We start from the raw sequence: 115,343 nt of genomic DNA, 5'->3' as shown, positions 1-115,343 counted from the left end.
TCAGACAGAGTTAGATCAATCATATCCTTAGGTAAAACCAGTTTGACTCCATGCCATTGCAATACGTCCATAAGCGCTAAAATTCGACCTTTAAGATTGCATAGCGCTCCTGGCTTCATATGGTCTGGCTGAATATTTGCAACATCACAAGTTAGCTGGCCTTGTAAGAACGATTTGCTGTTATCTCCTTCTACTTGAACCAAACCGAGATAGGATAGATCAAATAAGTAATTTTTAGTGGCTTCAAATTGTAACTCATTTTCAAGGGTTGAATACAAAGAAAGAGGGCGCTGGTTGATGGTGTATGAGTTAGGCTTCATGATAGTTAGCAATTGCTGGTTGAGTTCTCATGGGTTATACTTCAGGCAGCATAATGGCTGCAAGATGATGCTAATGCCCAGTATAACATTGTAACTAAAACGTTGTTAATATTTATCTCTATGATCTCACCAGAGCGGAAAGCAAAAATCAAATGGAACTGCCGAAGAGGGATGCTGGAACTCGATTTAATCCTTAACCGATTCAGAGAGCAGACGCTAGAAACATTGTCTAAAGAACAATTATCTTCTTTTGAACGATTACTGGAATTAGAAGATCCAGAGTTGTATTTTTTGCTGATGACGGATGAGCCCATTTCTGACCAGGAGCTAAAAGAAATTGTTTCCTGCATCAAATCTTCTAATCACGCTTAATCCTTCTAAAGATTTCAAAAAACTATTGCATATGCTGAGTGGGCTGACATTTATTGTATTTTCCCAATCAATATTCTTTAGCAATGTGTGGGTGTTATTATTAAGCAGTTTTCCTACTCTTTTTGTACTAGCAATATACAAGGCTCAGGGACTTGAAGAAAATATAAAACAAATTGAATACAACAAAACTGGATGGATTATCCGCACAAGCAAAACTAAAGTGCAAAAATTTGAGCATTTAGAGCTATCGTTTGACTCAAGCTTTTTTTCTATATTCACCTTAACGAATGCTTATACCAAGAAAAAATTAATTCTGTTTCATGATCAACTGACCAAATCGGAATTACAACGAATTCGCATCATTCTAAAAGTTGATGGTTTAGCGAAGGTTAGTGGTTAAATGAGTTTGTTTCTTTTGTACGTTTATTTTTAGGAAATGAATAAAAACGATTAGGCCAAAGCAAAAAAGGGTATAGCTTAAGGCAAACAGCAATGAGGAGACTTTATCGGGCGCCCACCCAAACAATAGTTGGGTGATATAGCGTTTTAAATTAATTGCTGAACCATAAGGTTGGTTAATTTTAATTAAGGCTTGTATTTTTAGAAAAAACACGTGTAATACATACGCAGTTAAAGCATGTTGGCCTAAGAATCTCAATGGGTATAAACCATTTCTCAATTGTTTAATATCGATAAAGTAAAATAAAATCGTAAGCGATAACACCGCCCAACCATTACACCATAGAACATAAGAACTAGTCCAAAGGGCTTTATTCATTGGGAAAAATAGTCCCCAACAAAAACCAGACACTATAAGTACTAAGCCAATGAAAACCATTGAGCGTAGTTGTTGCTGGGGGTTGGCTCGGCCTTTAAAAAGCCAAGATCCAAATATGACGCCTGATAAAGTGGTTGCAATGGCAGGAAAGGTGCTTAGAAATCCTTCAGGGTCATATGCTTTTCCATATAAATGAGATGAAGAAAAAATTAATTGATCTATAAACGCTGCGACATTTCCTTCTGGCGAGAGGTTATTTGGGCCAAACCCAGCAGTAGGAACTAAGGTCATGATAAACCAATAGGCTATTAAAATACCAAGGGTTAAAATGACCTGAGCGCGTTGGTTTGTATAAAGAAATAATAATCCTGCGATTAAATAACATACTGCGATGCGTTGCAATACACCATAAAATCTTAAACTCTCTAGATTAAAATGATTAGGAAGAAGATTTAAGAGTAATCCAATAGCAAACAAAAAGGCGGCTCGTTTGATGATTTTTGTAACAATTTCTCCTTTACTTTCAAAGCTTATCTTGGCAGAAGACAGCGCTAAGACCAATGAAATGCCAACAATAAATAGGAAAAAAGGAAATACCAAGTCTGCAAGGGTACAACCATGCCATGGAGCATGAGAAAGCCAAGCATAAGTGATAGGCTGGCCAGGACTATTCACAACGATCATGAACGCAACTACTATACCCCGAAAAACATCCAGAGAAAGAATTCTATTTGATTTATTCATGCACCCAATCCTTTTATCGCGAGCTAATTTAATAAAATTACAAATTAGGATGTAATTCTAATGTCGTAACTCTAGCCGCGCTAGATACGTGCTCTACTGGAAGAACTTGAGAGTTATGTTTTGTACAACAGAATATTGCTTTTTTAAAGAACGAGCACCATGGGCGTCCTGTTTTTTGTTCTGAAGATGCAGTGTGATTATGGACTGATGCGGTTGAGTGACTAAGAGAGCCGATTTCGACCGATTCTGTAGGCTCGGGAACAATTTTTGTCAATTTATACCGTTGTGCTGAAAGACGTTGTTTTTGTGTTCTTTCGAATGCTTCTAGCTTATGTCGCTCAAAGACAGATGTCATTAAACTCGTTATGTGTTCAATTGCCTGCGTAAGAGAGATTCGATTTTCAGGTCGAGGCTCTGCCATCGCAAGTATGATGCGAAATAAGGTAACATATTCTACAAAAGATAGATTTTCGCCAGCTAGCGAGTTGGCGTGTATTGGTTTCAAGTACTCATCAAGATTTTCATTTGTAAGAACGGATATCGGTGGTTTATCAGATGCCCATAACTCCTTTAGTACAATTGCCATGGCATATACGTCGATGGTGTAATCTGCAGTGGGAAGTTCGGAAAGAATATTTCCTTCTGGCTTATAACACTCTGGAGCAATGAAATCAGGAGTGCCTACACCAAACAAGGGTTGTTCTCCTAAAGGACAAGCGAATGCGAAATCAATGATATTGACTTGAATCACATTTTTTTCTATTGCGACTAAAATATTTTCAGGTTTAATATCTCGATGGACTAATCCTTGATCATGCACTTGTTCTTTTAGGGCAGTAAGTAATTTAATCGATAATTTAAATCGAGTTTGTATATTAGGTCGCCATGCATTAACAGGTATTAAAAGATAGTAAAATTCTTTGCCAGGTTGTTTTTTTAGAAACAAATAGGAAAGAGTATCAATATATTGTGTACTAAGAAGATAGTTTGGATAAACAGCTAAATGATCCGCTCTTTGTGACATCTCGAACTCATGCACACTATCATCGGAGTGCCTTTGTGATTTACAAATCATCTCGCCAGGAAATGGTTTTTGTGGCATGAGTCGGTTGTTTTGCAAAGAAAAATTATTAATGACATGAAAGACTGCGCTACAACCTCCATGACTAAAAGGATATTTATCGATCACCGCACACTGGAAAACACCATCGCTTCTGTTTAGCACGATAAGCGTATGAGAGAGTATTACGTCGTTTTCATCAATGGGAAATTTAGTTTTTCTTCTGAAATCGATTAGTAGCGGATACTGGTTGAATAATTTGGTTAACAAAAGAAGATCTTTTGGATTGGGATTTAACGTGTTAATTGAGTACGACATAGACAACAATGATTGACATCATGAGATGCCAGCACAAGAAACTGAAAGTCATTAATTATAACAAAAAGAACCATAATTGGTCAATGTGTGCTTGGTGTTTAAATCGTTAAATTTAAAAAAGTAGTTCTCTTTGCTTTTACAGGAGCCAGGACCAAAATCCTATGATAAAATCAAGTTTCCCTAATTAATAATAAAAAGCCATGTTGGAAAGCGATCGCCTCGTCAGCGTAAAAACTTTGGATTCTGAAGAAGAAATTGATAGAGCCATTCGGCCTTTGCGACTTGATGAATATATTGGGCAAGATGAAGTCTGCTCTCAAATGCGTATTTTCATTGAAGCGGCGATTAAGCGACAAGATGCATTGGATCATGTTCTTATTTTTGGTCCTCCTGGACTTGGCAAAACGACCCTAGCCAACATCATTGCTCATGAAATGGGTGTAAATCTTCGTCAAACATCTGGACCTGTTCTTGAGAGAGCCGGTGATATTGCAGCAATTTTAACCAATCTACAGGAAAACGACGTTTTATTTATTGATGAAATTCACCGCTTAAGTCCAGTTATTGAAGAAGTGCTTTATCCAGCGATGGAAGATTATAAACTTGATATTATGATAGGTGAGGGGCCTGCCGCTCGTTCGATTAAGCTGGAATTACCTCCATTTACGCTCATTGGCGCAACAACGCGAGCAGGTTCATTAACCTCTCCTTTGCGTGATCGCTTTGGAATTGTTCAGCGACTTGAATTTTATTCGGTGGACGCATTAACCTATATTGTGAAGCGCTCTGCTAAGCTGCTTGGGGTTATCGCCGATGAAGCGGGGGCATGTGAAATTGCTCAACGTGCTCGCGGTACACCACGTATTGCTAATCGCTTACTTCGTCGTGTACGAGATTATGCTGAAGTCAAAGGGAATGGTTTGATTACTCAAGAAATAGCACAATTGGCACTGGATATGTTGCACGTTGATCATCATGGCTTTGATGTTATGGACCGAAAACTTTTATTAGCTATTATTGAGCGTTTCTCTGGCGGTCCAGTAGGTATTGATAGCATTGCTGCTGCTATTGGAGAAGAAAAAGGAACCATTGAGGATGTGTTAGAACCTTATCTAATTCAACAAGGGTTTTTAATGAGAACGCCTCGCGGTCGAATGGCTACAGACACTGCTTACCAACATTTTGGTTATAAAATTAAAGAACGTGTTTTATGAGTCAATCATATAGTTTCACTTGCAGAGTTTATGCAGAGGAAGTTGATCACATGGGGATTGTGTACCATGCCAATTACCTTTGTTTTTTTGAGCGAGCCCGCTCAGAATTATTACGTGAGTTAGGTTTTTCACTACCTAAGTTGGCAAAATCAGGTACACAGTTTGCCATCAAAGAGGCAAAGATTCGCTATATTGCTCCAGCGCATTTAGATGATCAACTAACGATTAAAACAACCGTGGAAACTCATCGCGCTACTAGCCTCCTATTTAAACAAATGATGAGTAATCAGTCGGATAAAGTGCTTTGTGAGGGAGATATTCTGGTGGTTTGCTTAAATGATGCCTTGAAGCCAAGGCGATTGCCAGATAATCTTAGAAAATAAAAGTTTTTTGTCATTTCCGCGTAGGCGGGAACTTATATTTAGTCTTTTAAACAGTTGCTCTAAGAGGAGATAAACGTGGCGAATCATATGACGGTGCTCGGATATTTTTTCCAAGCGGGGTTCGTTGTTAAAACGGTTATGCTTATTTTGCTTGCTGCCTCCATTGCCTCCTGGACTCTTATTCTACAAAGAGCGTGGTATTTCCGAAAAATGAAGCAGCAATATCAATCATTCAACGAACGTTTCTGGGACTCTGATGATTTAACTAAGCTCTACAGTAGTTTGGATAGCCGTTCAGATGAAAAACAGGGATTAGCTGCGATATTTTATACAGGCTTTAAAGAGTTCCTTCGCTTACGAAAGCACGGCGATATCGTAAATGAGCCTATACAACGCGTGATGCAAATAAGTCATGCTAAAGAAGCTGCACGACTGGAACAGCACTTGCCCTTATTTGCTTCCATTGGCTCTATTGCCCCTTATGTTGGCCTGTTTGGCACGGTATGGGGAATCATGACTTCTTTCCAAGCGCTAGGTCAGGCGCAACAAGCAACTATCGCAATGGTTGCTCCAGGAATTTCCGAAGCCTTAGTTGCTACCGCGTTAGGGTTATTCACTGCGATTCCAGCCGTTATTGCCTATAACCGTTACACAACGAAAGCCAACGAGTTGCTTGACCGTTATGATCTGTTTCAAGAAGAGCTAATAGCGCTCATCACCCAACAAACAGGTACCTCTGGAAAAGGATGAATCATGGTAAAGAAAAGCAACTTTCGTTCAAGTCCAATGGCTGAGATTAATGTTGTCCCTTATATCGACGTGATGTTGGTATTGCTCGTGATTTTTATGATCACAGCTCCCATGTTAACCCAAGGTGTTACCGTTGATTTACCTAAAGCCGCCAGCGAAAGTGTTCAAACAACAGAACGTGAACCCATTATTGTTTCAGTGAATCGTGATGGCGAATATTTTTTGAATATTAGTGCTAATCCAAATCTACCTATTGATCCGCAAAAATTAATGGTCAGAGTGGCAGCAGAGCTTGAATTAGCGCGCCAAGGAAAAGCACCGATCAATGTTTTGGTTAAAGGAGATCAAGGCGTATCCTATGGTAAAGTGGTTGTTGCAATGAGCTTACTTAAAAAAGCAGGTGCAGAACAAGTTGGTCTAATTACGGATTCTAATGAACAATCCGGGGAGAATATGGCATGATTGAGCAACGTAGTTATCGAGTTGCATTCGCCTGTGCCATAGCCATACATTTGGTTGTTGTCATTTTGTTGTTGTCTAATCCAAGTAGTGAACGTCCCACCTTGATGTTAAGCGCTAAAAACGAAAGTGCGCTCGCACCCAAAGAGCCTTCTCTTGAAGAAAAAGCTATCAAAGCTGCCAGTGTGGATAGCCAGGAAGTCCAGGAAACAATTAACAAACTCAAAGAAGAAAGACGGCAGCAAAAACTCTCTGAAGAGCGAAAGCAACTCGCATTAAAAAAAGAAGCGCAGGAAGCCAAAAGGCAACGGCTTGAAGAACAAAAACGGGTTGAGCGGTTGAAAGAAGAAGCGGTAAAACTGGCTAAAGAACAGCAAAGAAAATTAGCCGAAGAACAAAATCGCCTCAAACAATTAGCTAAACAAAAAGAAGCAGAAGAAAAAAGATTGGCTGAAATCAAAGAGAAAGAAGTGCAATTAAAAAAACAGCAGGAGGCTGAAGCAGCTAAATTGGCTGAGTTAAAGAAAAAGCAAGTTGCACAAGCAAAGGCAGAAGAAGAGCGGAAACGTCAACTAGCTGCGGAACAAGCAGCGAGAGAGGCTGAAAAAAACGCCCGAATAGCTGGTGAAGTAGATAAATATAAGGCGCTCATTATTAATGCAATTAGTCGACAGTGGATTTTGCCAGATAATGTCGATTCAAGTTTATCTAGTCAATTTAGAATCCGGTTGGCTCCAACCGGTGCGGTGTTAGAGGTGAGCCTTATTCGCAGCAGTGGAGATCCTATTTTAGACCGTTCCGCACAATCGGCTATTTATAAAGCTTCACCCTTACCGGTGCCTAGCGATCCCGATGCTTTCAATGTATTTAGAGATATCAGTTTAACCGTTCGCCCAGAGAACGCTAGGGGGTAATTCATGAAACGCTTCGTTGTACTTATTTGTATTTTATTAGCAAATGTTACCTTTGCTCTTGATTTGGAACTTACTCAAGGCGTTAATGCCGCGTTGCCTATTGGAATAAATGAATTTAAAGGAAGCCGTGAAGCCAAAGAAGTGTTTGAGGTGATTAAAAATGATTTGCGCCTTTCAGGCCAATTTCGAATAATTCCTCCGCGAAGTAATGCCACCCAGGTGGATTTACCCATCACCGTATGGCGAGGCGCTGGTGCAGATAGTGTTTTATCGGGTTCTGTATCAGAAGTTGGATCCAACCAATTTAATGTTCGATTTGAATTATTTGATGCGGCAGCCCATGGCCGCCTCTTACTGACTAAAAGCTACAATGTACGAAGCAATGATTTAAGAGCTCTGGCGCATCATATTAGCGATGAGGTATATGAAAAACTCACAGGTGAGCGAGGAGTTTTTTCTACCCGAATCGCTTACATTTTAGTGCAACACTCTGGTGAAAGAAGGAAATTTACGTTAGAAGTTGCCGATGTGGATGGACATAATCCCCAAACGCTACTCATGTCTACGGAACCTATTATGTCTCCGACTTGGTCACCAGATGGGAAACAAATTGCGTATGTGTCGTTTGAAAATAAACGTGCCCAAATCTATACCGTACAAGTTGAAACGGGAAAGCGTCGGTTAATTACAAGTTTTACAGGAATTAATGGCGCTCCCGCTTGGTCACCTGATGGGCAGGAAATGGCTGTTGTATTATCAAAAGACGGCTCACCCAATATTTTCAGTGTTAACCTTCATACAGGCAGAATGAAGCAATTAACTTTTGGCAAGGCGATTGATACAGAACCTCGTTATTCCCCTGATGGCAAATATTTATTGTTTACTTCTGGACGTGGTGGCTCACCTCAAATTTACCGACTGGAACTTGCATCAGGTAAGGTAAATCGCGTGACCTACGAAGGAAACTATAACGCTCGTGCATCGTATACTCCGAATGAAAAATACATCGTAATGCTTCATCGTGAAGATCAACGATTTAATATAGGGGTGCAACATTTGGATACAGGTAGGGTTGATACGCTAACCTCATCACTCATGGACGAGTCGCCATCGGTTTCACCTAATGGTCGATTAGTCCTTTACGCAACGAAACATCAAGACAAAGGCGTTTTGGCTGTGGTTTCGATTGACGGACGTATTCGTATGCGACTTCCTTCCCGAGAAGGTGATGTCCAAGAGCCAGCTTGGTCACCTTATTTGGGGTAAAGCCATGGGTACAATACGTTTCTTAGGTGGGATTATTTTGCTCTTGAGCACTATGACTTTCTCCTATGCTTGGAATTCGGTTGGGCACCGTATTATTGCCCAAATTGCTTATAACCATTTATCTAAGGGTGCAAAACGGGATTTTAACCATCTCATTCATTCTATGGATCGAGAATATCGACCCCAAACCTTCGTTAATGCGTCAGTTTGGTTGGATGGATTAAGAGCACAAGATGTCAATTGGTATAATACATTTCATTATATCGATTGGTTTTTTTCAGAAGACAGCAGTCCTCTTCCTTCGACTCAGCAGATCAATGCACTATGGGCGATGCAACAAGCCATAAAAACGCTTAAAAGCAATAAGGCGAGTGATTTTGACAAAGGATTAAGTCTTAGAATTTTAATTCATGTCGCAGGCGACATCCACCAGCCTCTTCATGCCGCCTCACGCGTTAGTCATCAACATCCAGCTGGAGATTTAGGTGGTAATTTAGTCGAGCTAGGAAAAAACGAGGTCGGTAATAATTTACATCAGTATTGGGATAAAGGTGCGGGCTTTCTTTCCGGGCAAAGACATTATAATCGTCAACAAATCATTGAACTAGCAAACCGTATTGAACAACAATTCCCCTGTAATCCGAAGCGCATGGACTTAAGTCCTGAACATTGGGCTAAAGAGTCTCACCAATTTGCTAAAAATTTTTCCTACAATTTGAAACCCTGCACCGTTCCAAAACAAGCCTATCAAGATCGAGCCATACAGATTTCAAAAGAAAGAATCGCCCTCGCGGGCTGTCGCTTAGCTGCCATGCTCAATGAGATTGATTTAAACCTTAAGAAACCTAGCTATTAGTTTACCATTTAAATTATCAACCCGATCGGTACTTTTTTGGCTTAATTTTTATATAAATTCATAAATCGACCCGATCGGGTTGATTTATGTTCATTAGGCGTTATACTTACTAAAAACATCCCGATAAGGACGATTTTTAATGAATATCGCCTCAACCAAAGACTTTGGTGCTTTAATTAAGGACACTCGCAAAAAAAATAAATTAACGCAAGCCCAATTAGCCGCAGCTTCAGGTATTGGAGAGCGATTCATACGTGAGCTCGAACAAGGTAAGCCCACTTGCCAATTAGAAAAAGCATTAATTATTGCGCAAATGTTAGGCATTAAGATTGAGGCAGCTAACCCGACAATGGATTATTAGTCTAATGAAAGAAAACAAACTCTCTATTCGGTTACATGGTCAACCCATTGGCATACTAGAGCAGAATGATTTGGGCCAAATTCTTTTTAGTTACCAAAACGATTCAACAAATCCAATTTCCATAGGCATGCCAATTCGAGAAGAGCCTTATAAAGGTCAGCAAGTAGAAGCTTTTTTTGGCGGATTACTTCCAGAAAGTGAAGAAGCGCGTAAGTTAATAGGAAAATATTATCATGTAAGTCCTTATAACTCTTATGCCTTATTAAAAGCTATTGGTTATGATTGTGCTGGGGCTATTTCATGTCATGGCATCGATGAACCCGTTTTGACGCAAAGTAGCTTTGTATTAAAAGGAAAATTTCTTTCAAATGAGTGTTTATATGAACACATTAAGCAACTTCCCAAAAAACCTTTATTCATTGACGTAGAAGGGGTGAGATTATCGCTTGCCGGGGTACAGGACAAAGCTGCAGTATGTCTCATCGATAATCAAATTACCTTACCAGAAGGTAGTTGTCCAACAACCCATATCTTAAAACCTACTCCAACCCAATTCGAAGAATTAGGTGTGAATGAATACTTTTGTATGCGATTAGCAAAACATGTTGGACTACCAGTAGCCGATGTTAGTTTGCATAAGCTTAAGGATATTCAATTTTTATTAGTTGAGCGATACGATCGACACATTTCCAATAATCAGGTAACACGCATTCATCAAGAAGATTTTTGTCAAGCATTGGGCGTATTGACATCAAGAAAATATCAAAACGAAGGCGGCCCTGGGTTTAAAGATCTGTTTGAGCTTTTAAATCAAACCGCGATACCTGCTATCGATCGAAACCATCTTGCCAGAGCCATTGTTTTTAACGCTCTAATCGGAAACATGGATGCTCATGGTAAGAATTTTTCCTTGCTGCATCATAGCAGCGGCGCCATAAAACTTGCTCCATTTTATGATCTAGTTTGTACACGAGTTTATGAGGGCTTAACAGCAAGAATGGCTATGAAAATTGGAAGTAAATATAATAGTGATGAAGTTCTCCCAAGGCATTGGGAGCAGCTCTGTGAGTCTATAAATTATCGTTATCTTGCTATGGAGAAGTTAATAAACGATATTGCAAAAAAGCTATTAAAAGCAGCTTATCAAGAAAAAGCTCATCTTCACGCTCAGGGGATCAATAGCAAAATGGTTGAAAAAATAATCTCATTTATCGAAAAAAATATTGATTTCATGTTACGACGCTTTGAACATGCAGCAAAGTAACTGCAATGCTAAAAAAGGGCTTAGTTTGGTAGAAAGAGAAAATTTATCACAATATAGTGAAAAACTTATATTAGCCCTGGTATGGTGCATCTAAAATTACAAAAGATTTAAAGATTAGTCTATCCACAGTGTATAAAATAATTAATGAAGATAGAGAGCAACAATGGCTTTAAAAAACTATTTTTGGGATGAAAACTCAACTAGATATCAACTGATTTCAAGCCAGCAAGGTGGAAACTATAACTGGCTTTTTCTTCCTGGTGGTCCCGGTGCAGACTCTCAATACCTTGAAGAACTTGCAAAGGGATTAGCCTTGCCAGGTAATACATGGCTTATTGATCTTCCAAATAATGGGAGTAATGATGTTAGTGATGATTATGATTTTAATGCTTGGTTTGAGCTATTGCTTCCCTTAATAAAAAGATTTGAAAATCCAGTCTTAGTTGGCCAATCCTTTGGTGGAATGTTCCCTCTCTTATTTCCTCAGCTTGAGAAGTTATTATCAGGCTTTGTAATTCTTAATTCATCCCCAACTCTATGGCATGAAACAGCCAATAGAATTGCAAAAGAAAAAGATAAACCTTCTATGGAAGCGCCGCTTCAAGAATTTGTACAGAATCCAAACCCAAATACATTTAAGGCAGCATTAATGGCATGCGCTCCGTATTATTTTACTGACGAGACTTTGGATGAAGGAAAAGAGGTTTTACAGAATCTTCCATTTAATTACCATGCTGCTAATTGGTGGCAAATGAAAGTTGCAGAGTTAAACTTTCGTGCAGAGTGGATCCCTCAAGAAGTAAAAACTTTAATTATCTGTGGAACAGAAGACTGCATGACCCCGCCCGAACTATTTGAAAATGATAGTCGATTTAAGAGGAATAATATAATAATTGAAACCATACAAAATGCAGGTCATATGCCATGGATTGATGATTGGGACAAAGTAGAACAGCTGTTTAAACAATTTATTAGTAGGTTAAAATTTGCGAACATTGCTTAAATTATTAAATGAGGAAGCTTAAGTGAGGTATAATGCCAATCCAAAGCAAACTTAAACAATCAACTTTATTTTTAACACATTTCTTCTTAAATCCCGCCTATTAACTTATTCGGAGTCGATTACATATCAAATCATAATTTCACAATTTAATCATTATGGTTTAAAATCGGCTTAATTAATTTTACAGCTAAACATTCATGCGCATTCCATTAACTGAGCCTACCTCATCGAAATACCTCTACATCAATTCCGATACCAATCAAATGCATCTTCTGGTTCCATTTATTGCGGGTGAGGACATCAGTACTGACAATACTTGTAAAGCAAGCCTGGAGTTAAGAGCTTTTTTTGCGGAAGGCGGCGCCATCAATGAACTGGAGTTTTATAAAAGCGCGCTTGAATTTGACATGTTATTACTGGGGAAAGGAAATCCTTTATACCAAGCGAAAGAAGAGCGCTTGGCTCAAATCAATAAATACCTGGAAGCGGTAAAAGTCATGAGGGGTAGCTATGGGAATTCTGTCGCCCATTTTCTCTCCAAACCCTCCAATTTATACAGCATTCAATTGCGACCGCGCATACAAGACCCATACTCCGAGGTGGTGAATCCAGTATTTAATGTAAACCGGCGTAATGATGCGGCAATGGAGCCTTTATCTCCTTTATACAATAGCATGCAGGTTATTTTCCGTAAGACCATCCTAAAAAAACTTGACCCTCAAACCCAACTAACAGACGCCGTATTGCGTGACTTAAACGATGAAGAGGACGATTCCTTCGAAACCATCCAGCGGCTTTTAACAAAACATTGCCAAAGGCTGTTTCATCAAGACATTGACTTTACGAAAGACCAAAGAGCCAAGTTTATAGACCGAGCTTACATTAATGAACAATACAAGGAACCGGAAGATGTCAAGCTAACAGCCGAAGCGTATATGGTGGGGCTATTGAATAGTTGTGCACCAAGCCTCTGGACGACCATTGACGCGCCCGTATTTTATTCGGTTCGCGAAGCCAATGCAGAAGATAAAGCCGAGCGTTTATCCATCATGACGCAATTTTACTTAGGCGTTATGAATGTGTATTGTCGAGCCAAAGGTATCAGTAATCAAAATTTTGGGGTGATTCTGGATTCCTCCCCCTCTTTAAGTCAAGCGTTGGTTGAGACTGTGTCAGAAGCCTTAAGTATGGGTGATGACGTGGAAAACATCATTTGTTCTTTCTGCAATGCTTATGCGGCTGAATTCGGATTGTCTCGTTCTTTAAGTGAAAAAGATAAGGACAGCATTCAACAAAAATTTGAAACCACCTATCGAACAGTCACGGCCACCAAAGAAAATCCATATATGGATGATTTCATGATATTAGACACCAAGGCGACAGGAAGGAGCGCTATATTTATAAGCCTTAATGGATTAATTTGCACGGATTTTGCGAACATCGTGGACCCCACAGCTCCTCATCAAACATACTTTGAAGAAATCCGCAAAACGCCCCGTCCTGAAATCAAACCTCGCACACAGGAACCCATGGCCACCGAGGTCGATATCAAACCAGAAGCCTTATTGGATAAACTTGACGATGTCCCATGGGAAAGACTACCCAAGCAGGTCAAAGAGGCCTGTTTTGCATTACCCGCCTTCCAAGTACGTCAATTTTTACATGATGTGGCGAAAGGCAAACAAGAGGAAGCAGAAAGCGTTTTGAATGCTCCACAGAACCTGCAGACTCTTCTCAGAACCGCGGGTAAGTTTACCGATTACTCGGAGCGAATATTTAACTGCACTGCTTATGAATACGCCTATTGGGCCAAAGATACCCATATGCGCCGTATGTTGGAGCATCATATGGATGAGGAGACCAAAGCCCACCTTTTAACTCGGATAGATAAGATAGAGGAAGAAGGACTAACGTACTTTCAGCATGGCAAAACCATAGAGCATTCAAAACATTTTGATTTAAACCCCCTCATTGACGCGCTAGATACCTACGTGAAAGGCTATGATGGTTGGGTTAAGGATGAGAATTGGCATGAGTTAGAGGCGGCCTGGATGGCCGTGGGCAAAGCCCAGCGGGAGGTTCCCGCGCATGTCGCACAAGAATATTGCAGAAAAGACCGCTCGTTTGACCCTACTCCATCCTTCAAGGAGGAAACATTGCCCAGGACATTAGCTTTTTATAATCATTTTAAAGGCCGCGAGGATTCGTGGTTCCCGCTCGCGGGGTATTCTACTTCTGGGCTTGGTTTCAATTTTGCGTTCATACGCGGGGAGCTCGGGCGGGGGGGTAGAGGGCCTTGGGCAGTGGGCGCGCGGTGGGCGGCTGCGGCGATGGACGAGGGCGACTTGCCGGCTGATTTGGCGGCCGTTAGCCGCCTTGATGAAGTGAGAACCATCGACCTCACGCTATCGCGCGAGCATTTAAACCCACCAGCAAGTAGTCTTGGTCTATCAATGTAGCCTCTTGGAGTATTTCGGCGGCGACGCTTGCGGCCGCTGCATCCCAGGAGGCTTGTAAAAACCGCATCAATAGTTCTTCATATTGCCAGTTTTGTGACGATCTCACCCACCAAGCGCTACCCGCGACGTAAGTAGCTCTTGGTGCATGATCTATTTGTTCCGTTAGTTGATTCATTGAGCACGGAACTAACCGATGTTCTCAAGCTAGAGTCACTAATAGGCCTCACTGATTCTATGCCGATTATTATGGCACAACGCGGTCGGCGATTTCATGCCAAAGTGGCTCCTGAAATTGCCACAAAAAATGGTTACTGTTCAACGAAAAAATTGCATTACTATGATGTTAAATTGCACGCAATTGCGAGTCAGCAATCCGGCGCACTACCCGTGCTTGCAAGTCTTTGCCTAACAGATGCAGGCATGCATGATAGAAAATCATTTGAACAAATTATTCCATTTTCTGCCATCTAATATGCTCACTTGTTATGCTGATAAAGCATATCAGGTTCAATCAGAAGCAATTCATCAAGAACAACAAGTCATGCTACTTACACCAGTAAAAAAAGAAAAAGGCCAAGAATTTTTAGATGCCGCTGATCAGTGGCTATCGACAGCATTTCACACGTGCGTCAACCTATTGAATCATTCTGCAGCTAGGTAAATGAAAAAACTGGGATTCAAATTGCCAGCAAGGTACGCTCGTATCAAGGTTTAATGGTGCATGTTTTTGGACTAATGGCTGCCGCATTATTTATTATGAGAAACAAAATGACTGATATTACTTGCTTATGAACAATATTTTGCTCTGAATTGGCATTATACTACAACTCTATCTTGTAAAAAAGCGACGCTTTTTGTACTGGATCCATTCAAAATAAGTCAGCTCGATATCAGCAAAATTTGGATTTTGGTAATATCGAGCTCAGATTAAATAATGGATAACTACCTTTAACTTTCTTCTAATGACTCTATGACGGCGCCTAAAAATCGTGTCGCTTCGCCGCCAGTTACTGCTCGATGATCAAAACTTAACGATAACGGTAGGGTCCGATGGGCGACGATAGTTCCGTTGCTTGAAACAACGGCCTCATAAAGCCTTCCTACGGCAAGAATGGCTACGGCTGGAGGAACAATAATAGGGCTTGCAAATCGACCTGCGAACTTCCCAAAATTCGAAAGGGTGATGGTTGCGCCTTTAAGTTTTTCAGGTGCAATCTCTCGTTCTCGCACAGATTGTTTGTACTCATCGATTATTTCACGAAGGGCTTTATTCGATAGCTCTTCAGCATGATGGATCACCGGGACGAAAAGTCCATCTTCCGTATCCATAGCCAATCCTAAATTTACTTCAGCAAAGCAGCGTCTAGAAGAGGTTTCTTTATCAAACCAAGCATTAAGGGCTGGTTCTTTTTTGGCTGCGGCTACGATGGCTTTAATCAAACGGGCTGTAATGTCTTCTCCTGTCTTCCATGCATGAATATCAGCCTCATCAAAAATGCTAACAGGCACCACTTCTTCATGCGATTGTACCATGCTTGTGAGCATTGCTCTTCGTACGCCACGCAAGGGCTCAAAGCCCTCTTTGGGCTTTGAGCGAAGCTCAGATTCGTTTAATACGTCTTCACGAGTAATTAACCCTAAATCGCCGGTTCCCTTCACTTGTGATAAATCGACGCCAAGCTTTTTAGCTAATAATCGTGCACTAGGGGTTGATTTGATACGACTTGATGAAGATGCGGAGCCAATAATAAAATGATCTTCAGTCACATCCGTGCTTTCTTCTAAATTACCTACCACGGTTCCTTTATCTTTAGGAGTTTCGACTTCATCCAATTCAAAACCAACTAAAGGCTCTCCTGTTTTGATCACATCACCAGGTTTACCATAAAATTTAACAATTTTCCCATCCATAGGTGAGGGAACATCAACCACCGCTTTAGCAGTTTCCATTGAAACCAGGGGTTGATCGGCTTTGACCACATCACCTTCTTTGACATACCACTCTTGAATTTCTGCATCAGGCAAACCTTCGCCTAAATCGGGCAATTTAAATAATTTCATAGCTACTCCATTATGCTAAGGGCTGTTTCTTTTATGCGATTAACACTCGGTATATAGTGTTTCTCTAGCTGAAAATATGGCATGACCACGTCATAACCGGTAACCCGTTGAACGGGTGCCAGAAGGTTATGAATACAACAATCCATAATTTGTGCTGATATTTCAGCACCCACACCGCATGTTCTAGCGCCTTCATGCACAATAACGCAGCGCCCGGTTTTTTCAATGGAACCAAAAATAGTATCAATATCCAAGGGCTTAATGGATGCTACGTCAATCACGTCTGAAGAAATGCCTTCCGCCTCCAATTGCTTAGCTGCTTGCAGTGTTTCGTGAATGCTTGCTCCCCAACTTATAAGTGTTAAGTCGCTGCCTTCTTTTAAAGTAAAACATTTTCCTAAGGGTAAGGCTTTGCCATCATCTGCAACCGGTTGCTTAACCAAACGATAGATTCGTTTTGGTTCTAGAAAAATAACCGGATCAGGATTTCGAATGGCCGCTAATAATAGCCCATACGCTCTTTTAGGAGAGGAAGGAATGACCACTTGCAAACCAGGAATATGAGCAAATAAAGCTTCGGTACTTTCTGAATGATGTTCAGGAGCACGAATACCGCCTCCAAAAGGTGCGCGAAACACAATCGGGCAATGCAGTCGGCCGCGAGTACGATTTCGCATACGAGCTGCGTGAGAAATAATCTGGTTCATAGCAGGATAAATAAATCCCATGAATTGAAATTCTGCCACGGGTTTGATGCCTTGTGTTGACATACCAACAGCCAACCCAGCAATCATCGATTCAGCAAGAGGAGAGTCAAAGACCCTTTCTTCTCCAAACTCACGTTGTAATCCTTCTGTTGCCCTGAAAACCCCACCATTTTTACCTACGTCTTCACCAAAAACAACCACATCAGGATCATGCTTTAATTCATAAGCTAATGCTTGGGTAACTGCTTCAACTAACGTGATATCAGACATTTTCAGCTGCCTCCATAGCCATAGCACGCTGCTCAACCAAGTAATCTGGTAACGTGTCGTAATGATAATCAAATAAAGAGCTGATGGATTGAGTTGGGCGATTTAGGTATTCATCGACTGCGTGTTGTACTTCCGTAGCACACTCATCCAGCAGTGCTTGCTCTTGTTCATCATTCCAGAAATCACGTTGTTCTAAAAATTTTCTAAACCGTAAAATTGGCTCATTCAGCTCTGCAGCCTCTACTTCATCCTTGGGTTGATAACGTGTTGCGTCATCAGCTGTAGTATGATCACAAAGTCGATAGGTTATGGCTTCAATCAACGTTGGACCTTCTCCGTTACGAGCCTTTGCAATAGCTTGTTCTATGGCTTGGCGCATGGCCAAAATATCATTGCCGTCAACTTGTTTACCTTCAAATCCTGCAGCAATGGCTTTTTGGGCAATTGTCTGACATCCCGTTTGCTTTGTAATTGGAACAGAAATAGCCCATCGGTTATTGTTCACCACAAATACAACCGGTAAATTCCATGCTCCAGCCACATTCATCGCTTCATAAAAATCACCTTCGGAGGTGCCACCTTCACCAATACACACCACGGCTACGCGTTCTTGTTTGCGGTATTTAAATGCAAATGCAACGCCTGCTGCGTGTAGGCATTGAGAAGCGATGGGGACACAAATAGGTAAATCTTGTGGGCAGTTTTCAAATTGGCTACCTCGTTCATCCCCGCCCCAGTAGGAAAGTATTTCAGACATTTTTACGCCCCGTTGGAATTGGGCCGCGTAGTCACGATAATAAGGGATAAATACATCGTCCTTGTCCATCGCACTTCCAATGGCTGTCGATATAGCTTCCTGACCATTTATGGGAGCGTAAGTCCCCATTTTCCCGGTGCGTTGAAGCGCGATGGCTTTTTTATCAAAAACACGAGCCTTTACCATGGTTCGGTAAAGATTAAGAAGGATGTCTTGATTCTTAGCAAAAGAAGGCAACTCACCAGAACATTCTCCATTCCTGCCTAGAATACGAGTAAAAGGAATCTCAAAGCGGGCAACTACAGATGTTGTCACAGCGGATCTCCGTTTAAGCTTTTAGTGGGAATAGCATACTCATAATTTTTATTAAACACCAGCTTGAAAATTCATGATAGGTAAGATCTGAGGCACTTCTAAGTTATTGATACAAGCTATGTTGCTTTATATAGCGATAAACTGCGTGGGGAAGATATTGTTTAATGGGCTTACCTTCTTTTATGTAGTCTCGAATGTCAGTGGATGAGATGTCATATAATCCCGCATTATAAAAATAAATTAATCCGGCAGGTTTCGAGCGTAAGTTGAACTTATTTGAAGTTAAATGGTTTGAGACAAAGTGATGCAATGTGTCTGATTGTCCTTCGGTTTTAATGGATCTTTGAATGACAAGGATATGTGCGTAATCGATCAGTTCACGCCACTTATGCCAATTAGGCAATTGTAAGAAGGCATCCGTTCCAAGAAGTAACGTTAAAGCGATTTTACTACCTAGTTCTTCACGCAAGCTTTTAAGTGTATCAACCATATAAGAAGGAGAATCTCGCTTGATTTCTCGTAAATCAATTCTAAACTCTTTATAACTCGATAAAGCCAATCGCAACATATCTATTCGCTGACTACAAGTCGCATGACTTTCTGGCTTCAACACGGGTGATTTACAAGGAATGAAATATACTTTATCGAATTTAAATTCACGTTGAACCGTTAGGGCGGTTAATAAGTGGCCATTGTGCGGAGGGTCGAACGTTCCTCCGTAGATTAAGATACTTTTCATGCGGAAGCTTTCCATTTTTAAACTAAGCTTAGTATATATCAAAGGTATTTTAGGGAGAAAGGAATGAACTTAGAAGATAAATCTGTTGGTATTTTGATTGAAAATGACTATCAGGAATTGGAGTTTTGGTATCCCTATTTAAGACTTCAAGAAGCAGGGGTTAGCCCTTTAATTATTGGTCAGGATAAGACGACCTATAAAAGCAAACTGGGCTATGAAGTAGAATCCGATGTGGCTGCAAAAGAAGTTGAAGAACAGCTATTTGACGCAATTATTATACCGGGTGGCTATGCTCCTGATAAAATGCGAACGCATAAAGCCATGGTGAATTTAGTGAGGTCAAACTACAAAAAAGGCAAGATCATCGCAGCAATCTGTCATGCTTCCTGGATGTTGGTTTCTGCTAGTATTTTATCCGATAAAAAAGTCACTTGTTATCATTCGATTAAGGATGATGTGATCAATGCCGGAGCACACTATCTAGATGAACCTGTCGTTGTTGACCAAAATTTAATTACTTCCAGGCAGCCTTTTGATTTACCTTATTTTTGTAAAGCAATACTGGAAGCTTTATCAAAGCAATAATTGGAATGTGGCGCATAAAAAATATGCGCCATAATTAAAAGCTAATCCCACTCCATATATGGATCAGAATCATTTATTTCTGTGGCTGTATACCTAGGTACGCGCGCTTCATGGATATTTAACGCATCTTCAAGGCGAACAAATTCATAATGATGTGCCTTAAATAAGTCGATGATGTCCGATAAAGTATAGGCATTCAATAAATTGGCGTGAACCAATAAGATTTGAGGCTTATCTGTATGAGCGGATTTTCGATTTGTTTCTTCAGCTTTAAGTGTTTGTTGCCAAATAAAATTAAGATAGGCGGGTTTTAAGCTCTGTAAGTAGGGACGTCGTCCTGACTCAGGAACGGATAAAAGTAATTGATTAAAGATAAAATCTTTACTGTCAATGGTGATGGGAGCAACGTGGTAGTTTTTTTCTGCAAGAAAATCTAAAACCTGTCTTTTTTTATTCCCCTTTCCCATAGCTAAATAAGGGTAGCGAAAAAATTTAGGCTCTGTTAATACGGGTGAAAGAATCTTGTCTGCAACATCTACTTCTTCAATGTAATCGTTGACATTCGCGGTGTTTAAATTGGTATGATTGAATGTATGATTACCTAAACTGAATCCTGCTTCACGAAATTGATTTAATACTGACCAGTTTTCGGAATGAACGTTTCCAGCGATGATAAACCCTGTTGCGGGTACTTTTTGAGACTTCAGTGTTTCGATAATCATCGAAAGATGCTGATTTTTGTAATCACCAACAAAAGGCAGATCATCAATGGTTAACGCAATTTTTTTATTCGCGGCATAAGTGGAGCTGATGCATAGAATCACTATAAAAAATATTTTTCTGAGTAACTTTAAATCTATTAAGTTTAAATTCATAACCGTTTTGTTATAAAATTCATCAAAACGTATTATCTTACACTAATCATCCCTCTGTCAAAGAAGAATTAGCAATAAGTAATAAAATAATACGATTATTGTGCGAAAACCGGCTTATTTTAGCTCCATGCCACGTCTGTCCCATCAAAATTAATTTGAAACTAATCAGTTGCACGATCTGCTTTCTTCTATTTTGAGGGAAAAGGTTTGGGGATGAGGGTGGTGGGAGTGGCGCGTTCTTGAGTAAATAAATTAACATGCTGATAAGGGCCTGGCCAAATTGAAATGCTAAGAGGGCGTATCGGTCAGCACTTTTAATGACACATGTTCATTACTAAATTTTCAAATTCGTGCCATACATTGCCTTCTTTACCAGCTTTAATGATTTGATCAATCTTGTGACTACTTTGCAATAATCGGTAAAGAGAGGAGGGCGGCAGTCGTTTTAAGGCAACTTCATATTGGCTTCTTTTTTGAGGCCAAATTTTAAGCTGGGTACAGGCTGCATGTATGGGATGGGAATGTTGGATTAAAGAAGATAATTGAATGAGGAGGCGGATTTCTTGCACTAAAATCCATAAGATTAACGTGGGTTCTTTTCGGCTTTCACAGGCTTGCCTTAGCAAATGAATCGCTCTGGCAGGTTGGGCAGCTAAACAGGCATCGGCGAGCTCATAGAGTTGATAATCGCATTGATCGAATAAATGCTCTTTTACTTCATCGATGTTTAAATGTTGATTAGGAAGTAGCGTTAAAGCTAATTTTTCTATCGTTTGCGCACAAGCTAACATATTGCCTTGTGTGTACTGTTGGATTAGGGAAGGAATATCCTGCTCGAAATTAAAGCCATGCTGTTTGAGCTCAGAGGCAATCCACTGCTGTAAAGCTTTGGGTGAAAAAGAATATATTTGGACAATAAGTGCTTCACGCTCGCTGCTAAGCCATTGCAGTTGTTTCGCGGGCACATTGGGCGCGTTTAGAATAATTTGGCAGCGGGGATTGGTAGCTTTCAGGTAGGATAAAATCGCTTCTTTACCGGCTTTCTCAATGGTTTTCTTATCGTAATATGCGTTAATAAGGACGTGATCGGCAAATAATGAGTAATTATTTGCTTCATCAAGAAGCAAAGTCCAATCTGAGGAGTTTATCAATTGCACCGTTTTGCAATCAACTTCTCCTTGTTGTCGGCAAGCTAATTTAATTTGATGTTGAGCATCGTTCAGCAGATATGGGTCTTGGCCGGTAATAATATATAAAGCCTTAATGCTTTTTTTTAAATTAGCCGCTAAGGCTTCATATTTAATCAGCATATCGATGTTTCACCGAGCACTGGCTCATTTTACTATGAAGAAATTGCCAGCGTGTACATAAAGACAAGGCTATTTTACAAGCGTCTGCTCCAGTAGCCGTCCAAGAACGACCATTGGTATCGGTTACAAGACATCGCGCTTCGGTTAAAGATAATGGCCCTTGCTCACAATAAGATTGTGCGGTTTTGCAACCGGATTGCTGGGATTTCTCGCGACAAGTCACATTGGCAGCACGCATAGCACTTTTAAGGGAATCGCCTAATCCTTCGTAACTTTTTTTCTGGGCATCAAAGGCAAAACATAACCATTGTCCAGGAGGGATTTGGGCAAATGCCGTGTTTGTTATTAGGCATCCTAAAATCATGATTGTTTTTAATTTCATTGCCATATCATCCTTTTCGCAAACTGGAATTTATCCGTATAGGTTAGGTATTAGTGTAGCCTAGGTTTAAACGTCTCTGAATATTTACTGATTCGATTTAATATTAGTGCAGCTGCTTCTTGTCGCATTTCGTTTTTTGTTAGGGTTTCTTCATAGTTGGAGCCAAGAATCCTATCATTATTGATCGTAACTTGCCGGCTTATTTCCACCTGTCGTTCAGGAATTACCTCTTTGCCATTCACCTCCTGAAGCTTAAAGCGTATACGATAAATAATTTGATATTGTCGAGGGGTCGTGGTAGAGCTTACACTCACAATATGTTCTTGAAACGTTTCAGATAGGATTATGAGCCAATATTTAGCGCCAGCTGGCTCCGAACACACGCGAATGCAGTTTGCTTCTAACTGATTTTTTAAAATAGGGGTCAAATAATGCTCATTGTCTGGCGTTATGATGGCCACCTTATCTAACCATTTGGGCACATCCGTTAGCCCTCGTAAATGAAAGCCACAGCCGCTCATCATACCAACATGAAATACTATTAGCAGCGTAGTGATGATTTTGCTGGCTGTGGTTTTCATTTAACTAACCACAAGGTTTATCAGCTGACGGTGAGGTACTACTATCGATTTTTTTAGTGATTTTCCTGATATAAATGAAGCGACATTTTCTTTGGCTAATTCAATCAGCGCTTCTTCGGAAACATCCACGCTAGTTTTGAATTCACCACGAAGCTTTCCATTCACCTGAACTACATAATCAACTTCGTCTGTTTTTAGGGCGCTTTTATCGACTTTTGGCCAGGGTGCATCAATAATGATTTTTTCAAATTCCAGCTCCTGCCATAAATGATGACAAATATGTGGCGTAATCGGTGCTAACAAGCGCAGTAAAATGCTTAATCCATAGTGGATGAAACACTTGTCATTTTCATTTTCAATTTGGTATGAGGAAAGCTCATTGAACATTTTCATACAACCCGATACAACGGTATTGAATTGCTGTCGTTCGTAATCTTGATTTACTTGAGCAAGAATTTGATTAATAACTAAACGGCCTTTTTGCAGACGATTATCACTGGTTTGCCAAGTCGTGCTGCTATTACCATCTAAGATTAACTCATTAATATCAATGAGAAACGCTTTGTGCTCTTCGGCAAAAGCCCAAAGGCGCTTGAGAAAACGATGTGCTCCTTCCACCCCAGAATCAGACCATTCTAATGATTGTTCTGGAGGTGCTGCAAACATAATAAATAAGCGGGCGGTATCGGCACCATATTTATCAATAAGCTGATTTGGATCAACAGTATTGCCCTTAGATTTAGACATTTTATGCCCATCTTTTAGCACCATACCTTGACTTAATAAGGCCCTAAAGGGCTCATCAGAATTTACTAAGCCTTCATCACGCATGAGCTTATGGAAGAAGCGAGCATACAATAAATGCATCACAGCGTGTTCAATTCCACCAATGTACTGATCCACAGGCGTCCAATATTTGGCTCGATCGTCCAACATGGCGTTTTCTTGGCCTTTGCATGCAAAGCGAGCATAATACCAAGATGATTCCACAAAGGTATCAAAGGTATCGGTTTCTCGCACCGCATCCTGACCGCATTTAGGGCAGCTGGTGTGTACAAACTCTTCGCAATTAGATAAGGGAGAGCCACTTCCTGTGAGTTGAACGTTTTGTGGTAAAACTACCGGCAATTGATCTTCAGGAACAGGCACGATACCACATACTTCACATGCAATCATAGGGATAGGTGTTCCCCAGTAACGTTGACGGGAAACTCCCCAGTCACGAAGTCGATAATGAACTTTAGATAGGCCGGCATCTATTTCAACCAGGGCATCGGTAATGGCGATTTTTGCCTCAGAGGAGCTCATGCCATCAAATTCGCCTGAATGAATGAGTATGCCTTCACCAGTGTATGCCGATTTTGAAAAGTCATGTTTCTCATCATTCGTTGGTTTTATGACTTGTTTGACTGGAAGCTTATATTTTTGGGCAAACTCCCAGTCGCGTTGATCGTGTGCAGGTACAGACATGACCGCGCCTGATCCATACTGAATCAACACAAAGTTCGCGATCCAGACGGGGATTTCTTCCCCAGTAATGGGGTGTATCGCTTTTAGACCACTATCGACGCCGCGCTTTTCCATGGTAGCAAGCTCAGCCTCGGCCATTCGAACACCTTGACAACTTTCTAAAAATTCACGAACTTGTTTTTTTTCACCTGCTGCTTGTTTTGCAAGCGGGTGATCGGGTGCTACGGCTAAATAAGTCGCACCCATTAAAGTATCGGGTCGAGTTGTGTATATTTTTAAACGCTTGGGATAATCAGGTACGCGAAAATAGATTTCCGTCCCCTCAGAGCGACCAATCCAATTTCGTTGCATTTGCTTAACTTGCTCTGGCCAGTATTCTAATAAATCAAGGTCGTTTAACAACTCATCGGCATAGGCCGTAATTTTAATAAACCACTGGGATATTTCTTTGTGTTCAACTAAGGCCCCAGAACGCCATCCGCGCCCATCAATCACTTGCTCATTAGCTAAAACAGTTTGATCAACTGGATCCCAGTTTACAATTGAATTTTTTTTGTAAACTAACCCTTTTTCATAAAGCTTAATAAAAAACCATTGTTCCCAGCGGTAATATTCGGGATCAGAGGTAGTAATTTCACGCTTCCAATCATAGGCATTTCCCAGACGCAAAAGCTGAGATTTCATGGCCTCAATATTTTTAATGGTCCATTCGGCTGGGTGAATTCCATGCTTAATGGCTGCGTTTTCAGCCGGAAGTCCAAACGCATCCCAGCCAATTGGTTGCAATACATTTTTACCAAGAGCGCGTTGGTAACGAGAAATCACGTCGCCTAGGGTATAATTACGTACATGCCCCATGTGCAATGATCCGCTTGGATAGGGAAACATGGATAAGCAGTAAAATTTTTCTTTATTAAGATCTTCAGCAACATTAAACAATTGTTTTTTATGCCAGAATTGTTGTGCTTGTTCTTCGATTTCTTTTGGGTTATAGCTGTTATCCATAGTCTAACGTCAATATTCTAAATGGGTTGGTAAGAATAACGCCTCTTGAGTTTTGCAGCAATAGCCAGGCGTTCCCTAATGCTAAAAACGGCGTCTTTTTATGTAAAATGCATAAGATACCACTAAAGTACAAATCAATAATATCGGTAAGTCTCCCCAATACACCCAAGGAGTCGAACCTTGGATGGGTAGAATGCGCGACTCTAATAACCCATCACGATAAGCGGGTAACGAGTCTATAATGTGACCTCTTTCATCGATAATCGATGATAATCCATCATTATTTGCCACAATTTGATACCGAGCTGTGAGTATAGATAAGGCTTGTGCCATTTGTAACTGCTGATACATGGCGAACGAATGCCCGAACCAGCCGTCATCACTGATGGAGACAATCCATTCTGCTAACGGTAATTGTTTGCGTAACAATGATGGATACGCTAATTCATAACAAATTAAAGAGGCAATAGGATGATTTTGGATAAAAACCAGCGGTTGGTTTTTTTTTCCTGGATTTAAATTGGCTACAGGAATAGCCATCCGCTCGATAAAGGCTTGAAATGGTGCAGGGATATATTCACCAAACGGGACAAGGTGCTGTTTTTGATAAATGCCTTGACCATCCCCTAGGGCAATCATGGCATTATAAAGCTTAGTATCATCTGTCTCTGTTGGTTGAAGCGTGCCAAGTAAAATGGCACTGCCCACTTCCGTTGCTTTACTGTCTAGATCCTCCATAAAATCACTAATGTAAGGGGCAGGAACTGGGATGGCAGACTCTGGCATAACGACCAGCTGAGTAGTTTTTAATAAGTGCTCTGCAGCCCGCTTATATTGCGCTATTAATTGCCAGAAAAGCCCTTCATCCCATTTGTCCCGCATAGATAAATTTGCTTGAATAACACCGACCGTTACTGCATTAGAGGAAGGGGTTCCCCAGGGTATATATTGAAGCATTGCAGGCAAAATCAAGGTTCCTGTAAAGGCTGAGATTAAAAGATAACGCTTAGTCGCTTTCATGATATAGGCTTCGCCTAAAAACGAAGCAGCAAGACAGGCAAAAAAACTCACACCATACACACCAACCCAAGGAAGAACGTATTGAAGGGGAGTATCTAGTTGACTAAATCCTAGTAGTAACCAGGGAAACCCCCCTAATACCGTTGCGCGAAGGTATTCGCTGACGCACCAGAGCGCAGAGAAGAGAACACACCGAGATACGCTAGATGAGCACGCTGATGAGACATAATGATAAAAACCAGCCATCAGCAGAGGATATATTGATAAATACAGAATAAAGAGTAAGGTAATCGCAGCGGAAGCAACAATATTTAAATGCCCATACTGATGAATACTCACATAAACCCACGAAACACCTAATCCAAAACTACCTATGCCAAATAAATATCCAATGAGTAGGGTCTCTTTTAAGCTTCGTTCTTGAATCATGCAAAAGAAAAAAGCAATACTCAAAAGCGCAAGCCCTGGTATATGAAAAGGAGCAAATCCAAAAGGAAGAAGCACCCCAGCAAATAAGGCAGGTAAGAAGATTTTAAAGGTATTTATACTCATCAACGGTTGAGATAACGAAAACGCAGTGCCGAGTGGTTTCATTGAATTCGTGATTGTTTTAAGAAAAACAAGTTTAAACCTAATCTGGCTCGGATAACAATCAAAACTGTTTTTGAATCATAATATTTTTCTTAACAAATAGTATTCAATCTCAATGAGTTTAGTGTAGGATGACTTATCGATTCAGAATGGAGACGAATTGTATGTATCATGTAATGATTACAGGTGCAGGGAAAATAGGTAGTTTAATTGCATGTCTTTTAGCCGAAAGTAAGGATTATGAAGTTCATCTAGCGGATTTAGAGTTTGAAAGCACCGATGCTAGACGACTTCTAGAAGTAATGCCCGAAATCAGAACCGTGGCTTTGGACGTAAAAGATGAGGCCTCTGTTGAAGCTTATCTCGTCAAGCATAATATTATCGCCGTTATTTCAAGCTTACCATTCTTTCTCAATCTCCATGTGGCACGCGCTGCGAAAGCAGCTAAGGCAAATTATTTTGATCTTACTGAAGATACATCCATTACCCAGGCAATTAAAGCAATAGCAGCCGATGCAGATACAGTCTTTGTTCCGCAGTGTGGTCTAGCCCCAGGGTTTATCAGCATTGCAGCAAATAGCATGATGCAAAGCTTTGAGGAATGTCATCACGCGAAATTACGTGTGGGAGCTTTGCCGCAACGAGCTAACAATGCCTTACATTATTCATTAACATGGTCAACTGACGGGTTAATTAATGAATATGGAAATCCATGTTATGGCATAAAAGAAGGGAAACCAGCCGTGCTAACTCCTCTTGAAGAGCTTGAGGTAATTCAAATTGAGGGAGCTCAATATGAAGCATTTAATACTTCTGGCGGCATAGGAAGTCTCGCGGAACTATACAAAGATAAAATCAAAAGTCTAGATTATAAAACGATGCGCTATCCTGGGCATTGTGAAAAAATGCGTTTTTTAATGAATGATCTTCAACTCAACCAGGACCGAGATACCTTAAAAAGTATACTAGAACGCGCTATTCCTAAAACGTATCAAGATTTAGTGATTGTCTATATCACGGTGGATGGGATAAAAAATGGCGAACTCTCTGAGGAGAGTTATGAGAAAAAAATATATCCAACAACCATTCGTGGGTTGGTTTGGTCTGCCATTCAAATCAGTACTGCTTCAGGTGTTTGCGCGGTAGTTGATTTGGTTCTCGGTCAAACCAATGAATATCATGGATTAGTTTTACAAGAGCAATTTGGCTTGGATAAATTTTTGACGAATCGTTTTGGAATGTATTATGCGTAATTGCATTTAGGAGATGGGTTTATATGGAACTTTTAGAAAAACTTGGTCTTAAGCCGGTAAATCCCGGTGCGTTTATAGGTTATCGATGGACGAATAAACTCAATGATACTCTAATTGACTCCTATAACCCAGCCAATGGAACCAAAATTGCTGCAATAGCCAGCTGCACAAAGGATGATTATGAACACGTCATCAAATGTGCTGAAGAGGCTTTTTTAGCGTGGAGAGAGGTACCTGCTCCAAAGCGCGGGATGATTATTCGACAAATTGCAGATGCCTTGCGTGACCGAAAAGATGAACTAGGGAGTTTAGTTTCTCTTGAAATGGGAAAATCAAAAGCAGAAGGCGATGGCGAAGTACAGGAAATGATTGATATCGCAGATTTTGCTGTTGGCCAATCCAGAATGCTATATGGAAAAACAATGCATTCAGAAAGACCGGAACATCGAATGTATGAGCAATGGCATCCCTATGGGGTCGTTGGGATTATTTCTGCGTTTAATTTTCCTGTTGCTGTTTGGTCCTGGAATGCGTTTATTGCCGCGGTATGTGGAAATGTAACCATTTGGAAACCCTCAGCCAAAACACCTCTTTGTGCAGTGGCGGTTCATAACATTTGTAAAAACATATTAGAGGCCAACAACTGCCCCAATATTTTTTCATTAATTATTCCAGCCTCACATGATGTAGCAGAAGAAATGGTCAGTGATTCTCGTGTTCCTTTGATTTCCTTTACAGGCTCAACAGCCGTTGGTAGACAAATTGGAGTTAAAGTAGCCTCCCGTTTAGGACGCTCTATTCTAGAACTTGGAGGTAATAATGCCATTATATTAGATGAAAGCGCGGATCTGAAATTGGCAATCCCCTCCATTGTATTTGGGGCAGTAGGTACTGCTGGGCAACGTTGCACAACCACAAGACGCCTATTTATACAAGATACTATATATAAAGAAGTAATTAATCGACTTAAACAGGCCTATGAACAAATTACGATTGGGGATCCACTCGATCCAAAACATTTAATGGGACCATTAATCGATCAACAAGCGGTGGCTTCCTTTAAATACACGATCGAACGGATTAAAAAAGCAGGTGGAGAAATTATTGCAGGTGGAGAGTCACTGGATCGGCCTGGTTGTTTTGTCCAACCGACATTAGTAACCGGATTGCCCAATGATTCTTTGTTAGTTCAGGAAGAAACGTTTGCTCCTATTTTGTATGTTATGTCTTATTCAACACTTAAAGAGGCGATTGACTTACAAAATGGTGTTCCTCAAGGCTTATCCTCTTCATTATTTACCCAAAACCTGAAACACGCAGAGTTATTTCTAAGCTCTAAAGGCAGTGATTGCGGGATAGCCAATATCAATATTGGAACGTCCGGTGCTGAAATTGGTGGTGCCTTTGGTGGTGAAAAAGAAACTGGAGGTGGACGTGAATCAGGATCTGATGCCTGGAAAGGATACATGAGACGCCAGACCAATACCATCAACTGGGGCGATTCTTTGCCATTAGCTCAAGGTATAAAATTTGATGTATCTTAGGCCGTTCAATATAAAGTTTTCAAAAATTGCTCATTTACTGATTGTTGAAAAAGTTAAGGAAGAAGCATGCAACAACCATTCTATATCAAGCGAATTGCTGTATTAGGCGCAGGAGTCATGGGTGCCCAGATTGCGGCTCATTGTGTTAATGCAGGCATTGAAACACTATTATACGACCTGGCTGATGAAAACAATCATTATGCAGTCGTTGATAAGGCTTTGAAGCACTTAAGCCAATTAAAGCCATCGCCTTTAGGAACGAAATATACTGCATCGCTTATTCAGGCTAAAAATTATCAAGACGATATGGAAGACTTAAGTCAATGCGATTTAATTATTGAAGCAATAGCTGAAAAAATCGAATGGAAAGCCGATCTTTATCAACGAATTAGTCCTTATTTAAATGAACGAGCAGTCCTAGTAACCAATACCTCTGGTCTAAGTATTAATACTTTAGCAAATGCTCTTCCAGAAGTACTAAGAGATCGTTTTTGTGGAGTTCATTTTTTTAATCCCCCACGATATATGCATTTAGCAGAATTGATCCCCGCAGAATCAACTTCAGACAAATTGTTAAATCAGCTTGAATCTTGGTTAACCAGTTATTTAGGCAAAGGAGTTGTTCGGGCCAAGGATACCCCTAATTTCATTGCGAATAGAATCGGTGTGTTTTCATTGATATCCACGATTTACAATGCTCAAAAAATGCAGATTGGGTTTGATGATGTGGATGCTTTAACAGGACCATTAATTGGTAGACCAAAATCAGCGACGTTTCGAACGATGGATGTTGTTGGCCTAGATACCATGGCTCATGTGGTTCATACCATGCACCAACAGCTTAAAGATGATCCTTGGCATGAATATTTCACATTGCCTGAATGGCTGATGCGTTTAATTAATGAAGGGAAATTGGGGCAAAAATCCGGTGAGGGTATATATCGAAAAAATGGTAAAACCATTGAGGTGTATGACGTAGGGCAAGCCGACTACAGACCTGCAAAGGGAAACGTTAGTGAGGAAATTGAGAAAATTTTTAAAGAGAAAGATCCTGGGGTTCGATTTAAAAGGTTATTTCATTCATCAGATCCCCAGGCTCAATTTCTTTCAGCCTGTTTTAGAGATCTTTTCCATTACAGCGCTTATCATCTTGAGGATATCGCTGATACTGTCCGTGATGTGGATTTGGCGATGCGTTGGGGTTTCGGTTGGCAACAGGGTCCATTTGAAATCTGGCAGCTTGCTGGCGTAGCAGAGCTTAAAGAAATGATAAAGGTAGCCATTGAGGATGCTCAAACGATGAGCGACGTGGATTTACCGGATTGGCTTAATGATAGGAATGATTTTTATACTGAAAAAGGGGCATACTCACCAGCGAAATCAAGCTATGAAGGTCGAAGCGATCTTGCAGTATACCAGCGACAGTTTTTCCCTGACCGTGTACTAGCTGAGAAAATGTATCCAACTGAAGTGGTTTATGAAAATGAGGGTGTTAAACTTTGGCATCTGAAAGATGAGGTAGCCATTTTAAGTTTTAAAACTAAAGCGAATACCATTGGCCGGGCTGTATTAGATGGATTTAATCATGCATTAGATGTAACTGAAAAGCAATTTCAAGGTTTAATTATCTGCCAGTCCGATGAGAACAATTTTAGCTCTGGAGCAGACTTAAGAGGCGTTGCTTCATTAGTCCAATCAGGAGATATGGACGCCCTTAAGCAAATGATCACCGACTTTCAAGCGCTTGCTATGCGGATTAAATACAGTCCCATTCCTGTTATTGCAGCCTTAAGGGGGAGAGCATTAGGCGGTGGGTGTGAGTTAATGATGCATTGTGCCCGTGTGGTTGCTGGGTATGAAGTTTATCCTGGATTGGTTGAAGCTGGGGTGGGATTAATACCCGCCGGTGGTGGTTGTAAGGAAATGGCATTAAAGGCTGCAGAAGAGGCTCGTCATGGTGAGTTAATGAACTATATCAAACCCTACTTTGAGCAGATTGCCATGGCAATAGTATCTAGTAGCGCTGCTGATGCAAAAGAACGACATTATCTTCGGGCTAAAGATAGCTGGGTTATGCATCATAACGAAGTACTCTATGCAGCATTAGAAAAAATAAAACAATTGCAAGCTGAAAACTATGTTCCTCCTATTCCATCGCGTTTTCAAGTAGCTGGTCGCGTAGGACATGCCATGTTGCAGGTAGGTTTGGTCAATTGGAAAGAAGGCGGTTTTATCAGCGATCATGATTATTTTCTTGCCAATCAATTGGCCTCTGTTTTATGTGGTGGTGACGTCAATGCCGGCGAACTTGTTGATGAGCAATGGATTTTAAAGCTGGAGCGTGAAGCATTTATGACATTAGCTGCAACAAAAGAAACGCAGGCAAGGATTAATCATTTGCTGGAAACCGGCAAACCATTGCGCAATTAAGCAGGAGATAATTCATGACGAATGTATATGTGGTCGATGCAATACGAACACCCGTTGGCAAAGCACCAAGAGGTGTTTTTAAAGATACGTTACCCGATGATTTACTCGCACACACGATCAGAAGTTTAAAAGATCGGCATCATAATCTTGATTGGGAGGCTATTGGAGATGTAGTAATTGGTTGTGCTATGCCAGAAGCAGAGCAGGGCATGAACGTTGCACGAATTGCAGCATTATTGGCAGGGTTACCTGAATCTGTACCTGCCATGACGATTAACCGATTTTGTTCCTCAGGGGTTCAAAGTATTGCCACGGCAGCAGCAACGATCGCTGAGGGCGACATTCCACTTGCTTTGGCTGGAGGAGTCGAAAGCATGTCGAAAGTGCCCATGGGTGGGAACAAATACACTGCAAATCCTAAAATTTTTAGGGATGATCATATTGCGATTGCCTACGGAATGGGAATCACCGCTGAAATCGTAGCAAAAAGATGGAATATTTCTCGTGAAGAGCAAGATGAATTCGCGGCAGAAAGTCATCGCAGAGCCGTTGAAGCTCAAAAAAATGGTTATTTTAATGCCGAAATTACTCCTGTAGAAATAACCGAACGTCATGTTAACTTGAAACATTCAGAACTCATTATTAAACCACGCCTTATTACAGAAGATGAAGGCCCACGCACAGATACTTCATTTGAAGCCATTTCTAAGTTGAAGCCTGTTTTTGCAGCTCGCGGAACTATTACTGCAGGCAATAGCTCACAAATGAGTGATGGTGCTGGCATAGCGCTTTTGGCTAACGAAGAGCATGTCAAGCAGTTTAACTTAAAGCCTCTTGGTCGTTTAGTTAGTTATGCGGTTGCTGGAGTTCCACCTGAAATCATGGGGATAGGTCCAGTTGAAGCTATCCCAATGGCCTTAAAGAAAGCGGGATTAAATCTTGGGCAAATTGATTGGATTGAGTTAAATGAAGCGTTTGCTGCCCAATCATTGGCGGTGATTAAAGAGTTGGATTTGCCCCGTGATAAAGTCAATCCTCAAGGTGGTGCGATTGCTTTAGGACATCCCTTAGGCGCTACGGGCGCTATTCGAACTGCAACATTGCTTCATGGTTTAAAACGAGTAAAAGGAAAATATGGTATGGTAACCATGTGTATTGGAACAGGCATGGGTGCTGCAGCCATTTTTGAGTCTTTGTAGCAAAAGACAACGGGTGGTATGGCTTTGGAACCATAATTAATTGCGACTACTTCTGTAGTAAGTGCTCCTATTTAGATAGCCATAATAGCCATTTGATAGTCACCATAGATATTGGCCACACCTTCCGTGCTATGGAGTGGCCCATCATTCTTTAAACGTGGTGTATTTCAATAAATGGGCGGAATGGCTTTTCCCTTATTTAAGTTTTGCTGTAAAGTCCAACCAGTTTCGTCTCAGCCAAAATGTGATTTTGCATCGCGTTCATAATATCGGTTTTCCTGGCTTCGGATCCTAATGATAACGTTGTGTCTAGCGCGTAGAGTTTAAATTGATAACGATGAGTACCAGAAGGTGGGCATGGGCCACCATAACCCGTTTTATCCCAGCTATTCAACCCGCTTGTTGCACCCGATGGTAAAGTAGTATTCTCATCAAGCCCATGTATGCTTTGAGAAATATTAAAAAGAACCCAGTGAACCCAATTCCCACTTTGAGCATCTGGGTCGTCGACAATTAGCACAAACGATTGTGTTCCATCAGGTACGTTGCTCCAGGTTAATGGAGGTGATCTATCCTCACCCTGACATGTGTATTTAACAGGGATATTCCCGTTATTTTTAAACGCCTCGCTGGTTAAAGTAAAAGCCATTGCAACACTCCTTATGCAAAAAATATAAAAATTGCTGATTGTACTAATTTAGGATTGATTCAAGCCACAGTTTAGCCAATAATTAATAAACTGTAATAATTCATTCAAATTATAAAATTTTATATCTATGAGAAAAAAAATTGTATATAGCATCATCTTAGTTCTGCTAATTCTTATTGTAACCGTTGGGTTGTATCTTTTTAAGTTTAAACAACCTAAGCCAGAAATTCATTTAAAAGAACAATCATTTAATCAACTTCCTGGCTGGGAAACAGCAGATCTTCGCCCGTCACTCGAAACTTTTAAGGTGTCCTGTAAGGCGTTTTTAAAACAAAATCCTGAAAAAATAGTCGGCAGTAAATTTATTGAACTAAAAGTGAACGATTGGCAGCCGATTTGCCAGGCAGCGATGAATGTTAATCCCGAGTCCAACAAAGAGATAAAAGCATTTTTTGAAACTTGGTTTTCTCCTGCCACATTTCATACTGATGAGCCTGTTAAAGGGTTATTTACCGGTTACTATATGCCTTTAGTGAAAGGAAGCTTAACCAAAACGGATCAATTCAATGTCCCGGTTTATGGTGTTCCCAAGGATCTTATTTCAGTTGACTTGGGCTTATTTGATTCCGACTTGAAACATCATCGACGATTGTTTGGCCGGGTTAAGGAAAATAGTTTAATACCATATTATACCCGCAAAGAAATTCGAAAAGGTGCTATCGAAGGATTTGCTCCAACGCTTGCTTGGATTGAGTCACCTGTCGATTTACAATTTCTTGAAATTGAAGGATCGGGCGTTATTGAATTAGAAAATGGGGAGCAGATAGTCATTGGTTATGCTGCTCAAAATGGACAACCGTATACATCTATCGCTAAGGTTTTGATTGAAAGAGGAGTTTTGACCAAGCAAAATGCTTCGATGCAAGGGATCCGTAATTATTTCAAAGCCCATCCTGAAGAAATCAATGCCGTATTAAATCAAAACAAGTCCTTTGTTTTTTTTCACAGACATTCTCGTGTAGAGGCATTGGGATCTCAAGGGGTTCCTCTCACTCCAGGTTATTCAATGGCTGTTGACTTAAAGTGGGTGCCTATAGGCACTCCTCTTTGGCTTAAAACCACTCGACCAGATCATAAAAATAAGAAAAAGCCACTAGAACGTTTAATGATAGCCCAAGATACAGGGGGCGCGATTCGTGGACCTGTGCGCGGTGATCTCTATTGGGGAACAGGCGATGAGGCTATTTTCATAGCCGGACATATGAAAAACATGGGATATTATTGGTTACTGTTGCCCAAAACATATTTTAATCACGAACGCAAAAGCTGAGGGATAATTTGATTTATTGCGCAATTATTCTACTCTAAAGAATAAGGGAGTCACTTTGGAGAGTTCATGCGCTCTGTGATTATCGCCTTGTTATTGGCGATGAATGCAGCTTTTGCAGATGATTTTGTTGGATTTTCTGCCTATGAGAACGGCGACTATATTACCGCCTATCAGCACTTAATTGGTTCAGCCAACGATGGCAATGAAGAGGCCATGTATTTGATTGGTCGTATGTATCAATATGGCCAAGGGGTCAATGAAAATATAGAAAAAGCTATTATTTGGTATAAAAAATCCGCTCAGAAAAATAATCCTTTAGCCCAATTGAGTTTGGGTTTTCTTTATGATTCCGGCTCAGGCGTCAAGCAAGATTATAAACAAGCATTCTATTGGTATATGCAAGCAGCCAAGCAGGGAAATCCAATTGCTGAACGAAATATTGGTTTAATGTATGCCACTGGCGAAGGCATCACAGCAGATGAAGTTAAAGCCTTTGAATGGTTTAAAAAATCCGCTGAAAAAGGATATGACAAAGCGCAGGTTAATTTAGGGTACCAATACATGATGGGATATGGCGTGAAGAAAAGTATTAAAAAAGCTCACTATTGGTATCAAAAAGCCGCTCTTCAAGGTGATCAACAAGGACAATATAGCCTCGCGTTATTATATAGTGGTAAATACGGCATACCCGCCGATGCAGAAGCTACAACCTATTGGCTTGAACAAGCAGCAACCCAAGGACATACCAATGCACAGGCTTATCTTGGTTATCAATATTTAATTGGGGAGGGGGTTCCTGTCGATTATTCAAAAGCAGCCTATTGGTTTCAGCATTCAGCTGAAAATGGAAATCCCTTTGCACAAGCCCAACTTGGACAACTATATTTATCAGGCGATGGGGTTGATAAAGATTATCAACAAGCTGCTTATTGGTTTGGTAAGGCCGCCAGCCAAGACTTTCCTATGGCGCAAGGGAAACTAGGATATTTGTATGCTGCAGGAACGGGGGTAACGAAAGATCTAGTAAAAGCTTATGCTTGGTTAAAATTATCTGCTGACAATGAGTACGAGCAAGCACAGAAAGACCTTGAACGTCTTTTGCCACTACTTTCCCATACCCAACGCGACGAAGGCGAGCAACTTTATCAGACCCTCAAAGGGCAATCGGAAAGCACTTCGAAGCAATAAGTTTAGAAATCAAAAGCAGTAAGAAGGAAAGGATATTAATTATTTATGCAGCGGATCTACTTATATGCGGCTTTTGTACTGAACAGTCTGACGCTCATTATGGCTAGTTCCGTTATTATTAGTTGGTACCTAGAATTTTCCCCGCTACTGCGTGTTGTACCCGATTCAGAATTCATGATGTTTAACACAGCACTTTGTTTTCTCATAACAAGCTTAAGCATTTATGCCTTTCTGAGAAATCATAGAAAAATCAGTATTTTTTTCGCTATTCTTTTACTGATTTTCGCTATAACAAGCGTTATACAAAGTATTTTTCATATTAATTTACATGTGGATACTTTATTTTTTTATGATGAGTTGTTAGCAAGTAGCCAATATCCAGGAAGAATGGCACCAAATACTAGCCTGTTATTCATTCTCACTGGTTTGATTTTATTAGGATGTAATCACAAAAGCTGGCATTTGACCCAGACCATCATTATCTTCCAAATGGGCATAATATTGTTATTTACCTCATTGCTCTTTAATTTTGGATACGTTACAACCTTCGAAACAATTTATCGTTGGGCGGATTTTAAAGCGATGGCAGTTCATACCGCTTTCGGATTTGTTTTGATAGCATTGAGTCTTATAAGTGCTATTGGCTATTTTTCCAAGGTTCATAAAATTAAGCTCGCGCAAGCGATTCCCATTACAGTCACCATAGGAATTTTTCTCATTAATGGTCTTTTAGTCCTTTCAATAAAAGAAGAAGCTTTATCAAATAAAGTGGAATCAAATTTGGCTAATTTGTTATTTTTTGCAGGAAGTATTTTTTCAATTTTATTTGGTCTAATTCTTTTTTATGCGCAAAAATTTAATTCTCTCTCGAGAAAAGAAAAGGAACTCTCAACCCTATTGCATGAAACGTTAGAAGCAACTGAAGATGGAATATTAGCCACGAGTAAAAAAGGAAAAATTCTTATTTATAATCAACGTTTTCTAACTATGTGGAACGTTTCTGAAGCGCAATGCAAGGAGTTGAATTTATACCAGTTAATTGATTATCTTGCAGATAAACTTAATAACCCTCAATCTTTCAAAGAAAATATTTATGCAGATTTTGCAAATCATCATAATCATCATGAATCCATTGCTAGTTTAAAAGTCGATGGTTTTTATCAAGTTTCTGCTCGCCATCAATTATCAAATGACCAAATCGTAGGTTATGTATTGACATTTACAGACATTACACAATCAAAAAAACTAGAGCAGGAAATTATTCATCATAAGTCTCACGATGCTCTGACAGGACTTGCAAATAAAATGGCGCTAATTCATGGCATTCAAATATTAGTTCGTCATGCCTTAGTGCGCGAAAAATTAGTCTCTGTATTTTTACTAGATATAGGACGATTCGCTAGAATTAATGATACATATGGCCAAACGGTAGGAGATCTCCTTTTAAAAAACATTGCGCTAAGAATTACACAGGAAGTTCCTGACGCTGAACTCATTGGTCGTCTCGTAAGCGATGTGTTTGTGGTGGTCTTTATAGTGAATAATACAAATGAATTAGAAACAAAAGCCAATCAATTAATAGCATTGTTTACAAAGCCTTTTTATTGCCAAAATACTAAACTTATTTTAACGTGTAGTTTGGGTGCATCTCTAGCACCTTATGACAGCAAAAATCCAGAAGAGCTATTGCGGCTTGCCGATATTGCATTGTTACAAAGCAAAAAAATTGGGGCCAATCATTATATGCGATATAAACCTCAATATGGTGAATATGTCAAACATCTACTACAAATTGAAAATGAGCTTCATACTGCATTAAAAAACGAAGAATTTGTTCTTTATTATCAACCGATTATTGAGCTAAGTACGTTTAAAATTATCGGTGTTGAGGCTTTGTTACGCTGGTATAATCCACGGCTGGGATTATTGCTCCCTGATCAGTTTTTAGAGGTCGCTAATGAGGTTGGATTGATATCTGATATTGGTGACTGGGTATTAAACCGTGCGTGTTCACAGATCAGGTCCTGGGAAAATCAAGGTCTTGAGCCCATCAAATTAAACGTTAATGTTTCTTCAGCGCAGTTTAAAAACTGCCGTATTGTAGGAAATGTTATGAGTGTTTTAAACAAAACCCAGATACATCCACATCAACTCCAAATTGAATTGCTCGAACAAACTTTAATCGATAAGTCAAATGAAGTTGTATATTGTTTATCAGCCTTGCAAAAAAAAGGCGTGGATGTGGCGTTGGATGATTTTGGGACTGGCTATTCAAACGTTAATTATTTAAAAAATTTCCCCGTAGATTGCATCAAAATAGCAAGGCCTTTTATAGCGGATATTGAAAAAAACTTTGAAAATAAAAATCTGATTATTTCCATGATTCAAATGGCAGAGTCTCATCATATCACCACCGTTGCAGAAGGAATTGAAACAAAAGAACAACTTGATTTTCTAAGAGAGCAACATTGCCAATTTGGTCAAGGATATTACTTCTCGAAACCGATGACGGCTGAAGAATGCTTTAAATTCCTATCCATGAAGATATATCGTCCACCAACTTAGCCGAATTTTTGTTAATGTATGGAAATTAGAAGTCAATTATGTCTTTTATAAGGTATTTAAGCTTTCAAGTTCGACAGATATCGTAACATTTCCTTTTTCATCCTTTGTTCGCTTAAGAATGGTGTAATTAATTAGTGAAAGATGCTCTGAACGGGTGACTGCTTCACTTAAATAATACATGCTTTCAGTAGTAATTTGTTCTGGAGGGATGTTCAATTTTTCTATTTGTTTGGAGACTGCTTTAAGATCCAAAAGTCCTTCACCAAGAATCATCTTCAAATCATTGACTTGATTCTCCGTTAAACCATTCCCAAGAGCCATTAAAACCGGCTTGGAGGCTGTATTAATATTAATCGAAGTAATTTCAGGTAATGCGGTAATATAGGGTGACAGCAGAAGATAATCCTGTGCGCTGACACTTTGAATAAGACGAAATTCAGAAATGGATTTCATTGGCTGATGACTGGGTAAATAAGGTGGTTTATTTTGCTTGTAAATGCTAAGTAGCCGGTCTGTGCCTTGATCGGGTTTATAGGGCGTCACCCAATGTGCTGTCGCCAAAACCTGTGATTTGCGTTCATTAGAATTCATGCTAGGTAATATCTGCTCTAACAATTGATTAAAGGTGATTTCATATCGTTTATCTTGCAAGTTATTGAGGTTAAAACGTGCCTGTAGGTCGATGAGTTTTCCTGTGGTTCTAATTTGCGGATATAAATTCTCATAGCGATTAGGGTATTCAATGGTTTCAGGAAGTGGTTTATTAAATTCGGGGTTGGATAATAAATTCATAGCCCAAAAGGTCACTCCTTGTGAAGCGAGATATAATTTATCGCTGGTAATGGTCAAGCGAGTTCGATAGATATCCAAATGTAAACGAGTACTCATGGCCGTGACAGCGATTGCCACCAAAGTCATAATAAAAAGCGCTGTTAAAAGAGCACTTCCTCTTGATTTGAATTTAAGACCCATACAACGCCTCAGGCACAATAAATAATAAATTCATTCTTCCCCAGACTTCGAGCTCTATATCCATTTGAAAAGCAACTGGTAACGGTTCTTTAGTTTGATTTTGCTGAACGGCATTAGCTCGCCATTCAGATAATACTTGGCGGCTTCGATTTAAATAAGAAAATTTACACCGTTTTATTTTATTCAATAATACCTTGTCACTGTATTGTTCCCGGCTTGGCGTATCAAGCATTCTCCAGCTTCTGCGAATCAATTTGTCATTTTGACAAAGATATGCCACACGCTTTAAAGTACTTCTTTTTTCAGTACTATTGGGATTTACCATGCCATCCCGTGTGAATTCGGTATATCCAGGTTCGCCAATAAAAGAAGGTATTAATAGCATATCATTACCACGAATTGCGCGATCGATAATTTGTTTAGTATCTCTTTCAATAATGGTCATCGTTAGCTGTAATGAATTAAGACGATCGGCTTGTTCGTTAACACGAGAGCGTGTGGTAAAGGCATGATACATAGAAGTGGAGGTAATAACTGCCAAAATTGCAAACACGGCTAATGCGATCATGATTTCAATTAACGTGTAGCCTTTTATCTTCATGATAAATACCTATAGGCAATCAATTCGTCTGTAAACGGACCAGATTGACTTGTGCTCACTTTGATGGAAATGATTTGCGTTTTTTTAAAAGGTCCTGGCAATAATTGGGCTCGCCAATACCAGTTCTGATTCAACATACTTGTAACTTCGGTGATGGGTTGCCCAGCAGGTATGGTAATTAACCCAAGTTGGATAGCACTGACTCCTTGCATAGCGACCCAGTGACTGATTGTGCGCTCCTTAATGCGTTGAGTATAGTTCACATCTTGTGACGTAGCTTTTAATAGGGCGGTGAGCGCAATAGCGAGCACGGCGAGCGCTAATAACACTTCAATTAATGTAAATCCGTTTTGTTTAGTTGACCTATTCATTTCGCCAAATCAATATTAATATGACCGTCATGATTTCCTCGAATAGTAACAAGCTTTGTCTCATTATCCAGATTAAAGCTTACAACAAAAGGGCTCATATCACCTGAAGCGTTAATTATAATTTCTGGGCCATCTTTTTGAGGCCGGTTCGTATCCCATTGCAAGCGAGCGGAGGTAGGAATTTTTTGGAATGAAAAAATCCCTTTATCAGAGACTTTTTGCCAAATACCTTGTGGACTATAACGAACAACTTGATATCCTTTGGAGCTTAAATCGATGCCTAACGTACTCGCTTCCAGTATGGCTTGCTGTTGAGCTAATTTGATATAATTTGCAAATTGCTCGGCTGCCACAATAACTTTTCGTTTACCGCCAAAATCTCCAAATGACAGCAGAGCAAAGGTCAATGCGATTCCGATGATGACCATGACAATTAAGATTTCAAGCAACGTAAAGCCGGCTTTGGTCTTATTGATCGATACAGGTTTATTTCGCATCCCAATTGCCAATTTCAGAGTTTATGCCTTTACCACCAGGCTGCCCATCGGCACCAAGGGTAAAAATATCTATTTCACCATGCTGGCCAGGATTTAAATATAAATAATCTCTTCCCCAAGGATCCTTTGGTAAGGCTTTTAGATAGGGTTTCCAGTTTGGCGGTACAGGATTGGTGGTTGGTTTTTCTACCAACGCAATCAGCCCCTGATCGGTTGTAGGATAAAATCCATTGTCTAAATGATACAAATCTAAAGCATTTTCTATGGCTAATACATCTTGTTTGGCTTTAACGACGCGGGCTTCATCAGGTCTACTAATAATTTTAGGAACAACAATAGATGCTAAGATACCGAGAATCACAACGACAACCATGATTTCAATAAGAGAAAAACCACTACGTTTGTTCATATTACTAACTGCTCCATAGAGAAAATAGGCAACAGCGTTGCCAGCACAATAAATAAAACAACAGCACCCATTAACATAATAATTAGGGGTTCTAATAGGGTCAGTGCTGTATCAATTAAACGTCTCACTTCTTTATCTAGATGGGAGGCTGCTCGTTCCATCATTTCTGCAAGCAAGCCACTTTTTTCACCACTTGCTATGAGATGAATCGCCATAGGACTTAAAAAGCCGGTTTTCTTCAAAGCAGTATGAATTGCTTTTCCTTCACGCACATCAATTGTAGCTTCATCAAATGCTTTACGCATAATTAAATTATTTAACAAACTGGCTGAAACTCTCATCGTCTCAAGTATGTTGACTCCTGCCGCAAATAAAATACTGAAGGTATGGATATAGCGCGCGGTATTTACTGAGCGAACGAGATAAGCCACTACTGGTATCTTAAGCATAGCACGATCCCAGAACATTCTGATTGAAAGATAACGAAGACTTCTTTTAATAGCAATGATAAGCACAATTAAAGTAATTAAAATATATAACCCGTAAGATTCAACAAAAGAACTGATTGCTATTAGAACCTCGGTCATAGGTGGTAAAGATTGCCCGCTAGTACTAAATACTTCAATGATCTTAGGAACAACAAACGCTAATAAGAAGCTGATAATCCCTAAAGACACAATGACCATCAAGCTAGGGTAGATGAGTGCTTGTTGAATTTTTTGACGAGTTTGTTGTTGTTGTTCTGTATAATCGGCTAATTTTTCTAAAACCACATCCAGTCGGCCTGATTGTTCACCTGCAGCAACCGTAGCTTGATACAACTCTGGAAAAGCATAAGGATATTCTGCCATAGCTTGCGCGAGAGAATACCCTTCAACCACTTTCGACCGAACACCCATAATGAGCTGCCGTGTTTTATCTTTGTCCGTTTGTTCTATAACGCCGCGAAGTGATTCTTCCACGGGAATTCCAGCAGCCAATAACGTTGCTAATTGGCGCGTAAACAAAGATAAATCTTGTGCAGAAAGCTTATTTTTATGTGCGCTCTGATGAAAGCGCTTTAAGGCTTGAACTTTGGTAGGTACCAATTCCTTTTCACGAATTAATTGTCTGGCTTGACGTTCAGAGTCCGCCTCTATGACTCCTTTGCAGGTTGCACCAGATTTCGTAATTGCTTGATATTGGTATGCTGCCATTTCAACTCGTTTGTCTAGTTTGTCTCATCAAAAAAAGAATCGAGTATAGGTACTTTAACTTCTATAAGACGAGTATCTGCAATCCGATGCGTAATCCGATGCGTAAATTAAAAAAATATTCTTTCTTAAAGTAGTTTAATCTATTGGGTTTAATAAGTCACTTAAGGTAAACTACTGCATAGGGCAAACTCATAGTTTGTATTAATAAAGCATAATATGTTTCATTTCTATGCGAGCAGGAATGGTCTCGCTAAGTGTTTTTATTCTTTATAACATTAGGATGACTTGCCTTAAAACTACCGTCGTGCTGTTACATGGAGATAATAATGAGTAAAGAGGTACTGCTTCAAGCGATTAATGAACATGAAATCAAATTCATTGACTTACGGTTTACGGACACGAGAGGAAAAGAGCAGCATATTACTATCCCTGTGTCTGCTGTAAATGATGATTTTATTGAACATGGCAAAATGATTGATGGCTCTTCCTTTAAAGGGTGGCAAAAAATTCATCAATCTGATTTGGCTCTGGTTCCAGATTTAGACAGTGTTCAGCTCGATCCATTTTATCAAGAAAATACACTTTTTATTCGATGCAATGTCGTTGATCCCCAAACGATGCTTGGATATGACCGTGATCCTCGGTCTTTAGCGTTACGTGCTGAAGCATACCTTCAATCAACGGGCATTGCCGATCAAGCTTATTTTGGTCCTGAACCAGAATTCTTTTTATTTGATGATGTCCGATGGGAAACTAATATAAGTGGTTCTTTTTACAAAATTGATTCCGAAGAAGCTCAATGGAATTCAGGTAAAGTCGTTGAAGGGGGGAATATAGGTCATCGTCCACATATTAAAGGCGGTTATTTCCCCGTTCCGCCTGTTGACTCTTCGCAAGATATTCGTTCAGCCATTAGCCGAATTTTAGAAGATCTTGGTATTGAAGTGGAAGCCCATCATCATGAAGTGGCAACGGCAAACCAATGTGAGGTGGCAACTCGTTTTAACAGTTTGACGAAAAAAGCCGATGAATTACAAATTTTAAAATATGTGGTTCATAACGTTGCACATAATTACGGGAAAACGGCGACCTTTATGCCAAAACCTTTGGTAGGTGATAATGGAAGTGGCATGCACTGCCATCAATCTCTGAGTAAGGATGGTGTGAATTTATTCTCTGGCGATCAGTATGCGGGCCTTTCTGAAACCGCTTTGTATTACATTGGAGGTATTATTAAGCACGCCCGTGCTTTAAATGCTTTCACAAACCCTGCAACGAATAGTTATAAACGACTAGTACCTGGGTTTGAAGCCCCTGTTTTATTAGCGTATTCTGCTCGAAATCGGTCGGCTTCCATCCGTATTCCTCATGTTAGCAGCCCCAATGCCCGCAGAATAGAAGTTCGATTCCCAGATCCCACTGCGAACCCATATTTAGCGTTTTCTGCCATGATGATGGCGGGGTTAGATGGAATTCAAAATAAAATTCATCCGGGACAACCTATGGATAAAGATCTATATGATCTTCCTCCAGAAGAATTGATTGATGTGCCTACTGTCGCAAGCTCCTTAGAAGAAGCGGTAAATCACCTTCGTCAAGACCATGAGTTCTTATTACAAGGGGATGTTTTTAGTAAGGAATTCATTAAGAGCTATATCGAATTACGTGAACAAGACATCGCACAAGTACGCAGTTTAGTACATCCTTTCGAATTCGAGCTATATTATAGTAGTTGATTCATTATTTTCCATTGATTGGGAGATACGAGTTAGCAAGGCCTACCATTAGGTAGGCCTTGGCTTAGACTGGATAGAAGTCCTAATTCAAACTAAGACCATTTCCTCATTATAGCTGGAGCATAGGATGAAAAAGACACTTCTTTTTACTTTTTTAATGGCATTAAGCTTACCTATGCAAGGGCAAATTTACAAATGGACCGATAGCAGTGGTACTGTTCATTTTACCGACAAACCTCGGCCTGGCGCTGAAAAGGTCGATTTACCAGCAGTACAAACGTTCTCATCACCTCCAGTTGAACCTGTAGCAACCCCCGAGCCCTTACAACTTGTAGATGAAGCTACCGATTATAAGATTGAAATTGTAGAACCTAAAAATCAAGCCACCATTCGAAATAATCAAGGCTATATATCCGTTATGTTGCAGATAACTCCTGAACTTAAAGAAAGCGATAAGGTACAAATTCTTTTTGATGGTTCACCGCTTGGAGAGCCACAAGCGAACACCGTTTTTGCGTTAAAAGATGTTAACCGTGGTGCTCATAGTATTGCCGCTCAAATTGTGGGTGGGGCTGGGAAGGTGTTGGACACAAGTGAAGCCATCACCGTCTACATGCATCGACCTCGAGTCGGTATGGTTCCCCAAACACGGCCAGCAGGCAGAAGCCCTTGAAATTTCTCTTATAAACCCTATCTATATCCAAGAGGTCACATCTGGGTAGTCCAGACGTATTTTTTTGAATTTAGCCAGCAATGGAGATTTATCAATGGCAAGTAAGCAGCAAACCATGGGATTTCAAACTGAAGTGAAGCAAATGCTTCATCTAGTGGTCCACTCATTATACAGCAACAAAGAAATTTTCTTGCGTGAATTAATTTCAAATGCTTCCGATGCATTGGATAAACTACGATTTCTTGCTTTATCAAATAGTGAATTATATGAAGGCGATTCTGATTTAAAAATTACGATTGATTATAACGAAAAATTAAAGACGATTACGATTCGAGACAATGGCATTGGGATGAGCCGTGACGAGGCAGTTGAAAATTTAGGAACCATCGCCAAGTCGGGAACTAAAGAGTTTTTAAGCAAACTCACCGGCGAATCAGCAAAAGATTCGCACTTAATTGGTCAGTTTGGCGTTGGATTTTACTCAGCCTTTATTGTGGCTGATAAAGTTACGGTAAAAAGTCGCCGTGCTGGTCTAAAACCTGATGAAGGGGTTGTTTGGGAGTCTGCTGGCGAAGGTGAATTTACAATCGCAGAGGAAACCATAAAGGAACGTGGTACAGCCATTACATTGCATCTTAAAAAAGAAGAAGAGGAGTTTTTAAGCGAGTGGCGATTACGAAATATCATCAACAAATACTCTGATCACATTTGTTGGCCAATTGTTATGAAGACAACTTCACCAGAAGATAAAAAGAAAGAAGAATATGAAACCGTCAATAAAGCCACCGCTTTGTGGACTCTACAAAAATCAGAAATTACCGATGAAGAGTATCAAGAGTTATATAAGCACATTTCTCATGATTTTCAGAATCCATTAATTTGGTCGCATAATCATGTAGAAGGAAAACAAGATTATATCAGCTTATTGTACATCCCAAGTCATGCGCCATATGATCTTTGGCAACATGAAGTTAAACATGGGTTAAAGTTGTATGTTAAACGCGTATTTATCATGGACGATGCATCGCAATTTTTACCTCGTTACTTACGCTTTGTAAAAGGAATTGTCGATGCCAGCGATTTACCTTTGAATATTTCTCGTGAAATTCTGCAAGACAATAAACAAGTGGAAAGCATTCGTACTGCTTGCACAAAACGGATTCTTTCTATGCTAGAGAAATTGAGTCGGGATGATTCAGAAAAATACCAGCAATTTTGGGATGAATTTGGCTTGGTTATTAAGGAAGGGCCTATCGAAGATCCCGTTAATCTTGAGAGTCTTTCGAAGCTACTACGTTTTGCAACCACTGCTTCAGAGTCTGAAAGACAAACGGTTTCCCTTCAAACCTATGTGGATCGCATGCAAAAGGGGCAGGATAAAATCTATTTCATCACAGCTTCAAGCTACAATGCCGCCAAAAATAGCCCGCATTTAGAAATTTTTAAGAAAAAAGGGATTGAGGTTTTATTATTAAGTGATCGAGTCGATGAATGGTTGGTTAGTTATTTAAATGAATTTGATGGAAAGCCACTTCAATCCATTAGCAAAGGTAAAATTGATTTAGTAGATGAAAAAGAGGTAAAAGAGCAAGAAAAAACCTTAGAACCTATGCTTAAGCAAATTAAAGAGGTCCTCGGTGATCGAGTGAAAGAGGTAACCATAACTCATCGCTTGACCGACTCACCCGCCTGCGTAGTTGCCGATGAAGGTGATTTGGGATTGGAGATGCAGCGAATACTTCAGGCCGCAGGACAAAAGTTACCTGAAACAAAGCCCATATTTGAAATTAATCCCGAACATCCTTTAATTCAGCAACTTCATGCTTGTCAGGATGATGAACGATTCGCCAAATGGACGGTTGTCTTATTTGAGCAAGCCGTCTTATCTGAAGGTGGGCAACTTGATAATCCCGCGGATTTCGTAAAACGCATGAATGAGTTGCTTTTAAATTCCTAATTCAACATCTTTCGATTAGGTCCAGGTCTATCTTTTGTTAGACCTGGACCATTTAACATCCGCTTTTATAAGCTTTCCAAAGTGCCAAGTTTTTCCATTTGAAACGACAACTGATTCTAATCCAGAAAACTGCTCATACTGCTCTTTTGGAATAGTAAAGATCAGTTTATGTTGATCTCCACTATCACTATAACGGCTAAGCATAAATTCCATTTTCCCGATGCGTAAAATAGGCAAAGCGTCAGAAACGATGAATTTTTCTTGGCTTTCTAGATGAATCTCAACGAACTCTTCATTTGTATGCGCTTGTTTAGGTTGATTAAGTTGAACCACTTTAATTTGATTCAACTTTTCAGGCACAATTAAAGAATGCGAAACGCGGGCGTCATTAGCTGATTTATGAAAAGATGGAATTCGGTGAGGCATTTCTTTAGTGGTATCGAATCCAGGACCATAATCTTTATTAAACCGAATGGTTGTAAGATAGATTGCTCCTGACTCGGTTTGGTCAAAAGAAAAGCGAACCGAATGAATTTTTCTTAAATCAACCCCTTGGAATTGTGATAAAGGGATCCTGACCGTTCTAAAAAGAGGATTAAATTGATATTCATCATCATAGCTTCCAGGTCCATTCAAGATTGAGAATTCGCTTAATTTCACAGGGGTTGAGATCTTCTCATCAGCATCCACAAGATGAATGCTTAAATCGGTTTCGTTCGCGCGGTTTAAAATGCTATCCGAGCGCATCACTCGAAAGTCAAGTGTCATGAACGAGGATATATCCTTTCCTTGGCCAATAGCTGACCAAACGGATTCAAAATAGGGCGTATTCATAACGCGTTCCCATTGAATTTTTGCAACACGTTGTTTTACTTTGAGGGAAGGGTCCACTTCACCGTGGATGATTTTAATATGATGATGAACATTACTGAATCCCGATGAATTAATACCTGTATTTTGATTAAAATTATCCACCACGGCGATAGAATGGTTATTTCGTGATGGGAAATAATCTCTATCAATTTGCGTAATTTGTTTTAAGATTATGGGAAGGGGACTTAGTGGATTAAAGTGTGCCATGTCTTCCTTTCGATTGAGCAAATGACCTTTAAAGAAGGCTAGCACGCTGTTCTGAGCGATTAATTGTTGCCTTTTCGAGTCTTTATCAAAAGGAGAAAATAAGATATCTGAATGACTACAGATTTCAAAACGCACGTCAGGGATTTGCCACTCTGTATTAAAAAAATTATGATTTGCACCCCATACTTCATAGAGTGATTTTGGAGTGTTATCAATAATCGAATCATCGTTGATCATTCGTTCAAATGGGTTTTTCCCCTGTGCATCAACGACATCGCCATCGCATAATGGAAGCAGTTGATTCCAAGCAACTTGATCTGCATTCAATTGATCGAGCATGTGTGTATAAGAATTAAAGATGGGAAAATCCGTACCCCCAATTTCATAGAGTGCGTTAATGGATAATTCTGGCATCAAAGTTTTCCATGCACTTCCTGGCTCCTGATAAAGAGCATAAGCCGCTCGAATCCCTTGCGCGCCACGGGAGTGCCCAAATAAGCCAACTCGAGTAAAATCCATCTTGTTAACGATTGGTTTTAATTTAGGATTTAACTTTCTAGGAAATGAGTTGGCAGCAAACCATTTATACAGTAAGGAAAGATGTTTAAGAATCAAACGTCCCCTGGCTTTGATTAAGGCAACGTCGTCAGGGGAGCTTTTACCGCCGTTTATTCCACGATTAGAATTAATAGAGATAGTAATAATACCCCAAGAAGCTAGCTGCTTCGCAATGTAATTGTATCCCTCATGATTCGGGACAACCACATACCCTTTGGGGCATTCGCCTGTGATAGTATAACTCGTATCATCATCAATTCTAGGATTTTTCCCTCGTCCACAAGTCGAATGATTGCCATGAAGCATAATAACTAAGGGGCTGGGGGATAATTGCTCAATATTTTTTGGAAAAAAAACTCGAGCCCAAATTTCTGTTTTTTCATCATTTAAAACATCTGTATGTATTTTTGCAGGGAGGCGATATTCTTCAGTATCCACTTCATAAGGGCCATTCTGATCTTCTATTGCAAAAGAGTTATGGGCTAAGCAACGCGTTACAAAAAAGAATGAAAGGGCAATAATAAGACATAACCTTGCTGATTTCATACAATATACCTCTCCCAGAGTCGAAGAATAAAAATAAAAAGGCCCGCAATGGCGAGCCTTCTGGGTAAAACCGTTATTTTTTATTCCTCAGTTAAGCGGAAGTACTTTGTTCCAAAATAGCGTTGAAGTTTCTTGCGAATGGTACCGCGGCTGATCCCTAGCATTTTTGCGGCTTGTAGTTGATTTCCTCTGCGCTTTTCCATAACCGCTTGTAAAAGAGGTGGCTCAACTTCAGAAAGAATCATGTCGTAAAGGCCAGAAATAGATTTATTTTTGTTTTCAGCAAGAAAACGATTTACTAATCCATAGACCAGTTCTTGCAACCCTTTTTCTTGAGTTGCATTGGCACTGTTAACACTGCGTGATTCAGTAACATTCATGGGTAACTTCCTTATTTTAATTAACTCTTACAGTCCAAGCTCTCTCTTACCAATAAATAGAGAGAATATCATTTTACACGAACAAAAATTAAGAATCTAGAATTTACATGATAATATAGCTCATTGATTGTATATGATTTTTTAAATCAAGGTCGATTTAGATACAGCCAACTTCTTTTTTAATCAAATCGGTAATCGTGCAATCGGCGCTTTGGGCAGAAAGCGATTGTTTAAGCACTACGAGATTTTTTATCATTCGTTCAGTAAACGTTTGATCCAAGAGCAGTTTAGAGATGAGACGTGTCAATTCATGTACATTAAAGTCATATTGTAATAACTCGGGTGCAACCATCTTATCTTGTAATAAATTTGATAAACCGAGATATTTAACGTTTATCAATTTAGAGGCTAAAAGGTAGGTAAGTAAGGAGGCTTTGTATATGATGCACATTGGTTTTCCGAGTAGGGCACATTCGAGTGAAGCAGTTCCCGATGCGACTACCACACATTCACTCATTGCAGCAACATCAATGGCATGACCTGAAACTAAGGTATAAGAAAAGGATTTATCTTGTAAGAAGCGTTCAATCTCGTAATCATCAATCGTATTGGCTACAGGTATAACTATATGTAAATTCTCAATGTTTTTATGTAGCGTTTCCGCAGCACAAGCCAGAATAGGCATATGTTTTTTTATTTCATGAGTCCGGCTACCAGGAAGAATAGCCAATAACCGTTTATTCTCAGGAAGTCCGAGCGATTTTAAGGGTTCTGTTAAAAATTTATGATGCTCCATTCGGTTAACCAGCGGGTGCCCTACAAACGATACAGGTATTCCCGCTGATTCATAAATAGCTTTTTCAAAAGGCAAAATAACCGCCATATGATCAATATGCTGCTGAATGGTATGAATTCTTCCAGCTTTCCATGCCCAGATTTGGGGGCCGATATAATAAAGAATGCGTAAACCAAGCTCGCGTTTTGCAAATTTGGCTAATCGCAGGTTAAATCCAGGGTAATCGACCAACACGAGCAAATCAGGTTTTGATTCTCTAAGATGTTTTTGTATGGCTTTAAATGCTTTTTTAATGATACTAAAGTGACGTAAAACTTCCGTAACTCCTGTGACACCAAAACGCGCCAAATCGCTGATAAGTTCAGCTCCAGCAGCTTCCATGTTTCTTCCACCTATACCGGTCACTTTAAGCGATGGATCATCTCGTTTTAATTGACGAATCACCTCGGCTGCATGCTGATCGCCTGATTCTTCGCCTGCAACAAAAACAATATGTTTATATAGCCGCATAGCGTGCAATTAAGTGATTATTAATCAACGTGGTGATCTTTTCTGCTGTAGAAAGTGCAGCACATCCATCCTGGCCTGTCACAAGCGGCTCGCTGTCTTCACGAATACAATTGACGAAGGATTTAATTTCCTCAAGTAATGCATCGCCTTTTTCAAAAGCAGATTGATGGCGCGTTATTTCAGGAATACCGGGGAACATTTCACCTTCTCCTTTCTGAAACACAGCAAACTGCTTGTTTTGATAGTCAATGGAAATGTAGGTGTCTTGTTGAAAAATACGAGTTTTCCGTTCAGATTTAAAACTGATTCGACTGGCGGTTACATTAGCCACACATTGATTTTCAAAAGTAATTCTGGCGTTCGCAATATCGATAGACTTGGTTAAGACCGGTGCCCCTTGGGCATCTATATTTTTAATTGGGCTATGGACAATAGATTGGATAATATCGATATCATGAATCATTAAATCCAAGATAACATTGACATCTGTTCCTCGAGGATTAAATGGGGCAAGGCGATGCGACTCAATAAATAAGGGTTGGGTAAGATGATCCTCCAAGGCTAACCGTGCTGCATTAAACCGCTCTAGATGGCCCACTTGTAATTTAAGACCGTTTTCTTCAGCCAAAGAAATTAACTCTTCAGCTTGCGCAACGGTTTCAGTGATTGGTTTTTCAATTAGAACGTGTATGCCATGTTGTAAACAATCTTTAGCAATTGCAAAATGAGCATTTGTGGTTGCAGAAATACTAACAGCATCCACTTTACCAAACAGATCATGATAATCTCTTACGCCTTGAACATTGAGCTCCTGAGATACGGAATCCACAACACTTTTGTTAACATCACAGACTGCAATCAGCTCGACATCACTTAAGGATTTATATTTTTGCGCATGAAAGCGCCCTAGGTATCCCACCCCAATTACAGCACATTTTAATTGACTCATAATAATGAAGACTAAAATAATTTGCAGGCATTATCGCATTAACAAAATTTCTTAGCAATTTAAGTGGGAATAATTCACCATTTCACTGAGCAATAAGAGCGAGTAGATTTGATTTTAAACGACCCCATCCCATGGAGTTTTTGATTTTTTTATGTTAATATAGCTCATTATTTGTACTGTAGGTATGGAATTAAACATCATGAAAATTTCTGCTACTGTTCTTGATGAAAAAAATAACCTGGTATTTGTCACGCTATTTGAGTCTTATTTAGCAAAATTTATTCTTGAACATAGTGAGCTCTATGTTGAAGCGTTTAAAAAACTGTTGCATGGCCTCGACCAGTTGCTCACTACAGAGAATGAATTACGCCAGCAAATCATATCCAGGAAATCAAAGGGGTTTGATCTGGATCGCGTTTTATATTTCATTTTTTCTCAAGTCAATGAACAGTATCCAGGATATGCGTCATTTAGAGATGTAATAGATAATTTTCAGCTTTCCTCCGCGGATTACTTACTAAAGCAGATTACAGATAATGTTTTAACACCAGCCAAACCAACTCCAAGCCCCGTTGTTAGCCAAGTTGGAATATTTAAATCGATTACTGAGCCAACATCGAGACGAAGTCCTTTTAATTCGTCACGAAGTCCTTTGCTTTTTCATGAGCGGAATAGGGGGGTAGTTGAAATATCTTCTGAACTTTCAGACGAGGATGAGGCTAATGATGAGTTTACTTATAATTTGGGAATCGTTTCAGAACTCTTTACGCCCGCTGATTTTAAGGGGTATTTTAAGCATCCAATTTATCCTGCTAGATACAATTACTATCCTCATGAAGAGAGTTATGTAGCGCGTTGGCTCAGAAAACGTCAATGTCCGGTTATTTCAGGTTCATCTGGCTCTACGGAAGCATTATTATCACGTGTTTTCCCCTTGATACAGACTTTGACCTCTGAAGAGAAAAAAATCATACTGTTCGCACAAGCATGTAATATGGTTGCCAATGGCCATCATTCTATTTTTGAAGCCATGATTGTTGCAGAGAGTTTTGGCTATGTGCTTGAAACCAAACCCACATTACTTGAATTTTATTTACAAGGTGTTCCCGAAGTCATTCAAAAAAGTGAAGCGTTTCATGATTTTCTTGCATCTGAGGCAATCCAATCCTTACCTATGGATAGACCCATGACACCTCTTGAGATAAGTACATCGGAAGAAGATGGGTTTTTTGATGAAATCTCAATGCTTACAACTTAATGACCTTATTGAGACATAGGTTACACTCAAAGGTATTTGGCGTCCCAGGCAGGATTCGAACCTGCGACCTGCCCCTTAGGAGGGGGCTGCGCTATCCAGCTGTGCCACTGGGACCCTTTACCGGAGTAAGTTTATCCTTATGAATATCCTATGTCTACTTCACATCCCAATATAATTGGGACCCCCGCCGCCCTCAGGTGCAAACCAAACAATATTTTGCCGAGGATCTTTAATATCGCAAGTTTTACAATGTATGCAATTTTGAGCATTGATTTGCAGCCTAGGCCCTGATTCCTCTTGAACAATCTCATAGACTGCTGCAGGGCAATAATGCGTTTCAGGGGATGCGTAAATTTTATAATTTACATCGATAGCTAACGATTTATCCCGCAACTTCAAATGAGGCGGTTGATTTTCTTCATGAAAGGTATTGGATAAATATACGGAAGACAATCGGTCAAAGGTTAGGACCCCATCTGGTTTTGGATAATGAATTTCTTTGCATTCTTTTGCGGGCTTTAACGTAAGATGATCGGCATGATTAGAGAGCGTCCATGGTGAGTGGCCCCGAGTAATATAAGTTTCAAATGCTGCATTAATAAGACCTGGCAGAAGACCGTATTTAAATCCCGGACGGATGTTTCGCACTTTGTATAGCTCATCGCCCAACCAGGATTGTTGGAGTGTTTGCTGATAGTTTTTAAGTTCAAAGACTTCATCAGAAGATTCATTTAGTGCATTAAAGCATACTTCAGCCGCTACCATAGCAGATTTAATTGCCGTATGAATTCCTTTTATTTTGGGGACATTTAAAAAACCAGCAGCATCCCCAATTAAAGCCCCTCCAGGAAAGGTTAATTTTGGCAAAGATTGCCAGCCACCTTCACTTAGCGCTCGAGCACCATATTCAATTCGCTCGCCATCTTCGAGCAATGAACGTATAAAAGGGTGGGTTTTGAAGCGCTGCATTTCTGAAAATGGGTTTAACCAAGGGTTTTGATAATCTAAGCCCACCACAAATCCGATTGATACGCGATGTTCAGAAAAATGATAAATAAAAGATCCACCATAAGTTTGATGATCCAACGGCCATCCAAGAGTATGAACTACTTCACCTAGCCGATGCTTTTCTGGCGAAACACGCCAGATTTCTTTGATACCTAATCCATAGGTTTGAGGTTGACAAGTCTGGCGAAGATCAAAACGGTTCATAAGATTTCGGCTTAATTGCCCACGGCATCCTTCTGCAAACAGTGTTTGTTTGGCGTGTAAATGCATCCCAGGCTGGTAATGATCGGTTTTTTGACCTTCTTTATCTATTCCCAACTCGCCAGTAGACACACCGATTACTTGACCGTCACCATCATATAGAATATCCGTTGCAGCAAAGCCTGGATAAATTTCACAACCTAATTCTTCGGCAATACCAGCTAAATACTGACATAATTCGCCTAGACTAATAATGTAATTGCCTTTATTGTGCATGGGTTTTGGCGTAGGCAAACGAAAAGCACGTTGTTTAGATAAATAATAAAATTTATCGCGCGTAACTGGCGTATTAAGTGGAGCTTGTTGCCAACTATCTGGCAATAGCTCCTTAAGGCTAGAAGGTTCTAAAATAGCCCCTGAGAGTATATGAGCGCCAATGTGGGCGCCTTTTTCCAAAATACAAACACTCACATCACAATTTTCTTTTACGGCTAACTGTTTTAGTCTAATGGCTGCGGCTAATCCGGAAGGACCCGCCCCCACAATGACCACATCATAATCCATTGTTTCGTAAGTCACACCAACTCCCCATGTAAAATCAGAATAATCGCTTGTATCGGAATGAAGATCAAGAACGAGCGAATTTAAATTATTCCCTTAACTCATTTAAACTGCAGTTTGCAGTTTGAGGGAGCAGAATTTTTGGTTGACATTGCTTTTCAGCGACATAGTATGTTGAAAACTAATGAAACTTCTTAGAGTTGGCTATAATAAATCTAATAAGTATTCAATTTTTAACATTATTTTTAAGGACAGCCATGCAAGTTTTACCCTTTAAACAATCCAATCTTGGTACAATTGGTGTAGAGGTAGAACTACAGATCATCAATAGCGATAGCTTTAAATTAACCTCCTGGGCTAAAGAAATTCTAGATGAGTTAGAAAATACAAAATATCAGAATCGAGTTAATCATGAAATCACCCAAGGGATGATTGAAATTAATACAACCGTTCATGAATCGCCTGAAGATGTGCATTCTGAACTATTGGAATTGCAAGCTGTTCTTTTGAAGTTAGTTCACAACAAAAAGATCACATACTGCGGCGGCGGAACCCATCCATTTCAAGATTGGCATGACCAAAAAATATTTCCAGATCCTCGCTATAAAAGAGTATTAAAAAAATTCCAGTTTCTTTGCCAACAGGCAACCATATTCGGACAACATGTGCATTTTGGTTGCGAAACTGCTGAAGATGCCATTTACTTAACCCACGCATTAGCGCAATACACGCCTCATTTTATTGCTCTAAGCTCCTCCTCGCCTTTTTTCCAAAGTATTGATAGTGGCTTTTGCTCTTCTAGGAATACTCAATTTAATGCTTTTCCTATTTGTGGCTACATGCCTTTTATTGAAAATTGGAACGAATTTTCCAAATATTTTTTTCATTTGAAACACTTAGGACTTGTTGAAAGCATGAAAGATGTTTATTGGGATATTCGACCTAAACCAGAATTTGGCACGGTTGAGGTCAGAATTTTAGATACCCCGTTAACGTTGAAAAGGGCAGCAGCACTCGCTGCCTTCATTCAGGCTTTGTCTTTGTATCTTATCCAGGAAAAACCCATAACTCCTTCAAAAGAATTTTATTTTTTATACAGCAGCAATCGTTTTCAAGCCAGTCGCTATGGGATGGAAGGCAAACGCGCAGATTGCATCAATTATCAAAATCATATCATTCGAGATGAGCTTCTCGAACTTTTTGAAACTCTAAAGCCTTATAGTAAAGAAAAAAGTACGGGTGAATTATTTAATGACTTACACCAATCTGTTATTCAAAACGAATGCGATGCCACCTTATTACGAGAAAAATATAATGACACGCATTCATTAGAAGCAGTGGTAGCCGAACAGTGCAACCGATGGTTGAAACACTCAGGGGATAGATTATGAATAAAATTCAATCTAAACCCACGCTGTGTCATTTAAATCAAGATCAGACCAAGGCATTAGAAACAGGGAGACTGGCTGATTACTTAAAACCAGAACAAATTGGTATGTTAGTTCATCAATGTAAAGCCTTTAGTTTCTCAAAGGGACAATGCATTGTACGACAAGGTAAACCCGCAGAAGGGGTTTTTATCATTGTTGAAGGCAAAGTCGATATTGTGGCTCGGATACTTGGAGAGGGTAACACTAAAATTGAAACATTGGAGCATAGTGGGATTATTGGAGGGATCAGTTTTATTGAAAAAGGACCATCCCCAACTTCTGCCATTGCAGTGACTCCTGTTGTTTGTTTGTTTATATCCTCAGGTTTTTTTGATTTTTTAAATGCCATTGATCCCGATGCGAAATATAAAATCACAAAAGCGATTAATAAACAATTATGCAGAAGCATGAAACGAACGCATGATCGAGCCGTCAAATTTATTACAAAATCTCCTATGGTAAGCTTATCTTTTATTGGTAGGGCGCTACAGTCTGTGACTGAACCAACGGCCTTTTCTCCTAAGGATGAGGACGATCCAGACATTAAAGCTGTGTTGTTAAACCCATTATTTTACAATTTTACTAACGAAGAAAAGTCTGAATTATTAGAACATTCCTATTTTATTAAAGCACCTAAGAATTGTATTTTAATTCATGAAGGCGAAAAAAAATCATCATGTTTTGTTGTATTACATGGTGCGGTGCAATCCAGCATTATGCAGAATAACAAATTAGCTAAACTCTCCGTGATTGGACCGGGTTCATTATTTGCTGGCGTAGCATGCATCGATAAAAAATCGAACTTTACCATTAGTTTTATCACATGCGAATCGTCTGTTTTATTTAAATTATCTGAAGAACATTTAAATTATTTTAAACAAGATAAGCCCATTATTTGGTATAAACTCTTTAATCTTATCAGCCAATCCCTAGTAGCACTTGGGAAATCCATCAATAAATTGGATGTCAGGCTACATATTGAAACATACAACAGGTAACCGATATGTGCAGGATATTATCTTATTTAGGAAAACCTACCCTTGTAGAAGAGTTATTGTATAAACCGGATAATTCGTTTATTAAACAAAGCTATAACCCTAAGTACATGTCCTATCTGCTTAACCTTGCTGGCTTTGGAATGGCCGCTTGGGAAGAACATTCACATGATCCAAAAAGGCCTTATCTCTATAAAACACCCGAGCTACCTTTTTATGATGAAAATTTAAGAAATCTAGCCACTAAAATAACACCTCATTGCTTATTGGCACACTTAAGAGGTGTTGATTATCATGAGCCACAAGTCGTAGCCAATCAGAATGTTCATCCTTTTTTGTTTCCAGGCGTTAACCTCACACTTGCACATAACGGTCATTTATATGATTTTGATACAATGCGCTATGATTTACTCAAATACATTAAAGAACCTTTTCAACCTTTTATACGGGGAACGACAGATAGTGAATGGATGTATGCTGTTTTTCTTTCTCAGCTTAAAGAACCTTATGGGTCTCATTTTGATTCTGAAGATATTATCAATGCTCTACTTGAAACCTTTAAAATTTTAAAATATGTACGAAAGCAACATGATATTGCCATCAATTCACCCGTAAATTTATTTCTTACAAACGGCGAGTTCATTGCTGCTACCCGCTATGTTCTTGATTATGGATGGTTACCAGAAGATGGTCCCCCCTCCAGTCATTTTGCCTATCATTCCCTTTGGTATACTTATGGAGAACGCTACGGGTATTACGAAGGAGAGTATAAGATGAAAGGAGGGGACAAAAAATCGAGTATTATCATTGCCTCAGAACCTCTAACAGAAGACACAACGACCTGGTTAGAGGTACCGGAATACACCTTGCTCTATGCACACAAAGAAGAACAAGAAGTTAAAATCATCTCACAAGATATTAATCTGTAATTTCCTCATTAGACCTTAAGGTTTAAATTTGCAGCTTGGTAAATCACGAAACACTCTTAAAACGATTGAAAGATTCAATCATTTCAGAGTATACACACAAGTTTATCCACAGAATTTGTGGACAACATGAACGGGGTTGTTTAAAAAATGCTTAAGTAAGGGATGAGGTCTTATGCGAAATCCTAGGCCGCAGCATAAAATGTTTTCAATGAGGTAGTTTTAGAGGAACTACAACAAAAAAATTTGGATTTTGCGTAAATTCTAAGGACAATAACCCACATGAAATGTCGAATGTAGGTTAAACGCAGAAACTTAAAAATTAAGCGGTATATTTAAAATTTACAAACAACTGATTCGCTTTTAGATGCCCTGACCAAGCAGAAGAATCTTGATAACCTGCATTATTGGTGTAAATTGCACTAGGACCATCAAACTTACCCCCATCATAATACCGATAACCAATATCAAAGCTTAGATGATCTAAAGCAGGATTAATATTAAGGCCAAGAGAACCTTGCCAGGCAAAAGCATTTTTATTCATATCTGGGCCAATCGATGTAATAGAGCCCAGCGCAGAATCTCCAATCTGAACCGTTTGGGCTGAATAAAAGTCTGAAAGGTTATTGCGAGCGTAGCCAATTCCTGCTCCAACAAAAGGCGTTAAACTAACATTAGTCACTGTAAAATAATGATCAGTAGGGTGGATAAACGCATTTAATAATACAGCACGATTATTTAAACTAAAATACCGATGCCCAGCATTGCTTAAACTCGTTGAACTTAGATACTTCTGATAATCGAACGTTTCGTTATTGATGTAATTTAGACTGATATCAAAATAGCGATGAATTTGCTTCCCAATAGCGAAAGAGTAAAATCCACTGTCACTTAAAGAACCATCATATCCTTGACTCATTGAATCTCCAGGCAAGGCCTCTGGAGTATCGATACTAGGTTTGAGTGGCCAAGTATATCCCGTCCCCACAGCACCAAACCAGGATTTATCAGAAACTTCTGTCCCCATTGCTCCAGCGTAAAGAGAAAAAGGGGCGGTTAATGCTAGGGTAGTTATTAGTTTGGTGAGCATTTATTTAAAGTTCCCAAGAGATAATTTTTCATGATTATTATAATTTTAAACAAAATAAGTTCAATAGATGATTTTTTTGTTGGTCACTTTTAAATCAATTAATAATCCTGTATAATATTTGTCCATAACGACAATCCATGTGATTAACAATTTTTGGGTGTTTAACGTCATGAAACAATATAGGCCTCAAATTTTACAAATTATCAAGCAGTTACAACAAATTCTTACTACTATAGATCATGACCAGCGCAAGAAAATTTACTCTCTTTGTCCGGCTCTTCGCCTTAGGTATTGCGAAAACCTTGGAAATAAAATCGCAGCAGCACAAACCGAAGAAGCTTTTCGTCTCAGACAATTGAAAGGAATTCAACCTGAAGAAAAAAGCACTCTGCTGGAAAACATGAATCAAGCCAACTCATTGATAAGCCACTTAGAGGCGTTATTAAAATGTGTTACTACGTCTTATCGTCGTGGACTTAATGCTTGCCAAGAACATGCAACCTTAATGAGCTGTATTTTAACACTTCATTTTGGCATTAATGAGGGAGAAAGGGTAGAATGCGTTGCAATTGAGAGCGCATCTGATCCCCTTTGCAATCATCAATTTGTTGTACTTGGTAGAAAAGAAAGCAGTGTGCTTGAGGATGTTTCTTCCTGGGGAGAAGAGTGTTTGGTCGTTGATTCTTGGGGAGGATGGGTTGAAGGAATTCATAACTTACCTTCAGGTACCGGGCTTAGGAATTTTAAAGATTTCGGTGGATATTCAGGCTTAACTATAAAAGTATCTTACGATAACACTTTTTACTTAAACCGTTTGCAACACTATGCGCAATCACCAGAACATCCCCTACATCGAATCGAGCTAATTACCTATACCATATTAAAAGAACACATCGCTTCAATATTGGGGGAGTTTGCAGAAACATTAAATCTTCCAAAACTAACGCCCCCAATTATCCTATCGGCAACGCCTTTTGGTTTTTATAAAGACATTGCCACAGCTTATTCGCCTAGAGAACCAATAGACCCGAGAAGCATTATATTAGAGGATCGGCCGAGATTCTGACGAAAAGACCGCTTGATGTTCACATTTAATTCAATTAAATTATCAGTGATCTTACCATCATGACCGAATGCAACCCAATCTGTGAATCCCAATAAAAATGCTAAATGGCGGTACAAGAAGTACTTTCGCACACCAGGCAACAATAGATGGATATTCAGCACGCCAACTCGCGATAAATCGGGAACGCAAGCTAGTTGGCTCTTATCAGAGCCTCTCAAACATTAATCAAACGACACCTAAAGGTTCAATCTCACGCTAATCATTTTTACTCAAAATAGGAAGAATACTTCAAGAAAAGAGATCAAATGAAAAGCAAATATAAACACAGAGTGACTCGATTGTCAGAAAATAATCAAAGAAAGGCTTGAGCCGTATGCTGGGAAACTCGCATGCACGGTTCTTAGAAGAATCCAGTCTGACAACAGGCTGGGTTTATTCGACCAACTCGTTAATCAATGGATTCCTTGTGCAAATATTAAGCATATACTAAATTTATAGTATATGATATGACATATAGGGAAAGGGGAGTAATGAAAAGACAATCGGGTTTTACATTGATGGAGCTTGTCGTAGTGATTGTGATTCTTGGAATTCTCGCAGCTGTTGCGGTTCCTAATTACATTAATTTGACAAGTGAGACCGGAGAAGCTGGAGCGAAAGGGGTAGCAGGAGCCCTGACATCAGCCAGTGCAATTAATATAGCAGCCTGTAAAACAGGCGCAACAGCTTGTCAGTCATTGCTAGCTACTAATAGCTGTCAGGATGCGGTAGATGCGTTGCTAGCTGGCGGTTATACCAAATTATCTGCAGACGGCTATACGACTACATCAGCTAATATGGTTTTTACTGATGACAAAGCTACTTGCGTAATTACTAATACGAGTAGTGGAGCTACAGCTAATGCAACCATAAATGCCCATTGAATATGGCTGGTCATAAGCTAAATTTATAATAGGGGTATATTTTAGGGGTACTATGATGAGGAATGAATCAGCAAGACTGAGAGTAGGACTTGCCGTATCCCAGGTTTAAGACGTAGCTCTAATCTGGCCATTAAAAATACTAAAGGGTAGTAGCTCGATCGTATAAATCATTTATGACTAGTGTTTTTGCTTAAAATCACATCAAGATTGTTTGCAAACCTTCTGATATCCGTGGCACTTAGCTTGGCAGTTTCGCTACTTATTAGACCACTTTCTCTTAGAGACTCATTTAAATCCCGTATGGCACGTTTTTGCTTAATGTTTGCCTCGGTGTATAGTTCACCTCTAGGATTTAGCGCCATTCCATTTTTAGCTACAACCTCGCTGGCCAAGGGGATATCAGCGGTAATCACCAAATCATTGGGCTTAATATTCTCAGTAATCTTATTATCAGCCACATCAAATCCTGATTCTACTTGTAACCGCTTGATATACTCAGAAGACGGAATTGATGCAAAATGATTAGCAACTATAATTACTTCTGTTTTTGTACGAATTCCCGCACGAAAGATAATATCTTTTATCTTATTCGGGCAGGCATCTCCATCTATCCAAATACGCAATGCTTTACTCGTTTCATATAAATTAGACTCATTTTAACATCCCCTGGATTTTTAGCTATTAATCTTGAAGTTTGGAGCAAGATTCCTCGAGGAATGAAAAGAGGGTATTCTGTAAACATCCACTAAGTCTGATTATTTTGATAATCAGACTTAGTGGTGTAACCGTGTGGAACGTGTAAAAACGTGCAAATTATGCATTATACTAGGCACCACGTTAGAGAGCTGCGCATGAAGGTAAGAAAACCTATTAAACGAGCAATGATTTTATTCGTTATCTTACTATAGAAAGTGTCCATTCACTCCTTATTGATTGAAGTCGAATTCAGTTAAGGATCAATGTTTTTATGTTCGTAATGTGGGTCTTTTAGCTCATCGTCTATGGCTATGGCCTGTCCAGGCAGACTGAAATCCATTCTATGATGGATTTGCAAATAGTACGCCATCATTGCTGCTGCATCGTCATAAGGCTTGATTTGTACCCACCCTTTATTTGGAATGAGTACTTCGCCTTGCACTAGTCCAAGGTCATCCTGAGCAAACCTGAAATTTTCTTGACGAAGTGCTATCAAATGAGACGATTGAACGCCTTCTGAATATTCCGATGAAAATGACGTATCGCCTGATTTTCTGTAGCGAAGTTCAACCATATTATATACATATGCCCCTCCTTGAACGATTCGGGTTTTAAAGTGCTTTGCGCTCATCAAAGTTAAGCCTACTTGCCCTGTTTCCTCATTAAATTCACGGATCCCAGTCTCAATGACGTTTTTATCCCATGGTAATTGTTCTAAGATGAGCTTGTCAGTACTAAGCTCCTCATTGAAAAGTTGAACAATATGTTGCAGCTCTTCGGAACTGATAGCTCGACCTAAAGTCTGTTTCATTTCAAAAACCCGACGTAAAAGCTCCTTTTTATAAGCTAAATCCGATTGATTTGACTGATAAAAGCCACAAGGAAAATCAACAACATCCTTAATCTGGCCATTCCTTAATCGGCGTGTTTGAATGTTTAATAAAAAATAAGTCTTATCATCAACCTCATCTTTAACGATAGGAAAAGCAATTGAACCCAGTAATGCCGGCTTGAAATAGCTGAAATAAAAAGGAATATGATTTAGTTCTATTAGAGCCGGTCGCCATCCATGATTCATCAATGATGTGGCTAATTTTGCTTCCGTTTGCGCGGCAATTTCTGCACGAGACACTTCAGCTTGCCTTCTTCCATACCAATTCCCCAAACAAAATGTTACTGAACCAGTAAGAGTACACCCAAAAAGAATGAGCCAGCTAGAAGAGCCAGAAGTGAATCGAGTTGTGCGCGAAAAAAAAGAAAATAATGGCATATCTATTATGGATTAAACGTTATACTTGAGTGTTCAGTATATGATGAGGTCCCTCTTGAGCTGTCAAAGAATCTTTGAGTGCCAGAGATATTCATTGCGGTTTTTTTTGCATTTAAGAGCGATATTTTTTCATCTGCAATAGCAGGGTCTTCTGGCGCATACGCCGAAGCCTGAGTAAGCGCTTTTTCTGCTTCATCCCAACATTTTTCTAGCCGATAAGTGCAAGCAATATTTAACCACGCATCAGCGACCTCTTGCGATTCGTCAGTTTTTTTTAAAATAGATGTGAAGTAACTTCTAGCGTCAGAATAAAATCCTTCTTTAAAAAGAGACATCCCCATTTGATTGATTACAATGAGATGTTCGGGATCAAATTGAAGAGCCTCCAAATAAAAGACTTTTGCCGTTATATAATCTCCATTTCGATATAAATGATGACCATATTGAGCTAAGCACTCTGTAAGATTGGATAAAATAATATTCTTTAAAGCGATTGGTTCATCTTTACAAAGGGATAGTGCAGCACGATAGTATTCTATTGCTTTATCAAAATGATTTGAGATTTCAACAGCATCTTTAAGAACTTCAATATAGTGCTCATACCAACTTGCGATACTATGTAGAAATATAGGATGATCACTACAAAGCGCCAAGGCTTTCTGGATACAAGCAAAAGCCTCTGTAAAGCATTTAATGCTGGTTTTTTGATTTGATTCGGTATAACGCTTAGCGGACTTCATATGAAGAAGCCCCATATTGTGCCAAGCGGAAGCACAGTCTTTGTTAATTTTAGTGGCGGTTTGGTAACAGTCCAATGCTTTGGCCGCTTGATTCATCGCTTCATAGCATTGGCCTAACAAATCATAGGCGTAAGGAACATTAGCTGCGTCATTCCCAGGGCTTTGACTTAGTGAAATAAACGTATTTAAGGAGGCAATGGCTTCACCTTTTTTGTTACTCAGAAAAAGACATTGGCCTAGATAAAAGTGCCCTTCTGGGTGCTCCGGATTTTCTGCGCTTGCTTTTTGAAACAGTACTTGAGCTTGTTCATACTGTTTATGATTAAACGCACTTATCCCTGCGGTATAGAAAGAGTTTAACATTTTAATTTTGGTAAATAAGATTTTAAATGCCCATAATTTTACCACACCCCTCTTAAAGAAAGTATCTTTTGGTATTACTTTCTGTGATGCAACCAGGGCAAACGCATACTTTGCTTTTTTATAATCCAAGTTATGTCATCCCCGAGAAGTCGGGGATCCATCTGGAAAACAAAGTGATGTACCAGGTTGAGAAATGGATTCCTGCCTGCGCAGGAATGACACAATTCGCAGGATGAACTGACTTCAAATTTAGTTCAAAATGGTATGATCTTGCCCTGGTGATGCAACGGGGATAGAGTAATTTAAATTTTATGCTGAAAAGAATGCACGCAGGCGGAGGACAATTGTCAACATACCCTATTAAAACATTAATTGGTTGAATTTTTGCTTTAGATTGGCACCAAACTATACTATATAAAATCTGATAAGGATTATTGCAATTTCAGGGAGTGGAAAAATATGCTTTTTGCTCGTTGTTTACTCTTTACACCGGCAAATCATCCCGAGCGATTTTCAAAGGCGCATGAATTAGGAGCGGACGGAGTAATTATTGATTTAGAGGATGCCATCTCTTTAACCGATAAAGACAATGCAAGAGTAAAATTAATTAATTACCTACAAAACCGCCCTCAATACGAAAGGTTTGTTCAGTGTCTTCGCATCAACTCACTTCATACACGTGCTGGCTTGAAAGATTTAACCGCTTTATGTGATGAACATGTTAGGCCTGATATTTTAGTCCTCCCAAAGTCTGAAAATGCAAATGAAATTGAAATCATTAATGAAATTTTAGCACCTCATACCGTGCCTATTTTGGCATTAATTGAGTCTGCTAAAGGACTACAGCAAGCCCACAACATTGCAGATGCTAAAAATGTGGTGGGACTTATATTTGGCGGAGCAGATTTTGCCGCAGATTTAGGCGCAACTATGGATTGGGAGTCACTCTATTCTGCAAGAGCACAAATTGTCCAGGCTGCGGCTCGCGCAGGTATTGTAGCTATCGACGTCCCTTATTTAAATTTGCATGATGCAGATGACACGGGAATAATTTTTGAAACGAAAGCCATAAAAGCATTAGGATTTACTTGCAAAACTGCTATTCACCCCAAACACATTAAACCCATCATTGCTTCATTTACGCCTAACAAAGATGAGATTGAAAAAGCCAAGGCTATTGTCTTAGCTTATGAAACTGCCCAGGGGAATGCGTGTGAATACAATGGAAAAATGATCGATGTTCCCGTGTATCGTTCCGCAAAACGAATCTTGGAACTAGCAAACAATGAGGTGAAATAATGGTTCTGTTTAAACATTATGTAAAACTGGGAGAAAATCATTATCGCGAACATTTTGGGCTGGATTTTGAGCAATTTGAAATCGGCCAAAAATTTCATCATCGACCAGGCCTCACTGTCAGTCAACAAGATAATGCGGAAGAAGCATTGGATACAATTAATAATGCTCAACTGCATTACGACAAGCATTATGCTGCACAAACGGAATGGAATAACTGCTTGGGTGTGAGTACTTTGACACTACAAAAAATAATAGGAATGACATCCAAAACGTTTTATAGAAAGCAACGTATAACCGAGTTTAATGATATCGCCATGACGAATCCTGTGTTTGGTGGTGATACATTGTATGCCCAATCCGAAATTAAACATAAAGAAGCTTATCCAGAAAATGACAATCTTGGTCTATTAACCGTTGTAACAGAAGGAGTTAATCAAAATAGTGATGTGATTGCAAAAATTGAATATAAAATTCTTATCTATAAATCAGGCAAACATCCACTAGAATTAGCTGAAAATCTTCAACGAGGCGGCGTTGAAAATAGCAAGTTTTCGTCACACCGTTTATTGGATGATGGTAGTTTTATGGAGCAAATGGGGATTTATTTTGACGATTTAGAGCCGGGTGAAATTTACGAGCATCGCCCAGGAAAAACATTTTTCAAAGAAGAAAATCAACTCCACGCTCTTCGTTCTATTGAGCTGTGTCCGCAATATTCAGATGAGCATTATATTAAAACGTACTCGGACAACCGGATGATCATTGCAGAACCATTTTTAGTAGGCGCCCTAACGGCTTTAACTACAAGAACATTTGATCGTGTTGTTGCAAATCTTGGGTGGAATAATATTCAATTATTAGCTCCTGTTTATGCTGGAGATACTATCTATGCCCTATCAAAGATACTTGATAAACGAGAGTCAAAATCCCGACCGAACCAAGGCATCATGCATGTAAAATCAGACGCACATAATCAAGATGGTCAACGTGTATGCTCTTATGAACGACATTTCCTAATTTATAAAAAAGGCATGGGGCCTTATAAAAAAGCAGGATACTGATCATGCATTCATCCCAATATAACAAAAAATTAACAACTCCAGAGCAAGCGGTTAAATTAATTGATAGAAAATGTAATATTGCATTTGGGATGGCCGTTTCTCAACCACCGGCGTTACTTAAAGCGATAGCTGATCGCGCAAAAGCGAAAGAACTTGATGAGCTTTGTGTTTATTACTTGCATGCTGAAGAGCACGCGAATAATACCATTTTGCAGTATGAGCTAATGGATATTATAAAACCACACCCTGGATTTTTAGGCTCAAAAGAACGGGAGCTAATTAAACAAGGGGACGCCGATGGAAATCGAAAAGTAATTTTTTATGTTCCTAATTCGTTTAGCCATATGCCTCGTTATTTTCGTGAAAATATATCTCTAGATACTTGCATTGTGACAGTTAGTCCAATGGATAAATCCGGGTATTTTACACTTGGAACCAACAATGATTACACATCAACGGCTGCAAAGGTGGCAAAAAAACTAATTGTGGAAGTTAACAAAAACATGCCTCGCGTGTTTGGTGACTCACTGATTCATATTTCTGAAGTTGATGCTATTGTTGAAAATACCGTTCCCTTAATCGCATTGAATCCGAGACAACCTTTGCCTGAAGATGAAAAAATTGGTGAAGCTATTGCTAAATTAATTCCTGATGGTGCCACAATTCAAATGGGCGTTGGTGGCGTCCCAGATGCTGTCTGCAAGTACTTAGCGCATCATAATGATTTAGGCATACATTCCGAATTATTGTCACCCGGCATGATAGAGTTAGTTAAGCAAGGCAATGTGACTGGCCAGCGTAAAATGCTCAATAAAGGAAAACATGTTTTTACATTAGCTTTGGGTGATCAAACCATGTATGAGTATATGAATGACAATCCAGCAATGGAGAGTTACCCAGTAGATTATGTCAATAATCCATCAATTATTGCGCAAAACAACAACGTTATTTCGGTAAATGCGATTATTGAAATTGATTTGTATGGTCAAGTAAACGCAGAAAATATTCATGATCGTCAGTTTGGTGGTCCTGGCGGGCAAAATGATTTTGTCCGGGGTGCATATTTATCGAATGGAGGGAAATCTATATTGGCGTTTGAATCAACCACAAAACAAGGCCAAATCAGTAAAATTGTACCTAAGCTTACCGGCATAGTCACCGATTTGCGCACAGACACACAATTCATCGCGACAGAATATGGCGTTATTAATTTAAAAGGATTGTCTTCTAGCGAGCGCGCACGCCGGTTGATTTCAATTGCACATCCAAAATTTCGAGATGCTCTGAGCGAGAACGCCAAACGTTTGCATTTGTTATAACTACCCCATTAAGGCCAGGATGAACAGCCTCCAGCGTACTATGGCCGACCTACACCAGCAGGTTTACCAACACCTGCAGGTTTTCCTACTTGCTCTGGTCTTATTTGGAGGCCCTTTTGTGCTGCATTAGGAGTTATATCTTGCACCCATTCCCACTGATGCTTTTCTTTGTTCCAAACTTTAGACCATCCTTCTTTTTTGCCCTCACTCCATCCTGGTGGAGTTTTTCCTTCTAATCCTGGAGGGTTTTTCCCTGATTTTTGTAAACCTGGTGGAATTGCGAGCGCGACTCCTGACGAAATAATGAGTACAAAAACACTTAAGATTATTTTTTTCATGCCAAATCCTTTTTCATAACCTATTTAAATTATAGCATTGGTTTGTTTTTTAATCGTTTAAAACTCGCATTTTGAAAGATTATGGGTATATAATATCCTTTGGTTTAAAATCATTTTAAAAGGAATTGAAATGTTAATTACCAAGAAAAAGAGTCTTTTTTCTGTCTTGCTATTGATTGCTATCTCTACAAACGTTTGTGCTGAAGATAAAAAGGAGGAGGCTTTCACTATTAGTAAAGTCGCAACCGAATCCAAACAAAGCCAAATGACACCGAAACAAGCACTTAAGCGGCTAAAAGAAGGCAATGAGCGTTTCCTAAATAATAAATTACTGCAAAGAAATTACCTAGCTCAAGCAAAGCAATCTTCTTATGGACAGTTCCCTTGGGTAGTTGTATTAAATTGCATGGATTCGCGAAGTGTGCCTGAATTTATTTTTGATCAGGGACTCGCTGATATGTTTACACTAAGAGTCGCTGGAAATATCTTAAATGAAGATATCTTAGGGAGCCTTGAGTTTGCAACGAAAGCAGCTGGCGCTCGACTTATCGTTGTTCTAGGTCATACTTCGTGCGGAGCAGTCAGAGGCGCTTGTGAAGGTGTGCAACTAGGACATCTTAACCATGTGCTTGATCAAATTTCACCTCTAGTGGAACCTGCTAAAAAAGACAGTGGTCTTTCAAGTTGCTCTAAACCAGAATTAGTGAATTTAATTGCTAAAGATAATGCCTTGCATGTGGCGCGTGAAATCCAACAGCAAAGCCCAATCATTCAAAATTTAATCACGAACGGTCAAGTAGGAATCGTAGCCGGCATGCATGATATTCGTACAGGAAAAGTTACTTTTTTTGAAGAAGGTCGTTTGATACCATAGGTTGAATTACAACTTATCCTTGGCGGGTTAGGCCATTTGACCTAACCCACTTATGCATACTTCAAAATCCTTATTTTTCTAGGAAATAAATAGGCTCTAGCGAGTTGTATCTTAAGGTTCCTGTTAGGTAGGCCGTTCTATTTTCACAGTATTGGATGAAATCAACGGCGAGGTCTTTTAAATTTCCATTTGTGTCATAATGAACATCTCGAACTATGTATTTACCGCCTAATTGATTACATCCCCGCCCTGCTCCGCTAATATTCATCCCTGGCTGGAAATCCTCTTGAAATGGGAATCGGCTCGCAAAGTCATAAACACCTTTTTGCAACATTTGATGACCAGGAGCTATAAAATCTGCACTCATCATTTCTTCTTTTTCATTAGAAAAAGTAAACGATACGCCATTCTTATTGGTAGACAACAGTTGGATATCACTATAAACATTTGTTTTGCCTTGAGAAATATAGTCCCCTGGAGTACCAGAAAGAATCACAATATTTTGACTTGCAACGGCACTAAAACAAGTTAAAGCCATCACACTACTGATAATGGCAAGTCGCGTTTTAAACTCCTAGTTCTTGTTTTTTTATGATTTTTAATAAAATAAGAGATAAATACAGCGCATTTGATTCATGTAAGGGCGCGATTCTATCACAAACAACTAGCTTAGAAATAAATTATTCCCCATAATACAGGGCATAATGAAGACAGGTTCGATTCCTAGTCAAATTAGCTTGCATGGAGATGATAAACTTGAATGCCCAACATTCTTATTCACTGATTGAAAGAAAACTTCAAAACTTTGAATCCTGGCCAAATAATTCCCAAGGCTTTATTTCTTATCCTGCTTCAGCGCCTCCTTTTGAAGGAGCTTCTGATGAATTTCAACGCATGGTATTGATAACTGAGGCTTTAAGAAAACATCAAAATGAACTGGGTTTACATTCTTGCCCAGATACTCCTTCAAGCCCTGCCACTTCAACTTATCCAAGACCGTTAAACACAAATGCTTCTTCAAATAAGGGGGCTTCACAAGGATTTCGCATCGTATCCGTAACCGAGTCTTTGCGGTCCCCTACTATGGCACGCGCTTGTGATAGCTCAAAGCCACCCAAAAAACATACTTCTCCAGAAAGAAAAAACAATTTCCTCACCAGAATGTTTTCTAGAAAAAGCACTGCGCCAAATAAAAACCCCTCCGAATCAAGTTTTTTCTCAGAAACCGGAGCTGGTAAACATGTTCCTAGGTAAAATACAAAATAATTCTCGTATTTTTATAAGAGAGGTGTATAGTATTTTCAAGTAATTGAAATACTTGTCTTAAGCGAGGGATATGTTAAAGACATTGATTGCCTTTTTATGTGTTTTATTAACTGCGTGTATGGTTGGCCCCAATTACCGCGAACCCAGAGTACCTATTGCTCAGAAATGGGTAAATCACAATCAATCTGTCAAAGAAATAAAAAATAAGCCGCGGCAAGAAGAAGCCTCATGGTGGAATGTATTCCACGATCCGACTTTGACCAAATTAATTACGATGGGGTATCACAACAATTTATCTTTACAAAGCGCTGCTATGCGAGTGCTTCAAGCTCGCGCGCAATTAGCACAATCGGTTGGGGAGCTGTATCCACAAGAACAAGCGCTCATGGGAAACTTAACCTACAACCGAATTGGCGGGGGGTCATTGCAAAGCTTGCTTCCAAGCAATTTTTGGACGGATATGGTTGGCGCCACAGCAAGCTGGGAAATTGATTTTTGGGGGAAATACCGCCGCGCTATTTTAGCAAACGATGCTGCTTTTTTAGCGTCTTTTGCCGCTTATGATAATGCTTTAGTTACGCTAATTTCTGATATTGCATCAACTTACGTCAATATTAGAATGAATGAGGAATTAATCCAGATCACGAAAGAGAATATACGCGTTCAAGCTGAAGGCCTTAAGTTAGCGAAAGCACGTTTTAAAGCCGGTGAAACCAGCCTTTTAGATGTTGAGCAAGCTCAGGCAGAACTATCTCAAACTCAATCTAAACTGCCTAAATACCGAAGCGATCTACAGCAACAAAAGGACTTGCTCGCCGTATTGCTCGGTACAACACCCGATCGAATGGATGCTTGTTTAGGCAGTGCAAAACCAGGGATCCCTAAAGCACCATTATCAGTGGCGGTCGGCATACCCAAAGAAACCATCGCAAAACGCCCAGACATCTATCAAGCACGGCTTGAAGCCATTGCGCAGTCCGAATCGATTGGTGCAATTAAGGCTAATTTGTTTCCCTCATTTTCCTTAACGGGGACTTTTGCGTTTGCTGCTAACACAATCGGAACTAATTCCTTAAGCGAAACATTTAATTGGGCGAATCGAAATGTTACCGCAGGTCCTGGATTTAACTGGCCCATTTTAAACTATGGCCAAATTACTAATGCAGTTCGAGCTCAAGATGCCGTCTTTCAAGAATCTCTATTTAACTATTTGAACTTGGTCTTAAAAGCCCAGCAAGAAGTACAAGACAACATTACGAAATTTACTGAATCAAATAAAACACAGTCGTTTCTTATAACTGCGAATCGCGCGGCCATTCAATCCACTAAATTGGCTATGGTTCGGTATAAAGAGGGTGAAGCGGATTTCACCACTGTTTTAGATGCAGAGCGTCAGCAGTTAAGTGTAGAAACTTCCTTGGCTACTGCTAAAGGCGAAACACCCAAAGCACTTATTGCGTTATATCGTTCATTGGGCGGTGGCTGGCAAATTAGAAAATGTAATGACATTGTACCTGAGCGAGTTAAAGCGGTCATGGCTGCCCGCACAAACTGGGGTAATTTGCTATTACAGCAAAATCATCAGCCCCCATTAACCAAAGCGAAACAACTTCAAGATTTGTATTTACCAAATTGGTGATAATATGGATTCAGTTAAACGAAAACAAGTTCTCAAACTAATCATCATTGTGATCGTGGTTGTATTTATTGTAGATTGGCTCGCACGATCCTTAACAAAAGATAAAATCATTACTCCTCCCCCTCCCACGGTCATTGTTCAAAAACCCGATTTAAAGCCTATGACAGAATACGTTACTCAGACGGGAACGGTCGTAGCATATAACTCCGTGAATTTAGTGGCTCGTGTACAAGGCTATTTGCAGGCTATTAAATTTACTGATGGAACGTTAGTAAAAAAGGACGATTTGCTTTTTATCATCGAACCGGAACCCTATTTAGAGCAGCTTAAATCGGCTCAAGCGACAGTCGAAGCTCGAAAAGCTGCTTATGCTTATGACTTATCTGAGTACCAGCGCCAAAAAAGAATGTACAAACAAAACGCAACCTCTTTAAATAGCGTTGAAAAATGGGAAGCTAAAGTCGAGGAAACCAAAGCACAAATTGATAAAGCTGAAGCAGATGTTGTTAACGCAAAAATCAATTATGGCTATACACACGTACTAGCACCTTTCGATGGCCGAATTGGCCGCCATTTGGTTGATGTTGGCAATTTAGTTGGTCATGGAGAAGCCACTGAATTAGCCACCATTGAACAAATCAGTCCTATCTATGTCTATTTCAATCTAAACGAACTGGATGTGATTAAACTTCGACAAGCCGCACGTGCTGCAGGATTTAAGCCATCAGAGATAAATACAATACCAGCCTATGTCCAAATGCAAGGTGAGACTGGATTCCCACATGAGGGAAAACTAGATTACGTAAGTACTGGACTAAATGCGTCCACCGGCACATTAGAATTCAGAGCCTTATTGGCAAATAAAGATTTTACCTTATTGCCAGGATTATTTGTCACAGTGAGAATTCCAATTTCTAAGCCTAAACCAGAATTAACTGTTCCAGATACGGCCATACTCTACGATCAGATTGGTCCTTATCTTTTGACAGTAAACAGCAATCAAGAGGTGGTTCAAAAACGTGTTCAAACTGGGGCCAAAGAACAAGGAATGCATGCAATTATTAAAGGACTCGACTCCAATGATGAGGTCATTGTTTCAGGATTGCAGTTCGCAACGCCAGGGAACAAAGTGACACCTAAAACAGAGAAACAATAAGTATGATTTCTGAATTTTTTATTAATCGCCCCGTTTTAGCAAACGTTATTGCCATACTGCTCGTCTTTCTGGGTATGATTGCAATTTATATTTTACCTGTTGCACAATATCCTGCCATTGTGCCACCAACGATTCAGGTGTCTACGACCTACCCTGGAGCCGATGCGTCAACACTCATTAACACCGTTGCCCTCCCCATTGAACAACAAGTCAATGGGGTGGAAAACATGCTCTATATGCAGTCTACCAGCACCAATAACGGCAGTTACAATTTAATTGTTACGTTTGAAATTGGCACTGATTTAAACTTAGCGCAAATGCTTGTGCAAAACCGTGTCCAAGCTGCCATGGCACAATTGCCCATGTCGGTGCAAAAACAAGGTGTCTTAGTACAGCAAAAATCTACTGCCATCTTGCAGTTTGTCGCACTCACCTCCGAAAATGATGAATATGACGGCTTGTTTCTAAATAACTACGCCACCATTAATATGCAAGATGAGCTATCGAGACTCCCTGGAGTGGGCAACGTGATTGTATTTGGATCAGGTAATTACGCCATGCGCATTTGGCTTGATCCTAGAAAACTGTATGCCTATTCTTTAAATCCAAGCGATATCATTAATGCGATAAGTGAACAAAATAAGGAAATCTCAGCCGGCCAAATTGCAGCTCCCCCTACGATTGGTTCGGAACCTTATCAATTAACGGTCAATGTTCCTGGGCAACTAACCAATCCAGAAGAATTTGCCAATATTATTGTCAAAACCATACCTACTCAAGCCGACGAGAGTGCTAACAAAAGCACGAGTGCTCAAATTATTCGGATAAAAGATATTGGTCGTGTTGAACTTGGTTCGTCCAATTACAGCCAACTTGCAAAATTAAACAATAAACCAGCAGCAGCTATCGGTATATTCCAGCTGCCTGGTGCAAACGCATTAGAAGTGGCTGAAGAAGTGCGAAAAACCGTTGAGAAAATGTCCAAGCAATTTCCGCCAGGTTTAAAATATTCTATTCCTTTTGATACCACGGTATTTGTTGAAGAATCAATAAATGAAGTATACAAAACACTCTTTGAAGCGGGTATTTTAGTACTCATTGTTATTCTTGTATTTTTACAAAATTTTAGAGCAACGCTCGTGCCAGCGACTACGGTGCCGGTAACCATCATTGGCGCGTTTATTGCCATGCTTGCCTTGGGATTTAGCATTAACTTGTTGACCTTGTTTGCTTTGGTTTTGGCGATTGGGATCGTCGTTGATGATGCGATAGTCATTGTTGAAGGCGTTTCTCAGCATATTGAGCGAGGCATGCCTCCAAAACAAGCATCCATTACAGCCATGAGAGAACTGATTGGCCCTATCTTAGGAATAACTCTTGTACTTATGGCCGTCTTTGTGCCAGCAGGATTTATGCCTGGGCTAACTGGTTCAATGTATGCGCAATTTGCTTTGGTGATCGCTGCCACAGCGTTTATTAGTGCGATTAATGCGATGACATTAAAACCTACGCAATGCGCGATGTGGCTAAAACCAATTGATCCCAACAAGAAAAAAAACATATTTTTCCGAACCTTTGATAGATTTTATAATCCTTTAGAAGCTTGGTATACCCGATTAATTGATCGACTCGTGCATCACAGTAAAAAAGCATCCATCATCGGCGCTATTTTCGTGGTTATTGCCATCATTGGACTGAGTCGAATCCCAACAGGCTTTATTCCCATTGAAGACCAAGGATATTTAATTTTAAATGTATTGCTGCCTGATGGCGCAACGTTAGATCGTACTGAAAAAGTATTAGAAAAGCTTTCCAAAGAAACATCAAAGCTTGGTGGCGTAGCGAATGTTATTGCTATTGATGGTATTTCTTTATTAGACAACAACACGCCTTTAGCTAATGCAGGCGTAATTTATGTCATGTTTAAGGACTGGAGTGAGCGAGGTAAGGATGAAGATTTACGTGCCATGTATACAAAACTTAACGACATCGCCCAAAAGACCTTGAACGCAGAAGTGATGGTCATTGTACCTCCTCCAATTCAAGGATTAGGATTATCGGGGGGCTTTCAGATGCAGGTTGAAATTCGGGATGGCACGTTTGATTATCGTAAATTACAAGATGTTACCGATTATTTAATTAACCAAGGAAATTTACAACCTTCTGTGCAAAGATTAATGACCTCGTTTCGTGCAGAAGTGCCACAAATTAAAGCTCCGATTAATCGAACCAAAGCAGAATCGTTAGGGGTTACCTTAGGTGATGCCTTTGATACATTACAAACTTATTTAGGCTCTTCTTATGTGAATCTATTTACAAAATTTGGTCAGGTGTTTCAGGTCTATGTTCAGGCAGATGCGCCCTATCGAATGACTGTGGAAGATCTCAGACAGCTATATGTGCGAAATAAATCCAATGAAATGGTACCACTAGGTACTTTAACTGACATCGATTATACCGTCGGACCTGCCATCATTTCACTTTATAATTTGTATCCCTCCAGTAGCATTAATGGCGTTTCTGGAACAGGTTATAGTTCGGGTCAGGCTATTGATACAATGGAAAAGGTTGCAAAGCAATATTTGCCCTCAGGGATGTCTTATGAATGGACCAGTACCGCTTATCAAGAAAAAGTAGCCGGTAATTTAAGTTATTATATCTTTCTAATGTCACTCATCTTAGTGTATCTAATCCTCTCTGGACAATATGAGAATTGGTTTACTCCAGCCTCAATTTTATTTAGTGTCCCTTTGGCCTTAATCGGGACAGTCATAGCCCTATCTGCTCTAGGATTGTCAAATAATATGTACACGCAAATTGGTATCTTGCTCTTGATTGCTTTAGCAGCGAAAAACGCCATTTTAATTGTCGAAGTAGCAAGAGAACAACGTGAAATCCATGGTAAAACCATCTTAGAAGCAGCTGTTTTGGGTGCAAAAATTAGATTTAGACCGATTTTAATGACATCTTTTGCCTTTATCATGGGGGTCATGCCGCTGGTATTTGCCACCGGTGCAGGAGCCAATGCACGCCGTTCTATCGGAATCGCAGTAGCCAGCGGAATGGTGGCATCGACCTGCCTTGCTGTGGTATTTGTCCCAGCTTTTTATGTTTTAATTCGTACATGGTATGAACATAGATGGATGAAAAAACTGTTGAATGAAACGAGTACTCTAGAGCAAAGCTAAAACTTGGCATAAAGATCGAATTAAACGTCTACTTGGCACGACGCATTCAGGCCATCTTTGCAGGAAATGGCTATCCTCAAGTTGGACAGGAATTTTGGGTACCAAGTCTCATCTATTGCTTGTTATACGGGTAAGAATTAAACTATCGCACCTTGTATTGATTCGTCATTGAACAGAGCAAAACGATGGAAAAGCCGTATTTAGAACAAACCACCCCTCTTTTAAACCATGGGTCTCGCCGATTTGTAAACAGTATCAGCCAGATTATTTTTATGGGACGTTGGTTGCAAGCCCCACTCTATCTTGGGCTTATTTTTATTCTAACCGCCTACGTCTATCGCTTTATGGCAGAACTCGCTCATCTAATGGCTCATATTACTTCCGCAAATGATACTCAAATTATGCTGGGCGTATTGGATTTAATTGATGTGGTTATGATTGCTAACTTACTTATTATGGTGATCATGGGTGGCTACGAAACCTTTGTATCCCGTTTAAATATTGATTCTCATCCAGACCAACCTGAATGGTTGGATCATTTAGACGCCGGGGCTATGAAAATCAAGCTAGCCTTGTCACTTATAGGGATTTCATCGATTCACTTGCTTCGTACTTTTATTGAGCCGTCCAAACAAAGCAATGATGCTGTGATGTGGCAAGTCATAATTCATCTAACGTTACTCGTTTCTGCATTGACGATAGCTTACACCAACCGCTTATTGAATAAATAAATCGTTGCAAAGCGATTAATCTAAGAGCTCTTGTAAATTTTTTCCACGATTATAATGGTTGAAGTTTTCCCAAGGATCATCGATTTGTCCAAGTCTCCTAAAAATATTTTTAATCGTATACGATTGAGGAGTTAATGATTGATCATGAACTTCCTCCCAACTGATGGGTGTTGCTACTGGCGCACCCTCTTTTGCCCGTAATGAATAGGGTGCAATCGCAGTCATTGCATAGTCATTTCTTAAAAAATCAATAAACACGTTCTGACCTCGTTTGTTCTTTCTTTGTTCTAACGTGGTGATATCAGGGCATTGCTCATGAAGATTTTGAGCAATATTACGCGCCAATTTTTTAATGACATCAAACGTGTGATTAGGTTCGATAGGAATGTGAACATGCAATCCTCTTGAACCGGAAGTTTTAACAAAACTATGAAGATTGTATTGGTCTAAGAGATTTTTTAATGCCTTACTCGCTGTACGTACTTTTTCAAAATCATTATCGGATGGATCAAAATCAAAAATAATTTGATCCGGCTTTTCAAGTGAAGACATGGTCGATAAAGCAACATGCAATTCAATAACGTCTTGTCCTGCGAGATAAACCAAAGCTTTTTCAGATTCTATACCCACCATATTCATTGTGGATTGATCTTCTTTTGTAGGAACCGTTAAATTTTTAACATAATCAGGAAAATAATCTGGGCGATGTTTATTGAAAAATCCATCTTCATCAATGCCATTTGGATAACGCTTTAGTGTAATGGGTCTATTTTTAACAAAAGGAAGCATGTAGGAAGAAATTTTATTGAAATATTCCGCAACATATTCTTTAGAAACATCGGATTTAGGATAAAGCATTTTATCTGGATGAGAAATCTCAACGCCTAAAATATTCATTTTCGCTCCAATTATGCATTTGATTTATCCTCGCGATGAACATCTTTTGCGTCTTTATCTTTGCGAAGGCCGACAAATCGGGGATGCCTTAGCTTCCCGTTTTGAGTCCATTCAGTGAATCCAACTTCTCCAACAAGTTCTGGCTTAATCCAATGAATGTGCTCTTTGGTTCCATCATAATCATCAAAAGGACAGGAATCTTGCTCTTTTTTTTTCATCTTCTTATGCATAAACTCAAGAAAATCATCATCAAAACCAGTTCCTACGCGTCCTGCAAATTTTAGTTCTTCCTCGTCATAATACCCAATCAATAAAGCACCAAACCCTATTCGTTCGCCTTGGGGATCGCTATAACCTCCAATAACAAATTCTTGTTGATGCACACATTTAAACTTCAACCATTTTTTTGAACGATTATGTACATAGGACGAGGTAGCGTCTTTTGCAATCAATCCTTCCCAATCTTTATCGCAGGCTGTCTTTAAATAACGCTCTCCTTCTTGATTTCGATGTGGCAAATATCGAATAGGAGATTCATAATGAAAGGCTTGTTTTAGTAAGTATTTTCGCTTTCGCAAAGGTAACTGTTCTAATCCATATCCATCGTAGTATAAAAAATCAAATACATACGCATAGACCGGATATTTATTTAATAGGTTTTCATCAGGATTTTTTACATGCATTCGATGTTGTAAACGCTCAAAGCTTGTAACTTTTTTATCAAAGGTAACCAACTCGCAATCAAGAATAAAATTACCAGACATCTTTTTTAAGGCGTTTGCAATTTCTGGATAAAATTCTTTTTGCTCTTCGTGATTACGAGAAATCATACTCACTTCATCATCTTTTTTGTACAAAAGACAACGCTCTCCATCTAACTTGCGCTCATACATCCATTCTTCATCTGAAAAGTAATCGTGTGTCAGTGTGGCAAGCATTGGATCAATGGATTTGCTTTGTCCTCTTTTTTCAAGCTTTTTCTTCAGATTAGATGGCAATTGATTTAATAATTTATTCATCATCACCCTCTTCTTTAGCAATTTCATCCATTGACCGACCTGTTAGCACAGATTTAGGCTCGGTGCTGGTTGGGTTTCTCCTAGCATCGGCTTTATCATCCTCCAATTTAAAGATAACCCATTGTTCATCTTCTTCATCCTTGTCTTGATTTATTCGAGCCATAGCATAGCCACCCATTATTTTTTCACCATCAAGACGAAATTTTAAAGAACCTCCTTTTAAAGCATCCGACATGGATTTTTCATGCTCCTCGTTATCTACTAGAGGTTCGTAATGGCCAAAATCCCAAACCATAACTGTGCCAGCTCCGTATTCTCCTTCAGGGATAACGCCTTCGAATTTGGCATATTCTAAGGGATGATCTTCCGTACGTATTGCAAGTCTTTTTTCGTTCGCAGCTGTTGAAAGTCCTTTTGGAACAGCCCAGGATACTAATGCATCATCAATTTGCATGCGAAAATCATAATGCAATTGGCTGGCATCATGTTTCTGAATGACAAAAATACGATTGAATTCCTTGGTTTTAGAATTTCCTTTAGGTTCATGGGTCTTACGAAAATCACGTTTTTTCTGATAATGCGCCAAATCCTTTTTAGCCATGAAATGAGTTCCTTTTTTAACCAGATTAAGCCTGTTTGACTTAAGTATAGAAGTTCTCAGTGAGAATGCATTGGGTGCTTAAATACAGTTTTTTAGCTTTGAGAAATTCTGAATATTAGTGATAATGCTTTAAATACTAATAAAGGACTGAATCAAATGCCTAAAGAAATACAACATATTATCACCTTAGGGGATAGCTTATCTGACCGCGGTACAATGGATCATCGTAAATTATTCGGCTTTATCCCGATGGCAGGATTGAGCGGCTTGAAAGGTCATTCTAGGTTAGGTCGGTTTGGAAACGGTCTTGTTTGGGATGATGATTTAGCCATCGAGTTATATGGTCAATATACAGAAGAATATGAAAAAAAACGACATGACGCCCTGGCAAAAAAAGGTATTACCATTAAACATCAGGATATAAATACTCCAGAAGAAATGATTAACGAAAATGTAATAGGTAATTACCGTGAAGTACAATTTTGTAACCAGGATCTTATGAGAAATTATAATGAAGGTGGACTAACCTCGTATGACTGGAGTGGAAATATTTCAGCGGATATTTCAGTCGATGCTAAATCTAGAATTTTAGCAAATTTAGCTCAAAAACGAGCCTTACTACTTAAAGATGATGAAGCACGTGGCATTGAGCAAAAGCACAAAGATAAATCGTTAATTATCGAATGGTCTGGCGCAAATGACTTGATTACGGTTCATTCGAATATTTATCACCCTGATGGATTAGAAAAAGCCAAAGAGCAAGCCCAAAGTGCTATCGAGGCTAGAATCCAAAACGTTCAAGCTTTGTATGAACAAGGCTATCGAAATTTTATGTTATTTAATTTGCCTGATTTATCGTTAACACCTCGATTCCAAAATCCTGAATTATTAAAAGCGTATGTACCGGATGTTAATCACCACGAGCAAATTAGAAAAAACGCACATCAAGTTTGTGAGTATTTTAATCAAGAATTATCTAGTCAGATCCAGTTGTTAAAAGAATCATATCCCGATATTTCTCTTGATCTATTTGATGTGAACACGATTTTTTGTGATGCCTATCAGCATCCAGAAACCTATAAGCTAAGTCCAGCCTTAAAAACACATGGTGTTTCACTCGATTTTCCAGAGATAAAACATCAGGTAAATGCAACGAATAACGATGGTTATATGTTTTGGGATGACGTTCATCCAACGTCTACAGTCCATGAGGTCCTCGCGGATAAATTCCAACTAAAAGCGAGTGAAAATTATCATTTTACTGCTCCCCATGAATCGTTATTACACATTTTCAAAGAAGGTTATGGACAGCAGTTAGAGGATGATAAAGGTGCATGCTTTGGTTTTTTCAGGCACTCCAGGATTAACTACCTCGACCCTCATTTAAAACTTGAAGATGTTTTTTATCATGGCTTAAAAGATAAAGGCTATCGCACGCGTTCTATTTTAGTTTCCTTGGGTTGGCTCACCCATCAAGGAGATTTAGCCGCAACGAATCACCCAAAGTTGGTCGAAGCCTATGAACATGTAATCTCACCCGCTCCTTCCACCACCGCTGCCTACGCCGTTTAGACATTGCTTGGCTCGGAGGTAAGAACACTCTGAGCCAAGCGTTTAATCTGTTATTATTCTCATCGGATTGTTTTTATATTTGACAATATGGAGAATCGTTTCTAAATTTTAACAAGCGAAGAAAGGGAATTTATACATGGACCTTCTTTTTGATTTTGATGGTACATTAGCAGATTCAGGCGATATCGTATTTAAAGCGCTTTGTGCGAGCGCTCGAAATCAACTTACTCTTGATGAATTAAGAAATCTACCATCTGATCAGGTCATTCCAAGTCTAGGGATCTCCTTACTGAAGCTTCCCTTTTTGATATTAGAAATTCGGTCTGAAATTCGTCGAAACATCAATTCATTGCCATTAGCACCCGATATGAAAGAAACGCTTAAAACCTTAAATAAAGAAGGACATCGATTACATATTGCTTCATCAAACTCGACAAAGAATATTAATGAATTTTTAAAAAATCATGAAATTCATCACTTCTTCTCATCTATTTCAAGCTTATTCACAATTTTTGGGAAAGCAAAAGGTTTAAGAAAAATTATTGCCGATTATAAGATCAATTTGAATAATGCTTTATATATTGGAGACGAAACAAGAGACATTGAAGCCGCTAATCAAGTAAATATAAAAAGTTGCGCCATTTGCTGGGGATATAACTCCGAATGCATACTGCAAACATATAATCCTGATTTTCTTATAAAAAGCCCAATACATTTGCTAAGAACTATTGACGAACTCAATTCATAGGTTAATCATGAGTAAGAGAAAAATATATATTGGTACATCTGGATGGAATTATGATGACTGGGATGAGGATTTTTATTCTAAGTCTAATGGTAAGGAGGTTCATTTACAGATCTATGCTAATCATTTCAACACGGTTGAATTAAATAGTAGTTTTTATCACCTACCATCCCCAAGCGAGATACAAGATTGGCGGAAAAAAACGCCTAAAACATTCTTGTTTTCTTGTAAAGCAAACCGCTATATCACACATATGAAAAAACTAAGCGACCCGAAAGAACCGATTAATCATCTTCTCAAAACACTTAAACATTTTGAGCAACAATTAGGCCCCGTGCTATTTCAACTACCGCCTTATTTGAAGCTGGATCTTGAACGATTAAATAAATTTATTAATAACTTACCTAATAAGTATCATTACACGTTTGAGTTTAGAAATAAAAGTTGGTTTTGCGATAAGGTGTATGAGTTACTCCAAAAAAACAATATAACGTTATGTTTTTATGATTTTAAAGGTTATCAATCTCCCGAAATAATCACCAGTGATTTGATTTATGTAAGACTCCATGGCCCTGAAAAGGAACCCTACCAAGGACGTTACGATGGCCGAACTCTTGCAGGGTATGCGCAAAAATTTCTGAATTGGCAAGAGGAAGGAAAGTCGATATTTTGTTATTTTGATAACACAAAATCCTGTGCTGCTCCTTATGATGCTAAATTTTTACTCGGAAGTCTTAGTCGACAATCCTAATAATAGACATAAGTATTATGCTATACTCATAATCGCAAAGACTTTAACAGGCCAGGAACAATTTATGGTTAAAGAAATGAAAAAACGCCTCGATGAACTGCGTGAAAAGGAAAGGCGCTCGCAATTAGAAGAGCAAGAATTTAGAGAGCTTATGTTAAACAAGCGAACGCCCACTAAGTCTTATCCATATACATTGCACTCTGATGAAGCTTCTTCTAAAGAAACCGAAGAATTTAAAGCCGTGATTGATGATTATATGGACTTCGTTGGTGAGTTTGCAAAGCAAAGACCTGTAGCTCAAGAAGGATTACTAAAACTTGATTTTCCATCGCCTGAAAAAGCTATTGATTTCTTTCAGCAACAAGCGAGTAAAAATCGTTCCTTTATTGTAGTGGATGAGAAAACAAATAAGGTCTTAGCTTATTCGAATGGAGATGGACAATTATATCATGGTGATGGGAATCTCTTTAAGCCTGGCGATAAACTGACGCGCTCAGAAATTGATTTCAAGGATTTTCACGCACCTAAATCAGGCACAATTCGCCCTTAATCGTTTTTTTTATCAACAGCTATTGGTGTTTTTCACTTTGTTCTATAGAATATCACACCCTTACTGATTTTGATAAAAATTGAACACTCAGTCTTTCGAAGATGATATTCACCAATATGGATTTCACATTATTGATAATTTTTTAGGTGAATCCGATTACCAGGATCTTCTTACAGCCATCGCAACAAAATACCAATTAGGTCACTTTCGTTTAGCTAAAATTGGAAATAACGAGAATGTTCAACAAAAACGAGCCATACGCAGCGATCATATCTATTGGCTGGACTCATTCTCTGATCATGTAGGACTTGAAGCCTATATGGCTGCAATTGAAATGATTAGAAATCTGCTTAATCAGGCTTTTTTTTTAAGTTTAGTTGAATTTGAAGCCCATTTTGCTGCTTATGCTCCTGGCTCATTTTACAAAAAACATATCGATCAATTTATCACCACTCAAGAACGAAAAATATCCTGCGTTTATTACTTAAACACCAACTGGCTGCCTGAGCATGGTGGCGAATTATCCATTTATAACCCAAAAGATGAATTGTTAGCCACTGTACAACCTGTCGGTAATAGAATGATTTGTTTCAATAGTGAATTACCTCATGAAGTGCTTCCCACAACCAACATGAGATACAGCATTACTGGGTGGTTTAAAACACGACCTGTGCTTCCATTTTGAGGAGATCCAAGAAAATACTTGACCCTATCTTTCATCTATCTATAGACTCTAATAGTTCAAAAAGTGTATGAAAATGGCGTTACTGGAGTAAGGGATCAGGAATGAGGTGGTTAGAAAAGCTTATAAATTGGGGAAAAAGGATGTTACAGAAAGACCCCTTAACGGCTGTAACTGACTATTCCTACCAAACCATGCATTATCTCTTTGAACAAAGTAAAGCGCTGCCGAATGTAACCAAATCTTTTGTTGCTCACGACTCGACAAAAACAGCTGCAAAACATATTTTAAGGATTACCTATGAGGACTTAATTCCATTAGTTTTAGTCACTTATGGCAATCAGATTATTCAAGAGCATGGCAACGCATATCTTTCTGAGGAAAATGACCAATTCACTTTTCCAGGAACACTTGTTTTGCAAACAGGGTTGCACCTGCTTGAGGTTGCCACCTGGCTATTTAAAGTTCGTAAAAATTCTCAACTCTTTGTTCGAACGGCAATTGTTACGTTAGAAGCCCCCCTTTTGTTCAATCAAAATCGCTCATCCCCGCTCATGACGATTTGCAGTGATGCGCATTGCTCAACATTGCGCTTTGTTCAAGGATCATTAAGAGATATCGTGACCTACTACTCTACTGAACTGGCCATCTACTCTATTCGGTATCTTCCATTTGCAGGGAATCTATTAGCTTCCTTTCTTTCAACGTACCATAATGGTCGTTATTTGGTCTCTGTTGCGTTGCCTGAAATGTGTAATCGCCATCAGGTGCTCTATTTGAGTCAGCACTCTGAATTAGCATTATCTTTAGGTATAGGACATGCCCTAAGTGCTAGGGTAATTAATAGCGTGTTAGAAACACTCACGAGGATCCCTCAATCCTACTACGCCAGTACCATTGAACAACTTCTGTTCATCTCTCATATGAACGTGGCAGCTCATTTAACCTTACCTAATCCACCGATTACCCTAACGCGCAGAGTCCCCGATCCCATTCACTTATTTCAATCAACGATAGGATTCGTCTTTGATGCTTTACTTGTTGGATTAAAAACAAAAGTGCCTTCTCTTTTACCAGGAAATCAAGTTGGAGGCTTAAAGCAAGCCATAAAAAATCTTCCTTGGGAAGAAGTTCGCGCCTTACATCTGTGGGTAATTACCAACCCTAAAGCTCGAATATTTTTACCTAAGCTATTACACGATCTACCTTCTTTTTTAAATGATCCCATTATAAAATCCAACTGGCCTGCACTTAAACAATCCTTTCTTACTGTACTAAACACGCTTGAGTCATTAAGTCAAAACCGTACCATTCGATTATCAAGTTATATACCCGGAGTGACGAGTGCTCTTGCTGAAAAAGTTTCAGGAACGCCGAGAGTCATCACCAGTCTAGGCCTACAACTCATTACTGATCCGGAGTTTATAAATGTAGTTGTCTATTTAAAAGCACGGATTGAACAACTAGCACAACTAGAACAACCACGAAATCATACTGAGATAGAGCTATCCGTTTGGGAAGATTATATTGTGGTGGAACGTGAGGAAAGCACTCCAGTGAGTCACAATAATGCATTGACTTCCTCTCGCTACAGGTTGCACAGCTCTATATCGAGCTCGCCAGATACGGAGGGATGGGAGTTTGTAGATCATGAACCGTACTGCTCAAGCCAATCTTAAATCTTATTAAGTCGAAACCAATATAATGTTAATAACGTCGCTGCATCGCGTATTATTCCTTTATCCATCCATTGATAAGCTTTTTCTTTAGAAACAATATGCGTTTTAATTGCCTCATCCTCCACGCCATAAACGCCCGGCTCAGGAATTTTGCTTAGCTCAGAGTAAAATAAATGCGACTTTTCGGACAACATCCCAGGGCTTTTATACACAGTTGAAATTGAAACCAAATGATTAGCTTCGATTCCTGTTTCTTCGTTGATTTCTTTATAGGCTGTTTCTTCTGGAGTTTCACCTTCTTCAATCGTCCCTGCAACACATTGAAATAAAAAAGGATCATCACCGGTTGAATTCGCAAAGACGCCAGGTCGAAATTCTTCGCAAAACACAAAGCTATCAATCTTAGGTGAATATAAAAGTACATGAACCGAGTCAGATGTCACTACAACTTCTCGCGACTGACGAATGGATGTTGATTTATTCGAATCGGGGTTAGAAATCTCAAAGGTATACTGACATAATTTCAAATACCCGTCATATTGAATATATTGATCAAGTATCTCTACCTGGTTCGTCATCATTATCGTCCTTAATCGTTTGGGATACCACCATGAGTCTTATCCATGTTATGCACTAAGATCGCTAGAGGCTTAGATAAGCCTCTGTAGTTAAACTCGTGTTTAAGTCGATACTACTTCTTTTTAAACTTTTTAATGTGTTTAATTAAACGTTTTTTATGTTTAATCTGCCGTTCGGATAATTTATTTTTTTTGTTCTTGTAGGGGTTTTCCCCACCTTTGAATTCAATTTTAAGCGGTGTACCAATTAAATTAAGCTGCTCTGTGTAGGAATTAATTAAATAACGCTTATAACTGTTTGGTAAGGATTCAAGCTGATTGCCGTGAATCACAATAATAGGAGGATTATGCCCCCCAGCATGAGCATAGCGCAACTTAATGCGTCGCCCTTTGACAAGCGGAGGTGCATGTTGTGCTACGAAATCCTGAAGCAAACGGGTTAATTTAGGGGTAGAAAAAGATTGCATGGCTGAGGAATAGGCTTGACCAATATCTTTAAACAAATGTCCGACGCCTGTGCCATGCAAAGCAGAAATAAATCGAATCTTAGCAAATTGGGCAAACTGCAACCGCCGGTTAATCTCCGCTTTAATATGATCTTTATGTTCTTCATCCAGACCATCCCATTTATTAATCGCAATCACTAAGGCTTTCCCAGCCTCAATAATAAACCCCAATAAATGCAAGTCTTGATCCGTTAGTCCTTCTTTTGCATCGACTATTAACAAACAAACCTGAGACTCTTTAACAGCCTGTAAGGTTTTAATAATTGAAAACTTTTCAATTTTTTCATCAATTCGACCACGACGCCTGACACCAGCCGTATCGATTAAAACATACTTTTGATCATCGCGTTCAAAAGGAATAGCAATGCTATCACGTGTTGTGCCAGGCATGTCATAAACGACAACGCGCTCTTCGCCAAGCATTCGGTTAATTAAGGTAGATTTACCAACATTAGGTCTTCCCACAAAAGCAATCTTGATAGAATCGCTATCCTCGCTCGTTTCTATTTCTGTTTCAGGAAAATCCTCGGTGACGATAGATAATAAACTCCCTATTCCTCGATTATGAACTGCAGAGATCGCATGTACTTCAGGAAATCCAAGGGCCTGGAATTCTGCACGAGCGACTTCCTCATTAATTCCATCTGTTTTATTAACAACTAAGTAGACTGACTTATTAATTTTTCTTAGGCGAGCAGCAATGTCTACGTCAACTGGTGTGAGACCTGTACGTCCGTCCACGAGGAAAAAAATGATATCAGATTCGATAAGGGCAACATCCGATTGCTTTGACATTAAAGCATCCACATCCAGATCTTCAACGCCAATGCCCCCAGTATCCACTACAATGTAAGACTTATTATGATACAAAGCATCGCCGTATTGTCTATCACGTGTTAGCCCAGGGAAATCAGCCACTAAAGCATCTTGTGAATGTGTCAAGCGATTAAATAAAGTGGATTTCCCAACATTAGGACGACCAACCAAAGCAATTACCGGGATCATACTTTAGCTCACTGTCAGCTGATTTAACAATCCATTGCCAGTCATAACATAAAGATTATGTCCAGAGACAATAGGGCCAGTATAAATTGGACCATTTAATTGTTTTCGTGAAAGAAACTCACCGTTTTGGGTGGAGAGCACATGCAATAATCCAGTTTTATCGCCAATTAAGAGCCGGTTACCCATTAACACGGGTTCAGTAAGTGAGCGCGCTTTTAAAGCAGGCTGCTTCCAACGCACACGCCCATTTTTAAGGTCAAAAGCCCAAACCACATCATCGCTGTCAGCTAAATAAAGCGCCTGATCATCGAGTGCAATATTCTTATAGGTTGAAGCTGGCTTACGCCATATAAATTGGCCATCGACCAGAGAAAAAGCACCAACATATCCTTGATAAGTAGCAAGATAGGCTACACTACCACGAACAACTGGATCCGCATCAATGTCCACTAAGCGCTCTACATCACTTGACCCACTGGCATATGCTATGCCTCGTTGCCATAATAATGCACCGGTTTGAAGATCGACGGCATCAAGCTTGCCATCAGAGTAACCAACGAGTGCCAGCTTATCTAGCACCACAGGTGTGGAGCTTGCTTTTAAAACCAAATTGGGTGCACCATGATCAACCACCCAATCTTCAGAGCCATTTTGTAGATTTAAACCATGGAGATGGCCATCGATAGTTTTGACGATTACTTTGTCCTGTGCGATCACTGGCTTTGCAAGCGCATCACCTGAAACTTCAGTAGACCAGAGTTGCTTCCCAGTTTTTTGATCAAGTAAAACCACATTCGAAGCATTAGTGCCTACAGCAAGATATCCCTGACCTAGTGCAGGACCACTCACAATACCTTCTTTTAGTTGAGTAACCCACAATGGCTTCGTGGTTGCTTTATCGAGAGCTTGAATCACGCCGCTGTTATCGGCGGTATATACAATATTATCCTGGATTGCTGGTCTTAATTTTAAATATATTGATGCTTTTGAGCCACTTCCGACTTGAGTTGACCATTTCTGCACAAGTTGTACTTTAGACTTGAGCGGCTCTAATGCTTCAGGCTTGGGTGTATTGTCTTTTCCAAGCATGTAGTCATCAACTTTTGAACATCCTTGCAGGATACACAAAACACTAAAAAGCATTAAACTTTTTTTAATCATATTAACTCTTCTAACCTCTAAATCCAGCTTCTAAGCAGCTTGCTTCAATTCTTCATCGGTATTTAAAGAATGGGTAAATGCCGCGAGTTCATTGGTTTTCATTTCCAGGAAAAGATTACCTATTCCTTGCGATTGAGACTCATTAATTGCTTTGCGATAAGCAGCAACCGCTTGCGGATACTTTCCAGTTGCGGCATAAATGTCTCCTCTAAGTTCATTAATCACTGGCTTATACGAGGCATCAATAACAGGCTCTAGTTTATTAATTGCTTGGTCGTATTGTGCTTGTGATAATAAGATTCTAGCTAAACGAATTTTGGCTACTTGCTGTAAAGCGGGCATTTTAGATTTATTTGCAACCTGTTGAAGTTGTTCTTCAGCATGCTTAAATTTTCCATTGGTCACAAATAACTTCGCTAACGTCATGCGCGCAGCATCTGCATAGACCGTATCGTTGTATTCTTTTATAAGTTGGTTCGCATAAGAATGTATTTTTTTATTGTCTTTATTTGAAAAGGCAACCATTAAATGCTCATAGGCAACAGAGGCTTGTTGAATCTTTTTTCCCTGATGCCAAGACCAATACTTATACCCGGCTATCGCGAGTAAGATTAAAGAAATGGTAACGATTATTATATTGCTGTATCGCTTCCACCAGCGCTTAATGGCTTCTATCTGTTCTTCTTCTGTCATGTATACGGACATGTGAAACTCCTACCCTATTGTAAATAGGTTTGTATAAATTGCACCAGATCGTCTTGTGGGATGACTCTCTGCTCACCTTCTTGTCTCAAATCTTTCACACCAATTATGTTTTGATCCATTTCTTCTGCACCAAGAATTAACGCGAATCGCGCACCGCTTTTATCCGCTTTTTTAAACTGGCTTTTAAAACTTCCACCGGTGGTATTCACAATAAATTGTGTGCTGCGCGCATCATTGCGTAAATTCTCGGCTAACGCAAGTGCGCGCTCAGTGGCAGCTTTTCCATCGGCAATAAAATATGCCAAAGGCGTTGCTCGATTTACGAGCTCTATGGACAGCTTTTTTTGTAGCAGTATCAAACGCTCTACACCCATCGCAAAGCCAATACCAGGTGTAGGCTTACCACCGATTAATTCAACTAATTTATCGTATCGTCCGCCTGCACAAACAGTTGCCTGGCTTCCTAATTGGTCAGTAACCCATTCAAACACCGTGTGACCATAATAGTCTAACCCCCGAACTAAGGTGGGATTAATCGTAAATTCAACTCCAAGCTCATTCAAGCCACTGCACAGTGCTTCAAAGTGCTGCTTACTTTCAGGCCCTAACTCATCAATGAGCTTTGGAGCTTTAGCAATAAGTGCTTTCATATCTGGATTTTTGCTGTCTAGAATACGCAAAGGATTTCTTTCCAGACGTCGCTGACTGTCTTCATCCAGCACATGATAATGTTCTTTAAAATAGGCAACCAATTTATCACGATATTGCTGACGCTCTTGCAATTCGCCCAATGAGTTAATCTCAAGCTTCACTGCCTCTTGAACGCCAAGATATTGCCACAATCGCTTACAAATTAATATTAATTCTAATTCAATATCAACCCCTTCTATTCCCAAAGCTTCGACACCACACTGCACAAATTGACGATAGCGGCCTTTCTGCGGTTTTTCATGACGAAACATTGGGCCATAGTACCAAAGTTTTTGCTGTTGATTATGAAGTAATCCATGTTCAAGACATGCTCGTACACAGCCTGCCGTTCCCTCTGGTCTTAAGGTAAGACTATCCCCATTTAAATCCGTAAATGTATACATTTCCTTTTCAACAATATCCGTTACTTCGCCAATGGTTCGTTTAAACAATTGGGTACTCTCTACTATAGGAAAACGGATTTCCTGATAGCCATATTGTTTTAAGCAAGCTGCAAAGGAGTATTCAAGATACTGCCATAAATAGGTTTCATCAGGTAAAATATCATTCATTCCACGAATGGCTTGAATTTTGTCACTCACTCAAACTCTCCGACTTACTATATTGTGAACTGGAAAGTAAAGAGCGCATTTTTGATAAATCCGTCAGTCGAACTTCTGATCCAGATTGGTTTTCCACAGCCTTATTACCTTCTGAGTTAGAGGAGTAAAAATGTTCATTGTCTTTATTCTTATGCCACCAAAGCGATACGGCTATAATCACTCCTGCAGCAAACGCGATGGTTAGCCATTTAACTGCATGCTCAGCCAAATTAGAAGAATGTCTGCGGCTTTGCCAGAGTGCTTTATCGCTCTTTTTATCCGTTTTTCCAAGACGATTAAAGGCTTTCAGTAAAGGCTCAGCGTCTAACTCCAATAATTTTGCGTAAGCACGAATATAGCCTTTGATAAAAACTGATTCAGGCATATGTTCATAATCATCTTCTTCTAAAAGCTCAATCACACGTACGCGTAAGTGCAACTTACCAGCCACATACTCTCTGCTGAACCCTTTTGCTTCACGAACGGCGGCTAATTGCGAACCTGGCATATCAACACTGTGTTCTTCTATTTCTTCAATGGTTGTTGTATTCATTTTTTGCTCCGGAATTGTCAGAGAACGTATTTAATTGCAGTAACCGTTGCTTATAATTTAGTTCGAGTTCTGATTGACCAATATTGTTTGCGGCTTCTGCAGCAATCTTGAGTAACGTCGTATCATTCAATGCGATTTTAGGATATTTTTGTAAATTAGCCAGCACTTCCTGATATTGATCTTGTTTCATTTCTAAATTAACCAATTCATACAACGATTGCTTGCGGGAAGGGTCTTGCTCTAATGCTCGTGAAAAATAATGCTTGGCTTTGGGGTAATCTGGAATTTCCAAAGCACAAAGGCCTGCATTTTCATAAGCTGCCGCGGTATTTTCATATTTCACATCTTTAACCGCTTTAGCAAAATACTCTTCAGCGTGTTTATATTCGCCTTGTCGGCATAAAAATGTTCCGTAATTATTTAACTGGGCTCCACTTCCGGGTGCCAAAGACATGGCTTTTTTATAATAAGTTCGAGCTTCGTTGATGTCGCCGGTTTTTTCAAGAAAATATGCCATGGCGGCATTTACTCCGGGAGAATCCGGTGCTTGGGAAAGCGCCAGAAGAAGCTTTCGCTTAGCCCTGGGAGGATTTCCTTGTTTTAAATAAGCGAGCCCTAATTGGGTATTAAAAGACGCCGCATCGGCTCGATTGTATTCTTTACTAATCGGTTCATCAGCAGGGTCTTTATTTTGCTGACACGCTACGAGTAAAAACGCTGTAATGATGAACAATAAATACGTTTTCAATCCTGACTCTCAGTGTATTGAAATGGTTGGTCATTATAACCGTGATTCAAGATGCATTCAAAAAAGATTTGGTTTCATTTTACTAGGGCACATTGAACTCAGGTATGTCGCGTATCTCCTATGCACTAGCTAGAATAAGATGAATTCATTATTGTTTAGAAGATTGCGCTTCGCCGTTCGCAGAGTCAATTGGCTTAAAATGAAGTTTTTGCCATCTTTGAGAGCGACTCGTTCTATCTTTTACTTCACCTGCAAGCTGGCCACAGGCTGCATCAATGTCATCACCACGGGTCTTTCTTGTAATGGTATTAATACCCTTAGCCATTAAACGGTCCCGAAAAGAGTCGATCGTTTTTTTTGATGATCGTTCATACTGGGTCATGGGAAAAGGATTAAAGGGAATTAAATTAACTTTTGCAGGCACATTACTTAATAATTTAATCAATTGGTCCGCATGTTCAGGCTGATCGTTCACACCTTTTAGCATAACGTATTCAAAGGTAACTTTTCGCTTGGGTTCATGTTTAAAATAATGACGACAAATATCCATTAATTGTTTAAGCGGGTATTTTTTATTAATCGGCACTAAAATATTGCGCAGCTCATCGGTCGGAGCATGAAGCGACACGGCTAAAGAAACGGGACTAACCTCTCGTAAGCGTTCCATTTCAGGGATAACCCCTGAAGTACTTAAAGTAACTCGACGTTTAGATAACCCATAAGCAAAATCATCCATCATAATATCCATGGCAGCCACCACATTATCAAAATTGAGTAGTGGCTCTCCCATTCCCATCATGACCACGTTCGTTACTTTTTTATCATGCATGCCCTGTTGGGATGATAATTCTCGCACTGCAAACCAAACTTGACCAATAATTTCCGCGGTCGTTAAATTTCGATTAAATCCTTGTTTTGCCGTAGAACAAAAACTGCAGTTAAGTGCGCAGCCAACCTGAGATGAAACACAGAGGGTTCCTCTGGTCTCTTCAGGAATATAGACCGTTTCAATACAATTGCCGCAATCCAACTTTAAAAGCCATTTATGAGTCCCGTCGTGAGATTTTTGGCAACTTACTAATTCTGGCAAGCGAATTTCGGCTTTTAAACTTAATTTTTCGCGTAACGATTTGCTAAGATTGCTCATATGAGAAAAATCAGACAAACCAACTTGATGAATCCATTGCATCAATTGTTGTGCACGATAAGGCTTTTCACCGCAATCGTCCATAAATTGACGCATTTGCGAGTAATTGAAGTTCAATAAGTTAATTAAGTTACTCATCACTACAACTCATATTAATTTGCCTCAAGCGCTATTTAAAGCAAGGGCGCTTAGAAGTATGGCATTAAGTTAATTTTGTCCTTTGTATGTAAACACTAGCTAATGCATGCGGCTCTCATACAAAGGACAAACTCATCAACTTTTTAGCTACGTAGGCAAATTTCGTGTGGCTCAAAAAAGAACTGAATTTCTTGGGCCGCGGTTTCTTTGCTGTCTGATCCATGAACTGCATTCGCATCAATGCTCTCAGCAAAGTCAGCGCGAATAGTGCCTGGTGCTGCTTCTTTAGGGTTTGTCGCACCCATAATTTCACGGTTTTTCGTAATGGCGTTTTCACCTTGTAAAACTTGAATCATCACCGGACCAGAAATCATAAAATTAACTAAATCATTAAAAAATGGTCGCTCTTTATGAACTGCATAAAAACCTTCGGCTTGTTCGCGAGTTAACTGCATCATTTTCGCAGCAACAATGTTTAAACCACCTTCTTCAAACCGTGTATAAATCTTGCCAATGACTGATTTAGCCACTGCATCTGGTTTAATAATAGACAAAGTTAATTCGGTTGTCATGGTAACTCCAGTATATGATTGATAAAAAACACGCATTATACACGAAATAAACACATACTGGCTAGGAGCTTAGAGTCAAGCGTTAGAAACGAACATTTCCTGACTCTTTACTTTGTTACTCACCGAGATGAGCATTGAATTGCAAGGCTTCAAGGTTTTCTTCAAGTCGGTCGGGGTTTGGTCTGTAATCAGGAAGATTAGAGAGCAACTCATTTACCCTTAAAATCATATCGTAAAATTGAGTACGCATGTTTCGAATAGTGATAAGCATATCATCGCACTGTTCTCTATATCCCTCTAATGCTTGATCCAGCTCATGACTGTAGTTTAGAAAAGATTGCAGCAATTGACTTAATTGCTCTTTTTCTTGATTATCTAGCTGATGACCTAGCTTTTCAGACAGACTGGCCCAAAAGGATGAGTCGTGAGCCAGCATATTGTTCTCGCTCTCTGGATAATGAGCAATTGCCGATTGCATAGACTTTTTGATCTCAGCAACGCTTTTATCATGAATGAAGGTTTTTTTAACTTGTTCAGATACTGCCTGAAGAGCTTGTTGTAACCCTTTAGCAAGCGATATTAAACTCGCTTGGCTATCGGCAATCAATCGTTTATGAGTCGTTTCATGTTCTGAAAATTCATCATTAAGTCGTTTTAGATTATCACGTTCCTCTTCTAAACTCTCTCGAACACTTGCACCAGGCGCATCTTCTGGTTTATCGGCTTCGCCAGATAACAAGTAACCAACAAAGAGCTTTTGAGTATAACTTTGATAATCAGTGGCTTGCTGCATAATAATCCCGGTATATACATGTTTTAAAGGGATCCGAAGCAATTTATAATACACATTATGGGGATTTTTAACGGCGCTGATTAAATCCTTATGTTCAAATCGAATATTAAATCGTCCCAAAATTCGTTCGGCAGTTAGTAAGCCGTAGGTTGAAAACCACTGTTCGAGTTCGGTATCTTTATTTTCATTTTTCATAATGTATTAGTGAAGGTTATAATAGTATTTTTTATAAAGTATAGCTTATCTATGTTTGCCACAGAAACTAATGATTTTCAAACACTTTCTCATTTTTTAGGGCTACCTACACCAAAAGAGTGGCTAGATCGTGCAGTGATTGAACTGCCGTTGCTATTAGTTGATCACGCTCATTGTGAGCGAAAGGCTGCCGTAACGGCTATTAATTTTATGAGTAAGTACCCGGAGAAAGCCGAGTTAGTTCGTGTGATGTCACCTTTGGCACGAGAAGAATTGTTGCATTTTGAAAAAGTGATTCAGTTGCTAAAAAAGAAAAATATTAAATTCGGTCCTTTAAAACCTTCTTCTTATGCAACCAAATTGCATCAAGCAGTAACCAAAAATGCAGGCCATGCGAGATTAAGCGATCAGTTAATTATTGGAGCAATTATTGAGGCCCGTTCTTGTGAACGCTTCCAACTGCTTGCGGCAGCTATTACTGATTCAGCTCTCTCTAGATTTTATTTATCTTTGGCTAAATCTGAAGCACGTCATTTTGAAGAGTATCTAAGACTAGCTACCTTGTACGAAAACGATATTACTACGCGAGTTAAACTCTTTTTGGATATTGAAAACGAAACGATTGCATCATATGACACAACCTTTCGCTTTCATAGTGGAATTCCAATCTGAATCTGAACTATAGTTTTCGTTTTTAAAGAGCTAATCGTACCGAGACGCGCACTCACGTTAGGGTTTAGGGCTCGTTGATTGTTCCTCTTCGGGCTGTTCAGAATCGGGCTCAGGTTGTACACCATGGTTATCAGCTAATTTTCTAAGTTCTCCTAGCTCACCTTTATGACGGTGTACGGTTTGGAGATTTTTTAAATGTTTCCTCTCGTCACACCAACTTTTGAAAGATGCCCATCCTTTCTGAGTTAACTTAAGTGAAGCAATAGCTTCATTGAGTTTTCTGCAAGACACTAGGATCTGGCTCATCACCGCAGTCCAGCTATCGAACCCTTGCATCCCTCGCTCAATTAACCTTTTAGTGTGTTCGTGCACTTCATCCCAGAGCTTATTGACTTCTTCTTCATTAATATCTAAGTCGGCTTTACGTTCTTTTGTCCGAGTTTGAGATTCTTGATATTTTGCTTGCATCTTTTTATCTAAAGCTTTAAAAAGTGCTTCCAATTCGGCCTGCTGCTTTTTCGCTATTTGCTCTTGTGACTCAGTCATGTTTTCTGGTAATGGTACATTCCCCATAACGCCCCCTAGAACCGATCAAAATAAAAACCATTTGACTTATCATAACACAATAGATGCGGGATGTCATCCCAATCGCTTAAAACAATCTGCTTGTAAGTGGTTTGTTTTGCCTCATGATATTTGATTTCAGGCTTATGAATATGGCCATGAATTACAATTTCGACTTTATTACGGTCCATTTCACGAATCATCGCTTCAGGAACAATCTCTAATTCATAATCCGATTTGTTAGATTGCTGACTATGTTGTCGAACACCCAATACGATTTTTTCTCGAAACTTCAAAGGCATAACTTGAAAAAGAGTAAAAAAGATGCGATTTCTAGTTAGACGGCGTAGCCACTGATGAGCAACATCTCTCAGACAATATTGATCCCCATGAGTCAATAAAATCAATTCTTGATTCAATTTCAGTACGTGAGGATCTGTTAGAATCGTAATGTTAGCGAGTTTAGCAAACTGTTGTCCTATTAAAAAATCACGGTTCCCTCTGAGGTAGGAAATTTGAACCCCCTGTCTTGTTAACCAGGCTAAACGATGAGCAATTGATTCACTCCAGCCATCTAAAGCATCATCTCCTGGCCAGGCATGAAAAAAATCACCCAGAATGAATAATCGGGATGTATGGTGAGAAGCCCAATCGATAAACCGAAAAAATCGCTCCGTAATGTCAGGTTGCTCTGGATTTAAGTGCAGGTCGGAAATGAATACAGCATCTATCATACTGGCTCGATTTGAATTTGATCGTCCTGAAGATATATTTGACAAGGACCAGCGATGGGTTTTATAGCATCACTTAAACGATAAAATCCTGCAATGGATACCAACTCAGCTTCCAGTGACTGGCAGAAAATACGGGCATTTTTATTGCCATTGATCCCCGCTAATGCTCTTCCTCTTAATGCACCGTAGACATGAATATTACCATCCGCTAATAACTCTGCACCATTACTGACTGCCGCGGTAATCACCAAATCGCCTTTACAAACCATTTGCTGCCCGGAACGTACAGGAACGGTAATCATTTTATTCACAATTTGAGGAGCTTTATTTGATTTTGAAGAAACCGGCTCATTCATAATCGGCTTATCATGACTCGATGACGCATTCATGACGGCTAATCCTTGTAATTGAGCGATGGTCTCAAGCATTGGATCTCCACCTTGAACAGCGACCGGAACTAATCCGTTCTCACGAGCACATTGACAGATCGCATTTAAATCTAAATTCATATCGTTTAGTTGTGAGCAATCTAAAATAACGGGGGTATGCTTGAATAGATTGGGAGCTTTTGCCACGACTTCAGAAAGTTGTTCAGCAAATAATTCCGTTTCACAACTTAAAAGACTTAATACCGTTAAAGTATACAATCTTCCCTTTAATTTAAACGCTTGTGTTTTCAATGCATTATCGTTCATAGTCGCAATATCCAACGCCATCTTTTTTGTTTATACTATCATGCAGGAATAAATAACAGAAGGCCAATACCGTGGATAAAATTTGGTTAGAGAGTTATCAGGAAGGCGTCCCTCATGAAATAAACATTGAGGAATATCAATCTATAGTTGATTTATTTAAACATTCCTGCAGTAAATACAAAGATAAAATAGCTTACGTGAATATGAACACGGGCTTAACTTATGAAAAAATGGATACGCTAAGCCAACAATTCGCATCATACCTTCAACAATTAGGCCTTAAGAAAGGGGCCAGAGTCGCCATTATGATGCCAAACTTACTGCAATACCCGATTGCATTATTTGGAATCTTAAGAGCGGGATTTATTGTCGTAAACACGAACCCCTTATATACCAGTGATGAGCTAACGCATCAAATGAATGACTCAGGCGCTGAAGCGGTTGTAGTACTGGCCAATTTTGCCCATACCGTTGAAAAATCTTTACCGAATATACCAAACTTAAAGCAAGTTATAATAACTCAAATCGGAGATTTATTTCCTGGCTTTAAACGCTTGGTTGTAAATGCGGTGGTGAAATACATCAAGAAAATGGTCCCCGACTATAACATCCCCAATGCTATTTCGTTTAATCAAGCGCTCGAAAAAGGAAAATCTAAGCCTTTTCAAGAAGTTGAGTGCAGCCATGAGGATATCGCCTTTTTACAGTATACAGGTGGAACAACAGGTGTTGCTAAAGGTGCAATGCTTTCACATGGGAATATGATCGCAAACGTTCTACAAGCGACGGCTTGGATTTCTCCTTTAGAGTTAGATGAGCATGAAATTATTGTAACTGCCCTTCCTCTTTATCATATCTTTTCATTAACCGCGAATTGCTTAACTTTTTTAAATATGGGGGCGAAAAATATTCTCATTACAAACCCAAGAGATTTATCGCATTTCATAAAAGAAATCAAAGGCTCGGGGTTTACCGCTATAACCGGTGTGAATACATTATTTAATGCTTTATTGAATCATCCGGATTTTGAAACCATTGATTTTTCGAAACTGAAACTTGCCTTAGCGGGTGGCATGGCGCTACAAAAAAGTGTTTCTATTAAATGGCGAGAAAAAACAAAATCGGATATTCTCGAAGCATACGGTTTAACTGAGACAAGCCCTGCAGTAACCATTAATCCAATGTATATTAAAGAATATAATGGCAGCATAGGGCTTCCACTTCCCTCAACAGAAATATCAATCCGTGATGATAAAGGTAAAGAGCTCCCCATGCATGAAAAAGGAGAACTTTGCGTTAAAGGCCCACAAGTAATGTCAGGCTATTGGCAAAGACAAGATGAAACCGATCTCGTTTTTTGGCCTGATGGCTTTTTGCGCACGGGGGATATCGCACGTATTGATGAAAAAGGCCACGTTTATCTTGTGGATCGCAAAAAAGACATGATTTTAGTTTCAGGGTTTAATGTCTATCCCAATGAAGTAGAACAAGTGTTAACGATGCACCCTGGTGTGCTCGAAGCTGGAGTAATAGGCATCAAGGTGGACGAATCGGGCGAACGCGTTAAAGCCTGCATTGTCAAAAAAGACCCCAATTTAACGGAAGAAGCAATTATCGCGCATTCTCGAGAACATTTGACCGCTTATAAAGTGCCCAAGGTAATCGAGTTCTATGATGAGTTACCTAAGACAAATGTCGGTAAAATACTACGACGCGCGCTTAAATAACATGGGCACAATATAAGCATTCTAGTTCTAAATGACTATGGGATTAATTACCAAATTTCTTATGATGGTAAGAATAGCTTTGTCAAAGCGATCAGTAAATTGGCTGTCAATTAAGGTTAGATGAAGAGAAGGCTATTCTTTTTTATCAAGACACAATTGTTGCATAATCCTAGCAGTCGCTCCCCAAACTAAGTGGGGATAGGCTGTATACTGACAAGTAATGATTTTCTTGTTCGCTTTTTCAATGCATAATTCTTTGTAATTATTTCTACAAGAAACCTCTTTCATAGGCAAGGATATGACATCAGAAACTTCATGTTTATTCATTACATAGGGTTGGAGGGCTGAAATCGTTGCAAGCCATGGATAAATAATCTTACCAAGTAACGTGTATTCTGGCTTGAGGGCTTTAACACATGCTATTCTTGAAGAATCAATGCCAAGCTCTTCGTGAACCTCTCGCAGTGCGGTTGACCATAAGTCTTGATCCTTAAGATCCCTCATTCCTCCTGGAAAACAAAACTCCCCGGGATGATTTCGCAATGATTCGTTACGTTTGGTTAAAATCAACGAATCCGTTTTAAGTTCATGAAGCAGAATAACTGCAGACTCTCTTGTCATAGCTTTACTAAGTCGTTAAGGCATTTAAAATTGCTTTAATTTTAGTATAGCATTCATCGTATTCTTCGTGAGCATTAGAGTCCATCACAATCCCTCCGCCAGCCCTTAAATACAGTTTATTTTGCTGCGAAATCACCGTGCGAATGGCAATATTTATGTCATACCGTCCATGATTGGATAAGTACCCAATGTTTCCACAGTAAATACCTCTGGTATAAGGCTCATGTTCGTGAATAATGCGCATTGCTTCAAGTTTTGGTGCCCCAGTAATTGAGCCACCTGGGAAACAGGCATTAAATGCATCTATTGGATGCAATTCATGCTTAAGTTTCGCTTCAATATGACTCACTAAGTGATGAACTTGAGAATAACTTTGAAGTTCGCAAAGTGTTTTAACTTTAACCGTGCCAGGTGTTGCAACTTTTCCCAAATCATTACGTAATAGATCAACTATCATGATGTTTTCAGCGCGATTCTTTTCACTTTGCGTCAATTCAAACTGATAGCGCTTATCCTGCACCAAATCATCCGAACGAGGCGCAGAACCTTTTATAGGTGAAGTCAATAATTTATACTGATTCACTAACAAACACCGTTCCGGGGAAAAGCTCAACAAGTCAAAATTAGAATAACGTATAAACGCCGCGTAAGGAACTCTATTCTGGATTGAAACTTTTTCATATATTAACCAGGGATCATCATAAAATTCTGTGAGAAAAGGAATTGCATAATTCACTTGATAAGCTCTGCCCCATTTTAACGCGTCATGAATCGCTTGAAAGGCATTGAAATATTCTTCTTGGTTGATTGGTGAAGCAAATGCCTCTGAAAGTTGAATTTTTTTCTTAGGTTTTAGAGGAGTATTCCATCGCTTTATGATATCCGATATCCTTATTTTCGTATCGGGATGTTGATGAGCTGCAATCAAATCCACTCTTTTCTTGTGATGATCGACAATTATCGCCCAGTCATAAAACTTTAAATCCACAAGAGGTAATTCACTCTCGAGGTGACGTTTCCCATTTAAACCTATTAAACATTCGGCAAAATCATAAGCAAAATATCCAATCGCACCACCTTGAAATGGGAAATCATAGGAAGATGATTTACATCTGAGCATACGATGTAAATCATTCCATAACTCTGAAGGATTAGTACCATTTCGTTTAATCGTCAGCTCATCATGTGGAAATGCAGTCACAATATCGTAACGGCCACGGATTTGGTCGGTACTTTGCAACAAAGCAAACCCTGGTAACGTACTTAAATGATAATAATGTCCCCAGAGGTGTTTGGGGTAGGATAAAGAATGTACACTAAGTTCCATTAAGATAATTTCCTAGGAGCTAGGATCCATCGGTTTAGATTAAATACAATTTAAGAATTACAACTCGGCACTAACATCAGCTGGATTTAAGTGGACCAGTAGACTCATGTGGATCGCTAAAATGTTTGATTTTATCAAGTGCAATGGCTTCTCTACCTAACTCTTGAGTATCGGGATTCATTCGTTGCTCATGTTTTTTAACTTCTGAAATGAATTCAGGTACATAAAATGCCATCCAGTTTACAACCGGATCGAATTTTGCGTATAAACGAGATTGATCACTGTATTCTTGATGTGGAACTTCAGTAATTTTTACAATAAGCATAATCAAGGATACAATAAAAATCCCTCGAACAAAACCAAATCCCATGCCTAATAATCGATCGGTCCCACTTAAGCCTGATCGCGTTAAAATAAAACTTAAAATCGCATTGACTAATCCGCCAGCAATTAAAGTCGAAAGCAATACAGCAACAAAAGCAATTACTAAACGAATATTTTTATCTTGTACATACGGGCGTAAAAATGGATCGAGCAAATTGGAATAATGATAAGCGAGCCAAACGGCTAAAACCCACACAATTAATGCAATAAGCTCTTTTACAAAACCACGAAATAACCCGGTAATGACAGATAGCCCAATTACAGCAAAAATAAGATAATCTAGCCAATGCCATGCCATAATTAACTCACTCCTGTTTTAATCACAAATCCATTTAAATGAATCGTTTCAACAAGTTTTTGTTGCAACTCCTTGGCTTCTTCCCTTTTTTCTACTTGACCAACAATTACTTTGTATAACTCTCGCTTATTCGTTGTAGAGCGACTATACGTTGCCTTGTATCCTTTGTGTCGCAATTGTTGAACCAACGTCTTGGCGTTGCTTTCAACAGCAAAGGAAGCAATTTGTACCGCATAAACTTCTGAAGGTTTTTTGTTGGTTTGCAGTTGATTTGCAAGTTCTTGTGCCTTTGATTTAGGTGCTATCTCTTTATGCTTTATTGGTTCTTTGTGAGCGAGTAAAGGATGATTTGGTGATGCTTTTACAATATGAGCTGCCGGCTTCGTTTGGATCTGAACGGGCTCTTCGCTCTTTGCTGTAACAGAATGTTTAATTGGTTCGGCTTTAACAAGTTGAGTGGGTGCAGGTTCAGGATCAATCGCCTCGGATAAATCAACCTTTGCTACTTTAATCGTTTGAAACATTTGTTCTCTATCTGGCTTTGAGACAGACGGCTGGTTAGGCTTTGGTGGTAAGCGAACAGCAACATTGACTGTCGAGTTTAAACCTTCATTAGACTTTTTCATCATCGCTGGCAAAAAAAGCGCGACTACCGACAGGATCACAACGACTCCAATCAACCGATGCTTACGACTTTCATCCAAGGTAAATTTCATGACCTATTCTCCTGATTACAGGGTAATTTCGCTTCTGACTCATATCGATTAGCATTTAAGATGGAGAAAACAGCTCCTACTGTCAAAAACGAACCAAATACTACAATTAAATCCTCAGGCTTTGCATGGTTAAGTGCTGCATAATAGGCATCAACAGGGGTTTCATAACATACCGTTGTTGTTGCAAGCGTTTTTTTAAAAGCAAAAGCCATATCATCCCTACTGGCTGCTCTTTTTGAATCCAAAAGAGCGGGATACCAAAAATCCACTTCCTGTGCGACAGATTTTATTAAACCGCAAAGATCCTTATCTTTCAATGCTGCAAACACAGCGTGAACACATTGCTTAGGTTGATAACGATTAATAAACTTTGCCAAAAGCTGCGCTGCCTGGGGGTTATGGGCAACATCGAGAATAATTACAGGATTTTTAGGAATAACTGTTAATCTGCCAAGGACTTTAATTGAGCGCATTGCCTTCTCAAAGGCCTCTTTTGAAACAGGCAAAAAATGATTTAAAAGAATGGCAGCGATAACGGCTGCGGCTGCACATTTTAAATTGACTGGTGGTTTGGGAAGAAAAAGCACTTCATTTTTAAAATGAATTTGGAAGCTATCAAGACTTAATTCATAGTCATAGGCTTTCTTAAATTCATACATAGGGGAATTGAACGTTTCAGCATAACGTAGCACACTTCTTGGAGGATGCGTGTCAGCATAAAGAACCGGTTTATGGGATCTTATAATGCCCGCTTTTTCATGGCCAATTGCCTCTTTCGTATCGCCAAGAATCGCTTGATGATCTAAGTCCACGGTTGTGATAATGGCTAAATCTGAATCAATAATATTCGTTGCATCCAACCTTCCGCCGATTCCAACTTCAAGTAAAATAACTTCGGCTTCATACGCTTTAAAACACCAAAGAGCAGCTAATGTGCTCATCTCAAAATACGTAAGATGAGTACATCCTCGCTTTTCTTCAATAAGTTGAAATGCCTCACAAAGCATAGCGTCAGAAACGGGGTTTAAATTTAGACGGATACGTTCGTTGAAATGGATGAGGTGTGGGGAGGTATAACTGCCTACTTTATATCCCGCAGCATGATAGATGGCTTCAAGACTAGCAATTGTCGAGCCTTTTCCATTTGTGCCTGCCACTGTAATAATGCGAGCTTTAGTCGTTTCAAGCCCCATAATATCGGCCACGCGACGAATACGATCGAGTCCAAGCTGCATTTCTTGCTGGTGACGATTTTCCAGCAAGAATAACCATTCCTGTAACGAAGACGGATTGTTGGAAGCGATTGAATTATCCACTATAGCCCATTATTTAGTCAGCTTAGCAACCAGTTCTGCAATGGTGTTACGCAATGCTTTTCGCTCAACAATCATATCAATATGACCGTGCTCCAGTAAAAATTCACTTCGCTGAAATCCCTCCGGCAACGTTTGTCGAACCGTTTGCTCAATTACACGAGGACCAGCAAAACCAATTAAGGCCTTAGGTTCAGCAAGGATGACATCACCTAAGCTTGCAAAACTGGCTGATACACCGCCCATGGTCGGATCGGTGAGCACCACAATAAAAGGCAATCCTGTCTCAGCATATTTGGCTAACGCAGCAGAAGTTTTAGCCATTTGCATCAATGAAAATAAACCCTCTTGCATTCTGGCGCCACCGCTTGCGGTAAAACAAACGTACGCGCATTTTGTGTCAGAAGCCTCACTCAGTGCTTTTACAAATTTATCTCCAACTGTAGCCCCCATTGAGCCACCCATAAAATCAAACTCAAAGGCACTGGCAACTAAAGGTCGGCTCATCAAGGTACCTTTCACAGCAATTAAAGCTTCCTTTTCACCGGTAGTTTTCTGAGCTTGAGTGATGCGCTCTTTATACTTTTTTGAATCACGAAATTTTAAGCGATCAACTGGTTCAAGGTTGGGAGCAATTTCAACCAGGCTGGATTCATCAAAAAATTGCTCCAATCGCTCTCGCGCCGACAATCGATGATGATGGTCACATTTAGGACATACGCTCAGATTCTTGACCAACTCGGTGCGATACAATACTTCATTGCACCCCTTACATTTAACCCATAGCCCCTCTGGTACCCCTTTTTTTTGTGAGGTTTCCGTTCTGATTCTAGAAGGCAACAGTTTCTTTAGCCAGCTCATAATTAATCCGAATTAAGTTGATGCAATCCATTATAACCGGTTATTAAGTTTTTTTTAAATACGCCGTTAACCTTCATAGAGATATTACTGTTAACAACGTGTTGAGGTCGTCATGAAAACGTTTATCAACTTATGCATATTCATTGCATTTTTAGTTACAAGCCAATACACGTTTGCTAAAGGAAGGTATGGTGAGACATTATGCAATGAACCAGATTATTTCTGTGTTAAAGTAAAACAAGGTGAGAGTTGGGAAACTCTTTTCCCCAATATGGAGGAGCGCGATATCATTCGAAGGATTAATCGAATGAATATTCGTCTTCGACCAGGAATGACGATTGCCATTCCTAAAAACATCGAGCGACTAACGATTTATGATGTCTCGCCATTCCCTCGATATATCGAAACGAATGGAGAAAAAGCCATTTATGTTAGTCAAAATAAATTAGCGTGGGGCGCTTATGATGAAACCGGTGAATTAGTTTGGTGGGGGCCATTATCATCCGGATCAGGCAAGTGTTCTCAACGAGATAATTATTGTAAAACCCCTTCTGGCTCGTTTCGAATCATCCGAAAACAAGATATTGACTGTGTTTCAACGGCATTCCCTCGTCGAGCCAATGGCGAAGATGGCGGTGCAGAAATGCCCTACTGTATGCATTTTTTTAGAGGATTTGCACTTCATGGCAGCGACACGGTACCGGGTTACCGAGCCAGTCATGGTTGCGTTCGCATGTTCATTGAGGATGCAAGATGGTTAAATGAAGAATTCATTGATTTGCCAGGATACGGCGTAAAGGGTACTCGGGTTATTGTTGATTCCGTAGATGGTTAGTTAACGTGAGTTAGCCCCAAAAAACGAATCTGTTATGCGGGACCTTTTAAAATAAGCCAGTTTGATATCAACATAATTAGGATTTTTCTGATTTCGAAATCCCAGTCATTAACTCAGTGCTTTTTGATAAGTTTCTTGTAAAAAGAAAGAGCCTATAATAACCATTATTGCCCAAATTAAAACGTAGAACGCTGGCGCATAAAGACTTCCAGTTAGTTTTGTTAAGCTTAGAGCGACCAAGGGCAAAGTCCCCCCAAAGAGTGCTTGTCCAATGTTATAACCAATGGAACTTCCGCTTGCACGAACGTACGTTGGAAACATTTCTGCAATGATTGTGGGTACCGTGGCATTAATTGGAGCGAGGAAGAAACTTAATAAGAGCTCAGCAATCAATACTGAGCTCCAGGTTCCTTTGATTAACAAGAAGAATATAGGAAAAATTGCTATCAATAGCCCAAACAAGCCGAATATGAATATGGGTTTTCTTCCTATAAAATCAGACAATAAACCCATCATTGGAATTAAAAGAGTTAACATCAGAAGTGCAAAAAAATTAATAAAAAGCGCTTCATGAAATATGAAGGCTTTAGCTTGCACCAGAAAAGTAGTGACGTAAGCAATTAAGATATAATTACTTAAGGCCATAATGCTCGTAAACAAAATAGCCAAGAGCAAAGGTTTCTTATGTCGTTTAAAAATACTTTTGAGTGGTGGTTCATGTAATTGCGGCTTATTCGCTAAAAAGGAAGGTGACTCTTGGCATCTTAAGCGCAAAATAATCCCGTAGATTCCGAGAATGCCCCCAGCTAAATAGGCATAGCGCCATCCCCATTGCTGCAAGTACTGCACCGTAAAGATAGAACTCAACAACGACGAGGTCATTGAGCCTAAAAAAATTCCTAAAAATGCCGTACTCAATACCAAGCTGCCAGCAAATCCCCGTCGATTAGAAAACATATGTTCAATAAGATACGTAGCTGATCCAGGCAACTCACCTCCCACAGCAAGGCCTTGGACGAGTCGTAATAAAGTAAACAAAATTGGAGATAAGATACCTGCACTTCTATAGTCTGGCAAAAACGCAATAAGCATAGTGGAAATCGTCATCGTCGTGACGGATACGATCAGTGCCTTACGCCGACCTGCCGCATCAGCTAAGTGACCTAGCAATGCGCCACCAATCGGTCGCATTAAAAAACCAATCGCAAACACACTGAATGTAGCTATTAAGGATATAAATGGGTTATCAGAGGTAAAAAATAATTTGGCAAAAAGAGGCGCGAAACTAGCATATAATAAGAAATCATACCATTCTAGGGCATTTCCATATAACCCAGCAACGACACTTTGCTTTTCCCTGCGATCCATAGAGCCCGTAATAAAAAGGATAATTAATTCTTTTTAACAAGAATTCATAACTGGCGCAAATTTATCCTCTTAAGGACGCTTTGGAAGTATCGCCATCTTCGTCATCCGATTCTTCTTCGCCTCTATCTGATATCTCTTCTTCGGTTATGACCGTTTCTACATCGGAATCCGTTTCCCCTTCCGACTCTGATTCTACCTCATCAGTTGGGTTACTTACCTCGGATAAATCAGATAAAAAAGAACTAGACTCCACATTTCTAATAGAAGGTCCCCCCTCTGTAAAATGTTCTTCAGATTGTTTCTTAAGCAATATTGCAGCATTATCCGCAGGAATAAGTGACTGCCCGACTTCTAAAATTTGCATTTCATCAATATGAGTCTCTTTCTCAAGCATGAGTTTAGATTCTTTAAGGGCTTGTTTTTCTTTGTTGTGGGCGAGCCCTAGCGTGGTCACAGCAGCAATTGCAGTCACGATGGAAGCGGCCGCTAAAAGAACAACACCAACCACCGGTATTGCTAAAGCCGGAATTAAAACAACCGCTAAACTGGCAAATGCAAGAAGAAAACCTGTAAACGATAATCCAGTTACTAATCTAGAATAAAACCGCTTTTCTTGATGCTTTTTTTCTTCTTGATGTTGATGTTCGGTAATCAATGATGAAAAAGAGAAACCCTCCATGTCTCGTTCAAGCTCAAGTGATGGCGTGTCTTTACCTATTGTTCGTTCGCCTAACTTTGGATACTCAGTTTCCATATAAAGCTCAGAAGCTGTTTTGCTAAAATCAAAGGTACCATAACCTAAGACGATTCCCCCTAACACAATCCCTGGAATTAGAAGCCAGGGAAAAGCAATGGCTAATATGGATGCAACAACAATCAAACCTACCCCTGCACCCATCCAGCCAGCATCTAAAAAGAGTTTCTTTTTATCATTGGCTTTATTTAAATAAGAAGCTCGTGTTTCAGATAACTCGTTTAAATAATCGGATACTTTTTCAATTGAGTTTTCATTTTTGAAGGAAGTGGACTCAATTGGTTCAGGCCTTAGGTTATTAAGCTCGTTAAGTAGTTTAGTAAATCGCTTTCGAGCAAGCTCAAAGGTTTCCTGGTTATTCGTATTTAACAAAGCCTTTAAATTATCATCAATTCTTTCAAAAATTTTTTGATAGGCAAGATCATTAGAGTCCAATTCAAGACGCTGTAAAAATTGGCTCAATTCTTTACGTATGAAAATAATACACTCTAACTCATGTTTCATTACATCTTGATTAAACTTACGAATTTCTTGCTGCAAAGTATCTGGCATAATGAATCAAGCCTTATGGGTTAAACGATGCGTCAAGCAGATTAGACTCACTGGATGACTTAAAAGACATCGGGGTAACGTTTATCAAAAGATTCCTGCCTCATTTAGCATAAATCTATCTTAGGTAAATTATAGCCTATTTTTTTCGAGTACTTTCATCAAGTAAGCTATTGTAAAACAGAAAATGCCCCAGAAACCCCATGCTGTGCTAATGTTAACTTTAAGGCATCTGAGTGCTTCTTATCCGTAAATGGTCCAGCTTTGACAATATAGTACTGCTTGTACTGTTCAATAAATAAGTGAGATGAAGTCAGCTTTGCAATGGCATTGAGTAATTTTTTTGCTTGTTCAGGTTTTGTAAACGCCCCTGCTTGTAAAAAATAATGAAGTTCTTGATGAGGTGTGTCTTTCGGACTTAACGCAACCACTTCCACTTTTGCCGTTCCTTTAGGCAATAAACCTAGTTTAAGAGCGGCCCCATACGACAAGTCTATAATGCGACCTTCGTGAAAAGGGCCTCGATCATTAACTTTTACAATCGCTTCTCGATGGTTTTCTAAGTTGGTTACTTTGACGTAAGTTGGTAACGGGAGTGTTTTATGGGCTGCGGTCATGCTATATAAATCATATGGCTCACCACTTGAGGTGCGTTTGCTGTGAAATTTGGTGCCATACCAAGATGCTAAACCACGGGCACGATATCCAGAAGCTGTCCGCATCACCTCATAAATTTTTCCATTTACTCGATACTCGCCGGGATTTCCATAACGGCTCACGGCTTCTGATATCGGGGTCACGGATTCAAACCGTTTTGGATGAGGGCCCTTTGGAGCACCATCTTGTTCGGTAGGCATAATTTCCAATTGTTTCTTCTTTTGCTGTTGCTTGGTTTTTCCATGCCCTGAACCCATGGAGTGCTTAGGATCAACATCCTTGGGCTGACAACATGCTAAAAAACTTAGTATTACTAAAAAAATTAAGCGCATGATCCTTCTCAACAAATCAAGTTTAAGTTAACCTACCTGTACCCATTGAAACTGATGATGGGTATATACTTAAAAGCATACAGACTTTTAAAAAAGCTGAATTTATCTGAGTTCAACAAAAAAATATAGAGTTTCTTCATTCTTTAAGTCCGTCCACTCATGAAACTCTGGTTTCGGCTACGAAAGGAAATGATGATAAAAATTTAATGCTCTATATTATGTTGGGCAGAAATTACGGTGTAGCCACTTTCTTCGTTGGTCGCGGACTTTTGTCTGTGATAGTATAATTTCATTTTTTTATTACCAGGTGACAAAATGGACAATTTTTCAAAAACATTGACTAAACCCCTGTTATTTTTGTGTCTTATTTTTAACTTCAGTCTACTTTTCGCGAATCCCACTGAAAATATCAATGTTTTTAAAAATCCAGGAATGGATAATACGCCACTGATTACCCCTGCCCCTCCAACGTTGAACGCTAAAGCTTATATTTTAATTGACGCAAGTAGTGGCAAAATTCTTGCTGAAAAAAACAGTGACGAAAAGCTGCCCCCTGCGAGCTTAACCAAGATGATGACGCTTTATGTTATTTCAAATGCCTTAAAATCAGACCAAATTAAACTGGAAGACAGCGTTCGAATCAGCGAAAAGGCTTGGAAAACGGGTGGCTCCAGAATGTTTGTGAAGGAAGGGCAACAAGTCAGCGTTGAAGATTTGGTCAAAGGGATAATCGTTGACTCGGGTAACGATGCGTGTGTCGCAATGGCAGAACACTTAGGTGGCAGTGAGCAAGGCTTCACCGAAATCATGAATCAACAAGCAGAAATGCTTGGCATGAAAAATAGCCACTTTACGGATAGCACGGGTTTACCAGATCCAAATCTTTATACAACCGCAAAAGATTTAGCTATTTTAGGACGTGCCTTAGCCTCTGATTTCCCCCAATATTATCACTGGTATAAGCAAAAGTGGTTTACGTTTAATGGAATCAGACAGCCCAATCGCAACCGTCTTTTATGGCGAGATAATCAAGTCGATGGAATTAAAACGGGTCATACCAATGAGGCTGGCTACTGTCTTGTTTCTTCTGCTAAACGCGACAATATGCGTTTAATTTCTGTGGTTCTTGGTTCGCCAAACGAAACAGCGCGCGCAGATGACAGTGAGCGATTGCTTAATTATGGATTTCGATTTTTTGAAACGCATCAATTATATAAAGCAGGTACCTCTATTACTGAGCTTCCATTATATAAAGGAAAATCCGATCAGTTAGCTGTGGGTATCGTGGATGATCAATTCGTGACGATTCCTGGTGGTCAATACAAACGATTAAGCGTCAACACCAAAGTGCCCAAGCATTTAGTCGCACCGATTCAAAAAGGCGATCAGGTGGGAGAGTTAATCGTTAAGTTTGATGATAACATTCTAACAACTAGACCTTTATACGCGCTTGAGGATGCCCCTAAAGGAGGATTTTTTACTCGCGTTAAAGACGGATTAAAGCTAACCTTTAAAAATTGGTTTGGTTCCTAAGGTCGCTAACGATTAGCATGGAAAAAGTGGTCTACATTGCTGGTCAATTTGTGCCAGCTTCTGAAGCAAAAGTCTCGGTTTTTGACCGAGGCTTTTTATTTGGTGATGGTGTTTATGAAGTCATTCCGGTTTATCAAGGGCGCTTATGCTTTTTCGAGCAACACATAAAACGCCTTAAATCGAGTTTGGCCAGTGCACGTATTCATGAGCCTCAATGCAACTGGCGGGATATTTTTAATCAGTTAATTGCCCAAAATGGCTCTGGGAACATGCAGATATATTTGCAAGTTACCCGAGGTTGGCAAGAAAATCGTAGTCATGATTTTCCTGATAATCTTATCCCAACAGTCGTTGCCTTTACCTTAAACATGCCCTATTACACCACCATAGAAAAAATGCGGGGATTAAGTGCTTGGTTAGTTGAGGATATTCGTTGGAAACGATGCGATATTAAAGCAACCTCTATGCTTGCAAATGTTTTATTAAACGATGATGCGGTATCTAATGGAGCAGATACCGCTCTACTCATACGCGATGGGTATTTGACCGAAGGAAGCTCCAGCAATGTCTTTATTGTGAATATGAATGGAGAGGTTCAAACACCACCTATTAATGGATTATGCCTGCCAGGGGTTACAAGGCAACTTACGATAGAGTTAGTAAAGTCTCTTAATTGGCCATTTAAAGAAACGAAAATTGATGAACACGCCTTACTTTCTGCTAAAGAAGTATGGATTACGAGCACCACCAAGGAGATTTACCCCGTAGCAACAATCAATGGCAAATCAACGGGTGATATTCGTAAATGGAACTATTGGAAAATCATTCATGAACATTATCAGCAACGGATTAAGAACCAACAATGACAGATCAAAATAAAATGATAGAATTTCCTTGCAATTTTCCTATAAAAGTTTTTGGAAAAAACGAAACGTCATTTATTGTGGATATCAAAAACATTGCAATGAAACATGATTCAGAATTAACCGAGAAAGCCTTTCAAACCGAAATTAGCGCCCAAGGAACCTATGTTTCAATCACAATAACGGTACGCGCTAAAGATCAACCCTCTCTCGACGCGCTTTATTTAGAATTAAGCAGCCACCCTGATGTAAAAATGGTGTTGTAAATGATCCGAATTCGTCGTTTTTCTATTCAACCTTATGAGCCAATTTGGACTGAGATGAAGCAGTTTACTGCGGGCCGAGACGAACATACTCTGGATGAACTGTGGCTACTTGAACATCCCCCTGTATACACACAAGGCCAAGCAGGAAAACCAGAACATCTTTTGAATCCTCAACACATCCCTGTCATTAAAAGCGATCGCGGAGGCCAGATTACTTACCATGGTCCTGGTCAACTTGTGGGTTATGTGCTCATGGATCTACGTCGTAGAAATATGGGGATCCGTACGTTAGTTTGTCGTTTGGAGCAAGTTCTCATCGCGCTGCTGGACAATCTAGGGATTAATGCTCAAACTAAATGTGGCGCTCCTGGTGTCTATGTTGATAATAAAAAAATTGCCTCGATTGGGCTTCGAGTTAAAAATGGCTGTACTTACCACGGGATTGCATTGAACGTTGCCATGGACTTGAGCCCATTTAAAGGAATCAATCCTTGTGGATATGAAAAAATGGAAATGGTACAAATAAAAGATTTTATTTCAGAAATCCAATTTGAAGCTGTAAAAGAACAATTTGCTCAGTTATTTTTAACTTCTTTTGAACAGGAACCATGACCTTATTTTCGGATTATTTACAGCCGTTAACTACTTGGATATACGCCAATCCTCATTGGGCATTGTTCTTTACGTTTTTAATTTCTTTTACTGAGTCTCTAGCCATTATTGGGAGCATTATTCCAGGTTCAGTGACGATGACAGCGATTGGTATCTTGGCAGGATCGGGTGTCATGAGGATTGATCTCACGCTTCTTGCGGCCGCGGCAGGTGCCGTCGCTGGTGATGGCGCAAGCTATCTTTTAGGTTCTATTTTTAAACATCGTCTCCCGAATATGTGGCCCTTTAGTCGCAATCCAAATTGGCTAAGATATGGAAGAGATTACTTTGCAAAACACGGAGGCAAGAGCGTTTTAATCGGTCGTTTTATTGGTCCTTTGCGTTCAATTATTCCTCTTATTGCTGGCATGATGCACATGAATCGCTGGCATTTTTTGATAGCAAATGTCGTTTCAGCGATTGGGTGGTCGATTGTGTACGTGATGCCAGGCGTTCTAATCGGTGCCGCCAGTACTGAACTTTCAGCTGAAAATGCCAGTCGTTTATTTATATTAATTCTTTTGCTTCTCGTTTTAGCATGGCTAGTTAGCCTAGGAATCAAGTGGGTTTTAGTTCGAATTCATTATTACTTAAAAGATAAGTTCCACAGGTTTTGGGTTATGCTTAGTGTAAATCCTCGCTTTGCTCCTTATATTCAACAATTAACCCCAGATGGTGAAGTCAATCATGCTCGCACGGTTAGTCTTTTAATTGTTTTCTTATTATGTCTTTTAATTTCATTCAGTTTAACCGCTTTAGTCATTCAAAGTGAATGGATCTCCGTCATTAATAGACCGATCCAATACTTTTTTAATTCATTACAAACACAGCACTTTGATGCGTTTTTTATAATTATTTCCTTATTTATTCATCCGCTTTCCTTATCTGCGCTGTTTTTATCGATTACCGCTTATGCTATTTATCATCATGATTGGAGAACACTCACCTACTGGCTAAGCTTAACGGTGGTGACTGCATTAGTAGTGTATTCTTTGAATTATTTTATTTACGTGCCTCAAGCAGCGCTCTTAACAAAACATAAGATCAAGCAAGTGTATCCATCAGCCAATATTACCTTTGCTACCTCATTATTTGGTTTCTTGGTCCTTTATATCAGTACCCAATATCGAACCGTCGTTACCTTAACCATTCGAATTACTTTAATTACCCTTTTATTTTTGGCAGGCATCGGTGCAATTTATTTAGCGGATAATTGGATCTCTGGTGTTCTAGCTGCTTATAGTATTGGTTTCACGATCTGTCTTGGTCATTGGATCTTATATCGAAGAAAGCATTATCAAGTTGCTCGATCACATCTTCCAATTGTTTTTTCATGCTTAGCTTTACTGGTTATGACTGTTGTTTCATATATACTTTATTTCAATCATTTATTACAAGAGCACCGTCCTTATCATAAGCAATATGTTTTAACTGAGCACGCCTGGTGGAATCAAAAGAAAATTTTATTGCCCATTTATACCACGAATCGAATAGGTCAAAAAACAGGGTTATTCAACATCCAGTTTTCGGGTAACATTCAATCTTTCGAAGAAACCTTAACTAAAGCCGGTTGGAAAACACAATCCACTTCCTTCTTTTTTTCATTATTGGAAAAAGCGAGTGGGTTAAGTAGCGATGATGAACTTCCTTTAATGGCTCAGCTATATCAAAATCTTAAGCCCGTCTTAGTGATGACCTATAAACCGAATAAGGATCAACCTATTTTAATATTAAGACTTTGGCGTTCAAATTTTCATT

Annotated in this window: 111 protein-coding genes and 1 tRNA gene (2 of these 112 cut by a window edge); 55 read left to right on the top strand and 57 right to left on the bottom strand. The window is 39.5% G+C overall.

Translation table 11 applies throughout. From position 1 onward, the window contains the following. Positions 1-320: the beginning of a CAF17-like 4Fe-4S cluster assembly/insertion protein YgfZ gene (ygfZ, locus tag E1O41_RS01095; protein WP_131775462.1), read on the bottom strand. The gene continues 676 nt to the left of window position 1, outside the view; 320 of the gene's 996 nt are visible here — the first part of the coding sequence; its start codon is at positions 318-320; its stop codon lies off the left edge, out of view. Positions 321-491: 171 nt separating this feature from the next. Between ygfZ and E1O41_RS01090 the strand changes: the two genes are divergently transcribed. Both E1O41_RS01090 and E1O41_RS01085 read left to right on the top strand, forming a co-directional pair. After that, the gene (locus E1O41_RS01090) at positions 492-692 is read left to right on the top strand and encodes an FAD assembly factor SdhE (RefSeq protein ID WP_229669289.1); all 201 of its coding nucleotides are present in this window, start codon (positions 492-494) and stop codon (positions 690-692) included. Continuing rightward, positions 658-1,092, top strand: coding sequence for a hypothetical protein (locus E1O41_RS01085; RefSeq protein WP_165481058.1), 435 nt, complete (start codon positions 658-660; stop codon positions 1,090-1,092). The genes E1O41_RS01090 and E1O41_RS01085 overlap by 35 nt, the downstream gene beginning before the upstream one ends. Here E1O41_RS01085 and E1O41_RS01080 read toward each other — a convergent pair. Beyond that, positions 1,072-2,214, bottom strand: a complete 1,143-nt coding sequence (locus E1O41_RS01080) for an acyltransferase family protein (protein ID WP_131775459.1) — start codon at positions 2,212-2,214, stop codon at positions 1,072-1,074. The two genes, E1O41_RS01085 and E1O41_RS01080, sit on opposite strands and share 21 nt — an antisense overlap. Positions 2,215-2,251: 37 nt before the next feature. After that, complete coding sequence (locus E1O41_RS01075) at positions 2,252-3,592, bottom strand: protein kinase domain-containing protein (RefSeq protein ID WP_131775458.1); 1,341 nt, start codon at positions 3,590-3,592, stop codon at positions 2,252-2,254. Positions 3,593-3,792: 200 nt separating this feature from the next. Between E1O41_RS01075 and ruvB the strand changes: the two genes are divergently transcribed. The 13 genes from ruvB (at position 3,793) to E1O41_RS01005 (ending at position 15,182) form a co-directional block, all read left to right on the top strand. Next, positions 3,793-4,806: a Holliday junction branch migration DNA helicase RuvB gene (ruvB, locus tag E1O41_RS01070; RefSeq protein WP_131775457.1), complete on the top strand. Its 1,014-nt coding sequence runs from the start codon at positions 3,793-3,795 to the stop codon at positions 4,804-4,806. Next, positions 4,803-5,189, top strand: coding sequence for a YbgC/FadM family acyl-CoA thioesterase (locus E1O41_RS01065; RefSeq protein ID WP_131775456.1), 387 nt, complete (start codon positions 4,803-4,805; stop codon positions 5,187-5,189). Before ruvB ends, E1O41_RS01065 begins: the two co-directional genes overlap by 4 nt. A gap of 87 nt (positions 5,190-5,276) precedes the next feature. Continuing rightward, positions 5,277-5,939: a protein TolQ gene (tolQ, locus tag E1O41_RS01060; protein WP_131775679.1), complete on the top strand. Its 663-nt coding sequence runs from the start codon at positions 5,277-5,279 to the stop codon at positions 5,937-5,939. A 3-nt stretch (positions 5,940-5,942) separates the two neighbouring features. Then, positions 5,943-6,401, top strand: coding sequence for a protein TolR (tolR, locus tag E1O41_RS01055; RefSeq protein ID WP_131775455.1), 459 nt, complete (start codon positions 5,943-5,945; stop codon positions 6,399-6,401). Continuing rightward, positions 6,398-7,312, top strand: a complete 915-nt coding sequence (tolA, locus tag E1O41_RS01050; protein WP_131775454.1) for a cell envelope integrity protein TolA — start codon at positions 6,398-6,400, stop codon at positions 7,310-7,312. The genes tolR and tolA overlap by 4 nt, the downstream gene beginning before the upstream one ends. Positions 7,313-7,315: 3 nt before the next feature. Next, positions 7,316-8,578, top strand: a complete 1,263-nt coding sequence (gene tolB / locus E1O41_RS01045; protein WP_131775453.1) for a Tol-Pal system beta propeller repeat protein TolB — start codon at positions 7,316-7,318, stop codon at positions 8,576-8,578. 4 nt (positions 8,579-8,582) lie between these two features. Next, positions 8,583-9,434, top strand: a complete 852-nt coding sequence (locus E1O41_RS01040; protein ID WP_165481057.1) for a S1/P1 nuclease — start codon at positions 8,583-8,585, stop codon at positions 9,432-9,434. A gap of 139 nt (positions 9,435-9,573) precedes the next feature. Beyond that, positions 9,574-9,795: a helix-turn-helix transcriptional regulator gene (locus E1O41_RS01035; RefSeq protein WP_131775451.1), complete on the top strand. Its 222-nt coding sequence runs from the start codon at positions 9,574-9,576 to the stop codon at positions 9,793-9,795. A gap of 4 nt (positions 9,796-9,799) precedes the next feature. Next, positions 9,800-11,059, top strand: coding sequence for a type II toxin-antitoxin system HipA family toxin (locus E1O41_RS01030; protein ID WP_131775450.1), 1,260 nt, complete (start codon positions 9,800-9,802; stop codon positions 11,057-11,059). A 163-nt stretch (positions 11,060-11,222) separates the two neighbouring features. Then, the gene (locus E1O41_RS01025) at positions 11,223-12,062 is read left to right on the top strand and encodes an alpha/beta fold hydrolase (protein ID WP_131775449.1); all 840 of its coding nucleotides are present in this window, start codon (positions 11,223-11,225) and stop codon (positions 12,060-12,062) included. A gap of 197 nt (positions 12,063-12,259) precedes the next feature. Continuing rightward, the gene (locus tag E1O41_RS01020; protein WP_131775448.1) at positions 12,260-14,521 is read left to right on the top strand and encodes a hypothetical protein; all 2,262 of its coding nucleotides are present in this window, start codon (positions 12,260-12,262) and stop codon (positions 14,519-14,521) included. A 141-nt stretch (positions 14,522-14,662) separates the two neighbouring features. Next, positions 14,663-14,992 (top strand): hypothetical protein, encoded by a 330-nt coding sequence (locus tag E1O41_RS01010; protein ID WP_165481056.1) that lies wholly within the window; start codon positions 14,663-14,665, stop codon positions 14,990-14,992. Beyond that, complete coding sequence (locus E1O41_RS01005; protein WP_165481055.1) at positions 14,961-15,182, top strand: hypothetical protein; 222 nt, start codon at positions 14,961-14,963, stop codon at positions 15,180-15,182. The genes E1O41_RS01010 and E1O41_RS01005 overlap by 32 nt, the downstream gene beginning before the upstream one ends. A 287-nt stretch (positions 15,183-15,469) precedes the next feature. On the opposite strand, the gene E1O41_RS01000 is transcribed toward E1O41_RS01005, so the two are convergent. The 4 genes from E1O41_RS01000 to nadD form a co-directional block, all read right to left on the bottom strand. Next, on the bottom strand, positions 15,470-16,582 hold the full coding sequence (locus E1O41_RS01000; protein WP_131775444.1) for a dihydrolipoamide acetyltransferase family protein: 1,113 nt from the start codon (positions 16,580-16,582) through the stop codon (positions 15,470-15,472). A gap of 2 nt (positions 16,583-16,584) precedes the next feature. Next, positions 16,585-17,559: an alpha-ketoacid dehydrogenase subunit beta gene (locus tag E1O41_RS00995; protein ID WP_131775443.1), complete on the bottom strand. Its 975-nt coding sequence runs from the start codon at positions 17,557-17,559 to the stop codon at positions 16,585-16,587. After that, the gene (gene pdhA / locus E1O41_RS00990) at positions 17,552-18,631 is read right to left on the bottom strand and encodes a pyruvate dehydrogenase (acetyl-transferring) E1 component subunit alpha (protein ID WP_131775442.1); all 1,080 of its coding nucleotides are present in this window, start codon (positions 18,629-18,631) and stop codon (positions 17,552-17,554) included. Before pdhA ends, E1O41_RS00995 begins: the two co-directional genes overlap by 8 nt. Positions 18,632-18,734: 103 nt before the next feature. Next, entirely contained in the window at positions 18,735-19,370 is a 636-nt protein-coding gene (gene nadD / locus E1O41_RS00985; RefSeq protein WP_165481054.1) for a nicotinate-nucleotide adenylyltransferase, read from the bottom strand. A 63-nt stretch (positions 19,371-19,433) separates the two neighbouring features. On the opposite strand from nadD, the gene E1O41_RS00980 reads away from it, so the two are divergent. Further along, complete coding sequence (locus tag E1O41_RS00980) at positions 19,434-19,955, top strand: type 1 glutamine amidotransferase domain-containing protein (protein ID WP_131775440.1); 522 nt, start codon at positions 19,434-19,436, stop codon at positions 19,953-19,955. Positions 19,956-19,996: 41 nt separating this feature from the next. Here the strand turns inward: E1O41_RS00980 and E1O41_RS00975 are convergent, their stop codons facing one another. The 6 genes from E1O41_RS00975 to lnt all read right to left on the bottom strand — a co-directional run bounded on the left by E1O41_RS00975 (position 19,997) and on the right by lnt (position 27,192). Then, on the bottom strand, positions 19,997-20,830 hold the full coding sequence (locus E1O41_RS00975) for a polysaccharide deacetylase family protein (RefSeq protein WP_131775439.1): 834 nt from the start codon (positions 20,828-20,830) through the stop codon (positions 19,997-19,999). Positions 20,831-21,144: 314 nt separating this feature from the next. Beyond that, positions 21,145-22,140 carry a DNA polymerase III subunit delta gene (holA, locus tag E1O41_RS00970; RefSeq protein ID WP_131775438.1) on the bottom strand — a complete coding sequence of 332 codons (996 nt, stop codon included), beginning with the start codon at positions 22,138-22,140 and terminating at the stop codon, positions 21,145-21,147. After that, positions 22,130-22,522 (bottom strand): hypothetical protein, encoded by a 393-nt coding sequence (locus E1O41_RS00965; protein ID WP_131775437.1) that lies wholly within the window; start codon positions 22,520-22,522, stop codon positions 22,130-22,132. The genes holA and E1O41_RS00965 overlap by 11 nt, the downstream gene beginning before the upstream one ends. A 50-nt stretch (positions 22,523-22,572) precedes the next feature. Next, on the bottom strand, positions 22,573-23,103 hold the full coding sequence (locus E1O41_RS00960; RefSeq protein WP_131775436.1) for an LPS-assembly lipoprotein LptE: 531 nt from the start codon (positions 23,101-23,103) through the stop codon (positions 22,573-22,575). After that, the gene (leuS, locus tag E1O41_RS00955) at positions 23,104-25,578 is read right to left on the bottom strand and encodes a leucine--tRNA ligase (RefSeq protein WP_131775435.1); all 2,475 of its coding nucleotides are present in this window, start codon (positions 25,576-25,578) and stop codon (positions 23,104-23,106) included. It lies immediately after the preceding gene. A gap of 81 nt (positions 25,579-25,659) precedes the next feature. After that, the gene (lnt, locus tag E1O41_RS00950; RefSeq protein ID WP_229669288.1) at positions 25,660-27,192 is read right to left on the bottom strand and encodes an apolipoprotein N-acyltransferase; all 1,533 of its coding nucleotides are present in this window, start codon (positions 27,190-27,192) and stop codon (positions 25,660-25,662) included. Between the two features lie 161 nt (positions 27,193-27,353). On the opposite strand from lnt, the gene E1O41_RS00945 reads away from it, so the two are divergent. The 4 genes from E1O41_RS00945 (at position 27,354) to E1O41_RS00930 (ending at position 33,615) form a co-directional block, all read left to right on the top strand. Beyond that, on the top strand, positions 27,354-28,442 hold the full coding sequence (locus tag E1O41_RS00945) for a saccharopine dehydrogenase family protein (RefSeq protein ID WP_131775434.1): 1,089 nt from the start codon (positions 27,354-27,356) through the stop codon (positions 28,440-28,442). A gap of 23 nt (positions 28,443-28,465) precedes the next feature. Next, positions 28,466-29,986: an L-piperidine-6-carboxylate dehydrogenase gene (amaB, locus tag E1O41_RS00940; protein WP_131775433.1), complete on the top strand. Its 1,521-nt coding sequence runs from the start codon at positions 28,466-28,468 to the stop codon at positions 29,984-29,986. 66 nt (positions 29,987-30,052) lie between these two features. Beyond that, the gene (locus E1O41_RS00935) at positions 30,053-32,416 is read left to right on the top strand and encodes a 3-hydroxyacyl-CoA dehydrogenase/enoyl-CoA hydratase family protein (protein WP_131775432.1); all 2,364 of its coding nucleotides are present in this window, start codon (positions 30,053-30,055) and stop codon (positions 32,414-32,416) included. Between the two features lie 14 nt (positions 32,417-32,430). Then, positions 32,431-33,615, top strand: coding sequence for an acetyl-CoA C-acyltransferase (locus E1O41_RS00930; RefSeq protein ID WP_131775431.1), 1,185 nt, complete (start codon positions 32,431-32,433; stop codon positions 33,613-33,615). Between the two features lie 199 nt (positions 33,616-33,814). Here E1O41_RS00930 and E1O41_RS00925 read toward each other — a convergent pair whose 3' ends face one another. Continuing rightward, a complete protein-coding gene (locus tag E1O41_RS00925; protein WP_131775430.1) occupies positions 33,815-34,264 on the bottom strand; it encodes a YbhB/YbcL family Raf kinase inhibitor-like protein in 450 nt (149 codons plus the stop codon). Between the two features lie 127 nt (positions 34,265-34,391). On the opposite strand from E1O41_RS00925, the gene mltA reads away from it, so the two are divergent. The 3 genes from mltA to E1O41_RS00910 all read left to right on the top strand — a co-directional run bounded on the left by mltA (position 34,392) and on the right by E1O41_RS00910 (position 39,347). Beyond that, positions 34,392-35,594: a murein transglycosylase A gene (gene mltA / locus E1O41_RS00920; RefSeq protein WP_131775429.1), complete on the top strand. Its 1,203-nt coding sequence runs from the start codon at positions 34,392-34,394 to the stop codon at positions 35,592-35,594. A 66-nt stretch (positions 35,595-35,660) separates the two neighbouring features. Next, positions 35,661-36,782, top strand: a complete 1,122-nt coding sequence (locus E1O41_RS00915) for a tetratricopeptide repeat protein (protein ID WP_131775428.1) — start codon at positions 35,661-35,663, stop codon at positions 36,780-36,782. 45 nt (positions 36,783-36,827) lie between these two features. Beyond that, positions 36,828-39,347 carry a sensor domain-containing protein gene (locus E1O41_RS00910; RefSeq protein WP_131775427.1) on the top strand — a complete coding sequence of 840 codons (2,520 nt, stop codon included), beginning with the start codon at positions 36,828-36,830 and terminating at the stop codon, positions 39,345-39,347. Between the two features lie 45 nt (positions 39,348-39,392). Here the strand turns inward: E1O41_RS00910 and gspK are convergent, their stop codons facing one another. Genes gspK through gspF form a run of 6 tightly spaced genes read right to left on the bottom strand, consistent with a single transcriptional unit; the run spans position 39,393 to position 43,393 of the window. After that, positions 39,393-40,319 carry a type II secretion system minor pseudopilin GspK gene (gspK, locus tag E1O41_RS00905; protein ID WP_131775426.1) on the bottom strand — a complete coding sequence of 309 codons (927 nt, stop codon included), beginning with the start codon at positions 40,317-40,319 and terminating at the stop codon, positions 39,393-39,395. Then, the gene (gene lspJ / locus E1O41_RS00900; protein WP_165481053.1) at positions 40,309-40,920 is read right to left on the bottom strand and encodes a GspJ family T2SS minor pseudopilin variant LspJ; all 612 of its coding nucleotides are present in this window, start codon (positions 40,918-40,920) and stop codon (positions 40,309-40,311) included. Before lspJ ends, gspK begins: the two co-directional genes overlap by 11 nt. Next, positions 40,917-41,291 (bottom strand): GspI family T2SS minor pseudopilin variant LspI, encoded by a 375-nt coding sequence (lspI, locus tag E1O41_RS00895; RefSeq protein WP_131775424.1) that lies wholly within the window; start codon positions 41,289-41,291, stop codon positions 40,917-40,919. The genes lspJ and lspI overlap by 4 nt, the downstream gene beginning before the upstream one ends. Beyond that, the gene (gene gspH, locus E1O41_RS00890) at positions 41,288-41,788 is read right to left on the bottom strand and encodes a type II secretion system minor pseudopilin GspH (protein ID WP_131775423.1); all 501 of its coding nucleotides are present in this window, start codon (positions 41,786-41,788) and stop codon (positions 41,288-41,290) included. The genes lspI and gspH overlap by 4 nt, the downstream gene beginning before the upstream one ends. After that, on the bottom strand, positions 41,778-42,197 hold the full coding sequence (gene lspG, locus E1O41_RS00885; protein ID WP_131775422.1) for a GspG family T2SS major pseudopilin variant LspG: 420 nt from the start codon (positions 42,195-42,197) through the stop codon (positions 41,778-41,780). Before lspG ends, gspH begins: the two co-directional genes overlap by 11 nt. Next, a complete protein-coding gene (gene gspF, locus E1O41_RS00880) occupies positions 42,194-43,393 on the bottom strand; it encodes a type II secretion system inner membrane protein GspF (RefSeq protein WP_131775421.1) in 1,200 nt (399 codons plus the stop codon). The genes lspG and gspF overlap by 4 nt, the downstream gene beginning before the upstream one ends. Before the next feature lie 326 nt (positions 43,394-43,719). On the opposite strand from gspF, the gene glnA reads away from it, so the two are divergent. The 3 genes from glnA (at position 43,720) to htpG (ending at position 47,759) form a co-directional block, all read left to right on the top strand. Continuing rightward, entirely contained in the window at positions 43,720-45,129 is a 1,410-nt protein-coding gene (gene glnA / locus E1O41_RS00875) for a glutamate--ammonia ligase (protein WP_131775420.1), read from the top strand. A 127-nt stretch (positions 45,130-45,256) separates the two neighbouring features. Continuing rightward, positions 45,257-45,802 (top strand): DUF4124 domain-containing protein, encoded by a 546-nt coding sequence (locus E1O41_RS00870; protein ID WP_131775419.1) that lies wholly within the window; start codon positions 45,257-45,259, stop codon positions 45,800-45,802. A gap of 94 nt (positions 45,803-45,896) precedes the next feature. After that, positions 45,897-47,759: a molecular chaperone HtpG gene (gene htpG / locus E1O41_RS00865; RefSeq protein ID WP_131775418.1), complete on the top strand. Its 1,863-nt coding sequence runs from the start codon at positions 45,897-45,899 to the stop codon at positions 47,757-47,759. A 27-nt stretch (positions 47,760-47,786) separates the two neighbouring features. Here the strand turns inward: htpG and E1O41_RS00860 are convergent, their stop codons facing one another. The 4 genes from E1O41_RS00860 to E1O41_RS00845 form a co-directional block, all read right to left on the bottom strand. Next, positions 47,787-49,943 (bottom strand): alpha/beta hydrolase, encoded by a 2,157-nt coding sequence (locus tag E1O41_RS00860; protein WP_131775417.1) that lies wholly within the window; start codon positions 49,941-49,943, stop codon positions 47,787-47,789. Positions 49,944-50,023: 80 nt separating this feature from the next. Next, positions 50,024-50,323 (bottom strand): helix-turn-helix domain-containing protein, encoded by a 300-nt coding sequence (locus E1O41_RS00855; protein WP_131775416.1) that lies wholly within the window; start codon positions 50,321-50,323, stop codon positions 50,024-50,026. Between the two features lie 157 nt (positions 50,324-50,480). Beyond that, on the bottom strand, positions 50,481-51,629 hold the full coding sequence (gene lpxB / locus E1O41_RS00850) for a lipid-A-disaccharide synthase (RefSeq protein WP_131775415.1): 1,149 nt from the start codon (positions 51,627-51,629) through the stop codon (positions 50,481-50,483). Further along, the gene (locus tag E1O41_RS00845) at positions 51,616-52,578 is read right to left on the bottom strand and encodes a Gfo/Idh/MocA family protein (protein WP_131775414.1); all 963 of its coding nucleotides are present in this window, start codon (positions 52,576-52,578) and stop codon (positions 51,616-51,618) included. The genes lpxB and E1O41_RS00845 overlap by 14 nt, the downstream gene beginning before the upstream one ends. 199 nt (positions 52,579-52,777) lie before the next feature. Between E1O41_RS00845 and E1O41_RS00840 the strand changes: the two genes are divergently transcribed. Continuing rightward, the gene (locus E1O41_RS00840) at positions 52,778-53,836 is read left to right on the top strand and encodes a hypothetical protein (protein ID WP_131775413.1); all 1,059 of its coding nucleotides are present in this window, start codon (positions 52,778-52,780) and stop codon (positions 53,834-53,836) included. Positions 53,837-53,873: 37 nt separating this feature from the next. Here the strand turns inward: E1O41_RS00840 and E1O41_RS00835 are convergent. Both E1O41_RS00835 and E1O41_RS00830 read right to left on the bottom strand, forming a co-directional pair. Continuing rightward, positions 53,874-53,950, bottom strand: a tRNA-Arg gene (locus E1O41_RS00835). Positions 53,951-53,995: 45 nt separating this feature from the next. Then, positions 53,996-55,624: an electron transfer flavoprotein-ubiquinone oxidoreductase gene (locus E1O41_RS00830; protein ID WP_131775412.1), complete on the bottom strand. Its 1,629-nt coding sequence runs from the start codon at positions 55,622-55,624 to the stop codon at positions 53,996-53,998. A gap of 239 nt (positions 55,625-55,863) precedes the next feature. Between E1O41_RS00830 and E1O41_RS00825 the strand changes: the two genes are divergently transcribed. Genes E1O41_RS00825 through E1O41_RS00815 form a run of 3 tightly spaced genes read left to right on the top strand, consistent with a single transcriptional unit; the run spans position 55,864 to position 58,960 of the window. Beyond that, the gene (locus tag E1O41_RS00825; RefSeq protein WP_131775411.1) at positions 55,864-56,997 is read left to right on the top strand and encodes a YbdK family carboxylate-amine ligase; all 1,134 of its coding nucleotides are present in this window, start codon (positions 55,864-55,866) and stop codon (positions 56,995-56,997) included. Further along, a complete protein-coding gene (locus tag E1O41_RS00820) occupies positions 56,994-58,034 on the top strand; it encodes a Crp/Fnr family transcriptional regulator (RefSeq protein ID WP_131775410.1) in 1,041 nt (346 codons plus the stop codon). Before E1O41_RS00825 ends, E1O41_RS00820 begins: the two co-directional genes overlap by 4 nt. A gap of 5 nt (positions 58,035-58,039) precedes the next feature. Beyond that, the gene (locus E1O41_RS00815) at positions 58,040-58,960 is read left to right on the top strand and encodes a class II glutamine amidotransferase (protein ID WP_131775409.1); all 921 of its coding nucleotides are present in this window, start codon (positions 58,040-58,042) and stop codon (positions 58,958-58,960) included. A gap of 319 nt (positions 58,961-59,279) precedes the next feature. On the opposite strand, the gene E1O41_RS00810 is transcribed toward E1O41_RS00815, so the two are convergent. Next, positions 59,280-60,047: an outer membrane protein gene (locus tag E1O41_RS00810; protein ID WP_131775408.1), complete on the bottom strand. Its 768-nt coding sequence runs from the start codon at positions 60,045-60,047 to the stop codon at positions 59,280-59,282. 169 nt (positions 60,048-60,216) lie between these two features. Between E1O41_RS00810 and E1O41_RS00805 the strand changes: the two genes are divergently transcribed. Both E1O41_RS00805 and E1O41_RS11940 read left to right on the top strand, forming a co-directional pair. Further along, positions 60,217-61,113, top strand: coding sequence for a hypothetical protein (locus E1O41_RS00805; RefSeq protein WP_131775407.1), 897 nt, complete (start codon positions 60,217-60,219; stop codon positions 61,111-61,113). 530 nt (positions 61,114-61,643) lie between these two features. Next, the gene (locus E1O41_RS11940; RefSeq protein ID WP_131775406.1) at positions 61,644-62,036 is read left to right on the top strand and encodes a type II secretion system protein; all 393 of its coding nucleotides are present in this window, start codon (positions 61,644-61,646) and stop codon (positions 62,034-62,036) included. Positions 62,037-62,203: 167 nt separating this feature from the next. Here E1O41_RS11940 and E1O41_RS00795 read toward each other — a convergent pair whose 3' ends face one another. The 3 genes from E1O41_RS00795 to E1O41_RS00785 form a co-directional block, all read right to left on the bottom strand. Then, positions 62,204-62,659: a YaiI/YqxD family protein gene (locus tag E1O41_RS00795; RefSeq protein WP_131775405.1), complete on the bottom strand. Its 456-nt coding sequence runs from the start codon at positions 62,657-62,659 to the stop codon at positions 62,204-62,206. Positions 62,660-62,985: 326 nt separating this feature from the next. Beyond that, entirely contained in the window at positions 62,986-63,897 is a 912-nt protein-coding gene (locus E1O41_RS00790; RefSeq protein ID WP_131775404.1) for a hypothetical protein, read from the bottom strand. A 110-nt stretch (positions 63,898-64,007) separates the two neighbouring features. Further along, positions 64,008-65,150 (bottom strand): tetratricopeptide repeat protein, encoded by a 1,143-nt coding sequence (locus E1O41_RS00785; RefSeq protein ID WP_165481052.1) that lies wholly within the window; start codon positions 65,148-65,150, stop codon positions 64,008-64,010. Between the two features lie 414 nt (positions 65,151-65,564). Here E1O41_RS00785 and E1O41_RS00780 point away from each other — a divergent pair, with 414 nt between their 5' ends. The 3 genes from E1O41_RS00780 to E1O41_RS00770 are packed head-to-tail and all read left to right on the top strand — an operon-like array spanning position 65,565 to position 68,784. Further along, the gene (locus E1O41_RS00780; RefSeq protein WP_131775402.1) at positions 65,565-66,404 is read left to right on the top strand and encodes an HpcH/HpaI aldolase/citrate lyase family protein; all 840 of its coding nucleotides are present in this window, start codon (positions 65,565-65,567) and stop codon (positions 66,402-66,404) included. After that, on the top strand, positions 66,404-67,465 hold the full coding sequence (locus E1O41_RS00775; protein WP_131775401.1) for a MaoC/PaaZ C-terminal domain-containing protein: 1,062 nt from the start codon (positions 66,404-66,406) through the stop codon (positions 67,463-67,465). The genes E1O41_RS00780 and E1O41_RS00775 overlap by 1 nt, the downstream gene beginning before the upstream one ends. 2 nt (positions 67,466-67,467) lie before the next feature. Further along, the gene (locus E1O41_RS00770) at positions 67,468-68,784 is read left to right on the top strand and encodes an acetyl-CoA hydrolase/transferase family protein (RefSeq protein WP_131775400.1); all 1,317 of its coding nucleotides are present in this window, start codon (positions 67,468-67,470) and stop codon (positions 68,782-68,784) included. A 38-nt stretch (positions 68,785-68,822) separates the two neighbouring features. Here E1O41_RS00770 and E1O41_RS00765 read toward each other — a convergent pair whose 3' ends face one another. After that, complete coding sequence (locus E1O41_RS00765; protein WP_131775399.1) at positions 68,823-69,122, bottom strand: hypothetical protein; 300 nt, start codon at positions 69,120-69,122, stop codon at positions 68,823-68,825. 130 nt (positions 69,123-69,252) lie between these two features. Here E1O41_RS00765 and E1O41_RS00760 point away from each other — a divergent pair, with 130 nt between their 5' ends. Further along, positions 69,253-69,996: a carbonic anhydrase family protein gene (locus E1O41_RS00760; protein ID WP_131775398.1), complete on the top strand. Its 744-nt coding sequence runs from the start codon at positions 69,253-69,255 to the stop codon at positions 69,994-69,996. Positions 69,997-70,066: 70 nt separating this feature from the next. On the opposite strand, the gene E1O41_RS00755 is transcribed toward E1O41_RS00760, so the two are convergent. After that, positions 70,067-70,534 carry a hypothetical protein gene (locus E1O41_RS00755; RefSeq protein WP_131775397.1) on the bottom strand — a complete coding sequence of 156 codons (468 nt, stop codon included), beginning with the start codon at positions 70,532-70,534 and terminating at the stop codon, positions 70,067-70,069. 218 nt (positions 70,535-70,752) lie between these two features. On the opposite strand from E1O41_RS00755, the gene E1O41_RS00750 reads away from it, so the two are divergent. From E1O41_RS00750 to E1O41_RS00730, 5 genes are all read left to right on the top strand, one after another. Beyond that, positions 70,753-71,250 (top strand): hypothetical protein, encoded by a 498-nt coding sequence (locus tag E1O41_RS00750; protein ID WP_131775396.1) that lies wholly within the window; start codon positions 70,753-70,755, stop codon positions 71,248-71,250. Positions 71,251-71,332: 82 nt separating this feature from the next. Next, positions 71,333-72,901 carry an efflux transporter outer membrane subunit gene (locus E1O41_RS00745; RefSeq protein ID WP_131775395.1) on the top strand — a complete coding sequence of 523 codons (1,569 nt, stop codon included), beginning with the start codon at positions 71,333-71,335 and terminating at the stop codon, positions 72,899-72,901. A gap of 4 nt (positions 72,902-72,905) precedes the next feature. Then, positions 72,906-74,057 (top strand): efflux RND transporter periplasmic adaptor subunit, encoded by a 1,152-nt coding sequence (locus E1O41_RS00740; protein WP_131775394.1) that lies wholly within the window; start codon positions 72,906-72,908, stop codon positions 74,055-74,057. A gap of 2 nt (positions 74,058-74,059) precedes the next feature. Beyond that, positions 74,060-77,245, top strand: a complete 3,186-nt coding sequence (locus tag E1O41_RS00735) for an efflux RND transporter permease subunit (protein ID WP_131775393.1) — start codon at positions 74,060-74,062, stop codon at positions 77,243-77,245. 185 nt (positions 77,246-77,430) lie between these two features. Further along, positions 77,431-77,976: a TIGR00645 family protein gene (locus E1O41_RS00730; RefSeq protein ID WP_131775392.1), complete on the top strand. Its 546-nt coding sequence runs from the start codon at positions 77,431-77,433 to the stop codon at positions 77,974-77,976. A 15-nt stretch (positions 77,977-77,991) separates the two neighbouring features. Here the strand turns inward: E1O41_RS00730 and ligD (E1O41_RS00725) are convergent, their stop codons facing one another. Genes ligD (E1O41_RS00725) through E1O41_RS00715 form a run of 3 tightly spaced genes read right to left on the bottom strand, consistent with a single transcriptional unit; the run spans position 77,992 to position 80,493 of the window. Beyond that, entirely contained in the window at positions 77,992-78,873 is an 882-nt protein-coding gene (gene ligD, locus E1O41_RS00725; protein ID WP_131775391.1) for a non-homologous end-joining DNA ligase, read from the bottom strand. An 11-nt stretch (positions 78,874-78,884) separates the two neighbouring features. After that, on the bottom strand, positions 78,885-79,895 hold the full coding sequence (ligD, locus tag E1O41_RS00720; RefSeq protein ID WP_207384495.1) for a non-homologous end-joining DNA ligase: 1,011 nt from the start codon (positions 79,893-79,895) through the stop codon (positions 78,885-78,887). Then, the gene (locus E1O41_RS00715) at positions 79,885-80,493 is read right to left on the bottom strand and encodes a DNA polymerase ligase N-terminal domain-containing protein (RefSeq protein ID WP_131775390.1); all 609 of its coding nucleotides are present in this window, start codon (positions 80,491-80,493) and stop codon (positions 79,885-79,887) included. The genes ligD (E1O41_RS00720) and E1O41_RS00715 overlap by 11 nt, the downstream gene beginning before the upstream one ends. A gap of 156 nt (positions 80,494-80,649) precedes the next feature. Between E1O41_RS00715 and E1O41_RS00710 the strand changes: the two genes are divergently transcribed. The 6 genes from E1O41_RS00710 (at position 80,650) to E1O41_RS00685 (ending at position 86,472) form a co-directional block, all read left to right on the top strand. Next, positions 80,650-82,065: an SGNH/GDSL hydrolase family protein gene (locus E1O41_RS00710; RefSeq protein ID WP_131775389.1), complete on the top strand. Its 1,416-nt coding sequence runs from the start codon at positions 80,650-80,652 to the stop codon at positions 82,063-82,065. A 136-nt stretch (positions 82,066-82,201) separates the two neighbouring features. Continuing rightward, positions 82,202-82,813, top strand: coding sequence for an HAD-IA family hydrolase (locus tag E1O41_RS00705; RefSeq protein ID WP_131775388.1), 612 nt, complete (start codon positions 82,202-82,204; stop codon positions 82,811-82,813). Between the two features lie 7 nt (positions 82,814-82,820). Continuing rightward, on the top strand, positions 82,821-83,561 hold the full coding sequence (locus tag E1O41_RS00700) for a DUF72 domain-containing protein (RefSeq protein ID WP_131775387.1): 741 nt from the start codon (positions 82,821-82,823) through the stop codon (positions 83,559-83,561). Positions 83,562-83,625: 64 nt separating this feature from the next. Next, positions 83,626-84,111, top strand: a complete 486-nt coding sequence (locus tag E1O41_RS11935; protein WP_131775386.1) for a hypothetical protein — start codon at positions 83,626-83,628, stop codon at positions 84,109-84,111. 79 nt (positions 84,112-84,190) lie between these two features. Next, entirely contained in the window at positions 84,191-84,796 is a 606-nt protein-coding gene (locus E1O41_RS00690) for a 2OG-Fe(II) oxygenase (protein WP_131775385.1), read from the top strand. A 140-nt stretch (positions 84,797-84,936) separates the two neighbouring features. Next, on the top strand, positions 84,937-86,472 hold the full coding sequence (locus E1O41_RS00685) for a hypothetical protein (RefSeq protein WP_131775384.1): 1,536 nt from the start codon (positions 84,937-84,939) through the stop codon (positions 86,470-86,472). Here the strand turns inward: E1O41_RS00685 and E1O41_RS00680 are convergent. The 10 genes from E1O41_RS00680 to E1O41_RS00635 all read right to left on the bottom strand — a co-directional run bounded on the left by E1O41_RS00680 (position 86,469) and on the right by E1O41_RS00635 (position 95,865). Further along, the gene (locus E1O41_RS00680; protein WP_131775383.1) at positions 86,469-87,053 is read right to left on the bottom strand and encodes an NUDIX domain-containing protein; all 585 of its coding nucleotides are present in this window, start codon (positions 87,051-87,053) and stop codon (positions 86,469-86,471) included. The two genes, E1O41_RS00685 and E1O41_RS00680, sit on opposite strands and share 4 nt — an antisense overlap. A gap of 110 nt (positions 87,054-87,163) precedes the next feature. Next, the gene (der, locus tag E1O41_RS00675) at positions 87,164-88,561 is read right to left on the bottom strand and encodes a ribosome biogenesis GTPase Der (RefSeq protein WP_131775382.1); all 1,398 of its coding nucleotides are present in this window, start codon (positions 88,559-88,561) and stop codon (positions 87,164-87,166) included. A 3-nt stretch (positions 88,562-88,564) separates the two neighbouring features. Then, positions 88,565-89,722, bottom strand: a complete 1,158-nt coding sequence (bamB, locus tag E1O41_RS00670) for an outer membrane protein assembly factor BamB (protein WP_131775381.1) — start codon at positions 89,720-89,722, stop codon at positions 88,565-88,567. Between the two features lie 30 nt (positions 89,723-89,752). Further along, positions 89,753-90,427 carry a YfgM family protein gene (locus E1O41_RS00665; protein WP_131775380.1) on the bottom strand — a complete coding sequence of 225 codons (675 nt, stop codon included), beginning with the start codon at positions 90,425-90,427 and terminating at the stop codon, positions 89,753-89,755. A gap of 14 nt (positions 90,428-90,441) precedes the next feature. After that, on the bottom strand, positions 90,442-91,719 hold the full coding sequence (gene hisS, locus E1O41_RS00660) for a histidine--tRNA ligase (protein WP_131775379.1): 1,278 nt from the start codon (positions 91,717-91,719) through the stop codon (positions 90,442-90,444). Continuing rightward, on the bottom strand, positions 91,712-92,272 hold the full coding sequence (locus E1O41_RS00655) for a helix-turn-helix domain-containing protein (protein ID WP_131775378.1): 561 nt from the start codon (positions 92,270-92,272) through the stop codon (positions 91,712-91,714). Before E1O41_RS00655 ends, hisS begins: the two co-directional genes overlap by 8 nt. Further along, positions 92,253-93,020 carry a type IV pilus biogenesis/stability protein PilW gene (pilW, locus tag E1O41_RS00650; RefSeq protein ID WP_188668151.1) on the bottom strand — a complete coding sequence of 256 codons (768 nt, stop codon included), beginning with the start codon at positions 93,018-93,020 and terminating at the stop codon, positions 92,253-92,255. Before pilW ends, E1O41_RS00655 begins: the two co-directional genes overlap by 20 nt. 148 nt (positions 93,021-93,168) lie before the next feature. Next, the gene (gene rlmN, locus E1O41_RS00645; RefSeq protein ID WP_131775377.1) at positions 93,169-94,305 is read right to left on the bottom strand and encodes a dual-specificity RNA methyltransferase RlmN; all 1,137 of its coding nucleotides are present in this window, start codon (positions 94,303-94,305) and stop codon (positions 93,169-93,171) included. A gap of 143 nt (positions 94,306-94,448) precedes the next feature. After that, a complete protein-coding gene (gene ndk, locus E1O41_RS00640; RefSeq protein ID WP_131775376.1) occupies positions 94,449-94,877 on the bottom strand; it encodes a nucleoside-diphosphate kinase in 429 nt (142 codons plus the stop codon). Between the two features lie 115 nt (positions 94,878-94,992). Beyond that, a complete protein-coding gene (locus tag E1O41_RS00635; RefSeq protein ID WP_131775375.1) occupies positions 94,993-95,865 on the bottom strand; it encodes a hypothetical protein in 873 nt (290 codons plus the stop codon). A 51-nt stretch (positions 95,866-95,916) separates the two neighbouring features. Between E1O41_RS00635 and E1O41_RS00630 the strand changes: the two genes are divergently transcribed. Next, positions 95,917-96,537: a MiaE family protein gene (locus E1O41_RS00630; protein WP_131775374.1), complete on the top strand. Its 621-nt coding sequence runs from the start codon at positions 95,917-95,919 to the stop codon at positions 96,535-96,537. A gap of 57 nt (positions 96,538-96,594) precedes the next feature. On the opposite strand, the gene E1O41_RS00625 is transcribed toward E1O41_RS00630, so the two are convergent. The 3 genes from E1O41_RS00625 to minC are packed head-to-tail and all read right to left on the bottom strand — an operon-like array spanning position 96,595 to position 98,530. Continuing rightward, positions 96,595-97,110 carry a hypothetical protein gene (locus E1O41_RS00625; protein WP_131775373.1) on the bottom strand — a complete coding sequence of 172 codons (516 nt, stop codon included), beginning with the start codon at positions 97,108-97,110 and terminating at the stop codon, positions 96,595-96,597. A gap of 8 nt (positions 97,111-97,118) precedes the next feature. Next, positions 97,119-97,835 (bottom strand): UDP-2,3-diacylglucosamine diphosphatase, encoded by a 717-nt coding sequence (locus tag E1O41_RS00620; protein WP_131775372.1) that lies wholly within the window; start codon positions 97,833-97,835, stop codon positions 97,119-97,121. Further along, a complete protein-coding gene (minC, locus tag E1O41_RS00615; RefSeq protein ID WP_131775371.1) occupies positions 97,832-98,530 on the bottom strand; it encodes a septum site-determining protein MinC in 699 nt (232 codons plus the stop codon). Before minC ends, E1O41_RS00620 begins: the two co-directional genes overlap by 4 nt. A gap of 71 nt (positions 98,531-98,601) precedes the next feature. Between minC and E1O41_RS00610 the strand changes: the two genes are divergently transcribed. Further along, a complete protein-coding gene (locus tag E1O41_RS00610; protein ID WP_131775370.1) occupies positions 98,602-100,257 on the top strand; it encodes an AMP-binding protein in 1,656 nt (551 codons plus the stop codon). Positions 100,258-100,389: 132 nt separating this feature from the next. Here the strand turns inward: E1O41_RS00610 and E1O41_RS00605 are convergent, their stop codons facing one another. The 6 genes from E1O41_RS00605 to accD all read right to left on the bottom strand — a co-directional run bounded on the left by E1O41_RS00605 (position 100,390) and on the right by accD (position 105,777). Further along, positions 100,390-100,878 (bottom strand): NUDIX hydrolase, encoded by a 489-nt coding sequence (locus E1O41_RS00605; protein WP_131775369.1) that lies wholly within the window; start codon positions 100,876-100,878, stop codon positions 100,390-100,392. Positions 100,879-100,885: 7 nt separating this feature from the next. Further along, a complete protein-coding gene (gene pabB, locus E1O41_RS00600) occupies positions 100,886-102,205 on the bottom strand; it encodes an aminodeoxychorismate synthase component I (protein ID WP_131775368.1) in 1,320 nt (439 codons plus the stop codon). Positions 102,206-102,281: 76 nt separating this feature from the next. After that, positions 102,282-102,887, bottom strand: coding sequence for a CvpA family protein (locus E1O41_RS00595; RefSeq protein ID WP_131775367.1), 606 nt, complete (start codon positions 102,885-102,887; stop codon positions 102,282-102,284). A gap of 2 nt (positions 102,888-102,889) precedes the next feature. Continuing rightward, positions 102,890-103,603 carry an SPOR domain-containing protein gene (locus E1O41_RS00590; RefSeq protein ID WP_131775366.1) on the bottom strand — a complete coding sequence of 238 codons (714 nt, stop codon included), beginning with the start codon at positions 103,601-103,603 and terminating at the stop codon, positions 102,890-102,892. Beyond that, on the bottom strand, positions 103,600-104,919 hold the full coding sequence (gene folC, locus E1O41_RS00585; protein ID WP_229669287.1) for a bifunctional tetrahydrofolate synthase/dihydrofolate synthase: 1,320 nt from the start codon (positions 104,917-104,919) through the stop codon (positions 103,600-103,602). Before folC ends, E1O41_RS00590 begins: the two co-directional genes overlap by 4 nt. 9 nt (positions 104,920-104,928) lie before the next feature. Beyond that, positions 104,929-105,777 carry an acetyl-CoA carboxylase, carboxyltransferase subunit beta gene (gene accD / locus E1O41_RS00580; RefSeq protein WP_131775365.1) on the bottom strand — a complete coding sequence of 283 codons (849 nt, stop codon included), beginning with the start codon at positions 105,775-105,777 and terminating at the stop codon, positions 104,929-104,931. A 112-nt stretch (positions 105,778-105,889) separates the two neighbouring features. Between accD and E1O41_RS00575 the strand changes: the two genes are divergently transcribed. Next, positions 105,890-106,612 carry a L,D-transpeptidase gene (locus E1O41_RS00575; protein WP_131775364.1) on the top strand — a complete coding sequence of 241 codons (723 nt, stop codon included), beginning with the start codon at positions 105,890-105,892 and terminating at the stop codon, positions 106,610-106,612. A gap of 108 nt (positions 106,613-106,720) precedes the next feature. On the opposite strand, the gene E1O41_RS00570 is transcribed toward E1O41_RS00575, so the two are convergent. The 3 genes from E1O41_RS00570 to E1O41_RS00560 all read right to left on the bottom strand — a co-directional run bounded on the left by E1O41_RS00570 (position 106,721) and on the right by E1O41_RS00560 (position 110,272). Further along, complete coding sequence (locus tag E1O41_RS00570; protein ID WP_131775363.1) at positions 106,721-107,980, bottom strand: MFS transporter; 1,260 nt, start codon at positions 107,978-107,980, stop codon at positions 106,721-106,723. Positions 107,981-108,041: 61 nt separating this feature from the next. Continuing rightward, positions 108,042-109,286, bottom strand: coding sequence for a M48 family metalloprotease (locus E1O41_RS00565; protein WP_131775362.1), 1,245 nt, complete (start codon positions 109,284-109,286; stop codon positions 108,042-108,044). Positions 109,287-109,453: 167 nt separating this feature from the next. Continuing rightward, entirely contained in the window at positions 109,454-110,272 is an 819-nt protein-coding gene (locus E1O41_RS00560) for a septal ring lytic transglycosylase RlpA family protein (protein ID WP_131775361.1), read from the bottom strand. Between the two features lie 315 nt (positions 110,273-110,587). On the opposite strand from E1O41_RS00560, the gene E1O41_RS00555 reads away from it, so the two are divergent. The 5 genes in view from E1O41_RS00555 to E1O41_RS00535 are tightly spaced (at most 17 nt apart) and all read left to right on the top strand, a layout consistent with a single transcriptional unit that may run on beyond the window. Next, positions 110,588-111,805, top strand: coding sequence for a D-alanyl-D-alanine carboxypeptidase family protein (locus tag E1O41_RS00555; RefSeq protein WP_131775360.1), 1,218 nt, complete (start codon positions 110,588-110,590; stop codon positions 111,803-111,805). Between the two features lie 17 nt (positions 111,806-111,822). Next, a complete protein-coding gene (locus E1O41_RS00550; RefSeq protein ID WP_131775359.1) occupies positions 111,823-112,671 on the top strand; it encodes an aminotransferase class IV in 849 nt (282 codons plus the stop codon). Next, a complete protein-coding gene (locus E1O41_RS00545) occupies positions 112,668-112,934 on the top strand; it encodes an HP0495 family protein (RefSeq protein WP_131775358.1) in 267 nt (88 codons plus the stop codon). The genes E1O41_RS00550 and E1O41_RS00545 overlap by 4 nt, the downstream gene beginning before the upstream one ends. Positions 112,935-112,937: 3 nt before the next feature. Beyond that, the gene (gene lipB / locus E1O41_RS00540; RefSeq protein WP_165481076.1) at positions 112,938-113,546 is read left to right on the top strand and encodes a lipoyl(octanoyl) transferase LipB; all 609 of its coding nucleotides are present in this window, start codon (positions 112,938-112,940) and stop codon (positions 113,544-113,546) included. Beyond that, positions 113,543-115,343 carry the 5' portion of a VTT domain-containing protein gene (locus tag E1O41_RS00535; RefSeq protein WP_131775356.1) on the top strand. 233 nt of this gene lie beyond the right edge of the window, so 1,801 of the gene's 2,034 nt are visible here — the first part of the coding sequence; the start codon lies at positions 113,543-113,545; the stop codon falls past the right edge of the window. The genes lipB and E1O41_RS00535 overlap by 4 nt, the downstream gene beginning before the upstream one ends.

Source organism: Legionella impletisoli (genome assembly GCF_900639875.1).
GTDB lineage: Bacteria > Pseudomonadota > Gammaproteobacteria > Legionellales > Legionellaceae > Legionella_A > Legionella_A impletisoli.
This window is presented reverse-complemented; position numbering and strand designations above follow the sequence as displayed.

Excerpts from the sequence above, each read along its gene's own strand:
- E1O41_RS01080 (WP_131775459.1), bottom strand. The coding sequence starts at position 2,214 with ATGAATAAATCAAATAGAATTCTTTCTCTGGATGTTTTTCGGGGTATA.
- lspJ (WP_165481053.1), bottom strand. The coding sequence starts at position 40,920 with ATGAAGATAAAAGGCTACACGTTAATTGAAATCATGATCGCATTAGCC.
- amaB (WP_131775433.1), top strand. The coding sequence starts at position 28,466 with ATGGAACTTTTAGAAAAACTTGGTCTTAAGCCGGTAAATCCCGGTGCG.
- E1O41_RS00840 (WP_131775413.1), top strand. The coding sequence starts at position 52,778 with ATGAAAATTTCTGCTACTGTTCTTGATGAAAAAAATAACCTGGTATTT.
- E1O41_RS00680 (WP_131775383.1), bottom strand. The coding sequence starts at position 87,053 with ATGATGACGAACCAGGTAGAGATACTTGATCAATATATTCAATATGAC.
- ruvB (WP_131775457.1), top strand. The coding sequence starts at position 3,793 with ATGTTGGAAAGCGATCGCCTCGTCAGCGTAAAAACTTTGGATTCTGAA.
- E1O41_RS00870 (WP_131775419.1), top strand. The coding sequence starts at position 45,257 with ATGAAAAAGACACTTCTTTTTACTTTTTTAATGGCATTAAGCTTACCT.
- E1O41_RS00945 (WP_131775434.1), top strand. The coding sequence starts at position 27,354 with ATGTATCATGTAATGATTACAGGTGCAGGGAAAATAGGTAGTTTAATT.
- E1O41_RS00855 (WP_131775416.1), bottom strand. The coding sequence starts at position 50,323 with ATGAATGTTACTGAATCACGCAGTGTTAACAGTGCCAATGCAACTCAA.
- E1O41_RS01090 (WP_229669289.1), top strand. The coding sequence starts at position 492 with ATGCTGGAACTCGATTTAATCCTTAACCGATTCAGAGAGCAGACGCTA.
- E1O41_RS00560 (WP_131775361.1), bottom strand. The coding sequence starts at position 110,272 with ATGCGCTTAATTTTTTTAGTAATACTAAGTTTTTTAGCATGTTGTCAG.
- E1O41_RS00605 (WP_131775369.1), bottom strand. The coding sequence starts at position 100,878 with ATGACAAGAGAGTCTGCAGTTATTCTGCTTCATGAACTTAAAACGGAT.
- bamB (WP_131775381.1), bottom strand. The coding sequence starts at position 89,722 with ATGATTAAAAAAAGTTTAATGCTTTTTAGTGTTTTGTGTATCCTGCAA.
- E1O41_RS00915 (WP_131775428.1), top strand. The coding sequence starts at position 35,661 with ATGCGCTCTGTGATTATCGCCTTGTTATTGGCGATGAATGCAGCTTTT.
- holA (WP_131775438.1), bottom strand. The coding sequence starts at position 22,140 with ATGCTGATTAAATATGAAGCCTTAGCGGCTAATTTAAAAAAAAGCATT.
- E1O41_RS00555 (WP_131775360.1), top strand. The coding sequence starts at position 110,588 with ATGGACAATTTTTCAAAAACATTGACTAAACCCCTGTTATTTTTGTGT.
- E1O41_RS00995 (WP_131775443.1), bottom strand. The coding sequence starts at position 17,559 with ATGTCTGATATCACGTTAGTTGAAGCAGTTACCCAAGCATTAGCTTAT.
- lspI (WP_131775424.1), bottom strand. The coding sequence starts at position 41,291 with ATGAATAGGTCAACTAAACAAAACGGATTTACATTAATTGAAGTGTTA.
- E1O41_RS00595 (WP_131775367.1), bottom strand. The coding sequence starts at position 102,887 with ATGGCATGGCATTGGCTAGATTATCTTATTTTTGCTGTAATTGGGCTA.
- nadD (WP_165481054.1), bottom strand. The coding sequence starts at position 19,370 with ATGAAAAGTATCTTAATCTACGGAGGAACGTTCGACCCTCCGCACAAT.
- E1O41_RS00765 (WP_131775399.1), bottom strand. The coding sequence starts at position 69,122 with ATGAAAAAAATAATCTTAAGTGTTTTTGTACTCATTATTTCGTCAGGA.
- E1O41_RS01025 (WP_131775449.1), top strand. The coding sequence starts at position 11,223 with ATGGCTTTAAAAAACTATTTTTGGGATGAAAACTCAACTAGATATCAA.
- E1O41_RS11935 (WP_131775386.1), top strand. The coding sequence starts at position 83,626 with ATGGTTAAAGAAATGAAAAAACGCCTCGATGAACTGCGTGAAAAGGAA.
- E1O41_RS00545 (WP_131775358.1), top strand. The coding sequence starts at position 112,668 with ATGACAGATCAAAATAAAATGATAGAATTTCCTTGCAATTTTCCTATA.
- E1O41_RS00755 (WP_131775397.1), bottom strand. The coding sequence starts at position 70,534 with ATGGCTTTAACTTGTTTTAGTGCCGTTGCAAGTCAAAATATTGTGATT.
- der (WP_131775382.1), bottom strand. The coding sequence starts at position 88,561 with ATGATCCCGGTAATTGCTTTGGTTGGTCGTCCTAATGTTGGGAAATCC.
- tolA (WP_131775454.1), top strand. The coding sequence starts at position 6,398 with ATGATTGAGCAACGTAGTTATCGAGTTGCATTCGCCTGTGCCATAGCC.
- E1O41_RS00805 (WP_131775407.1), top strand. The coding sequence starts at position 60,217 with ATGAAACAATATAGGCCTCAAATTTTACAAATTATCAAGCAGTTACAA.
- E1O41_RS00565 (WP_131775362.1), bottom strand. The coding sequence starts at position 109,286 with ATGCCAGATACTTTGCAGCAAGAAATTCGTAAGTTTAATCAAGATGTA.
- E1O41_RS00770 (WP_131775400.1), top strand. The coding sequence starts at position 67,468 with ATGCATTCATCCCAATATAACAAAAAATTAACAACTCCAGAGCAAGCG.
- E1O41_RS00930 (WP_131775431.1), top strand. The coding sequence starts at position 32,431 with ATGACGAATGTATATGTGGTCGATGCAATACGAACACCCGTTGGCAAA.
- E1O41_RS00705 (WP_131775388.1), top strand. The coding sequence starts at position 82,202 with ATGGACCTTCTTTTTGATTTTGATGGTACATTAGCAGATTCAGGCGAT.
- gspF (WP_131775421.1), bottom strand. The coding sequence starts at position 43,393 with ATGGCAGCATACCAATATCAAGCAATTACGAAATCTGGTGCAACCTGC.
- tolQ (WP_131775679.1), top strand. The coding sequence starts at position 5,277 with ATGACGGTGCTCGGATATTTTTTCCAAGCGGGGTTCGTTGTTAAAACG.
- E1O41_RS00655 (WP_131775378.1), bottom strand. The coding sequence starts at position 92,272 with ATGAATACAACAACCATTGAAGAAATAGAAGAACACAGTGTTGATATG.
- glnA (WP_131775420.1), top strand. The coding sequence starts at position 43,720 with ATGAGTAAAGAGGTACTGCTTCAAGCGATTAATGAACATGAAATCAAA.
- E1O41_RS00700 (WP_131775387.1), top strand. The coding sequence starts at position 82,821 with ATGAGTAAGAGAAAAATATATATTGGTACATCTGGATGGAATTATGAT.
- E1O41_RS00730 (WP_131775392.1), top strand. The coding sequence starts at position 77,431 with ATGGAAAAGCCGTATTTAGAACAAACCACCCCTCTTTTAAACCATGGG.
- E1O41_RS00745 (WP_131775395.1), top strand. The coding sequence starts at position 71,333 with ATGTTAAAGACATTGATTGCCTTTTTATGTGTTTTATTAACTGCGTGT.
- E1O41_RS01040 (WP_165481057.1), top strand. The coding sequence starts at position 8,583 with ATGGGTACAATACGTTTCTTAGGTGGGATTATTTTGCTCTTGAGCACT.
- E1O41_RS01075 (WP_131775458.1), bottom strand. The coding sequence starts at position 3,592 with ATGTCGTACTCAATTAACACGTTAAATCCCAATCCAAAAGATCTTCTT.
- E1O41_RS00625 (WP_131775373.1), bottom strand. The coding sequence starts at position 97,110 with ATGGGGAATGTACCATTACCAGAAAACATGACTGAGTCACAAGAGCAA.
- E1O41_RS00760 (WP_131775398.1), top strand. The coding sequence starts at position 69,253 with ATGTTAATTACCAAGAAAAAGAGTCTTTTTTCTGTCTTGCTATTGATT.
- E1O41_RS00620 (WP_131775372.1), bottom strand. The coding sequence starts at position 97,835 with ATGATAGATGCTGTATTCATTTCCGACCTGCACTTAAATCCAGAGCAA.
- E1O41_RS01030 (WP_131775450.1), top strand. The coding sequence starts at position 9,800 with ATGAAAGAAAACAAACTCTCTATTCGGTTACATGGTCAACCCATTGGC.
- E1O41_RS00665 (WP_131775380.1), bottom strand. The coding sequence starts at position 90,427 with ATGTCCGTATACATGACAGAAGAAGAACAGATAGAAGCCATTAAGCGC.
- E1O41_RS00935 (WP_131775432.1), top strand. The coding sequence starts at position 30,053 with ATGCAACAACCATTCTATATCAAGCGAATTGCTGTATTAGGCGCAGGA.
- lpxB (WP_131775415.1), bottom strand. The coding sequence starts at position 51,629 with ATGCGGCTATATAAACATATTGTTTTTGTTGCAGGCGAAGAATCAGGC.
- E1O41_RS01035 (WP_131775451.1), top strand. The coding sequence starts at position 9,574 with ATGAATATCGCCTCAACCAAAGACTTTGGTGCTTTAATTAAGGACACT.
- minC (WP_131775371.1), bottom strand. The coding sequence starts at position 98,530 with ATGAACGATAATGCATTGAAAACACAAGCGTTTAAATTAAAGGGAAGA.
- ligD (WP_207384495.1), bottom strand. The coding sequence starts at position 79,895 with ATGATGAATAAATTATTAAATCAATTGCCATCTAATCTGAAGAAAAAG.
- E1O41_RS00775 (WP_131775401.1), top strand. The coding sequence starts at position 66,404 with ATGGTTCTGTTTAAACATTATGTAAAACTGGGAGAAAATCATTATCGC.
- tolB (WP_131775453.1), top strand. The coding sequence starts at position 7,316 with ATGAAACGCTTCGTTGTACTTATTTGTATTTTATTAGCAAATGTTACC.
- E1O41_RS01020 (WP_131775448.1), top strand. The coding sequence starts at position 12,260 with ATGCGCATTCCATTAACTGAGCCTACCTCATCGAAATACCTCTACATC.
- E1O41_RS00715 (WP_131775390.1), bottom strand. The coding sequence starts at position 80,493 with ATGGCTAAAAAGGATTTGGCGCATTATCAGAAAAAACGTGATTTTCGT.
- E1O41_RS00810 (WP_131775408.1), bottom strand. The coding sequence starts at position 60,047 with ATGCTCACCAAACTAATAACTACCCTAGCATTAACCGCCCCTTTTTCT.
- leuS (WP_131775435.1), bottom strand. The coding sequence starts at position 25,578 with ATGGATAACAGCTATAACCCAAAAGAAATCGAAGAACAAGCACAACAA.
- gspK (WP_131775426.1), bottom strand. The coding sequence starts at position 40,319 with ATGGGTCTTAAATTCAAATCAAGAGGAAGTGCTCTTTTAACAGCGCTT.
- E1O41_RS00635 (WP_131775375.1), bottom strand. The coding sequence starts at position 95,865 with ATGAAAAATGAAAATAAAGATACCGAACTCGAACAGTGGTTTTCAACC.
- E1O41_RS11940 (WP_131775406.1), top strand. The coding sequence starts at position 61,644 with ATGAAAAGACAATCGGGTTTTACATTGATGGAGCTTGTCGTAGTGATT.
- htpG (WP_131775418.1), top strand. The coding sequence starts at position 45,897 with ATGGCAAGTAAGCAGCAAACCATGGGATTTCAAACTGAAGTGAAGCAA.
- gspH (WP_131775423.1), bottom strand. The coding sequence starts at position 41,788 with ATGCGAAATAAACCTGTATCGATCAATAAGACCAAAGCCGGCTTTACG.
- E1O41_RS01000 (WP_131775444.1), bottom strand. The coding sequence starts at position 16,582 with ATGAAATTATTTAAATTGCCCGATTTAGGCGAAGGTTTGCCTGATGCA.
- ndk (WP_131775376.1), bottom strand. The coding sequence starts at position 94,877 with ATGACAACCGAATTAACTTTGTCTATTATTAAACCAGATGCAGTGGCT.
- E1O41_RS00590 (WP_131775366.1), bottom strand. The coding sequence starts at position 103,603 with ATGAAATTTACCTTGGATGAAAGTCGTAAGCATCGGTTGATTGGAGTC.
- E1O41_RS00735 (WP_131775393.1), top strand. The coding sequence starts at position 74,060 with ATGATTTCTGAATTTTTTATTAATCGCCCCGTTTTAGCAAACGTTATT.
- E1O41_RS00845 (WP_131775414.1), bottom strand. The coding sequence starts at position 52,578 with ATGAGTCAATTAAAATGTGCTGTAATTGGGGTGGGATACCTAGGGCGC.
- E1O41_RS00710 (WP_131775389.1), top strand. The coding sequence starts at position 80,650 with ATGCCTAAAGAAATACAACATATTATCACCTTAGGGGATAGCTTATCT.
- E1O41_RS00925 (WP_131775430.1), bottom strand. The coding sequence starts at position 34,264 with ATGGCTTTTACTTTAACCAGCGAGGCGTTTAAAAATAACGGGAATATC.
- E1O41_RS00575 (WP_131775364.1), top strand. The coding sequence starts at position 105,890 with ATGAAAACGTTTATCAACTTATGCATATTCATTGCATTTTTAGTTACA.
- E1O41_RS00965 (WP_131775437.1), bottom strand. The coding sequence starts at position 22,522 with ATGAAATTAAAAACAATCATGATTTTAGGATGCCTAATAACAAACACG.
- E1O41_RS00630 (WP_131775374.1), top strand. The coding sequence starts at position 95,917 with ATGTTTGCCACAGAAACTAATGATTTTCAAACACTTTCTCATTTTTTA.
- E1O41_RS00550 (WP_131775359.1), top strand. The coding sequence starts at position 111,823 with ATGGAAAAAGTGGTCTACATTGCTGGTCAATTTGTGCCAGCTTCTGAA.
- E1O41_RS00685 (WP_131775384.1), top strand. The coding sequence starts at position 84,937 with ATGTTACAGAAAGACCCCTTAACGGCTGTAACTGACTATTCCTACCAA.
- E1O41_RS00570 (WP_131775363.1), bottom strand. The coding sequence starts at position 107,980 with ATGGATCGCAGGGAAAAGCAAAGTGTCGTTGCTGGGTTATATGGAAAT.
- E1O41_RS00980 (WP_131775440.1), top strand. The coding sequence starts at position 19,434 with ATGAACTTAGAAGATAAATCTGTTGGTATTTTGATTGAAAATGACTAT.
- E1O41_RS00860 (WP_131775417.1), bottom strand. The coding sequence starts at position 49,943 with ATGAAATCAGCAAGGTTATGTCTTATTATTGCCCTTTCATTCTTTTTT.
- E1O41_RS00960 (WP_131775436.1), bottom strand. The coding sequence starts at position 23,103 with ATGAAAACCACAGCCAGCAAAATCATCACTACGCTGCTAATAGTATTT.
- E1O41_RS01065 (WP_131775456.1), top strand. The coding sequence starts at position 4,803 with ATGAGTCAATCATATAGTTTCACTTGCAGAGTTTATGCAGAGGAAGTT.
- lspG (WP_131775422.1), bottom strand. The coding sequence starts at position 42,197 with ATGAACAAACGTAGTGGTTTTTCTCTTATTGAAATCATGGTTGTCGTT.
- lnt (WP_229669288.1), bottom strand. The coding sequence starts at position 27,192 with ATGAAACCACTCGGCACTGCGTTTTCGTTATCTCAACCGTTGATGAGT.
- E1O41_RS00820 (WP_131775410.1), top strand. The coding sequence starts at position 56,994 with ATGAATAAAATTCAATCTAAACCCACGCTGTGTCATTTAAATCAAGAT.
- mltA (WP_131775429.1), top strand. The coding sequence starts at position 34,392 with ATGAGAAAAAAAATTGTATATAGCATCATCTTAGTTCTGCTAATTCTT.
- E1O41_RS00780 (WP_131775402.1), top strand. The coding sequence starts at position 65,565 with ATGCTTTTTGCTCGTTGTTTACTCTTTACACCGGCAAATCATCCCGAG.
- ligD (WP_131775391.1), bottom strand. The coding sequence starts at position 78,873 with ATGAATATTTTAGGCGTTGAGATTTCTCATCCAGATAAAATGCTTTAT.
- accD (WP_131775365.1), bottom strand. The coding sequence starts at position 105,777 with ATGAGCTGGCTAAAGAAACTGTTGCCTTCTAGAATCAGAACGGAAACC.
- E1O41_RS00740 (WP_131775394.1), top strand. The coding sequence starts at position 72,906 with ATGGATTCAGTTAAACGAAAACAAGTTCTCAAACTAATCATCATTGTG.
- E1O41_RS00825 (WP_131775411.1), top strand. The coding sequence starts at position 55,864 with ATGCAAGTTTTACCCTTTAAACAATCCAATCTTGGTACAATTGGTGTA.
- rlmN (WP_131775377.1), bottom strand. The coding sequence starts at position 94,305 with ATGAGTAACTTAATTAACTTATTGAACTTCAATTACTCGCAAATGCGT.
- E1O41_RS00910 (WP_131775427.1), top strand. The coding sequence starts at position 36,828 with ATGCAGCGGATCTACTTATATGCGGCTTTTGTACTGAACAGTCTGACG.
- E1O41_RS00815 (WP_131775409.1), top strand. The coding sequence starts at position 58,040 with ATGTGCAGGATATTATCTTATTTAGGAAAACCTACCCTTGTAGAAGAG.
- pabB (WP_131775368.1), bottom strand. The coding sequence starts at position 102,205 with ATGGAACTTAGTGTACATTCTTTATCCTACCCCAAACACCTCTGGGGA.
- tolR (WP_131775455.1), top strand. The coding sequence starts at position 5,943 with ATGGTAAAGAAAAGCAACTTTCGTTCAAGTCCAATGGCTGAGATTAAT.
- E1O41_RS00975 (WP_131775439.1), bottom strand. The coding sequence starts at position 20,830 with ATGAATTTAAACTTAATAGATTTAAAGTTACTCAGAAAAATATTTTTT.